This window comes from Streptomyces flavotricini (genome assembly GCF_020639365.1).
Lineage (GTDB): Bacteria > Actinomycetota > Actinomycetes > Streptomycetales > Streptomycetaceae > Streptomyces > Streptomyces flavotricini.
Map to the genome: position 1 here is coordinate 7,685,551 of NZ_JAINUL010000001.1, position 115,049 is coordinate 7,800,599.

Sequence of the window (115,049 nt, forward strand, 5' to 3'; positions counted from 1 at the left end):
GGCAGAGGCATGATCGAGTTTCAGGTGGACCGGCACAGCGGTGTCGCCACGTACCTGCAGCTCGTCAACCAGGTGAAACAGGCGCTGAGACTGGGCGTACTGGAACCGGGGGACCGGCTGCCGACCGCCAGGGCCGTGGTGGAGGCCACCGCGATCAACCCCAACACCGTGCTGAAGGCCTACCGCGAGCTGGAGCGCGAGGGGCTCGTCGAACCCCGCCCGGGACAGGGCACGTTCGTCACCCGTTCGCTCTCCCGCCCCGAGGCCGCGGCCGATTCGCCGCTGCGCGCCGACCTCGTCGACTGGGTGACCCGCGCGCACGCCGCCGGGCTCGGGCGCGAGGACGTCCTGGCGCTCGTCGAGGCGGCACTGGCCGAGGCGGCGGCGCGGCCGCGGGGAGCGGCGCGGCCCACGCGGGCCGGCACGGAACGACCGTCACGAGAGGACACCACGTGAACGACCCGACCGCCGAACCGGCGCTCCGGGCAACCGCGATAGGGCAGCGGTTCCGGGGGAACCGCGCCCTGCACGACTGCGACTTCGAACTGCCGGCGGGCCGGATCGCGGCGCTCGTCGGCCCCAACGGGGCCGGAAAGAGCACACTGTTCCACCTGATGACCGGCCTGCTGCGGCCCACCACAGGGGAGATGCGGGTCTTCGGCGCCGTACCCGGTACCCGGGCCGCCCGCACCCGGACGGCCTTCATCAGCCAGGACAAGCCGCTCTACCCGCAGTTCACGGTGGCCGAGATGCTGGCCGTGGGCCGCAGGCTCAGCCCGCGCCACTGGGACCAGGCGAAGGCCGAACGCATCGTCGGCGAGGGCGGGATCTCACCGAAGACCCGGATCGGCACCCTCTCCGGGGGCAAGCGCACCCGCGTCGCACTGGCCCTGGCCCTCGGCAAGCAGGCCGACCTGCTCCTGCTGGACGAGCCGCTCGCCGACCTCGACCCGCTCGTGCGCCACGAGGTGACGGGCCTGCTCATGGCCGAGGTCGCCGACCGCGGCATCACCGTCGTGATCTCCTCGCACGTCCTGCCGGAGCTGGAGAACGTCTGCGACCACGTCCTGCTCCTGCAGGGCGGCCGGATCCGGCTCGCCGGCGACACCCAGGACCTGCGGGAGGCGTACACGCGCCTCACCGGCCGCGCCGACCCCGACACCCCGGACGGCCTGCCGCCCGGCGCCGACCGCGCGGCCGTCGTCCACGCCACCACCACCGGCCGCCACCTGTCCGCGCTCCTGCGCAACGCGCCCGGTACGTCCCTCCCGTCGGGGGTCGACGAGCACTGGATCACCAGGGCGCCCTCCCTCGAAGAGATCCTGCTCGCCCACCTGCGCTCCGCGCCCCGGAACGCCGCACACGCAACGGAGGCCGCGGCATGACGGGCACCCTGTGGCTCGCCTGGCGCCAGCAGCGCCTGCTCATCCTCACCGCAGCCCTGCTCGTCACCGCCCTCACGGTCTGGGTCGCCCTGGGGCGGGCGGACCTGATCGAGGCCATCAGCGGCTACGACCTCTCGCAGTGCAAGGGCTGGAACGGCGAATGCCCGCCCGAGACCTACGGCGCCATGACCGAGAGCAACGGGGGGATCCGCCTCCTGGGCGCCATCGGCCTGGCCCTCCCGGCGGCCATCGGCATGTTCTGGGGTGCCCCGCTCATCGGCCGCGAGCTGGAGAGCGGCACGATCAAGGTCGTCCTCACCCAGGACAGCGGCGTCCGCAGCTGGTTCGCCGCCCGCTTCGGCCTGGCGGCGCTCTGCGCCGTCACCGTCTCCACCGCCGTGGCCGCACTCATCGCCTGGTGGTGGGCGCCGATCTCCAACATGTACGACGGCGTGTACTGGCACGACCCGTACATCCTCAACGCCTCCGGCCCCTCGGCCGTGGCCGGCGCCCTGTTCGCCCTGGCCGCGGGCACCGCGATCGGCCTGCTGGTCCGCCGTACGCTCCCCGCGATGGGCGCGACCCTCGCGGTGGTCCTCGCCGTGGCCGCCGTGCTGACCTACTTCCGCCGGGACTTCGTCACCCCCGTGGACCGGATCACCCCCGGAATGCAGCCGAAGCGGCTCATCGGCAGCGCCTGGTCCGCGGGATACCGCTACCTCACCCCCGACGGGGCCCAGCACCCGCTGGAGAACTGCCTGTTCTCGGGCGAGCAGCTGCGCGCGTGCATGGACGGGCACGGCTTCGTCGGCCGGGTGCACAAGGTGTACCCCAGCTCCGACTTCTGGACCTTCCAGGGGATCGACACCACGGTCTACCTGCTCCTCGCCCTGGCCCTCGTCGCGCTGACGACCGTCCGGCTGCGGGGCCGCCGCCTCGGCTGAGCGCGACGGCCCGGCCCTTTCGACCGCTTCCCCCGGAGGAACCTCCCTTGGCAACCAAGAAGAACCTCGTCGCCAACCGCACCACCCTCACCCACAAGGTCCGCTACGCGGCACGCAACCCCGGGCGCATCGGCCCGTACGTCCGCCGGGCAGCCCGCGACAGCTGGCTGCGGCTCAAGCACCCCGACCACGTGGACTACTACCGCGCGGTCATGGCTTCCGACACCGCCCGCAACCCGGAGGCCGCCGTCGGCAGCCAGACCCACGAGCGTTGGCTGGCCCTCGGCAAGATGCAGTTCGACTACCTCGTGGAGCACGGCCTCACCCCGCACCACACGATGCTGGACATCGGCTGCGGAAACCTGCGCGCCGGATGGCGGTTCATCGAACACCTCGACCCCGGCCACTACTACGGGATCGACATCTCGCCCGACATCCTCATATCCGCCAAGCAGACCCTGGCCCGCCAGGACCTCCAGGGCAAGCTGCCGCACCTCACGCTCACCCAGGACCTCACCCTGGACTTCCTGCCCGACGCGTACTTCGACGTCGTGCACGCCCACAGCGTGTTCTCCCACTCGCCGATCGAGATCATCGAGGAGTGCTTCGCCCACGTCGGCCGCATCCTGGCCCCGGGCGGGTTCTTCGACTTCACCTTCGACCGCACCGAAGGCACCGAGCACCAGGTCCTGCGCGAGGACTTCTACTACCGCACGCAGACCCTCGTCGACCTCGCGGCCCGGCACGGGCTGAAGGCCCGGTTCATGGAGGACTGGGAGCGCTTCGGCCACGGCCAGTCCAAGATCCGCGTCACGGCCTGAGCCGTCACGGCCCGAACCGCCGCAGCGCCCGAACCGCATCACCCCCGGGCCAAGGCCCACGCCGCCCGGTGGAAAACCGCCGGGCGGCACGGGCCGTTGGCGTCAGCGCGAGCCGCGCTCCGGCAGGTCCTGCTCGGCCGGGGCGGCGGTCAGCGCCGGGAGCAGCGCGAAGCTGCGCTGGGCGGGAGCCGCCGCGGGGCCCGCCGCCGGGGTCTTCTTCCCGCAGAACGCGCCTTCGAGCGTGCCGCCCAGGGCGGTGTTCGCCGCGCCCTTGTTCGAGGTGTTCGCCACCGCGGCCAGGCTGCGCTTGCCGTCACGGGTGGCGAAGGCGTACGTGTAGAAGCCCTGCACCGTGCCGGTGTGCCCGTACACCGAGGTACCGCACGACAGGTCGTAGCGGCGCAGGCCCAGACCGTAGAAGCGGGAGTTCGTGGCGTCCGTCGGGGTCATGGTGAGCATGGCGTCCAGCGTGGCCGGCTTGAGCAGCTTGCCGCCGAGCAGGCCGGACATGAAGGTGTTCAGGTCGGCCGCGTTCGAGATCATCGCGCCGGCCGACTGCGCCCAGGACACCGTCTGCTCGGTGGAGTCGACCAGCGGGGCCCCCGCCTCGTCCGGGTGCAGGTAGCCGTGCAGGTGCGCGCCCTTGATCTCCGTCGAGGGGTGGACGTACGAGGTGTTCTTCAGCTTCAGCGGCTTGATGATGCGGCGCTCGTACTCCTTGGCCACGCCGTGACCGGTGGCCTTCTCGATGAGCATGCCGACGACCACGAAGTTGGTGTTGGAGTACTGGTACGAGACGCCCGGCTCGGTCGTGCGCGGCTCGCGCAGCGAGAGGGCGACCAGCTCCTGGTAAGTGAAGACCTTGTTCCGCACGGCCTCGAAGCCGGGCACGGTCTTGTCGAACATCGCGTTCGTGTAGTCCGACAACCCGCTGCGGTGGGTCAGCAGGTGACGGACCGTGATCCGGTCGTCGGGCAGCAGGCCGGGCAGGTACTGGTTGACGGGCGCGTCCAGGCTGATCTTGCCCTCGTCCACCAGCTGCAGCAGGACGACGCTGGAGAACGACTTGGTGACGCTGCCGATCCGAAAGCGGCTGTTCACGTCCATGGCCGCACCCGTGGTCCGGTCCTGGACGCCCACCGCACTGGTCAGCGGGGCACCGGAACCGGTGATGCGGACCATGGCGCCGGGCGCTCCGACCGCGGTGGTGTTCTTCAACGCCTGCGTCACGGCGTCCATGTCGGGCTTCGGCGCGGCCGCGGCGGCGGTCTGCGCCGACGGGGCGGCGAACGGGTTCGCGGCCGCCTGGGCGGCGGTCGCCGGCACCACTGTGGCCGCGACGGCGAGCAGGGCGGCACTGAGAGTCAGGCGTCGGTCGAAAGGCAGGCGCACGGTGTTCCTCAACTACGGGATGACGGGAAGAGTTTCGCTTCAGCAGCCGCGAACTCGCCGCCGCGGGGCGGTCAAGTCCGCGGGCTGTGATCGTACGTGCCCGCCGGGCGGCCCTCGTGCACCCGCCGCCTCAGAACGTGCAGGCAGAGGCGTTTTTCAGCCAGTCGGTGCCCGCGCGCAGTCCGCAGATCTCCGTCAGGCGCGCACCCGTATCCGGGTTCCACAGCCGCACCGTGCCGTCGTTGCTGCTGCTCGCCACCGTCCGTCCGTCAGGGGAGAACGCCACGCCCCACACCGCGCTCGTATGGCCCGCCAGGGCCGCCCACAGTCGTCTTCCGGCCACCTCCCACAGGCGCACCGTACGGTCGTTGCCGCTGCTGGCCAGCCACCGCCCGTCGGGGGAGAAGGCGATGGCCCGGACGGAGCCGGTGTGACCGGACAGCACCGCTTCGGCCCCGGCTCCCCACCGCCGGGCGTCCCACAGGCGTACGGTGCCGTCGTTGCCGCTGCTCGCCAGCGTCCGCCCGTCCGGACCGAAGGCGACCGCCCGTACCGCGCCCGTGTGACCGGTCAGCGTGGCCAGCGGCCGCCGCCCGGGCACGTCCCACAGACGTACGGTCAGATCGTCGCCGGCGCTCGCGAGGGTGCGGCCGTCCGGGCTGAACGCCACGTCGTTCGCGAAGTCCGTGTGTCCGGTGAGCGTGCCGAGCGCCGTACGGGAGGCCACGTCCCAGAGCCGGACCGTCCGGTCGGAGCCGGCCGAGGCCAGCAGCCGCCCGTCGGGGGAGAAGGCCACCGCGTAGACGATCCCGCCGTGCCCGGTGAGCGTGCCGAGCGCCGTACGGGAGGCCACGTCCCAGAGCCGGACCGTCCCGTCGGAGCCGGCCGAGGCCAGCAGCCGCCCGTCGGGGGAGAAGGCCACCGAGAACACCGCCCCGGTGTGGCCCGTGAGCGTCCCGGCCACCCGCCTCCCGGCCACCTCCCACAGCCGCACCGTGTGATCGGCGTCCGCGGTCGCCAGCAGTTTCCCGTCCGGGCTGTACGCGGCGTGCCAGAACTCCGTGAACGGGCGCGCGGTCAGCACCGGACCGCGCAAGTCCCAGAGCACCACCGACTGGTCGAAGGCCGCCGTGGCCAGCACCGCACCGCCCGGGTCCACCGCGACCCCGAGCACGTAGTCGGTGTGCCCGGCCAGCGTCGCGACCGGCCGGCCGCCGCGCACGTCCCACAGCCGGGTGGTGCCGTCGCCGCCCGCGCTGACGACCGTGGCGCCGTCCGGGGTGTAGGCGACCGCGTTGATGTCGTCGTTGTGCCCGGTCAGCGCCATCGTCGTACGACGTTCGGCCACGTCCCACAGCCGCAGGGTCCGGTCGACGCCCCCGGAGGCCACGCTCCGCCCGTCCGGCGCGAACGCGACCCCCAGCACCTCGCCGGTGTGCCCGGCGAGCACGGCGAGCTGACGGGCTGCCGCCGGATCCCACAGCCGTACGGTCTGGTCGGAACCCGCCGACACCAGCGTCCTGCCGTCCGGCGCGTACGCCAGCGCGTTGACCCGCCCGGTGTGGCCGGTCAGCTCGGTCACGGCAGACCCGTCGCCCTCGGGATCGCACAGCAGGACCGCTCCGTCGGCGCCCGCGACGGCGAGCGTGCGCCCGTCGGGCGAGAAGGCCACGGCCCGCGCGTCCGTCGTCCGTGCGGGGAGCACCGCGATGCCGTGCCCGTCCGTGTCCCAGACCCGTACCGGACCCTCCGTGGACGTCGCCGCGAGCATCCGGCCGTCCGGCCCGAACGCGATCGAACGCACCCGGCCCGGCACCGTCAAGGTCGCCGTCGTCCGCCGGTCCGCCACCCGCCGCAGCAGTACCCGGCCGTCGGAACCGGCGCTCGCCAGCAGCCCCTTCCCGCTCCCCGGGGCGAACGCCACCGCGTTGACGGGGCCGCCGTGCCCGCCGAGCCGGGCGAGGAACGGCTGCGACTGCGTGCTCAGCAGCGCGCCCCGCGACTCGGGATTCGCCTCCGTGCGGTACGCCTCCTCGGCGAGCCGCATCGAGGCCTCGGGCTGACCGGCGGCGAGGGCGGTGGACCGGACGGCGAGGGCCTGCGCACGGGCGGTGCGCTCCTGGCCGAGCGCGCCCGCCCGCTGCTGGTACGCCACCGCCCCGGCGGCCAGGGCCAGGACCAGCAGCACGCCGAGCAGGGCCAGCATCCGCTGCCGGAGCCGGACCTGGCGCCGGGCCTGCGTCCGCCGGGCGTCCTCAGAGGCCCGGCTCGCGTCCAGGAAGGCCGCCTCCCGGGGGCCGGGCCGGCTGCGTCCGCCGGGTTCGCCGGCCCAGGCGAGGGCGGCCGCCAGCCGGCTCCCGCGGTACAGGACCGACGGGTCGCGGCCCTCGCGCTCCCACTCCTCGGCGGCGTGGGCCAGTTGCCGGTGGACCAGCAGGCCGTCCCGGTCGGCGTGGATCCAGCCGCGCAGCCGCGGCCAGGCGTGCAGCAGTGCTTCGTGGGTGATCTCGACGGTGTCGCTGTCCATCGTGATCAGCCGGGCCCGCACGAACGCGTCGAGGGCCTGCGCCGCGCCGTCCGCGTCGGCGAGCTGCTCCATCAGCCCGGTTCGGGCCATGCGCCGCCGCGTCGCCCCCGCGCCGTCGGCGACATGGACCAGCGCCACCAGGATGCGGCGGATCGTCCGTTGCTCCCGCGGGTACAGGCGGGCGAACACGCTCTCGGCGGTGTGCGCGACGGCGCCCTGGATGCCGCCGGTGTCCTCGTACCCCGCGACGGTCAGGGTGGCTCCGGTGCGCCGCTGCCAGGTGGCCATCAGCGCATGGGACACCAGCGGCAGCGCACCCGACGGAGCGTCACCGGGCACCGTCGCCGGGGCGGTGGCGGCCGCCGCGGGCTCCTCCCGCAAGCCCGCGTCGCGCAGCAGCAGTTGGACCAGGCCCGGTTCGAGGGTGAGCCCTGCGAGCTCCGCCGGGCGGGTGATCGACTCGCGCAGCTCGGCGACGGACATCGGGGGGAGGACGAACAGCCCGTCGGTGCAGGCCGCGGCCAGTTCGGGCAGGTCCAGGCAGCTGCCGGTGAAGTCGGCCCGTACGCCGAGCACCACGACCGCCGGATCGGGCGCCCCCGGCTGCGGCCCTGCCGTGGCCAGGGTGCACAGGACGTGCACGAACGCGCGCCGCTCGTCCTCGTCGGAGCAGAGGGTGAAGAGTTCCTCGAACTGGTCGACGAGCAGCACCGGCCGTACGCAGGACGGCCGGTGCTCCCCGGACGGCCGGTCTTCCCCCGACGCGTCCGGGGTGTCGTCCGCCAGGCCCTGGACTGCCTCGAGCAGCCGCCGCGGCCGGTCGCGGAGTTCCCGTACGGTGATGCCGAGCCCGCCGCCCAGCACCTTCGCGGTGCGGTCCAGCAGCTCCTGGAGCGGATGCGCGGTCGGGGTGAACCGTACGACCGGCCACCCGTCGGCGCCCGCCATCGGGAACCCGCCGGTGCGCCGCAGGGCTGGTACGAGACCGGCGCTGAGCAGGGAGGACTTGCCGGCCCCCGACCGGCCGACGAGTACCAGCGGGCCCCCGCCGATCCGGTCGAAGACCCGCTCGACCAGGGCGGAGGTCACCCGGTCGCGCCCGAAGAACCAGTCGGCGTCGCGCGTGGTGAACGCGGCGAGGCCGCGGTAGGGGCACTCACCGGTGGATTGCGGCCGCACGGCCGGCGAGGCGGTGCGGGGCCTCGGCACCTCGGCCTCCGGTACCAGTTGGAGGAGCGCGCCCCCGGCCTCCAGCACCCGGTCGCAGCGCAGCGCGACATCGTGGGTGACGCGCTTGGCGCCGGTTTCGATCTTGCTCAGGTAGCCCTTGCTGTAGTGCGTGCGACGGGCCAGATCGGCCAGCGACAGACCGCGCTGGACCCGCAACCGCCGCAACTGGGCGGGAAAGGCCGCAGCGGCGGCTCCGGCGGCTCCGAGTGGATCGGGCTCGTGGTCGGTGTGGTGGTCGGTGTGGTGATCGGTGTCGCGTCCGCGGTCCGGGTCCCCCACGGCATCCCCCATGGCGCAGCACGCCCAGGTCGTGAGATGGAACGTCCCAGGCTACCGCGGGGGTCGGACGGCGGAACGCGCGTCGGGTCGGCGTGGCGGGAAACGCGGAGCGCAGCGCCCTTCCGGGGCCGCCGGGGGAGCGGCGGACCCGGAAGGCCGCGAACGGGTGCCCGGTTACGGGCGGTTGAGGGTGATGGAGTTGATCGGCCCGAGGTCCGCGTAGACGCCCGTGCCCTGGGCGATGGGGGATCCGCAGTTCTTGCCGTCGTAGCCGGTGCACAGGCTCGCGGTGGCCCCGCCGTACTGGTTGTTGAGGACCCAGTGGCGGCCGTACTGGTTGCTCAGGTTGTGTGCTCCGTAGCTGGTGAAGACGTGGGTCGGCTTCACGGCCGGGTTCTGGTCCTGCGGGTAGACGCAGACCGCCCCGTACGGACAGCCGGCCCAGTCGTCGGCGGGCCTGGCGTCGGCCGAACCGCTCAGTGCCACGACGGCCGCGGCGGCGGTGGCGAGCGCGGCGGTGCCGCGGATCATCTTGCGCATCATGTCCCCCTGTCGGGTTGCCTCGGTGTTGACGCCGGGAGGCGGGGGCGTCGTGTCGTCCCGACGTCCCGGCGTGCTGACGCCCTCAGCCTTGCCCCGAGGTCCGCGGGGGTCGACGGGTTTCCCGTCGCCCATCGGCGGGGCCGATCGGGAAACCCCCGCCGACCTGCACGGTCACCGGACCGCGGGCAACCGTCACCGGTGGTCACCGGCCGGCTCTCGCCCGGTGTCGTGATGTCCTCCTCCCCGATGGCGAGCAGAATTGAGGAGGCAGCCCGTGTCCGCCGTGCGGGCGCCGGTCAGCCACGCGCGCGAGCGAGACGCACGCAGAAGGGGGCCTGCCGATGCCATCGGACCGGCTGGGGGACACGGATTCCGGCCCGATCCGGTCCGAACCGGGGTCCTTGCTGGAACACGTGGTGGTGGCCGTCTTCGGCATCGACGAGGAGGACCGGGTTTGCTACTGGGGCCCCGGCGCGCAGAACCTCTTCGGCCACGAGGCCGGGTCGGTGCTGACCCGGCCCGCCGCGGTCCTCTTCCCCGAGCCGGCCCCCGGCGAGGGCCCCGGCAGCGCCGCCCACCTGGCAGAGCGCGCACGGGCCCTCGGCTACTGGCGCGTACGCCTGCCCGCGCTCCACCGGGACGGCTCGGTGTTCGATTGCGGCTTCCGGGTCTTCCCGATGACCGGGGCCACCGGCGCCTCGGTGGTCATCGGGCTGGCGAGCCGGGGCGACGAACTGGACCGGGTGAAGACCAACCTGTCCTTCCTCGACGCCCTCTTCGAGACCTGCCCCATTGGCCTGGTCATGCTGGACGAGGAGCTGCGCTACGTCCACCTCAACCAGGCCCTGGCCGACATGGACGGGGTCCCGCTCGAGGAGCACCTGGGCCGCCCGATGGCGGACGTCATGATCACCGCGGACGGCGGGGAGTACCAGCGCATGCTGCGGTCCGTGTTCCAGGAGGGCCGGACCGTGATCGGCACCCTCGTGGGGCTGCGCACACCGGGCCACCCGGACCGCGACCAGGTGCGCTCGGTCAGCTTCTTCCCGCTGACGGGTGCGGGCGACACCCGGCGCGGGGTGGGCGGGCTGCTGCTCGACGTCACCGACCGCGAGCAGGCGATCCTCGAGGCGACGGCCGCCCGGCAGCGCCTGGCCCTGCTCGACCGGGCGGCGGCCGGCATCGGCACCACACTGGACCTGAACACCACCGCGCAGGAGCTGGTCGACGCGGTCGTCCCCGAGTTCTGCGACGCCTGCGTCGTCGAACTCGTGGAGTGGATGGACGAGACCGAGGCGTTCGACCCGGCGCTGCCGGTGGCCACCCGCCGGATCGCCTCCGGCACCACCCTCCCCGAACCGGCCGTGGAACTGGTGAGCGGCCTGGAGGAGGTCACGTACCCGCCCGGCTCCCACATCCACCAGATGCTGAGCACGGGCCGTCCGGTCTGCTTCACGGTCGACGAGGACTTCGCGACCCGGACCGTCGTCCACCAGCAGCGTGCGCTACTGCTGCTGGACAGCGGGCTGACCTGCATCCTCATGGCACCGCTCATCGCCCGGGGCACGGTGCAGGGCATCGCCATGTTCGGCCGCTCCGGCGCCCGCCCGGCCTTCGCCGAGCAGGACCTCGGGCTCGCCGGCGAACTGGCCTCCCGGGCAGCGCTGTGCCTGGACAACGCCCGGCTGTACGGCAAGGTCAGGGACATCGCGCTCACCCTCCAGCGGGCCCTGTTGCCCAGTGCACCGGCGGCGGGTCCGTACGTGGACATCAGCCACCGCTACCTGCCGGGCAGCCGCGGCACCGAGGTCGGCGGCGACTGGTACGACGCGATCACCCTGCCCGACGAGCGGGTGGCCCTCGTCGTCGGCGACGTGATGGGGCACGGGGTCCCGGCCGCCGCGGCGATGGGGCGGCTGCGGATCACCGCGAAGACGCTCGCCCGGCACACGGCCGAGCCCGCCGCCCTGCTCGGGGAACTCGACGCCTGTGCGCAGGAGGCCGGCATCGAGTGGGCGACCTTCCTCTACCTGTTGTACGACCCCCGTACCGGCCGTGCCACCATCGCCAACGCCGGTCATCCGCCGCCGCTGGTACGGCACCGGGACGGGACCGTGCACGCCGTCGAAGACGTGCTCGGGGTGCCGCTCGGGGTGGGCGGCGTACCGTACCGCTCGATCGAGGTCGAGATCCCCGAGGGCGCCGTCGTGGCCCTCTACACCGACGGCCTCGTCGAGGCCCGGGGCCAGGACATCGACACCGGCATCGAGGCGCTGCGCGATCAACTGCGCGCGCCCCTCGGCTCGCTGGAGGAGGGGGCCGACCGGATCCTCGCCAACCTGCTGCCCGACACGGCGACGGACGACACGGTCCTGGTCCTCGCCCGGGTCGGTGCGGTCCCCGGCCGGCCGCCGGGTGCGGGAACCGGATCACCGCCTCCCGCGTCGTCCTAGCGTGCGGCGCGGGAGGCGCGGTGCGGCGCGGGAGGCGGGGCCGATCGGGGGCAGGGACGCGTGGGCGGGCAAAGGGCGGGGCGGGGGCCCTGGCGTCGGCCAAGGCCGGAGCAGTGGGCGTGGCGCGGGCGGGGGCGGGTCCCGGCCGGGCTCGCGGTCCTCGTGACCTGCCTGCTGGTCTGCCACGGAGCGGTGCCCGACGGGCTGCCCGGCCGTCCCGGCAGCCTGCTCGAAACGTTCCTGCCCTGGCTGGGCCTCGCCGTCCCGGTCCTCGCGGCCCTGGCGCTGCTGCGCCGCTCGGCCGTGGCCGCACTCGCGGCGCTGCTGCCCGCCGCCGCCTGGCTCGGGCTCTTCGGCGGCCATCTGCTCCCCGGCGAGGACCGGGCACCCGGTCTCCTCGCCGTCCAGCACAACGTCAGCGACGAGAACCCCGATCCGGAGGGCACCGCGCGCGCCCTGGCCGCCACTCGCGCCGATCTCCTCGCGCTGGAGGAGCTGACGCCCGCCGCCCTGCCGCGGTACGCGGCGGCGCTTGCGCCGCAGTACCCGTACCACGCGGTGGAGGGCACGGTCGGGCTCTGGTCGAGGCACCCGCTCGCGGACGTGCGGCCGGTGGACATCAGACCCGCCGGCGTCGGGGAGGACTGGAACCGCGCCCTGCGGGCCACCGCCCGCACGCCGCGGGGCGAAGTCGCCGTGTACGTGGCGCACCTGCCCTCCCTGCGGCTGAGCCCGACGCACGGGTTCGGATCCGCACGCCGTGACGAGAGCGCCGTACTGCTCGGCGCCGCGATCGCCGCCGAGCCGGTGGACCGGCTGATCCTGCTCGGGGACCTCAACAGCACCGTGGACGACCGCGGTCTGGACCCCGTCACCTCGCGCACGGACCCGCCGAGCCGCGACTTCGCGTTCAGCTGGCCCGCTTCGCTGCCGCTGGCCCGGATCGACCAGGTCCTGACCCGCTCGGCGACCGTCACGCGGATCCGGTCGCTGCCCGCGACGGGCAGCGACCACCTGCCCGTCGCCGCTCACCTCACATGGCCCGCTCCAGCACCAGGTCGGTGAAGCGCGCCAGCCCGTGTTCGCCGTGGCCCATGAACATGAAGAGGTTCGGTTCCACCAGCTCCAGTTCCATCACGACCGGCGCCCCGTCGTCGGCCGTCGCGATGTCCACCCGCGCGTACAGCAGCGCCCGAGACCCAGGTACGGACGCCAGTGCGGAGGCGGCCAGGGCCAGTTCGGCGGCGGCCGGCCGGTACGGCACCAGATCCGGGTGCGGGACGCGGTCGTTGTCGACGGTCCCGACGTCGGTCAGCACCGGCCCCTTGCGAATCGCGTGGCTGAAGGAGCCGCCGAGGAAGACGAGTGCCCGTTCGCCCTCGTCGATCCGCGACAGGTACGGCTGCACCATCGCGGTCGCCCCGGCCGCGTGGAGCGCCGCGATGTGCCCGGCCGCCGCCTCGTGGTGCCGCTCCGCGTAGCGCGCGGTGTCGCGGGCGCCGGCGGATACGGCCGGCTTGACGACGAACTGTCCGTTCCCGGGCAGGACGACGGCCTCGCCGGGGGCGATGAACCGGGTCGGCACGACGGGGACGCCGCGGCCGGCGAGCTCCGCGAGATAGCGCTTGTCGGTGTTCCAGCGCACCAGAGCGGCCGGATTGTCGAGCCGCGTCGCACCCTGCACCGCGTCGGCCCAGGCCAGGTACTCCGGCCACCGCGCGGCGTAGTCCCAGGTGGACCTGATGACCACGGCGGCGCAGCGCGCCCAGTCGAAGTCCGGGGCGTCCCAGGCCGCCGCCACGGCGTCGACCCCGCGGGCGCGCAGCGCCTCGAGCATCAGCGGCAGGTCGGCGTCCCAGGCCAGGCCCGGCTCCGAAGTGGCCAGGGCCACCCGTACGGTGGCGGCCATCAACGGCTCCCCGGCTCTTCGACGCGCAGCAGCACGCCCCGTTCGTCCCGTGCGTAGACCCGGTCGCGGTTCTTGGCCAGCTTCCGCTCCACCTCGGACTCCAGGTCGACGCCGTTCATCTCGGCGAGCGCCGCGAGGTACAGGAACACGTCCGCGAGCTCCTCGCCGAAGTCGGGCAGTTTCCTGCGCCAGGCGGTGAAGGCCTCCCCGACCTCGGCCGTCAGCAGCCCGAACTCCAGCGGCACGTCGGTGGTGTTGAAGCCCTTCGCGAGCTTGTTGTCCCAGGCGAGCTGCTGGGCCGAGCGGATGTCCACCGGTTCCTCCGGGCGTGCGTACGATCGCTTGCTGCCCCGGCAGCCTAACGACCGGCGGATCCCCCGGCCGGGGCAGGGGCCAGGCCGTCCGCGACCAGGCCGGCGAGGACCGCCTCGCCCAGGGCGTGCACCGCGGACTGCGGCCGGACCATCACGGTGAACTCCTTGATCCGGCCGTCCTCGGCGAAGTGCACCAGGTCGATCCCGTGGATCGCCTTGCCGCCCACCGTGGCCCGGAACAGCAGGACTTCCGACGGCGCCACGGAGCCGTCCGCGCTCGTCTCGGCGCTGCCGGTGTACCGGCCGACGTAGCGGAAGTCCTCGAAGGTGCGCAGCAGCACCCCGAAGAGCCCCAGCACCATCGGCCGCCCCTCGAACGGCGTGAACTTCACGGGGCTGTACAGGCGCACGTCCTCGGTGAACAGGGCCTCCAGGGCGGCGAGGTCACGGCTGTCGACGGCGGCGCGGAAGCGGTCTGCTGCGGTCACGGCATCTCCCTGAGCGTCTTCTACTCATCAATGTGATTAGTCAGTTTCTTGAGTATCATGCGGGGAGGGTCCGTGCACAGAGGCGAGTAGGGAGGCGATCCGATGGCTTTGCGCCACGCCGTGCTGGCGGCGCTGCTGGACGAGGAGCTGAGCGGGTACCAACTGGCGAAGGCCTTCGACCTCGGCGTCGCGAACTTCTGGCACGCCCTCCCGCAGCAGCTCTACGCCGAGCTGACCCGGCTGGAGAAGGACGGGCTGATCGCGGGCCGGGAAGTGGTCCAGGACACCCGGCCCAACAAGCGCCTGTTCACCGTCACCGACGCCGGGCTCGCCGAGCTGGACCAGTTCACCGCCGCCGCCACCAGGCCCTCCTCCATCCGCGACGACCTCATCGTGATGGTCCAGGCCGCCGACCACGTGGACACCGCGACGCTCGTCGCGCAGCTCACCGAGCGCGCCGCCTTCGCCCGGGCCAAGGTCGACCTGTTCGCAGGCCTGCTGCGCACCATGCGCGGCGACCGCTCCGAAGAGGAGTTCCTGCGCTGCGGCGAGCGCATCGGCCCCTACCTGACCTGCCTGCGCGGTCTCGCCTTCGAGCGGGGCAACCGCGACTGGTGCGAGCGTACGATCGCGGTCCTGCGGGAGCGGGAGGCGGCCCGTGCCGCGCGCTGAGCACGCGTACCTGAGGTACGTGGCCCTGGGAGACAGCCAGACCGAGGGCCTCGGGGACGGCGACGACACCACCGGCCTGCGGGGGCTGGCCGACCGCTTCGCCGAGCACCTCGCGCTCCACAGCCCCGGCCTGCGGTACGCCAACCTGGCCGTCCGCGGCCGCCTCGCCGGGCAGGTCCGCGCCGAGCAGCTCGCACCGGCCCTCGCGCTGCGCCCGGACCTCGCGACCGTGGTCGCCGGGGTCAACGACATCCTCCGGCCGCGGTTCGACGCCGACGAGGTCGCCGGCCACCTGGAGGCGATGTTCGGCGCGCTCACCGCCCAGGGCGCCCGGGTCCTCACCATGACCTTCCCGGACCTCGCGCGGATCACCCCGCTCGCCCGGCCGCTCTCCCCGCGGGTGGGCGCCCTCAACGAACGGATCCGCGCGGCCGCCGCCCGACAGGGCGTGCTCGTCGTCGAGACGGGACACCATCCGGTGGTCACCGACCCCCGACTGTGGAGCGCGGACCGCCTGCACGCCGGCCCGCTCGGCCACGAGCGGATCGCCGCCTCGCTCGCGGACGCCCTCGGCCTGCCGGACAGCGACGACTCCTGGACGCACCCGCTCCCCCCGGACGGGGCGCCCCGGCCCGCGATCGCCGCCGAACTGCGCTGGGCCGCCGCGTTCCTGGGACCCTGGCTCGGCAGGCGCCTGCGCGGCCGCTCCTCCGGGGACGCCCGCACGGCCAAGCGCCCGGGGCTCCTGCCGGTGTTGCCGTGAGGGGTCAGGGGGTGGCCGCCGCCGCGATGCGGTGGCGCTGCAGCTTGCGCGCGTAGAGGAGGTGCGCGATCGCCTCGGCGGCCAGGAGGAACACCACCAGCCAGGGCGCGAGGTGGCCGGCGGCCCAGACCACGAGCAGCGGGACGCCGATGCCGGGAACGGCCCAGACGGCGACGGCGGCCGGCGAACGGCCGTAGCGCAGCGCGATGCCCGCGTGGGCCGCGTGGTACAGGGCCAGTCCGCCGGCCAGCACCCACACCGCACCGGTCGGCAGATGGGCGTGGTCGGCCTCCTCGACGGCGGTGGCCAGCCCGGCCGCCATGCACAGGACGCCCGCGGTGACGAAGAAGTGCAGGAAGCCGCCCACGTCGCGGGCGAGCAGATAGGCCCGTCGGTCGTCCGCCCTCGCGAGCATCAGCTCGGCCGAGGTCGAGCCGAAGTCGAAGTACGACCACCAGAGGGCGGCGAGGAGTACGAAACCCAGGACGCCGACCGCCCCGGCCCGCGGGGTCCAGACGTGGTCGGCCGAGGTCACCAGCGCGATCACGGACTCGCCGAGCACGATGATGACGAACAGGCCGACCCGCTCGACGATGTGCCCGGTGTCCAGCCGGGCGGGGAGCCCGCGGCCGCGGGCGCTGAGCAGCAGCGCCATCTCGGCGGCGATGAGCACCGCCCACACGACGTACTGCCAGGGTGCGGGCACCGCGGCGGAGGCGGCCCACAGCAGGCCCGAGGCCAGGCAGTAGCTGAGCGGGCGCCAGCGCGGGACGCGCAGGGGCTCGGGGTACCTGGTGGCCGGCCACCACAGCCCGAGCAGCACCAGCCGGGTGCCCGCGTATCCGAGGGCGTAGACGGAACCGCGGTCCGTGTCGGCCCCGGGTACGGCGCAGGCCATGACGGCGATGCAGAGCATGGCGGACAGCATGAGCAGCCGGCGGCGGGGCCTGTCGTCGGCGAAGAGGTTCGCCGAGACCATGAGGTTGATCCACAGCCACCAGGGCGGGAAGTAGAGCCCCAGGAACACGGCGAAGTCGCGGAGGCTCGGATCGCCGTGCAGCCCGTGCGAGAGCTGGGCGGCGAGCGCGACGAAGACGAGGTCGAAGAAGAGCTCGAGCCAGTCGGCGTGCCGCCCCTCCTGCGGATGGCCTGCGCCGTCCGCCTCCGCGCCCGCTCCTGGCTGTGGTGTGCCCATGGGTCCGCCCGGGTCCGTGCCGCCGCCCTCGCGGCCTGCTTCCCCGTATGACATCACGGCCTGGTCGAGCGCGGGTGACGCGGCACGGGCCCGCAGGTCCCGCCGGCGTCCGGCGGCGGAGGCCAGCAGCGCGCCGGTGGTGGCGAGGCACACGGCGAAGGCGTGGTCGGGTTGGTCGGCCGGCGCAAGGCGTCCCACTCGATCACCCCGACGCCGTACGCCTCCGGCACCCACGGCACCCGCGCGGTGATCGACATCCTCCCGTGGGTCTACGGCGAGACGCTGGACAAGCTCGACATCCGCGACGCGAAGGGCGGAGTGGTGCCCTCGCTGAAGCGGGTCGAGGTGCAGTTCCGCCGTGCAGAGCCGCCAGCACGAGACCGTCACGACGCTGCTGGAGAGGGCCGTCGAGGTCACGGGCGGAGGCCTGGGCGCGCGGATCCGCGCGGCCACCCGCTACCTGCCGCTGGTCGCCGAGTTGGACACCTCGTACGGCACCTCCCCGCGGCTGTACTACGGGTACGAGGGCAAATGCGTCCTGCGCCGCCACGGGCTGCTCGGCGTACCGGCGGAGCTGGACCTCTGCCCGGCCGCCCGAGGCCCGCTACCAGCTGACCGTCCCCACGCCCGAAGGGGTCGAGCTGGCCGGCATCACGACGTCCGACCCGCGGTGGGCCGTCGAACCGGTCCTCTGGTCGCCGCCCTGCCGGCGACCTCCGCCCTCTCGGTGGGAACCCCGGCGGTGTCCCTGTCGGGTCGCGGAGCCGCGCTCGGTCGCCGACTCCGCCCGTCGCGCGACGAGTTCGCTCATGGCCGAGTTCTGCGTCTCGCGGTCGGCGTGGACGGTCAGGGCGATGTCGGGGTGCGGGCGGTTCATCGACATCCGCCGGAAGTTCACCGTCGGCACCTCGCCGTCGCGCTGCTCGAGACGGCTCGATTCCCGGCACCGATGGATTCAAGCCATGTGCGGATGTGCCGAAAGGGCCGCCTCGACCGCGGCCTCGGCATGGATCCGTGCCGTGGGGAAGACTGCTACGGGGCTGTCCCCGGCACCGATGAGCAGCTCGATCTCGGTGCAGCCGAGGATGATCCCCTGGGCGCCGGCGGCCACGAGCTCCTCGATGACGTGCTGGTAGGCGGTGCGGGACTCCTCGCGGACGATGCCGAGGCACAGCTCCTCGTAGATCACCCGGTGCACGAGCGCCCGCCCCTCGGCGTCGGGGACGCGGACCTCCAGCCCGCTCGCCTCGAGTCGGCCGCGGTAGAACGCCTGCTCCATCGTGAACGCGGTGCCCAACAGGCCGACGCGCGTCAGCCCCGCCGCCTTCACGGCATCGGCGGTGGCGTCGGCGAGGTGCAGCAGCGGCACCGAGATGCCCGCCTGCACCCGGTCGGCGACCTTGTGCATGGTGTTGGTGCAGATGAGGACGAGATCGGCCCCGGCCGCTTCCAGCCGCTGGGCCGCCGCCGCCAGCACCTCGCCGGCCTCGGCCCACCGCCCTTCGGCCTGCAGCCGCTCGATCTCCGCGAAGTCCACGGAATACAGCACGCACCGGGCCGAATGCAGCCCTCCGAGCCGGTCGCGCGTGAGCTCGTTCAACAGCCGGTAGTACTCGGCGGTCGACTCCCAGCTCATTCCTCCGAGCAGTCCGATCGTTTTCATAAGGGTGGAAGGTAGCAGAGCTGATTTCCATAAGAATTGCTTTGATGCGTGAAAAGGAAGGACGGCGGCCGGGGCGTTGACCCCGGGCCGCCGTCGGGCGATCGGGTGCGTCAGTTCTGCTGTTCCAGGAACTGCACGCGGTCGCGGGTCCACTGACCGGAGGGCGCCGACCAGCCGCCCACCGAGTCGTTCAGCTTGCCGTCGGCCTTGGTGGTCCAGGTGTACGCCTTGACGCTGCCGTCGTCGTATCCGTAGAAGGCGCCGAAGTCGTCGCGGCCGTCACCGTTGTAGTCGCCGGTGACGCGCTTCATGTTGGGCGCGTAGTAGTTGCCCGCCGCGATGGCCCAGGCGCCCTTGGGGGTCTGGAACGTGCCGTCGGACGTCGGTGCGAAGGTGTGCGTTCCGTCGCTGCCGTCGCCGAAGTCGTATCGGTCCGCCATGTCGCTGCGGCCGTCCTTGGTGTAGTCGCGGCGGATGGAGCTGCCACTGGACCACAGGGACTGGCTGCGCGCGTTGAAGACCGTCAGGTCGCCGCTGTCGGCGAGGAGTGCGTATCCCTCGGGCGCGTTCGTCTTCGACTCCCAGAGCACGCTCGCGCCGTCGGCCTTGTAGACCACGAGGTTGCCGTCGCCGCGCATCACGGCCGTGGCCCCCGCGTTGCCGGCGGTCTTGGAGGACCACAGGGGCTGGCCGGCGCGGGAGGCGATGACGAGGTTGCCGTCGCTCTGCATCGTCAGCTTCGCCGCGTTCGAGGGCGGGGACTGGCCCGAGGCCAGGGCGGTGCCGGCCGGGATGCGGGAGCCGCCGGTGATGCCGTCGATGGTGAACGGAGCGGCGAAGGACACGTTGTCCGACGCCGGTGTCTTTCCGGCCCAGCCGACCACCGTGTTGTCGCTCTTGCGCGCCCACAGGTCGGCGAGGGCGTCACCCGTGAGGTCGCACACCGAGCCCACGGTCGGGTATCCGGCAGCGGTGACTCCGCTGCCGATCTTCACACGGCCGGCGGTGTCGCCCCAGGTGGTGGGGTCCACGTAGCCGTCGGGGCCCTTCTTGCCGTACGACCGGAAGACGTCCCCGTTCGCGTCGTCACGCAGCCAGAGGTCGGGCACGTTGTCGCCGTTGAGGTCGCCGGGGGCGATGATCTGTCCGGCGTTGTACCGGTGGTCGTCGCCGTTCCAGTCGTCGCCGTAGTCGCAGCCCGGGGTGGGGTCCTCGACGGGGCAGGCGACGGTGAGTTCGACGGTGCGGGCCTTGCCGGTGGTGGCGGGCCAGCCGTTCCTGCCGTCGGGGAACCGGGTGGAGCTGATGACCGGGGGCTTGCTGGGCCGGTTGCGGTCGACGGAGAACGTGCAGCTCTGGGACCACGGGGAAGTGGCGTTGTCCTGGTCGGCGGTGCGCACGCGCCAGGTGTAGTCGCCACCCGTGACACTGGCGTCGGGGATGCTCCAGGTGGTGACCTTGCCGTTGTTGGCGGGCAGGGTCTGGGTGGCCACCGGGGTGCTCTGGCCGGCCTTGAAGACCCGGTACTCGGCGTTCAGTTGCCATCACCGCTGTGACCTGCAGTTTTATGCCCCGCTTGCCCTAAGTGGTCGATATCTCCCACAAGATCCAACACTGGCCCGGGGTCTGCCTCGCCGGCCGGCGGCCGTCCATGCTTCCGCCGTCGGTGCCCGGGGGTCCGGGCGCCGGCGGCGGAAGGTCGTGGTCGTGGTTCGGGGGTTGGTCGCCCCCGCTGTCAGGACTCCGCGGATCCCTCCCGCATGACGTCTTGGAAGGCCGTCATACACGGCATGCAGTGGTGGTCCGTTTCTGCGTTGCCTCCCGGCTGGAGGGGGCGGCCGCACAGGGTGGCCCGGCGGTCACGGGCGACGACGTGCCATACGAGGCCAGGCCCTGTGGCCGCCTCACCGACCTGCATTTCATACATGAGAGTGCTCCATGTGGTGGACAGCTCTGTGTATCCACCAAAGCAGTGCATGGCGCCGAAAGCCTGACGGGTGAGCCGTCCGGGTGACATCGGCTCGCCGGATTCGGTCGCCTGTTCGACGTGCCGTGGCCTGGATGCCGGGATGCAAAGATACCCCGGACCAAATTGACGGCCGGGGTATTCGTCTGCGTATATTTGATGTTTCACGCCTTGAGGATGGGGGGGGGCGTGAAGAAGCTTTACGGGGACATCGTATCGGGTCGGGAGTGGAATTGTCAACCGTGGAATTCCGTAATGAGCAGCAATTCATCGACGCGCTCTATGCGCGCCTGGACGGCCTGCGCGACCAGGCCGAACTGGCCGTTCAGCAGGCATTGTCGGAAACGGGCGCCGGGTTTCAGGCGCGGCTGGAGCGGGACGTGGTCGTCGCCGAGCAGTCCGGTCTGCTTTCCGCGCTGAACGCCGGCGAGAACGGTCTGTGTTTCGGCCGTCTCGAGTTCTCCGACGGTCAGGACCACCACATCGGCCGGATCGGAATCAGGCAGGACGACACGGACCGCACGCCCCTCGTCCTCGACTGGCGGGCCGAGGTGGCACGCCCGTTCTACCTCGCCACGGGGCATTTCCCGATGGGCCTGCGCCGGCGCCGCCACATCACCACCCGCGGCCGTGAGGTCACGGCCCTGCACGACGAGATCCTCGACCTCGCCGACACCGAGCGCACCGGTCACGAGGGGGCCGACGCCGACGCCGTGCTGCTCGCCGCGCTCGACGCCGCCCGCACCGGCCGCATGCACGACATCGTCCAGACCATCCAGGCCGAGCAGGACCGCATCATCCGCTCGCCCCACCGAGGCGTACTGGTGGTGGAGGGCGGTCCGGGAACAGGGAAGACGGCGGTCGCCCTGCACCGGGCCGCCTTCCTCCTCTACGCCCACCGCGAGCTGCTCGCCAAGCGCGGCGTGCTGATCGTCGGACCCAACCCGGCGTTCCTCGGCTACATCGGCGAGGTCCTCCCCTCCCTCGGCGAGACCGGAGTCCTGCTCTCCACCCTCGGCGAGCTGTTCCCCGGCATCCGTGCGACCGGCACCGACCGGCCGGGCGCGGCCGCCGTGAAGGGCCGCGCCGGGATGGCCGACGTGCTCGCCCTCGTCGTACGCGACCGGCAGGCGCTGCCGGAGACCGTCCCCGCCGGCAGCGGCGAGGACAGCGCCGTGCTCCCGGAGCCGGCCCTGGAGATCGACCACGACGACTACGGCACCCTGCGGCTCGACCGGACCATGGCCCACGAGGCCCGCGACCGGGCCCGCGCCACCGGACTGCCGCACAACCTGGCCCGCCCGTACTTCGCCTTCCGCGTCATCGACTCCCTCACGCAGCAGCTCGCCGACCGGCTCGGGGCCGACCCGTACGGCGGCCCCAACCTGCTCGGCGCCGACGACATCGCGCAGCTCGGCAAGGAAATCGCGACCAGTGCCGAGGTGCACGCCGCGATCGACAGCCTCTGGCCGCCCCTCACGCCCCGGCAGCTCATCGCCGACTTTTTCGCCGAACCCACTCATCTCCCGGCCGACGAGGCCGAGTTGATCCGGCGTACGACGGAGGACTGGACACCCGCCGACATCCCGCTCCTCGACGAGGCCGCCGAGCTCCTCGGCTTCGACGACAGTGCGGAGCGCGCCGCCGAGGAGCGCGAACGACAGGAGCGCATCGCGTACGCGCAGGGCGTCCTGGACCTGTCGCAGGGCTCCGAGTCCTACGAATTCGAGGACATGGAGAACGAGTTCCTCGCCGCGCACGACATCATCGACGCCGAGCGGATGGCGCAGCGGCAGGAGGAGGCCGACCACCGCAGTGCGGCCGAGCGGGCGGCCGCCGACCGCACCTGGGCCTTCGGGCACGTCATCGTGGACGAGGCGCAGGAACTGTCCGAGATGGCCTGGCGGTTGCTGATGCGGCGCTGCCCGACCCGGTCCATGACGCTGGTGGGCGACCCGGCCCAGACCGGCGACGAGGCCGGCTGCGGATCGTGGAAGCGGATCCTGGACCCGTACGTCGGTGACCGCTTCGAGCTGGTCCGCCTCGGCGTCAACTACCGTACGCCCGCCGAGATCATGGACCTCGCGGCCGCCGTGCTCCGGGCCCGCCACCCCGGATTCGAGCCGCCGAGCTCGGTGAGGTCCACAGGGCGGCGGCCCTGGGTGCGGGAGACGGACGACCTCCCCGGCGCGGTCGCGGACGCGGTGCGCGAAGGCGCTCCGGCCGAGGTGCGGGGCGGCCGGCTGGCGGTGATCGCGCCGCGCCCGCTGCACGGGGCGCTGGCGGCCGCGCTGCCCGGCGTACGGGCGGGGGAGGAGCCGGACCTCACCCGGCCGGTCGTCCTGCTGGACCCGCGCCAGGCCAAGGGGCTGGAGTTCGACTCGGTGATCGTCGTGGAACCCGCGGACCACGAGCCGAGCGACCTGTACGTCGCCCTGACCCGGGCCACGCAGACCCTCGGGGTGCTGCACACGGGCCGGCTGCCGGAGGGGCTGGCCGAGCGGCGGTAGGCGGAGCGGTGGAGGGGGCGGGGTGCGTCAGGCCGCGGCCGGTGCGAGGAGTTCCAGCGGCTCCGACGGCTCCAGGGGCTCCGGGCGCCGGCGGCGGTCCGTGAGATCCAGCCCCGCCAGCCGCTCCAGGCCCGCCCGGCTCTCCTCGTCGACCGGCACCATCGTCACGAGGCGCGGGCCCGCCGCCGGCCCGAGCCACAGGTTGGTGTGCTCCAGGTGCAGCAGGCCGACGTGTGCGTTGCGGACGTACTTGGTCTTGGCGCCCAGGCCGAGCACCTCGTGCCGTGCCCACAGCTCGCGGAACTCCGGCGACCGGGCCTCCAGCCGCGCCAGCAGGGCCTTCCAGGCCGGCTCGGCGAGGTGTTCCGCCATCGCCGCCCGGAACTTGGCCACGATCGTGCGGTTCACCTCGGCGACGTCGGCCATCGAGGCCCGCCAGTCCGCGTTGGTGAACGCCAGCCACAGGCAGTTGCGGTCCTCGGGCGGCAGCGCGTCCAGGTCGCACAGCAGCCGTCCGTAGGCGGAGTTGTAGGCGAGGATGTCGTACCGGCTGTTCTGGATGCAGGCCGGGATCGGCCCGAGCTGGTCGAGCATCGCCCGCAGTGCCGGGGTCACGCTCGGACACGGCGCGTGCGGGGCCGGATCGAGGCTGCCGGCCAGCGCGAACAGGTGCGTGCGCTCGCTGGCGTCCAGCAGCAGTGCGCGCGCCAGGGCGTCCAGGACCTGTGGGGACACCTGGATCTCGCGGGCTTGTTCCAGCCAGGTGTACCAGGTGACGCCGACGGCGGAGAGCTGGGCGACCTCCTCGCGGCGCAGCCCCGGGGTGCGCCGGCGGCGGCCGCGCGGCAGCCCCACCTGCTCGGGGGTGATCCGCTCCCGGCGGCTGCGCAGGAATTCGGCGAGCTCGTGCCGGCGTACGTCGCTGTCGGGGGCAACAGTGGTCATGCAACCAGGGTGCCGCACCGCTCATCCCGTTGCCAGGTATTCCTTGTACCAGGATAAGAAGACTCTGGTACCAGGCTGAGCGAGAGGTGATCGTTTCCGTTGTGAGCGAAGCAACCGTACGCACCACCCGTCCCTCCCCCTCCGCCCCGGCGGGCCGCCCGGCCTCCGGCCCGGCCCCGGCCGCACCTCCCGGGCCCGCCCCGGCGGCGATGGGCCCGCTCGGGCTGTTCACCGTGCTGCTCGGCGCGGCCCTGCCCCTGATCGACTTCTTCATCGTCAACGTGGCGCTGCCCGCCATCGACAGCGACCTCGCGGCCGGACCCGCCACGCTGGAGCTGATCGTCGGCGGCTACGGCGTCGCGTACGCCGTGCTCCTCGTCCTCGGCGGCCGCCTCGGCGACACGGCCGGACGGCGCCGGCTCTTCCTGATCGGCATGGCCGCCTTCGGCGTCACCTCGCTGCTCTGCGGGCTGGCGCCCACCGCCTGGACCCTGGTCGGGGCGCGGGTGGCGCAGGGCGCCGCGGCCGCGCTGATGCTGCCGCAGGTCCTCGCCACCATCCAGGCGACCACCCAGGGACCGCGCCGGGCCCGGGCGATGAGCCTGTACGGGGCCACCGCCGGGCTGTCGATGGTCGCCGGGCAGATCCTGGGCGGCGTCCTGGTCGCCGCCGACATCGCCGGCTTCGGCTGGCGCTCGGTGTTCCTGGTCAACGTGCCGGTGGTGGTCCTCGGGCTGGTGCTCGCCACCCGTGCCGTGCCGGAGACCCGCTCGGACCGGCCGGCCTCGGTCGACGTACCGGGGACGCTGCTGCTCGCCCTGTCCCTCGTGTCCCTGCTGCTGCCGCTGACCGAGGGTCGGGCCGCCGGCTGGCCGCTGTGGACCTGGGTCTCGCTCGCCGTCTTCCCGTTCGCCGCCACGGCCTTCTACCGGACCGAGCGCCGCGCCGACCGGCTCGGCCGCACCCCGCTGGTGCCGCCGAGCCTGCTGCGACTGCAGTCGCTGCGGCGGGGCCTGACCCTGCTGGTGCCGTTCTCGATCGGCTTCAGCGGTTTCATGTTCGTCATCGCGGTGGTCCTGCAGCAGGGGCTGCGGATGGGTCCGGTGGAGGCGGGGCTCGCGCTCGTGCCGATGGCCGTGGCCTTCTTCGCGGCCTCGCTCGCCGGACCGCGACTGGTCGGCCGGTTCGGCAGCCGCGTCGTCACGGCGGGCGGCGTCCTCCAGGCCGTCGGCGTCACCCTGCTCATCCTCGAAGTGCTGCGCGGCTGGCCGGACCTCGGGCTGATCTCCCTCGCCCCGGGCGTCGCCGTCGCCGGCCTCGGTCAGGGACTCCAACTGCCCGTCCTGATGCGGCTGATGCTGTCCGACGTGCCGGCCGACCGGGCGGGCGTGGGCGGCGGGGTCATGATCACCACGCAGCAGTCGGCGCTGGCCCTCGGCGTCGCCACCCTCGGCAGCCTGTTCCTCGCCCTCGTCCCGTCGGCGGGCATGCGGGACGCACTCGCCGTCACCCTGCTGGTGCAGCTGGGCATGATCGCCCTGACGGCGCTCCTGAGCCTGCGCCTGCCGCGGGTGGTGCGGTGACCATCGCCCCGTGACCATCGCCCCGTGACCTTCGCCCGTGACCTTCGCCCCGTGACCTTCGCCCCGGCCCGGCCTCCCCGGGGTCCCGCCCCCTCCGGGAGGGCGGGTTCGGCGGGTGGTGCGGAGCCCGGCACCCCGAGCAGGGCGGGGTGTCACGAAGCGCGTCGACTCCCGTACAGTCCGTGATGCCGGCGCTCCGTCAGGGGCCGGGTACAGCGGCCGAACAGGAGAAGATCCGTGGCGACCGAAGCCGGCTTCGATCCCCGTCCGCCCGCCGCCCGTACGGGGCGGCCGGTCCCCGAGCTGGATCCCGCCCTCGTGGAGCGGTGGCGCTCCGACGGCGGCGAACTGGTGGATCTGCTGGCCCTGGTGCGCGAACGGCTCGGCGGGGTCGCGGCGTTCCGCCTCGGCCCGAGCCCCACGGTCCTGGTCACGGACCCCGGGGCGGTCCGGCACGTGCTGGCCCTGCACCCCGACCGGTACGTCAAACGATCCCACCGTGCACGCCTGTTGATCGGCGACGGTGTACTCGCCGCCACCGGCGAGGCCTGGAAGAGCCAAAGGCGGCTGCTGCAGTCCCAGTTCACCGGCACCGGCATGCGCCGCTACGAGCGGCGCATCGCGGAGGCCGCCCGGGTCACCGCCGAACGCTGGTCCGCTTGCGCCCGCACGGGTCAGCCGCTCGACATCGGCCTGGAGATGCGCCGATTCGCCCTGGACACCATCTGGCGCTCCCTCACCGGACATCCCCTCGACGACGGAACCGAGCGCGAACTGGGCTCAGTGGCCGCCGTGGTCGCCGCGATGCCGACCCTGCCGGCCGGCACCGCCGACGCCCGGGACGCCGTCGCCGCCGACCTCGCCAGGATCGACGGCGTCGCGCACCGTGCCATCGCGGCCGCCCGCACCGGCGGGGCCGGGCCCGACGGTCCGGGCCTCCTGCACCTCCTGATCGGCGTGTCCGGCGAACGCCCCGAGTACACCGACGGGCTGATCCGCGACGAGCTGATCACGCTGCTCGTCGCCGGCCACGAGACCACCGCCACCACCCTGACCTGGCTGTACCTGCTGCTCGACCGGCACCCCGCGGCCCGCGACGAGGCCCTCGCGGCGGGCGCCCCGGGCTCGGCGGAACGCCGCCGAGCCGTCCAGGCCCTGGTGTACGAGACGCTCCGGCTCTACCCGTCGGCGTGGATCCTGCCCCGGTACGCCGCCGAGGCCGACTTCATGACCGGTTACGCCGTGGAAGCGGGCTCCGACGTGGTGGTCTGCCCGTACCTCACGCACCGCGACCCCGAACTGTGGCCGGACCCCGATCGGTTCGACCCCCGGCGCTTCACCACCCCGGACGGCCGCCCCACCCACCCCGGCGCCTACCTCCCCTTCGGCATCGGCCCCCGCGCCTGCCTGGGCCTCCAGTTCGCCCTCCGCGAGGCGACCGTCCTCCTCGAACACCTGCTGCCGGTCCACGTCCCGGCCTTCCACTCCGTCCCGGCGAAGGCCGCGTACAGCATCACCGTCCGCCCCGACGGCCCCACCCCTGCGACGCTGCGGTGAGTGATCGGCTCCGCGAAGTCGATCGAGGTGTTCGACGGCGGGCCCGGTCGTTCGGGCTTCCTTGTCAGTGAGACTGGTCGCCCTTCGGCCCGATGCCCTTGATCCCGGCCGGAGTTCCGTCCGGGGCGAACGAGTGGTGGAAGGTGAAGGCGTGCGGAGCGGAGCCGTGGTCGTGGAGGTGCTCCAGCCTGGAAACCCCGTCCGGCCACGTGGGTATCACCCCGTCGGGGACCCACCAGAACACGTAATTGGGGTGCCCTGTCCTCTCGAACCAGTCGTAGCGCCTGTTCAGCGCCTCCCGGTGCATACCGGTGTAGACGGCGTCGAGGGCGGGGCGCAGATCGGTCCAGAGGGAGAGGGTCGTGGCCAGGGCGGTGGTCTCCACCGTACGGCCCTTGCCGTACCAGGCCGGTACGGCGAACTCTCCCCATGCGCCCCAGTCCGCCTCGAAGAGCATGCCGCGATCACCGCCTGCCGTTTCGGCACGCCCGAGGTACCCGGGGTACTGGCTGATCCTCCGGTAGACGGCCTCGCCGATGTCGTAGAACTCGCGCGTGAGCGGTGCGGGATCGGCGAGAGGTGACTTCAAGACGCCGAACGTGTAAAGCGCAAGATGGGGCACGCGTCTCTCCCTGATTGCCTGAAGGAATTCCTGCGCGACCGTGGCGATCGCCGAGGACCAGGTGAAGTTAGCCGCCTCCGCGGCCCATGTCGAAGTTGCGCTTTCCCTGTCCGACTGCCCTCCTGGACCCCGTCCGCACTCCGGTCCGGCCAGGCTCGACGGGCGCACCGCTGATCACCGCGAAGAGTGTGCCGGGGCCGCCCGGGTCTGGTGTGAAGCAGTGAATCGGTGCTTCAATCCTTCCGTGCCCTACCGTCGCCCGCCCTCCGTACAGGCCCGCCTCGACGCCCGGCGGGACCGGGTGCTCGAAGCCGCCGTCCACCTGCTCTCCCGGGAGGGGTACGGCGGCTGCTCGGTCGCGGCCATCGCCGCCGAGGCCGGGATCTCCACCGGCAGCGTGTACCAGTCGTTCTCCGGGAAGTCCGAGCTGGCCGCCGCGCTCTTCCGCACGCTGGTGGCCCGGGAGCTGGAGGCCGTGGCCGCCGCGACGGAGCGCCCGGGCGGGGCCGCGCAGCGGGTGGCCGCCGCAGTCGAGACCTTCGCGTACCGGGCGCTGCAGGCGCCGCGCCGGGCCTTCGCCCTGCTGGCGGAGCCGGCCGACCCCGCCGTCGACGCCGAACGGCTCCTCTTCCGGCGGGCGTTCCGCGACGTCTACGCCGGACAGATCGCGGCGGGCGTGGCCTGCGGAGAACTCCCCGCGCAATCACCCGAGTTGACTGCCGCCGCGCTCGTCGGCGCGATCGCCGAAGCGCTCGTCGGGCCGCTGGCCGACGGGGACGCGGCCCCGGGGGACGTCATCCCCGGCCTGATCGCCTTCACCCTGCGTGCCCTTGGAGGACACGATGCCGCAGACGCATGAGGTCACCAACCAGGTGCCCCCGCACCACGGTTACGACGGGGCCGCCGACCCGGCCCTGCTGGAGGCGGTCGCCCGGGAGGGCGCCGCGTGGGCGATACCCGAGCTGCACCGGCTCGGCGCCCTCGCCGGCTCCGAACAGGCCGCGGAATGGGGCCGCGTGGTCAACGAGAACCCGCCGGTGCTGCGCACCCACGACCGCTACGGCCACCGGATCGACGAGGTGGAGTTCCACCCGTACTGGCACGAGCTGATGGGCACCGCCGTCTCCCACGGGCTGCACGCCGCGCCCTGGGCCGACGACCGGGCCGGGGCGCACGTCGCGCGGGCCGCGAAGTTCCTCGTCTGGGGCCAGGTCGAGGCGGGCCACTCCTGCCCGGTGTCCATGACGTACGCCGCCGTACCCGCCCTCCGCGCGACCCCGGAGCTCGCCGCGTGGCTGGAGCCGCTGCTCGCCTCCCGCACGTACGACTACGGGCTGCGCCGACCGGACACCAAGCAGGGCCTGATCGCGGGCATGTCGATGACCGAGAAGCAGGGCGGTTCCGACGTACGGGCCAACACCACCAGTGCCGTCCCGGCCCCGGACGGCACCTACCGGCTGACCGGGCACAAGTGGTTCACCTCCGCGCCCATGTCGGACGTGTTCCTGACGCTGGCTCAGGCGCCGGGCGGGCTCTCCTGCTTCCTGCTGCCGCGGGTGCTGCCCGACGGCACCAGGAACCGGCTGCTGCTCCAGCGCCTCAAGGACAAGCTCGGCAACCGCTCCAACGCCTCCGCCGAGATCGAGTACGACGAGGCCTTCGGCTGGCTGGTGGGGGAGGAGGGGCGCGGCGTCGCGACCATCATCGAGATGGTCAACATGACCCGGCTCGACTGCGTGCTCGGCGGGGCGTCCGGCATGCGGCTCGGCACCATCCGCGCCGTCCACCACGCCACGCACCGGCGGGCGTTCGGCAAGGCGCTCATCGACCAGCCCCTGATGCGCAACGTCCTCGCCGACCTCGCGCTCGAATCCGAGGCGGCGACCGCCGTCGCCCTGCGCCTCGCCGGCGCCACGGACCGGGTGTCCCGGGGCAGCCAGGACGAGGCCCTGTTGCGCCGGCTGGGGCTGGCGGTCACCAAGTACTGGGTCTGCAAGCGCGCCCCCGGGCATGCCGCCGAAGCCCTCGAATGCCTGGGCGGCAACGGCTACATCGAGGACTCCGGCATGCCGCGCCTCTACCGGGAGGCCCCGCTGTCGTCGATCTGGGAGGGTTCCGGCAACGTCGCGGCCCTGGACTCGCTGCGGGCGATGGCCCGGCAGCCGGAGACCGTCGAGGCGTTCTTCGAGGAGGTCGGGCGGGCTTCGGGCGCCGACCGGCACCTGGACGCGGCGGTGGCCGGGCTGCACAAGCAGCTGGCCGACCCGGCCGAGGCCGAGTACCGGGCCCGGCAGCTCACCGAGACGATGGCCCTGGCCTTCCAGGCATCGCTGCTGCTGCGCCACGCCCCGGGCGCGGTGGCGGAGGCCTTCTGCGCTTCCCGCCTGGGCGGCGAACACGGCGGCGCGTACGGGACGCTCCCGACGGGCGTGGATACGGAGACCATTCTGGCCCGGGTGCGGACGGCGGACGCCCCGAGCCCCTGACGCAGGCGCTCCGGCGGGCGCTGCCGCGCGGTCCGCGGGCCTGCCGGGCGAGCAGGCCCCGCCGACGGCCGGTCCGCGGGCCTGCCGGAGCGGATCCGCCAGCCCGCCGCGGTCCTGCCACGGCCGGTCCGCTCCGAGCGGGTCCGGGAGCCCGCCGCGGTCCTGCCGGGGGCCGGTCGACCGGCCCCGCCATGGCCGGTGCGTGGCTCCGCGACGGCCGGTCCGCGGGCCGGCCGTTGGGCCCACCGGAGCGGGTCCGCAGCCTCGCCGCTCCGGTCCGCAGCCCCGCCGCGGTCGGTTCCGCGGCCTTCCGGCTCCCGGCTCGGGGGCATGAGCCGGGGCGCTCGGTCGGGGATCGCTCGCGGGCCGCCCCGCAGTCGCTTCGCCGCCTCGGGGCTGCCGGTCCGCAGGGGGCCGGAGCCGGGGGCTCCGGCCCCGTGCGCGACCCGGCTGCAGCGGCTCCGCACGTCGTGCGCGGCCCTGCTGCGGTGGGTCCGCCGCCCGGTCGCCGCCCGGTCCGGCGGTCGTTCGCGGCCGCGCCGCTCGCCGGTCAGGCCTGGCGGCGCCGGGTGCGCAGGGCCACGTACCCGGTGAGCCCGCCCAGCGCGACGCACAGCGGCGAATAGAGCCGCAGGTCCCAGTGGCGGAACTCGGCCGGCTTGGACCACAGCCCGAGCCCGGAGCCCGCCAGTCCGCCGAACCCGCGTGCCGCCATCGCTCCCGACACCGCCCACAGCCCGGCCCGTACCGGCCGGGACCGCCCGAACCGGCTCTCCGGCCGGGCCCCGGTCGCCACCAGCCCGGCCGCGACGCCCAGCGCGCCAGCCACCGCGAGCGTCAGCGGCCCGGACGGCAGCTGCTCCTCCTCCACCCCGACCACCACGGCCGCGAACTCGGCCCGCGAGTCCAGCGGCCACGGGGAGAACACCCACACCGCGTGCAGTGCGCCCGCGGCGAGCAACCCTCCGGCCGCCGCCATCGCCGCACCCCGCACCCCGGCTCCCGTGTGCTCCGCACCGGTCCGCCTTGTCATGGCGCTCATGCCGGCACCCCTCTCCCCAGTTCCGTACAGCTCTGTATGGATGTTCCGTACAGTACTGTACGGAACATGGCCAAGGGGAGAGTGACCAAGGAGGAGTGGACGGCGGCGGCGCTGCGCGCGCTGGCCCGGGGTGGTCTCGCGGCGGTGGCGGTGGACGTGCTCGCCCGCGAACTCGCGGTCTCCCGCGGCAGTTTCTACTGGCACTTCGAGAACCGGGAGGCCCTGCTCGTGGCCGCCCTGGAGACGTGGGAGCGGCGCGCCACCGCGGAGGTCGTCACCGCCGTCCGGGAGGAGGGCGATCCGTGGGCGCGGGCGCGGATGCTGTTCGCCGTCGCGCTGGGCTCCGAGGAGATCGCCGGGCTGGAGCCGGCGCTCGTCGCGCACACCGCCCACCCCGCGGTCGCCGAGGTCGTCGCCCGGGTCACCCGGAGCCGGCTCGACTTCCTCGCGGAGATCTTCGGCGGGCTGGGCTTCGGCCCGCAGGAGGCCCGCCATCGCGCCCTGGCCGGGTACGCCGCCTACCTGGGCTGGCTGGAACTGCGCAGGACCGCCCCCGATACGGCCCCCGAGGTGCTGCCGGAGGACCCGGACGCGCAGCCGGCGCTGGACCACCTCGTCGGCATGATCCTGACGCCCCCGTCCCCGCCGGGCCCGTAGGGGACCCGGGCCCGTCCCGGGGGTGCGGGGGCGGGGCGGGGAATCCCGGCGCGCCGGCGGGCCCGTCGGCCCGTGCCGGTCACGCCGGAGGCGGCCGGCGCGCACCGGTGCCGACACCACCGCGACGGGCGGACGCCTCCGTGACGGGGCCAACCCGATGGGCGGGCGCCACCACGACGGGCGTGCCATCCCTCAGGGAGTGTCCTGCGGCGGCGCCGTGATGCGGCGTACGGCCTCGACCACCGCCGCACGGTGCCGGGCCAGCCGTTCGGGCGTCCAGCCGGTGCCCGCGCCGCCCGCGGCCGGCCCGCCCACAGCGCCGAACCAGGCCTGGGACAGGCCCAACACGAGCGTGAGGATGTCGGCGGGGTCCAGCGCGGCGTCGATGCGCCCCGTCCGCTGGGCCTCCACCACCACCGCGATCTTTCCGCGGTAGGACGCCCCCTCCGCGTCCGTGGCGCCCGGCCGCTCCAGCTGCTTCCACACCACGAGCCGCATCAGGGCCGGATGCGCGACGAGGTGGTCGAAGACGGCGCCCGCGTACCCCGGCAGGTCGTCGGCGTCGAACGGGACGGACTCCGAACCGGTCTCCAGCGCCCGCTGGAGCACGGCGTCGAAGAGCTGCTCCTTGTTGCCGTAGTAGACGTAGATGAGCCGTTTGTTCGCCTGCGCGGCCTCGGCGATGCGGTCGACCCGCGCGCCGGCGATGCCGTACGCGGCGAATTCGGAGAAGGCCGCGTCGAGCAGGCGTGCCTTGGTCGCGCTGGAATCCCGTGCCATGGGCGCAGCCTAGCAAGTAACTATCTGGTTATTGACATGTGGCGCGAGGCGGATGCATAGTCGAACTATCCAGTTAGTTACTTGCAGAGGAGAGCAGCACCATGGAGATTCGCGCACTGGGCGGACAGGGTCTTGAGGTCGGCGCCGAAGGCCTCGGCCTCATGGGCATGAGCGCCCACTACGGAGCCACCGACGAGACCGAGTCCCTGGCCACCATCGACCGCGCCCTGGAGCTGGGCGTCACGCTCCTCGACACCGCCGAGGGGTACGGCCCCTTCCTGAACGAACGGCTCCTCGGCAAGGCGCTCGCCGGCCGCCGCGACGCCGCCGTCTTCGCCACGAAGACGGGCGTGGAGTTCACCGACGAGGGCGCCTTCCGCGGCCACAACGGGACCCCCGAGTACATCCGCCGCTCGGCCGACCGCTCCCTGCGCCACCTCGGCACGGACCACATCGACCTGTACTACCTGCACCGCGTCGACCCGAACGTCCCGATCGAGGAGAGCGTCGGGGCCATGGCCGAACTGGTCGCCGCGGGCAAGGTCCGCCACATCGGCCTGTGCGAGGCCGCGCCCGCCACCATCGCCCGCGCCCACGCCGTGCACCCGCTGGCCGCCGTACAGACCGAGTACAGCCTCTTCGAGCGCGGCATCGAGTACGACGGGGTCCTCGACACCCTGCGCGAACTCGGCATCGGGCTCGTCGCGTACTCGCCGCTCGGCCGGGGCTTCCTGTCGGGCGCGATCACCAGCCCGGACGATTTCGCGGCGGACGACTTCCGCCGTACGGACCCCCGCTTCCTGGGCGAGAACTTCGACCGCAACCTGGCCGTGGTCGACCAGGTCCGCCGCCTCGCCGCGGAGAAGGGCGTCACCCCCTCGCAGCTGGCCCTGGCCTGGACCCTGCGCCAGGGCGCCGTGCCGATCCCGGGCACGAAGCGCCGCCGGTACCTGGAGGAGAACGTCGCCGCCACCGCGGTGACGATCACCGACGCGGACCTGGCCGCCATCGAGGCGGTGGCTCCGCACGGGGTCGTCTCGGGCGACCGCTACGCCCCGGAGCTGATGAAGTCCCTGAACGGCTGACGCGTGCGGCCGCGGCGGGCGGCCGGGTGCCGCCGGTGGGTGCACCGGCGGCACCCGGCAGGGGCCTTCACCCGAGGGGTCCGGCGGGGTGAGGCGCCGAGACGGTTCCCGATCGCCCCGGCGGCGCGGCGTCCAGGCACAGTTCCTCCCGGAACGCGCCCGACGATCCGGACCCCGCACGGGAGGCCTTGGGCCGGACCCGTCGGCACGGCCACGGCCGGGACGCCCGCGAAGCCGGTCGCGGTGCACAGGCGCCACCCGCCGCTACGTGCTCGCGGCCCGGCCCGGCCCGTCACGCGATTCGCGTACGGCCCGCGGGTCGTGCGGATCGGTCCCGGCGAGCACCTCGTACGCCGGCCGCAGGCCGCCCACCGCCCGCGCCGCAGGCCCTCCCGTGACGGGCATCCGTGACGCCGTGCCGGGGCCGTCCGGGCCGAGGACGCGGAGGTCCGCCGAGTCCGAGCGCCACCCAACCCGTTGCGACGGCCACCGCGTCGCCCCCGCTGCCGCTGCCGCTGCCGCTGCCGCCGCCGGGGGCCGGTCGCGGTCCCACGGGTTGACGCTGCCGCCGAACAGCTCGCTGCCGGTGCGCATCCCGGCCCGGACCGGGGTGGCCACGGTGGCGCGTCCGATCGGCACGGCTCCCGCCGCGCGCAGCCGGGCCGTCGCCGGACGCACTCCGGGTGACGGTCGTCGCGGATGCGGGGAACCGCCCGGCGCGCCGTGGCCGTGGTGCACGCTTCGCGCTCTAATGTCGCCGCATGGCTGACATGTTCGATCACAATCCGCAGGTGTGGACCGCTGGACGGCTCCGCGAGGTGCTGGCAGCGCTGCCCGACGAGACCCCGATCCACATCGGCGTCGCGGACGGCCCCGGGGACTTCGAGGGCTACGGGGAGTACGTCCTCGTGGACGCCGAGCCCGTCGAGGTGGACGTCGACGGCGACGGCGAGGGCGACCACGACGGCGAACCCGGTCATCGCGTCCAGTTCACGCTGTTCGCCGACGCCGCGGCCGGGGCCTACCACCTCGACCTGGACTGACCTCCCCGGTCGGCCGGAACATCCGGAACATCCGGGTCGGCCGGACCGCGCGGGTCGTCCGGATCGGCCCTGAGGAACTCGCAGACCAGGCGGTTCGTCTCCGCGGGCGCCGCCGTGGGCAGCGCGTAGTGGGTGAGCCGCGGGAGCCTCTCGATCCGGGCGTGCGGTACGGCCTCGCGGACGCGGGCCGCGACCTTCTCCGGATCGTGGGCGCCGCTGCGGCCCGCGAGCAGGACCAGCAGCGGGGCCTTCAGCGCCCGGGCGTCCGGTCGGCGGCCGACGATCAGCTTCCGGTCCGCGAAGTCGGAGGCCGCCAACGCGAACAGCCGCTTCCAGTCCGCATCGGTGTCCGTTCCCGCCGCCTCCCGGTCGACGTACGCGAGTACGCGGGACATCCGCGGGCACGCCAGCACGGGCAGCGAGCGCAGCAGGAATCCGGGGCGGAAGCCCGCGAAGCACCGGGTCGGGTCGAGGAGCACCAGCCGGTCGACCCGCCCGGCCGCCCGCAGGGCGTACGTCAGGGCGATCCAGGCGCCGTACGAATGCCCCAGCAGGTGGGCGCACCGGAGGCCGAGCCCGTCGAGGAGCGCGTCCAGCCAGCCCATCAGGTCGGCGGTGGTGCGCAGCGGGCGGCCGGCACGGACACTGCGGCCGGCGTCGCCGAGGACGTCGACGGCGAGCACCCGGTGGTGGGCGCCGAGCGCAGCGGCGTTGGCGTACCAGACGGCGCCCGTGGAGCCGCCGCCGTGCAGGAGCAGTACCGCAGGGGCTCCGGCCGGCCCGTACGCGTGGACGCGGGTCGTTCCGTACGGGGTCGGGACATCGATCTCGGCGGTGCCGGCCGGCCAGCGCGCGAGCAGCGCCTCGTAGGCGGCGAAGAACTCTGGCGATGCGGGTGTGGATGCGGATGCGGATGCGGTCACGACGGCCCCCGGATATCGTCTCGTTGACCGATTATCTCGTTCGGCGAGAGAATAGTCGAGTGAGCGATGACGACACCCCCGCCATGCGGCTGGTCCACCTCCTGCGCGCGGTCACGGTGGAACTCCACCTGCGCGGCGCCGAGTTCGCGGCGCGCAGCGGTCTGCATCCGACCGATCTGAGGGCCCTGATCAGGCTGCTCGACGCCGACCGGGCGGGGGAGGTGGTCACCCCGGGGCGGCTCGGCGAGGCCCTGCGGCTCAACTCGGCGGGCACCACCGCGCTCCTCGACCGGCTGGAACGGCTGGGCCTGGTCCGCCGCAGCCGCGACGAGCGGGACCGGCGCCGGATCCTGCTCGTGGTGGAGCCGAAGGCCGTCGAGCTGGGCTGGTCCTTCTTCGGTCCGCTGATCGGTGGCCTGGTCGACGCCGCCCAGGAGTTCACGCCCGGTGAACTGGACGTCGTACGGCGCTACTTGACCGCGGCCCTGGACGCCGCCGACCCCGTCGGCAAAGGCGGGTAGGGTCGCCCGGCCGGAACGCGATGGCCCGGCGCGGGCGTGCGGTGCGAGACTCGCGCCGTGGAAACGATCATCAAGGACATGGCGGAGCGCCTGACCCGGGTACCCGGTGTGGTGGGCGTGATGCTCGGCGGCAGCCGGGCGCGCGGAGAACACCGGCCCGGATCGGACTGGGACCTCGGCGTCTACTACCGAGGCGCCCTCGACCTCGACGCGCTGCGCACGCTGGCCGGGCCCGGAGTGGACGTGGCCGCGCCCGGCGGCTGGGGCCCCTGGGTCAACGGCGGCGCGTGGCTGCGGGTCGAGGGGACCGCCGTGGACTGGATCCTGCGGGATCTGGACCGGGTCGGGCAGGTGTGGGAGCAGTGCCGTGAAGGCCGGTACGAGATCGGCGTACAGGCCGGGCACCCGCTCGGGTTCTGGTCGCCCTGCTACGCGGGCGAGGTGGCGCTCGGGCAGGTGCTCGCCGATCCGACGGGCGAGCTGGCGGACCTCCGGCGGCGGACCGCCGACTACCCCGAACCGCTGCGGGATGCGCTGACGGCGGCTGCCTGGGAGGCGGAGTTCCTGGTCGAGGGAGCGGCGAAGGGCGCGGCCCGGGGGGACGCCCTGTACGTATCGCTGTGCCTGTCCCGGGCGGTGGGCGTGCTGGTGCAGGCGCTGTTCGCCGCGGACCGCCGCTGGTGCCTCAACGAGAAGGGCGCGCTGGCCGTCGCCGAGGCACTGCCCGGCGCACCCGCCGACTTCGGGCGTCGCGTCCGCGGCCTGCTGGGTGCGCCCGGCACGACCGCCGAGGAGCTGACGACCACCGTCGCGCAGGCCCGCACCCTGATCGCGCAAGCCCGCGAAGGCCTCTGACCACCGCTGCGGGGTGCGCTCGCCTCCGGCGCGGACCGAGGCGGCACGGGGCGAACCGCTCGCCGCGCCGGCCCGCCCGGCGGACGGGCCGCCGCTCGTCTGCCTGCCCGGCGGGCCGATGCGGGACTCCGCCTACCTCGGCGAGCTCGGAGGACTCTCCGCGCACCGGCAGCTGATCATGCTCGATCTCCGGGGCACGGGCCGCTCGGAGCTGCCCGCCGACACCGGCTCCTACCGCTGCGACCGCCAGGTCGAGGACGCCGAGGCACTGCGCGCGCACCTGGGTCTCGACCGGATCGACCTGCTCGGACACTCGGCCGGCGCGAACCTGGCCGTCCTGTACGCCGGCCGCCACCCGGAGCGCGTCGGCAAGCTCGTCCTGCTCACCCCGAGCGTCATGGCCGCCGGCATCACGATCACCGGCGAGGCCCGGCTCGAGACCGCCCGCGTGCGCCGGAGCGAGCCCTGGTACCCGGACGCGTACGCCGCCCTGGAAGCCGTCGCGGCCGGCCGGGGCACCGCCGGCAGCCGGCAGGCGATCGCCCCCTTTCCTCCACGGCCGCTGGGACGACGCGGCCCGCGCCTACGACGCCGCCGACGAGGCCCAGAAGAACGCCGAGGCGGCGGCCGCCTACGCCGGCGAAGGCGCCTTCGACCCCGACACCACCCGCAAGGCACTCGCGGGGCTCGGCGCCCCGTGCTCGTCCTCGCGGGCGGGTTCGACGTATCACTGCCGCAGTCCGCCGCGGCCGAGTACGCCGCCCCGTTCCCGCACGGCCGGCTCCTCGCCCAGCCCGGAGCCGGCCACGCCCCGTGGCTCGACGACCCCGAGCGGTCCATCGCGGCGACCACGGAATTCCTGGCCACGGCTCAGGGCGGGAACCCGGCGTAACCTGGTCTGACCGTCGTGTCCGCCTGTGACCAGGGAGGCGGCGTATGACCGACCCGTACGGGTTCCTCCGGACCCCCCGGAACCCCGTGCCTTCGCGCCCCGCGGACCAGCGGCTCGGCGACTGGCGCGAGGTGCACGCCGGGCAGACGCTGCTGCCCCTGGTGTCCGAGCAGGCGAACCGCTGCATGGACTGCGGAGTCCCCTTCTGCCACGGCGGCTGTCCGCTCGGCAACCTCATCCCCGAGTGGAACGCCTACGCCGCGCACGGCGACTGGCGGGCCGCGTCCGAGCGGCTGCACGCCACCAACAACTTCCCCGAGTTCACCGGCCGGCTCTGCCCGGCCCCCTGCGAGGACTCCTGCGTACTGGCGATCAACGCCGACCCCGTGACCATCAAGAACGTCGAACAGACCATCGCCGACCAGGCCTGGGCCCTCGGCTACGCCCCGCCGGCGCCGCCCGGCCGGCTCAGCGGGCAGACCGTCGCCGTCATCGGCTCCGGCCCGGCCGGGCTCGCCACGGCCCAGCAGCTGACCCGGGCCGGGCACACGGTCGTCGTCTACGAGAGGGCCGACCGCATCGGCGGCCTGCTCCGCTACGGCATCCCCGCCTTCAAGATGGAGAAGACCCACCTGGACCGGCGGATCGCCCAGATGCGGGCCGAGGGCACCGTGTTCCGTACGGACGCCGACATCGGCGGCCGCGTGGACGCGGCCGAACTGCGCCGCCGCCATGACGCGGTCGTCGTCGCCGTCGGGGCCGAGGAGCGCCGGGAACTGGCCGCGCCGGGCCGTGAACTGCATGGCATCCACCAGGCCATGGACTACCTGACCTGCGCCAACCGGGTCGGCGAGGGCGACTGCGCGGAGCCCGCGCTCACCGCCGAGGGTCGGCACGTGGTGATCGTCGGCGGCGGGGACACGGGCTCGGACTGTCTGGGCACCGCCCTGCGCCAGGGCGCGCTCTCCGTGGTGCAGCTCGACATCCGCCCCGAGCCCGGCCCCGACCGGCCCGAGGGAGAACCGTGGCCGCTGGTGCACCCGCAGGTGTACCGGATCTCCCACGCCCACGAGGAGGCACGCGGGCGGCACGGCACCGATCCGCGCCTCTTCTCCAGCGCGACCGTGCACTTCGAGGGCGATGCGGACGGCCGGGTACGGGCCCTGCACCTGACGGCGGTGGAGGCCGTGGGGCGCAGGCCCATGCCCGGCACCGAGCGGGTCATCGAGGCCGGGCTGGTCCTGCTGGCGCTCGGCTTCTCCGGACCCGATCGGGCCTGCCGGCTCGGCGAACAGCTCGGGCTCACCCGGGACGACCGGGGCAACTTCGCCCGGGACGCGGACTACGCGGCCCTCGGCGCGCCCGGCCGATCCGGCGCGTCCGACATGACCGGAGCGTCCGCGCCACCGGCGGGCCGTCCCGCGAAGGCCGAGGCGCCGCCCTGGGCCGAGGCCCCGACGGCGCCACCGGCCTGGGGTAGGCCCGGGGAGCAGCGGCCCTCCCGCCGCCGCCCCGACGGGGTCTTCGTGGCGGGCGACGCCGGGCGCGGCCAGTCCCTGGTGGTGTGGGCCATAGCGGAAGGCCGGGCGACGGCAGCGGCCGTGGACCGCTACCTCACCGGTTCCACGGCGCTGCCCGCTCCCGTGGGCGCCCACGACCGCCCGCTGTCGGCCTGACCGGCCCCCGCCGGAACCCGGCCGACCCGCCGGCCCGCAGCCCCGCTCCGCGCGATGCGGCTCCGGGCCGCCCGGCGGGGCTGCACAATCGTGGGGTGACTGCTGAAGATCCTTTCCTGTGGCTGGAAGACGTCGAGGGCGAGAGCGCCCTGGCCTGGGTGGCGGAGCGGAACGCGGAGACCGCCGCCGCGCTCACCACCGACCCGCGCTTCGAGGCGCTGCGCGACGAACTGCGCCAGGTCCTCGACGACGCCGACCGCATCCCGTACACCGCCCGCCGCGGTGCGCACCTCTACAACTTCTGGCGGGACGCGGACCGCCCGAAGGGCGTGTGGCGGCGTACGACACTGGAGCAGTACCGCAAGGACGACCCCGCCTGGGAGGTGCTCCTCGACATCGACGCCCTCGCCGCGCGGGAGGGCGAGGAGTGGGTGTGGGCGGGCGCCCGGGTGCGGTACCCGGATCACCGCCGCGCCTTGGTCCAGCTCTCCCGGGACGGCTCCGACGCCGTCGTGGTCCGCGAGTTCGACCTCGACGGGCGCGCCTTCGTAGGGGGCGGGGACGGCGGCTTCCGGGTCGAGGAGGCGAAGACCCGGATCGGCTGGATCGACGAGGACACCGTCTTCCTCGGCACCGACCTCGGACCGGGCTCGCTCACCGCCTCCGGCTACCCCCGCACGGTCCGGCGCTGGCGCCGGGGCACCCCCGTGACGGACGCCGCGGTCGTCTTCGAGGCCGAGCCCGGGGACGTGTCCGCCGCCGGCTGGCACGACCCGACCCCCGGCCACGAGCGCGACTTCGTCTCCCGCCACATCGACTTCTTCCACGCCGAGCTGTACCTGCTCGCCGACGGCGACCGGCTCGTGAAGATCGAGGCCCCGGACGACGCCGGGAAGTACGCGCACCGCCAGTGGCTCATCGTCACCCCGAAGACCCCCTGGCTCGGCCACCCGGCCGGCTCGCTCCTCGCCTTCGACTTCGATGCCTTCCTCGCCGGGGACCGCACCGCGCAGGTGCTCTTCGCGCCCGACGAGCGCACCGCCCTGGCCGGGCACAGCTGGACCCGCCACCACCTGATCCTGGAGACCCTCGCCGACGTCGCCACCCGCATCGAGGTCCTCACCCCGGGTCCGGACGGCTGGAGCCGCCGGCCGCTCGCGGACGTGCCGGCGCTGTCGTCGGCGACCGTCACCGACACCGACCCGGACGTCAGCGACGAGTACTTCCTCAACGTCGACGGCTTCCTGCAGCCCTCCACGCTCGCCTACGGGCACATCGGCGCCGACTCCGAGCCGCTCAAGCAGGCTCCCGTCCGCTTCGACGCCCGCGGCCTGTCGGTCCGGCAGTTCTTCGCGACCTCCGCGGACGGTACGCGCGTCCCGTACTTCGTCGTCGGCCCCGCCGGCCAGGACCGGCCGGGCCCCGCGCTCCTCTACGGCTACGGCGGCTTCCGGGACCAGCAGACCCCCGGCTACAGCCCGCTCACCGGCCGGGCCTGGCTCGCCCGCGGCGGTACGTACGCGGTCGCCAACATCCGCGGCGGCTCCGAATACGGCCCCGCCTGGCACCGGGCCGCCCTCGGCGCGCACCGGGTCCGGGCCTTCGAGGACTTCGCCGCCGTCGCCGCCGACCTCACCGCCCGGGGCATCACCACCCCCGAGCGGCTCGGCATCACCGGAGCCAGCAACGGCGGCCTGCTCATGGGCGCCATGCTGGTGCGCCACCCGGAGCTGTTCGGCGCGGTCGTCGCGAAGGTGCCGCTCCTGGACATGCTCCGCTACCACCGCCTGCTCGCGGGGGCCTCCTGGGTCGCCGAGTACGGGGATCCCGACAGCGAGGCGGACCGGCCCCACCTCGAAGCCCTCTCCCCGTACCGGAACCTCGCCGCGGACCGGCCGTACCCGCCGATGCTGCTGATGACCTCCACCCGCGACGACCGCGTCCACCCCGGCCACGCCCGCAAGACGGCCGCCCGGCTGCGGGAACTGGGACACCGGGTGCTCTTCCACGAGAACACCGGCGGCGGCCACGGCGGAGCCAGCGACAACGAACAGGCGGCCGTCAACCAGGCGCTCTCGTACACGTTCCTGTGGCAGCACCTGGGCGGCGAGCAGGCCTGAGCGGCCCGGCCAGCGCCCGGGTACGAAAATGCGTTGCCCGGGCGCTGGCGGTTCCCTCACGATGATCCGTTGTGAGTAGCACCCGTTTGTCCAGCTTGCTTCCCGATCTGTCCCCATGGCGGTCCAGCCGCGATTTCCGCCTGCTCTTCTTCCAGGGCGCCGTCACGTTCTTCACGTCCTTCATGGCGATGATCGCCCTGCCGCTCCAGATCAAGCACCTGACGGACTCGCCGCTCGCGGTCGGTGCGATGGGCGCGGTGGAACTCGTCCCGCTCGTCGTCTTCGGCCTCTACGGCGGGGCCCTGGCCGACGCGATCGACCGGCGTCGGATGATCATGCTGAGCGAGGCCGGGCTCGGGGTGCTGGCCCTGATCCTGCTCGTCAACTCCCTGCTGCCGAACCCGCTGCTGGGGCCCCTGTACGTGGTCGCGGCCGGCGTCTCGGCACTGGCCGGGCTGCAGCGCCCGGCCCTGGACTCGATGATGGCGCGCATCGTGCCCCACGAGCAGATGACCGCGGCCGCCGCCCTGAACGCGCTGCGCTACCAGATCGGCGCGATCGCCGGACCGGCGCTCGCCGGCCTCGTCGTCGCCTATGCCGGCTACCCGGCCGCCTACGGCATCACCCTCGCCGGCTTCGTCCTGTCCGTGATCCTGTGCACGCGGCTGGCCCCTGCGCCACCCTCGTCGGACGCGGAACGGCCCTCGCTGCGCGGGATCGCCGAGGGCGCGCGCTACGCGTGGAGCCGGCCGGTGCTGCTGGGCACCTACGCGGTGGACCTGGCGGCCATGTTCTTCGCCTTCCCGAACACGATCTTCCCCTTCCTCGCGGACGAGCTCGACGCGGTGTGGGCGCTGGGCCTCATGTACTCGGCGGGCGCCGTGGGCTCCCTGGTCCTCGGGATGACCAGTGGCTGGACCTCCCGGGTGCGGCGGCACGGCCTGTTCGTCGTGTGCGGGGCGGCGGTCTGGGGCGCGGCGATCGCGGCGACCGGCTGGTTCACCGACATCCGGGTGGTGCTGGTGTGCCTGGCGGTCGCGGGCGCCGGCGACATGCTGAGCGGCCTGGGCCGGGCGACGATCTGGAACCAGACCATCCCCGAGGAGCTGCGCGGGCGGCTGGCGGGCATCGAGGTGCTCTCGTACAGCGTGGGTCCGCAGCTGGGCCAGGTCCGGGCGGGCACGGTCGCGGGCTGGACGGGTACGCGGTCGGCGTTCTGGAGCGGCGGTCTGATGTGCGTGGCGGCGGTGGCTGCCCTCACCGTGGCGCTGCCCAAGCTGGTGACGTACGACGCGGACACGGACGAGGACGCGCTGCGGCGCCGCGCCGAGAAGGACCAGGCCGCGAAGGAGACGGAGCCGCTCCCCACGCCCACCTCGTGACGAAACGGTCATCTTCCTGTCATTGTCCGCGCATGCCCGCGACGGAGGGTGGAGGAGATCGGGTACGCACGGGCACGTGAGGAGAACGGGATGAAGAGGGGTGCGCAGCGACCGGCCGTCACGGTGTTGGTGGCATTGGCCGCCGGGGCCCTGTCCGCGTGGATCGCGGTCGCGGGCGACGGCGACGGGCTGAACGTGACCTCGGCGAGCCGCTTCGCCTCCGGTTACGTGCCGTACGCGGCCGTCGTGCTGCTGGTCTCGGCCACGGCGCCGACGGCGGTGCACGCCGTCCTGCGCGCCGTGCTCTCCCAGCTGCTCATGATCTGGGGCTACTACACCTACGGCCCGATGATCACCTTCGAGCGGACGCCCACCCAGGCCGTGCACTACGCGCAGGAGTGGGCCGCGGTCGCCGTCACGGCCGTCCCGGTGGCTGCGCTGGGCACCTACGGCCTGGTCCGCGGAGCCCGGCTGCTCGCCGCTCCGCGCCCCGGGCGGGCCTCCCGCTAGGGAGATCCGGACACGTCCTGGTCCGGCGATCCGGGTCCGGCCGCCGGGTCCTGGGCACGGCGGGGCAGACGGTCGCCGGGTCCCGGCCGGGGCAGCGGGCGGACGACGTACTGGTTCTCCACGAGGTGCTCGTACACCTCGAAGTCGACGGACTGCCACCGCCCCATGTCGCCGTGGACGGCCCGGAACTGGGCCGGAGTCGGAGTCGCCACCCTGCTCACCTCCACGTCCTCACCTCCGTGCGGGCACTCATACGACGCTAGAACAGTTCGGGACCGCGTGCACTACGTGGTGACCGGCTCCCCGGTGAGGCCGGCCAGCGCCAGCGCGCGGTGCATGGCGGGCAGGTCCCAGTCTTCGTCCCGTCCCTCGTCGCCGGCGACAGCGACCAGGGAATCCAGCGCCCGGGGCGCCAGCCGGTACCCCTCGGCGGCCTCCAGGAGCTCCTTCGCGGCCGGGCCGTGCCCGGCCAGCAGGCCGAGGACTTCCCGCCTGTCCGCGAAACGGTTCACACCGCAGTCCAGACCGTCGTCCCCGAGGTCCTCAGGGTAGGGGGCGCGGGCCCAGGCGCCGTTCTCGTACCAGTAGACGCAGCCCAGTTCCCAGCCCTCGAGCAGGTCGCGCAGCTTCTCGTACGGGAGCCAGTCCGGGCCGCCCGCCAGCATGTCGATGGCGGGCTCGTGCCACTTGACGCCGCTCGACTCGTCCTCGCCGTAGAGCACGAAGCGGCCCCGGCCCATCCGGCGCAGGGCCCACCACGTGCAGCCGCAGTCGTCGAGGCGGAGCGCGGAGCCGTCGATCCAGTGGCCGGTGCGGTGCACACCGTGGCTCTCCGCCGCGGTCGTCGCCTCCAGTACGGCGACCAACGCCCAGCGGGCCCAGAGAAGTTCCGCCGCGGGAAGGTCTCCGGGCCGGCCGGGCCGGTGAATCGTCATGCCGTCTCTGCTCCTCGTGCCGGTGGTGTACGCCTACCGGCACGAGGGTATCCGTCGGAGTCCGGCCGCTGCCGTCACACCGTCAGTGCTTCGTCGCCCGGGGGACGTCGGTGCACAGGGCCCAGATGACGAACACGCCGAGGCCGATGGCGATGATCGACCAGAGTGGCTGGTACGGCAGCCACATGAAGTGCAGGATCACGTACAGGCTGGTCAGAACGATACCGGCATACCGGCCGGCCTCCCAGCCCTTGAGGATCGCCGCACCGGCGGCGACGACGAGGATGCCGGCGATGAGATGGATCCAGCCCCATGCGGTGAGGTCGAACTTGAAGGTGTAGGCGCCGATGCGCTGGTACACCTCGTCGTTGGCGATCGCGACGATGCCCTCGATGATGCTGAAGATGCCGGTGACGACCATCACGACGCCGGCGAACATCGTGCCGCCCGCGGCCCAGCCGCTGTTGGTGCTGCTCGGCGTGGAACTCGGCGTGCTGCTCATCGCGCCGCCTCTCTCTCGGATGCGGGACCCCGTTCCGAATGCCACATCGGTCCCGTACCCCATCGTGCGCACCACTTCCGCGCCCCGCACGTCGGGGCGTGACCGACCTGCTCGCGGAGCGTGAGCGGCCGGGCCGGCCGCTCACGGCATACCGGCCAAAGACACGGGCCCGGGGCTTGTCCGGGGGAGGGGCTGGGCAGGGGTCGGGGCATGTTGAGGCCCCAGCGTGAGCTGCCCCGTCAGATCTCCGACGCGCATGTCGACGCCCTCGTCGGGCTCGACCCGATCACCGGCACGTACCTCGGCACCTCCGTCGGCGCCGGCAGACTGCCGGACTTCTCGCCCGACGGGGCCGCCGCCGAGGCCGAGCTCGCGCGCGAGACCCTCGTACGGCTCGCGGGCAGCACTGCGGACGCCGACGTCGAGCGGCGGTGCGCGCGGCTGTTGCGGGAGCGGCTCGACGCGGAACTGGCCCAGTACGAGGCGGGCGAGCACCTGCGCGCGGTGAACAACATCTCCTCGCCGCTGCACCGGGTCCGCAAGGTCTTCGCGGTGATGCCGACCCGTACGCCGCAGGACTGGGCGGCGATCGCGCAGCGGCTGCGGGCCGTCCCCGACTGCCTGAGCGGCTACCGGGCCTCGCTGGCCGAGGGCGTGGGGCGCGGGCTGGCGGCGGCGCCGCGCCAGGTACGGGCCAACGTGGCGCAGCTGGAGGAGTGGCTGGGCGCCGGGGGCTCCGCCGGCTCCGCAGGCGGTGGCTTCGGCCCGCTGGCCGCCGGTGCTCCGCCGCACCTGCGCGCCGAGGTCGGTGCCGCGGCGCGCGCGGCGACCGCCGCCTTCGCGGAGCTGGGGGAGTGGTTCCGGCGCGAGTACGAGGCCCAGGCCACCGGCGCCGGGGCCGAGGACGCCGTCGGGCGCGAGCGCTACGGCCGCTTCGCCCGCTGTTACACCGGCGCGGATCTCGACCTCGACGAGGCGTACGCGTACGGCTGGGAGGAGTTCCACCGACTGCTGCCCGAGATGCGGGCCGAGGCGCAGCGCGTCCTGCCCGGCGGGCAGGACCCCTGGGTCGTACTGGCCTGGCTGGGCGACCACGGCAGGAGCGTCCACGGCGTGGAGGAGACCAGGATCTGGCTCCAGTCCCTGATGGACGAGGCCGTGGAGGCGCTGGACGGGCGGCACTTCGACATCGCGGGGCCGGTCAGGAAGGTCGAGTCCTGCATCGCGCCGGCCGGCGGCGCCGCGGCCCCGTACTACTCGCAGCCGTCCCTGGACTTCGCGCGTCCGGGCCGGACCTGGCTGCCCACGCTGGGCCGGACCCGCTTCCCCACCCACAACCTCGTCTCCACGTGGTACCACGAGGGCTTCCCCGGGCACCATCTCCAGCTGGGGCACTGGACGTTCGTCGCGTCCGGCCTCTCCCGCTACCAGACGGGCGTGGCCAAGGTCAGTGCCACCACCGAGGGTTGGGCCCTGTACGCCGAACGCCTCATGGACGAGCTGGGTTTCCTCGCCGATCCCGCGCACCGGCTGGGCCACCTCGACGCCCAGATGATGCGGGCCGTGCGCGTGGTGATCGACATCGGCATGCACCTGCGGCTGCCCGTCCCCGCGCACTCGCCGTTCCGGCCGGGGGAGCGGTGGACTCCCGCGCTGGCGCGGGAGTTCCTCGGCCGCTACTCCAGCCGGCCCGCCGCGTACCTCGACAGCGAGGTCGTCCGCTATCTGGGCCGGCCCGCCCAGGCGATCTCGTACAAGCTCGGTGAACGGGCCTGGCTGGAGGGCCGGGAGCGGGCCCGGGCCAAGCAGGGCCCGGACTTCGACCTCAAGCGCTGGCACATGGCCGCGCTCTCGCTCGGCTCGCTCGGCCTGACGGACCTGAGCGAAGAACTCGGCTCCCTGTAGGCGGGATTCAGGGGCGGGCGGCGGTGTGCTCCAGGACGGCGCGGACCTCCGCGGTGATCGCGGTCTCGTTGCGCTCGAACTCGGGGCCCGTCAGCAGGCCAGGGTCCGTCGGGAGGCCGGTGAGGACCGGGGTGTGAAGGTGGCCGCCGGGCAGCTCGGGGGCGAGTTCGCCGCGCAGGCGGTTGGAGCGGTAGGCCACCTCGTTGGAGAGGTAGCCACCCCCGCCGCCCTCCACCGCGCGCGAACCCGGCGTCGGGCCGTCCTCGCGGTCCACCGGCCCGGTGGCGCCCGCCGGGATCTCGGTGACGGCCGTGTTGAGCAGCACCGGGTACGGGTTCCGCACGGAGTCGGTCGCCGCCTCGGTCGGGAGCGTGGTCCGGATGAACTGCGCGCCCGGGCCGAGACCGGGGGCGGTCACCGGGTGCTCGCGGGTGCCGCCGGAGAGGGAGCCGGTGTTGTCGGGGTACGGGTCCGCCGACCGGGACCGGCCCGCCCAGGCCTCCAGGGTGAAGATGCCCGGGTAGCCCTGGCTGATCGTCGTGATGACGTCCGCCGCGCCGGGACCGCCCGTCAGGCGCGGGGCGAAGGCCCGCTCGACGACGCCCGCGTCGAAGTCGGCGTACCGCACGGGCAGGACGACGGCCCGTATCTCGGCGCGGCTTCCGTCGGCGAGGGTGATGCGGCGCCCGTTGAGCTGGAGCGCCGCGGAACCGGAGGGATTGGCGCGGCGCAGCTCGGTGTCGAGCCCGAAGGGGTCGAAGCCGCTGACGAAGACGTGCCGAACCCCCGCCGGCGTCTGGAAGGCGTTGTCGGCGAGGCCGCGCGAGGAGTCCTCGAAGCGGGTGCGCAGCGTGGCGCGGTCCACGGCGAATCCCGGCTCCCAGCGGGCGAGCGCGGTGGTCATGGCCAGCCGGGTCCAGTACAGCGGGCGGTCGTCCCCGGCCGGGAGGTCGCCGCCGGGGCGCTGCCCCTGGGCGCGCCGTACGGCGGCCTGCCAGAGCGCCTCGCCCCAGCTGTCGAGCAGCCGCCCGGCCTCGGCGGGAGTGCGGACCGAGCACAGTGCGGCGGGGAAGCGCCGTACGAAGTCCCCGAACCCGGCGCGTTCGACGAGCGCGGCGGTCCGCGGGTCGGCGAGCCGCGCTTGTTCGGTGTCGAGGGGTGCGGAGGGTGCCGTACGGCAGGAGGAGGTGCCGTCCGCGTGGGCCGGTGCGGCGACGGCCGGGGGGAGGGCGGTGGCAAGGAGGACAGCGAGCGCGGCGGTACGCCGTAAGAGCATCATGCAATGTGACATTACATAGCTGGTCTCGCGCCTCACCAGGCTCTTCCACCGGTCTGGCCGGTTCCCGTCACTCCGGCTCGGTGGAGTCTCGGCGCCGCCGGCGCAGCGTCGCGTCGAGGGCGGCCGACAGCTCCGGAACCGTCGGCCGCTCCGCCGGATCGGGCCGCAGGCAGCCGTCGACGGCCGCCGCCAGGGCCGCGGGCAGGCGCCGGTGCGCGCGGACGGGCGGGGCCGGCTCGTCGAGTTGGGGGTACCAGTCCGCGGGCCCGGCGTCCGTCGTCCCGTCGAGGGTCCCGTCCACGGTGTCGCCGCTGTCGAACGGGACCTCCCCGGTGGCGAGTTCGTACAGGGTGACGCCGATGCCCCAGACGTCGGCCGCCGCCGACAGGACTCCGCCGCGGGCCTGTTCGGGGGACATGTAGCCGAACGTGCCCACACCTGCCGGGGCGATCCCGGGTGCGCGGGCGGTGCTGAGGTCGAGCACCTTCGCGTGACCGCACTCCACCACGACGTTCGCCGGCTTCAGGTCCAGGTGCAGCAGGCCCTCGCCGTGCAGGTAGTGCAGTGCGGAGCACAGCTGCACGCCCAGGACGGCCACGTCCTGGGCGGCCGCCCGCCGCGGCAGCCGGTCGATGAGGTGGGACAGCGTCTCGCCCGTCAGCGTCTCGAGCACGACGAGCGGCTCGGGGGACTCGAAGGTCTCGTAGGCGCGGACCAGGTGCGGGTGTGTGAAGTGCCGGAGCCAGCGCCCCTCGCGGACCAGCCGTTCGGCCGTCCGCGCCTCGCCGCGGCGGTCGGGGCGCAGCATCTTCACCACGCACCGGCAGTCCCGCTCCTCGCTCCAGGCGTCGTACAGATCGAGCCAGCCGGTGCGGTCCAGATGGGCCAGGACCTCGTACCCGGGCGCGGGCCGCGCGCCGGGCGCGAGGGGCGGGCCGACGGGACGGGCGGTGGTCGCGAGGCTCATGACAGGACCTTCAGCGGGGAGGCGGAACCGGAGCCGGGCGCGCCGCCGTTCATCCGGTGCAGACGGGCGTAGACCCCGCCCCGTGCGAGCAGTTCCTCGTGCGTACCGCGCTCGGCGACCCGGCCCCGGTCCAGCACCACCGTGCAGGTGGCGTCTCGGACGGTCAGCAGGTTGTGGGAGATCACGACCGTGGTCCGCCCGGCCATCAGCCGGCGCAGCGGCTCCATGATCCGGCGGGCCGACTCGGCGTCCAGGCCGGTGGTCGGTTCGTCCAGGAGCAGTACGGGCGCGTCCCTGACCATGGCGCGGGCGATCGCCAGACGCTGGGCCTGCCCGCCGGACAGGGTCCGGCCCCGCTGGCCGACGACGGTGTCGTAGCCCTCGGGCAGGAGCCGGATGAACCCGTCGGCGTCGGCCGCGCGGGCGGCGGCGACGATGTCCGCCTCCGTCGCGCCGGGCCGCCCGTACGCGATGTTCTCCCGTACCGTGCCGTGGAAGACGAGCGTCTCCTGCAGCACCACCGCGACGTTCTCGCGCAGTTCGGACAGCCGCAGCTCCCGCAGGTCGGTCCCGTCGAGGAGGACCGACCCCTCGTCCGGGTCGTAGAAGCGCAACTGCAGCTTCCCGACCGTGGACTTGCCGGCGCCGCTGGCCCCGACGAGCGCCACCGTCGTACCGGGCCGCACGCGGAAGGACACCTCGTGCAGGGCCCATCGCGCCGTGCCCGGATACCGGAACGAGACGCCGCGGAACTCGACATCGCCCCGGGCGCGTCCGATCCTCCGGGCACGGGCGGCCTCGACCTCGGCGACCTGCGGCTGCTGGTCGAGCAGCTCGATGATCCGCTCGGCCGACGCGGACGCCGCGTAGAAGGTGTTCGTGAGCTGCGACAGGTCGCGGATCGGGCTGTAGAGGCGGCCCAGCAGGGCGACGAAGACGAGCAGCCCGCCCAGGGTGAGCTGGCCCTGCGCCAGCTTCCACGTACCCATCCCCATCACGGCCAGCGCTCCGGTCAGTTCGATGACCTCCACGATCGGGCCGTACACGGAGCGGATCCGGGCCGAGACCATCGCCGCGCGGAAGCGGCCCACGCTCTCGCGCTCGAACCGGCCCTCCTCCGTCCCCTGCCGGTTGTACGCCTGCACCAGCGCGATGTTGCCGAGGGACTCCTCGGCTATCGCGCTGATCGAGCCGCTGCGCCGCCTGCGTTCGCGCGAGGCGGCCTTGATCAGCCGGGAGAAGCGCCGCGCCGCGCCCCAGAAGAGCGGCACGATGACGAGCGCGAGGAGGGTCAGGTCCCAGCTCAGGTAGAAGAGCAGACCGAGGAAGACGCCCAACTGGATCACGTAGTAGAGGGCGTTGGTCACGCCCGAGAGGAGGAACGTCTCGATCGCGTCGACGTCTCCGGTGATGCGTGACAGTACGTCACCCAGCCGTCGCCGCTCGAAGAACCCGAGGGAGAGCCCCTGGACGTGCCGGTAGACATCCGACCGCAGGGACAGCAGAAAGCGCTCGCCGACCCACGTGGACAGCACGTCGTCGGCGAACGCGAGAACACCCGAGGCGAGGACCAGCCCCAGGTAGGCCAGGGCGATCCAGAGGAACGGGCGCAGATCGCGCGGGACGAGGACCTCGTCCACCACGATCTTGAAGAGCCAGATTTCGGCCGCGTCGAGCAGCGGGCCGATCATGCTGAAGAGCAGGATCGGGACGAGCCAGCGCCGGCCGCCCCGCGTATAGGGCCAGAACCGGCGGAACGCCTCGCGCGGTGTGACGGGCGGCGCGGCCGCGACGACCGCGTCGGGGTCTTCCGCCACCGACAGCAGTCGTCGCAGGGCATGCCGCGCGACCCGTCCCATGGTGCTTACCAGTTGTTGCCATGGTGGCCGTTGTGGCCGTTGTTGTTGGTGTAGTGACGGCGACGGTGACGGCGCCTCCCGGTGGTGTCGTCACGTCCCGAGGTCATGTCCCTCTTGCCGCGACGCCGGTGCTTTGCGGGAATCAGGTGAGTGAAGATGGCCATGAGTTTTCCTCCATGAGCTGTCTCACTGGAGAGGCTTCCACAGGGGCATACGCTCCAGAGGGCTCAGGAGATTGCCCTTTCCCGAAAAATTCACCTTCCGAAAGTCTCCGGAGGTCTTCCCCGAACGCCTGCCGATCGGCGGTCGCCCTGCGCGGACGGGGCCCACGACCGGGTGAATCGGCCGGGTTCGGGCCGGGCTGGTATGGGATGGCCCCCGCAACACCCTCATGCGATGGGAGACCCACATGAAGATCCGTACCCTGGCCGTCGCGGCCTGTCTGGTAGCCGGTGCGACGCTCGGCGGGATCGGCAGCGCCTCCGCCGACTCCAAGGCCGAGGGCTACGCCGTCGGCTCGCCGGGCATCCTCTCGGGCAACGTCGTCCAGGTGCCGATCCACGTCCCGATCAACATCTGCGGCAACAGCATCAACATCCTCGCGGCGCTGAACCCGACCGCCGGCAACACCTGCATCAACACCTGATCCACCGTGCCCGCGGTGCCACCGGCCCGTCCGGTGGCACCGCGCGGTGCGTCGGCCCAGGGCCTGTCCGGCGGATCAGGGGCGGCCCCGCCCCTGATCCGCCGGACAGCCCTTAGGGGACCCCGCGGATGCGGCGGACCAGCACCGATCCCGCCAGCGCCAGAGCACCCGCGAGGGCGTACAGTGCGGTGTACCCGCCGAAGTGCGTGACCACCGGCGCGGCGATCACCGGAGCCAGCACCTGGGGGAGCGCGTTGGCGATGTTGATGACGCCGAGGTCCCGGCCCCGGTCCTGCGCGGTCGGCAGCACGTCCGTCAGCAAGGCGAAGTCCACCGAGGTGTAGACGCCGAAGCCGACCCCGAGGACCAGCGAGGCGACGATCGCCCCGGTCCAGGTCTGCCAGACGGCCAGCAGCAGCGTGGCCACCGTGATGACCAGCCCCGACCCGATGACGTAGACCTTCCGGCGGCCGGTGCGGTCCGATCGGACGCCGCCGACCACCACCGTGGCCAGCAGGGTGAGCGCGTTGAGCGCCGTCAGGATCAGGACGCCGGTGTCGGCGTCGCCCCCGTAGTGCACCGCGTCGGTCAGGTAGTACAGCAGGTACATCGTGCTGACGGAGTACGACAGGTTCATCAGGAACCGCGTCAACCAGGCCCAGCCGAAGTCGGGATGGCGGCGTGGGTCGATCCAGAAGCCGGTGAGGAAGGTCCGCCACCGGAACACGGGCCGGGCTTCGGGCCACAGTCGGGTGTCGCGCCGCATCACCACGTACGGGACGGCCGCGAGCACCGAGAAGGCCGCGCACGCGAGGTAACCGGCGGTGATGCCGCCCGCGACCGTGGCCAGCGCCGTGCCGACCAGGATGCCGCCGACCTGCGAGACCCCGAGCCAGCCGCCGACCAGCCCGCGGCGGCGGGGCGGGACCTGGTCGGGCACGGCGGCGGTGAGCGCGGCGAAGGCCGCGTTGAGGGCCAGTTGGACCAGGCACCAGCCCGCGATGACCACGGGGACGCTCGAAGCCCGCGCGAGGACGAGCAGCCCGGCCGCCCCGCCCAGGGTCCCCGCCACCACCCAGGGGATCCGCCGGCCCACGGAGGCCGTCGTACGGTCCGACAGGGCCCCGAAGACCGGGTTCGCGACCATCGAGACGGCCGCCCCCACCCCCGTCACCAGGGCGAGCGTGGCCGCTTTGTGGTCCGGGGTGAGCTGCTCCGCCTGGCGGGCCAGGAGCAGTTGGAGCGGGCCGAACCAGCCGACCCAGACCCCGAGGTTGGCGAGGGACAGCGCACCCACCCACCGCCCGCCGACCGGACCCGCGGGATCGGCGGGGTCGACGGCTTTCGCGGCCGTCCCCCCGACGGTCATCTGCCGCCCTTGATCACGTCGCGGTACCAGGCGTACGACTCCTTCGGTGTCCGCTCCAGCGTCTCGTAGTCCACGTGGACCAGGCCGAACCGCTGCCGGTACCCCTCCGCCCACTCGAAGTTGTCGAGGATCGACCAGATGAAGTAGCCGCGGACGTCGACTCCCTGTGCCATCGCCCGGTGCAGGGCGGCCAGATGGCCCGCGTGGTACTCGATGCGGCGGTCGTCGGCGATGCGCCCCGTCACGGGGTCGGGCGCGTCCGCGTAAGAACAGCCGTTCTCGGTGATGTACAGCGGCGGCAGCCGGTCGCCGTAGCGCTCCCGCAGGCGGACGAGCAGTTCGCGCAGCCCGTCCGGGACCACCGGCCAGCCGAAGTCGGTGTGTTCGCACCCCTCGATCGGCCGGAACGCGAAGGGGAGGTCCGCCGGTATCTCGATGCCCCCGAACTCGCCTGCGGGGGAGGCCGGTTGGGGCGCGCCGACGAGCATCGGGTTGTAGTAGTTGATCCCGTACCAGTCCAGCGGGGCCGAGATCGTCTTCAGGTCCTCGGCCACCGGGCCGGGCAGCAGGGAGGCCAGGCCCTCGTCCGGATACGCGCCGGTCAGGACGGGGTCGGCGAAGAGCCGGTTCGTGAGCAGGTCGTACAGCTCGGCCGCGCCGCGGTCCTCCGCGCTGTCGCTCGCCGGCCACACCGGGCTGTGCGAGGCGGCGATGCCGATCTGCCGGGCGCCCGCGGCCCGCAGGGCCTGGACGCCCAGGCCGTGGGCCAGGAGCTGGTGGTGCGCGGCCGGCAGGGCGTCGAAGACGAGGCCCTTGCCGGGGGCGTGCTCCCCGATGCCGTACCCCAGGAGGGTGACCTCGGCGGGCTCGTTGATGGTGATCCACATCGGGACGCGGTCCGCGAGCCGCTCCGCGACCACGGACGCGTACTGCGCGAACCGCTCGGCGGTGTCGCGGGTCAGCCAGCCGCCCTTCTCCTCCAGGGCGAGCGGGGTGTCCCAGTGGAACAGGGTCGGGACCGGGGCGATGCCGGCCGTGCACAGCGCGTCCACCAGGCGGTCGTAGAAGTCCAGGCCCTTGCGGTTGACCTGCCCGTGGCCGTCCGGCAGGACCCGGGACCAGGACACCGAGAACCGGTAGGCGCCCACGCCGAGTCCGGCCATCAGGGCCACGTCCTCGCGGTAGCGGCGGTAGTGGTCGGTGGCCACGTCCGCGTGCGAGCCGTCCTTGATGCGTCCGGGCTCCCTGGTGAACGCGTCCCACGAGGAGGGACCCCGGCCGTCCGCGGTGGGCGAGCCCTCGATCTGGAACGCGGAGGCGGAGACGCCCCAGAGGAAATCGGCGGGGAACGCGGGTACGGACGCAGTCATACGGGCTCACTTCGGTCGAGGCGGGCGAGGGCGCTGACGGCACACTGTTGGCCCGCGGCACCCGCCCTGTCAATGGAAAGTGAACAATCCTCAACTTCTGTCTCGGGGGCAGTGCCCGTGCCGGGACCCGGCGCACCGAGCCGGGACCCGGCGCAAGAGGCACCCTGGAGGCATGGCCAGGGCCAACGAGAAGGTCGAGGCACTGCTGCGGGAGTACGCCGACCTGATCTCGATCAGCGGCGGCGACGCCTTCAAGGCGCGCGCGTACGAGAAGGCCGCCCGCGCCATCGGCGGCCACCCGGCAGACGTCTCCGAGCTGGACGTCAAGGGCCTGCGGGAGATCCCGAACGTGGGCAGGTCGATCGCCGAGAAGATCGTCGAGTACCTGAGCACCGGGCACGTCCCGGACATCGAGGAGCGCCGGGCCGCCGTCCCGGCCGGGGTGCGGGCCCTGACCGCGATCCCCGGGCTCGGCCCCCGCAAGGCCCACGTCCTCCACGAGGAGCTGGGCGTCTCTTCCGTCGAAGAGCTGGAGGAGGCCGTTCGAGAGGAGCGGTTGCGCGACCTGAAGGGCTTCGGCGAGCAGACCGAGCGGAACATCCTCCACGGCATCTCCGTGCTCCGGAACGCCGACGGCCGGATCCTGCTCGGCGCCGCGATGGACATCGCCGAGCAGATCGTCGCCGAGATGGAGCGGATCCCGGGCTGCGTGCGGTGCACGTACGCGGGTTCGCTGCGCCGCATGCGCGAGACCATCGGCGATGTCGACATCCTGGTCGCGGCCGGGGAATCCGCGCCCTTCATGACGGCCCTCACGGAGCTCCCGCTGGTGGCCGACGTCATCGCGCACGGCGCGAAGAAGACCTCCGTCCGCACCGCGGCCGGCCTCCAGGTCGACCTGCGCGTCCTGCCGCCCGCCTCCTGGGGGGCGGGACTGCAGTACTTCACCGGGTCCAAGGCGCACAACATCCGCACCCGCGCCCTCGCGGTGCGCCAGGGCCTCAAGCTCTCCGAGTACGGGCTCTTCGACGCGGAGAGCGGCGAGAGCCTCGCCTCGGAGACGGAGGAGGAGGTGTACGCCCGGCTCGGCCTGCCCTGGATCCCGCCGACACTGCGCGAGGACCGCGGAGAGGTCGCGGCCGGGCTGCGGGGCGAACTGCCCGCCCTCGTGGCGCAGGACGACATCCGGGGCGACCTGCACACCCACACCGACCTCACCGACGGACTCGCCTCCCTGGAGGACATGGTGGCCGCCGCCGCGGCGCGCGGCTACGCGTACTACGCGGTCACCGACCACGCGCCGGACCTCGCCATGCAGCGCATGACCGAGGAGAAGATCCTGGCCCAGCGCGAGCGGGTGCGGGCGCTCGACCGCACGGTGCGCGGGATGCGGCTGCTGCACGGCACCGAACTCAACATCGGCCCGGACGGCGGCCTGGACTGGCCCGACGAGTTCCTCGCCGGTTTCGACCTGTGCGTGGCCTCCGTGCACTCCCACTTCGGCCAGAGCCGGGCGGCCATGACCCGCCGCTTCATCCGGGCCTGCGAGAACCCGTACGTCTCGGTCATCGGCCACCCCACCACCCGGCGGATCGGCCGGCGCCCGGGCGTGGACGCCGATTTCGAGGCCGTCTTCGCCGCCTGCGCGCGAACGGGCACCGCCCTGGAGATCAACGCGCACCCGGAGCGGCTCGACCTGGGCGACGAGGACATCCTGCGCGCCAAGCGCCACGGGGTGAAGTTCGCCGTGAACTCGGACGCGCACGCCACCACGCACCTGCCGTACCTGCGCTACGGGGTGGGCACGGCGCAGCGCGGCTGGCTGACGAAGGACGACGTCGTCAACGCCTGGCCGTGGACCCGCCTGCAGCGGTTCCTGAAGGGCGGGCGCTGAAGAACGGCTCCGGCCCGCCCCCGAGGACCGGGGCGGGCCGGGCGTGAGCGGGGCGGGTCAGTTGTTCTGCGTGGCGTCCGTGTCCGCCTGGGCGGCCGCGCTCTCGGCGTCGTCCAGCTTCTGCTGCATGTCCTTGACCGTGGCGCCGTCGGCCGTGCCGTTCGGCTTGGCGCTCGCGCCCGGCGTGCAGCCGGTGAGCAGCAGGGCGGTCGCCGCGGCCAGGGTGGCGAGGGCCGCGGCGCCGCGGCGGGACACGGCCACCCGGGTCACTTGGACTCCTGCGCGGAGCACCAGGTGCTGACGGCCTTCAGGTCGTCCTGCCGCTTCTGGAGGGTGGGCAGCAGGCTCTTGCGGAAGGTCAGGCGGTCGTTGAGGTAGGTGTGCACCTCGGTGTGGCCGGCGGTCTGGGCGTTCGTGACGCGCTGCTCCAGCCGTGCGACGGAGCCGAGGACGGTGGCGTCGCCCTTGAGCCGGGTGATGGCCGTGCTGACCCGGGTCTCCGTCTTGGGCAGGCGCTTGCAGATCGCCTTGGCGCCGTCGCCCTTCGGTGCGGACTTGGCGGTCTTCGGCGCGGCGGGGGCGGGACTGGCGGACTCGGCCTGCGCGGGAGCGGCGCAGATCAGGGCGCCGGCGAGCGCGAGGGTGCCGATCGCGGCGGCGGTCCTACGGTTCGGGAGCATGGCTGTATCCCCTTCGGTGTGAACGGGCCGGCTCACGGGCGGCCGACCGGTCAGGACGGTAGGGGGTGTCTTTGTGGAATCTTTGTGAGTCCGCCCGGGCCGCCGGCCGGAGCCCTCAGTCGCCCCGCGAGATCCAGTCGCGCCGCTTCGGCAGCCGCAGGGTCGGGGCGTCCGTCGCCGACAGGGGCAGGCGCACTTCGAAGCGGGTGCCCGTGCCGCCGGGCGGCGTCCCGATCACGACGGAGCCCCGGTGCAGCGCGGCCTGCTGGGCGACCAGCGTCAGCCCGAGCCCGGAGCCGGGGCTGCCGGGGCGGTGGTGGAAGCGCCGGAAGACGGCCTCCCGCTCGCCGGGCGGGATGCCCGGCCCCGCGTCGTCCACGGTGAGCACCGCGTACCCGCCCTCCGCGTGCAGCCCTACCGCGATCCTGGGCGGCTCGTCGGGCCGCCGGCCGTGCACCACCGCATTGCCCAGCAGGTTGGCGAGCAGGATGGTCAGCCCGGCATCCCAGCCGAACACCCTTAGCTCCGACGGGAGTTCCACGACCAGCCGTGCCTCGGGATGGCGGCGGGCGGTCTCCCCGGCCACGGTGTCCACCAGCTCGGACAGGTCGAGCGGGGCGAAGGCGGACACCTCCACCAGATCGCCCCGGGCGAGCATCCTCAGGGCCGTGAGCACGTCCAGCAGCCGGGCGTGGTCGCGCTGCAGGTCCCTTACGATCTCGGCCCGTTCGGCGGGGGAGAGGTCGGGATGGGCGGCCAGGACGTCCAGGTCGGTCCGCATGCTCATCAGCGGGGTGCGCAGCTCGTGCGAGGCTGCGGAGGAGAACGAGCGCGCGGTGTCCAGCGCCTGCGCCGTGCGGGCCGCCTGCTCCTCGTACCGGGAAAGCAACTGGCCTATGGCGCAGGACAGTTCGTCCACCTCGGCGATGTTCGCGGGCGCGCTGGCGAAGGCGGCCGCGCCCGCGCCCGGGTCGAGTGCGGCGGCCCGGCGGCTCAGCCTTCGTACGGAGGCGGTGGCGCGGCCGGCCAGCCCGTACGCGAGCAGCCCGGAGACCGGCGCGGCCAGCAGGGCCACGAGCAGGACCCGGCGGCGTACGGCGACGACCTGCGGGTCGGCGGCCGAGGCCGGGGTGAACAGCCAGAGCGTGCCCGGGGCGGGACCCGCCACCGGGACGGTCAGCACCCGCCAGGCGCGGCCCTTGGCCCGGACGGTGACCGGCCCGTCCGCGGTCCGCTCCGGCAGCCGTACCGGGTCGGCGGGCTGCGGGCCGCCCTCCAGGACGACGGATCCGTCCGCCGTACGGACGCGGATGCCGGCGTCGAGGACGTCGCCGAGCACCTTGCGGTGCTGGTTCTGCTCCACCTTCGGCTTCCCGTTGCGGTCCGCCGTGAGCAGGGTCTTGACGTCCGGGAGGACGGCGGAGGCCCGGTCCTGGAGCCGGGTGTCCTGCTGCTGGTGCAGATCGCGGCTGACCAGCCCCAGCACCAGCAGTCCCGCGGCGAGCACCAACAGGGGCACCACCACCGTCACCGAGAGGGCGATGCGGGTGGCGAGTTTCACGATCCGCCCTCCCGGGCCCCGGGGACGCGCAGCACGAAGCCGACGCCGCGCACGGTGTGGATCAGGCGCGGGCGGCCGCCCTCCTCCAGCTTGCGGCGCAGATAGCTGACGAAGGTGTCGACGGCGTCGCTGCGGACCTCGAAGTCGTAGCCCCACACCCGGTCCAGCAGCTGGTCCCGGGTGAGGACGATCCCCGCGTTGCGCGCCAGCTGCAGGAGGAGCTCGAACTCACGCCGGGTGAGGTGGAGTTCGGCCTGCTCGTGATGCACCTGGCGGCGGGCCTCGTCGATCACGAGCGGGCCGGCGCGCAGGACGTCGGAGGCGGGCTCGGGCGTCGGGCGGCGCCGCAGCAGGGCGTGCAGGCGCAGGACCAGCTCCTCCAGGGCGAAGGGCTTGACCAGGTAGTCGTCGGCTCCGGCCTGAAGTCCGGCGATCCGGTCCGCCACCTCGTCCAGGGCCGACAGCATCAGGACGGGAGTCTCGTCACCGCGTGCGCGCAGGCTGCGGCAGACCTCGGTGCCGGTCAGGCCGGGCATCGAGACGTCCAGCACGAGGACGTCCGGGGTCCGGTCGGCGAGCTGTGCGAGCGCGGCGGGCCCGTCCTCGGCGAGCAGTACGGTGAAGCCGCTCAGCCGCAGCCCGCGCTCCAGGGAGCGGCGGATGGCGGCGTCGTCGTCCGCCACCAGTACCCGTCCGGTGGACGTACCGCCGGACGTACTGCCCGACGCACTGCCGATGCCGGTCACAATGCCCTCCTCGCGCACGGCCCCGTCGCGGAGGCCGGGGCGACCATCTCACGGCCGCCGTACCGCCCGGAAGGCGGGGTACGGGGGGTGGGTCCGGCCGGTCTCCGGGCCGGTCTCCCTCCGGAGGGCCGCCGAGAGGTGCCCGCTCGTGTCGCGCAGGGCGCGGGGGACGCGCGGGCCGCGCCCGATGGTGCGGGTGGTGCGCTCCAGGACGTTCAGGGCGCGGACGGAGCCGATGTCCGGGACGGAGTCGACCAGGGCGGACAGCCGGGCGTCCGTTTCGCGCCAGGCGCCGGCCCGGGCGAGTACACGGGCCAGCTCGGTGGAGAACAGCGACCGGTAGGCGGGTGCGTCGCCCGCCGCCGTCGCCTCGTGGAGCAGCTCCGCGGCCCCGTCCAGGTCCCCCAGGTCGGCGAGGGCGAGTCCGTGGTGGCCGTCGAGCTCCGAACGGTCGAACCACCAGGTCCAGGACGGATCGCGCTCGCCGGGCCCGTCGGCGAGGAGGTCCCGGGCCGTGGCGAGGGAGCGCAGCGCGCGCCGGTCCTGCCGGAGCCGGGCGCGGGCGCGTGCCTCCCGTACGTGGAAGATGGCGGCCACCCGCACCGGGAGGTCCCGCCCGGCCAGCACGGACGAGGAGATGCGCAGCGATTCGGCGGGGCGCCCGAGGTGCTCCTCCTGCAGGCACAGCACGGACAGGACGAGCGGCTCGACGGAGGCGGCCCCCGCGGGGAGGGTGCGGGCCAGGGCCAGTGCGCGGCTGCTGAACCGCCGCGAGATCCCGTGCCGCTCGGCGTCGAAGAGGATCCAGGCGGCGACCTGTAAGAGCTCCATCAGCGCGGACCGCTCGGCCGTCCCGTGCCCGACGGCTGCGCGGGCTTCGGCGGACGCGACGGCTCGCAGGGCCGCGGGTGCGGCCCGCCGGGCCCCCGCCGTACGGTCCGTCTCGAGGAGTTCCGCGGTCAGCGCGGTGATGTGTTCCATGGTCCAAGCCTGCGCCCTTTCCGGACGCGGCGAACGGCGGTGTTTTCGCACCCGGCATGATGGTGGCCCAGAAGCCGCCGATGCGGCGCCACCCGCCACTCGAGGAGGAGCGGCATGTCCGCCCGGCCCACGCCGTATCCCGAACGCCCCGCGCAGGCCCCGGTCACCGGGGGCGGTCTCGCGGAGCTCCTGCGCAGGGTCCGCTACGAGGTCCTGCCGGCGAAGGCCACCGAGGACAAGGTCCTGGCGCACGTCCCGGCCGACGTGCCGGTGACCGTCACCGCCTCGCCGGCCAAGGGCATCGGCCCGACCCTGGACCTCGCCACCCGCCTGGCCGGGCACGGCTACCGGGTCGTCCCGCACCTCCCGGCCCGGCAGATCACCGACGCCGGCCACCTCACGGACGTGGTGGACCGGCTGGTCGCCGCCGGCATCGAGGACGTCTTCGTACCGGCCGGGGACGCCGACCCGCCGGCCGGGGCGTACGACGCGGCCCTGCCCGTACTGCGCCGGCTCGGCGAGCTGGGCAGCCCGTTCGCGCACGTCGGCATCACCGGGTACCCGGAGAGCCATCCCCTCATCCCCGACGAGGTCGCCGTCCGGGCGATGTCCGAGAAGCAGCCGCACGCGACGTACATCGTCAGCAACCTGTGCTTCGACCCGGCGACCCTGCGGCAGTGGCTCGTGCGGGTGCGCGGCCGGCAGATCACGCTGCCCGTGCACGTCGGTGTCGCCGGTCCGGTCGAGCGCGCGAAGCTGCTGTCGATGGCGACGAAGATCGGCGTGGGGGAGTCGGCCAAGTTCCTGACCCGGCACCCCTCGTGGTTCCTGCGCTTCGCGGCGCCCGGTGGCTACTCCCCGGAGCGGCTGCTGCGGCGCGCCGCTCCCGGCTTCGGCGCGCCCGAGTCCGCGGTGGCCGGCCTGCACCTGTTCACCTTCAACCAGATCGCCGAGACGGAGCGCTGGCGCCGCGCGATGCTGGACCGTACCGGCGGCTGAGCGGGCCGGCCGCACATCTGGAATTCGCCTGACTCGACCCGGACTTGAACGCTGCCCGGCTAGCGTTCGCCTCGGTGCCCGGATCTACATGTACAGGTCAGGAGATGATGTGCGCAGCCTGCTGTCACCGACGAGGACGATGAACGAAGCGGCCGCGGCCCGGGGCTCCCGCCCCGGGCGGCGACGGGCCGGACTCCGCCGGGCCGCGACGACCGCGGGGCTCGGGGCCGCGGCACTCGTGATGGCCCTTCCGGCCGTCGCCGTCGCGGACGTGATACCGGCCCTGCCGCAGAACGCGGACGGCCTCGAACAGACCTTCTCGCCCGCCTTCGACTACGACGGGGACGGCTGCTACGCCACTGCCGCGATCAGCGCCGGCGGGGTGCTCAACCCCGGTCTCAAGCCGGGCGGAGCGGTCAACGGCCACTGCCGGGACCTCGTACAGCTGCAGAACTCCAACACGTACTCCCGCGCGAAGTGCAACAACGGCTGGTGCGCCGTCATGTACGCGGGCTACTTCGAGAAGGACCAGGCCACGCTCGGCCCCGCGGCCATCGGGCACCGGCACGACTTCGAGCACGTGGTGGTCTGGATCAAGGACAACGAGGTCCAGTACGTGTCGACTTCGCAGCACAGCGGGTGGAAGTGGTACCCGCGGTCGCAGGTCCGGTTCGACGGGACCCACGCCAAGGTCGTCTACCACAAGGACGGCGTCTCGACGCACTTCTACCGTCTGGCCAACGGCAACGACGAGCCTGCCGAGAACCACACCGGCAACTGGTTCTACCCGCGCCTCGTCGGCTGGAACGGCTACCCGGCGGGTCTGCGCGACAAGCTCATGAACGCCGACTTCGGCTCGGCCACGATCAAGATCTCCGACGGCCGCTTCAACGACGCCCTGAACGCCTCGAAACCCCCGATCCCCTTCAACCCCTACGCCTGACGGAACGTGACGGAGCCCGGGAGCATATCCAGCTCCCGGGCTCCAGCTTGCCACCCAATTGCGCACACCGGCGGCGTTTAAGAGTCGCGGATCATTCTGAGATCGACGTGTTCTGCCTTTGAACTACCGCGCCACGAGAGAGGCGCAGAGGGGACTTGAACCCCCATCCGTCGATGATCGTCCGCGCTCGGTCGATCCGGCGTTCGGCGGCGAATGCTGAGACTGGAGCGAGAATCTGAGTTTCACGGGGCCGCCTCTTCCGGCTTGGGCCACCCCGGCACGTGTGCCGGGGGAGGGATTCGAACCCCCAACTGACACCCCTTGGTCAGCTTCAACATCAGTTTCAGCTTTGCGCTTCGCGCGCACCCCCTCGCTCGCACAAGGGGCGATCTTGAGGCTACCGGAACAGGTAGCCGAACACCGCGTCCCCGACCCGCTGGTCGGTTACCTCGGCGCCGTTGGCCTCCTCACGGGCGAACTTGACCGCCTGCTGGAGCCTTTCGACCCGGTCGAGGAGCTCGTTGACCCGGCGGGCCGGCAGTGCGCCGGAGAACTTCACCGTCGTCCAGTAGCCGACCGGGACGTCCTCGTAGTACACCTCGACCTGGGCCGGGTGCTTCTCCGTGGCCTCGGCCTTCACGTGGTTGCGGGGCACCTTCTTGGTGCGGATCGTGCGGACCGGGTCGGTCTTCCACGCGTCCGTGGACGGGTCGAGGTTCCAGGCCTCCGACGCGTCCAGCACCGGCAGCTTGCGTACGAACGTGTGCAGGTCGGTGAGCTGCTTCTCGAGGAACAGCAAGTACGGGACCGGCACTTGCGGCAGCAGGACCGTTCCGTCGACGACGACGTCCGCGGCCGCCGTGCGGTTCGCCCAGTCCTTCGTCGCCGTCACGTCGAACAGCCGCGTCAGCGTCCCCGCCGTCGCGCGCAGCACGTCCTCCGCCTTGACCTGCACCCGCGTGGACTCGGGCGGCAGCTGCTCGCCCTCCTCGTCCTTGGGCTGGTACGTCCGGGAGATGCCGGCGAGCAACGCGGGCTTCTGGACGTCCTGATGGGCTTGGGTGAGTTCCTGGAGAGACTTGGACTTGACGCCCTTCTCCACTGCGATGATCTGATTCAACTTCGGCACACGAGGAACGTAACAGCACAACAGGCCACCGCACACCTGGGTTTCGGCGCTGCGCGCCGGCCCCGCGCACACGCCCCGCCCGCGCACACGCCCCGCCCGCGCACACGCCCTGCCCGCGCCCCGCCCACGCGTACGGCCCGCCCCGCCGCCGGAAGGGGCGGTGGGACGGGCCGTGAGCGGAACCGGGGTGCGACGGGATCAGACCGCCGGGGACGGGTACGTCGGGTACTCGACACCGGAGACGTGCTGGACGACCCGGATGACCTGGCACGAGTAGCCGAACTCGTTGTCGTACCAGAGGTAGAGGATCGCGTTGTCGCCGTCGACCTTGGTGGCGCCGGCGTCGACGATCGAGGAGTGGCGCGAGCCCACGAAGTCCATCGACACGGCGTCGGGCGCGGTGGTGAAGTCGATCTGGCGCTTCAGCGGGGAGTTCAGCGAGACGTCGCGGAGGTAGTCGAGGACTTCCTCGCGGGTCGTCTCACGGCTGAGGCGCAGGCTCAGGATCGCGATCGAGACGTCCGGGACGGGGACGCGGATCGAGCTGCCGGTGATCGGCGCCTTGAGGTCCGGCAGCGCCTTGGCGACGGCCGAGGCGGCACCGGTCTCGGTGATGACCATGTTCAGCGGCGCGGAGCGGCCGCGGCGGTCGGCCTTGTGGTAGTTGTCCAGCAGGTTCTGGTCGTTGGTGAACGAGTGGACGGTCTCCACGTGGCCGCGCAGCACGCCGTACTCGTCGTCCATGGCCTTCAGCGGCGGGACGATCGCGTTGGTGGTGCAGGAGGCGCAGGACAGGATCTGCTCGTCCGGCTTGATCGTGTCGTGGTTGACGCCGTGCACGATGTTCGGGACGTCGCCCTTGCCCGGAGCGGTCAGGACGACCTTGTCGATACCGGGGCGCAGGTGCTTGGAGAGACCCTCGCGGTCGCGCCACTTGCCGGTGTTGTCGATGAGGATGGCGTCCTTGATGCCGTACGCCGTGTAGTCGACCTCGCTCGGGTCGTTGGCGTAGATCACCTTGATCGCGTTGCCGTTGGCGATGATCGTGCTGCTGGCCTCGTCGACCGTGATCGTGCCCTGGAACTGCCCGTGGATGGAGTCCCGGCGCAGCAGCGAGGCGCGCTTGACCAGGTCGGCCTCGCCGCCCCCGCGGACGACGACGGCGCGCAGGCGCAGCCCGTTGCCGGAGCCGGCCTTCTCGATCAGCAGGCGGGCGACGAGGCGGCCGATGCGGCCGAAGCCGTACAGGACGACGTCGCGGCCCTCGCCGCGCTCGATCTTGTTGGCACCGGTGGCGCCGGCGACGGCCTCGGCGGTGAAGCGCTCCACGGACAGGCCGCGGTCGTCGGCCTTGTAGGTGGCGGCGAGCATGCCGATGTCGATCTGGGAGGGGCCCAGGTCCAGCGTGGTGAGCGCCTGCAGGAACGGCAGGGTCTCCGTGACGGAGAGCTCCTCGCCGGCTATCTGACGGGCGAATCGGTGGGTCTTCAGGATGCTGACCACCGACTTGTTCACCAAGGAGCGGCTGTGCAGCAGGATCGTCACGTCCTGCTCGCGGTGCAGCTTCCCGATGATCGGGATCATCGACTCCGCGATCTCCTCGCGGTTCTTCCAGTTGGTGAACGAGTCGTCATTGACAGTCACAGGTTTATCTTTCGAGCTAGGCGGCGCTCACATGCTAACCCCATGCCACTTTGGCCACTCAAAGGGGTACCTCTGAGGCAGTCTTTTGTGGTGATCTGTTGGATTTGCTCTTGGGCGATCCTCCGAATGCCTCGCGCGCTCGCGAAGGAGGGCGGAAGAGGAGGGCGGGGGAGGAGCGAGAGGGCGGCATCCCGTCGCGGAGGCCGACGGGCCGTCCGGGGGGCGCAGGGGTGAAGACGTACCAATCATGACAGGTCAGAGGCTGTTTTCGTAGGACCGAGGGCACAGTGGATTGCCCTTGTTCGGGCCCCTGTGCGGCTTTGAGAATCAGCGTCATGAATCACTCGGCGAACATCAATCACGACGCAGTCCTCCGAGCCCGGGTCGCCCTCCTCGGATCGGGGAAGCCGTCCGTCCGCGAGCGGGTCGCCGCCTACCGCGTCCTGGTCCGGGTCAGCCCCCTGGCCTACCTGCCCCTGCTGTCCGCCGCACTGTGGAAGTACAGCCGTTACGAGTTCGCCCACCGACCGGAGATCGCGCTGGCCCTGCGCGCCGAGTCCGTCGCCGCCGCGCGGCGCATGTGCGCGCTGGAACCAGGCTGGAGCGATCTCCTCGTCACCGCACTGACCAACCACCGGGAGCTGCTGATCCTCATGGACCGGCGGGAAGAGCTGCGCGCAGTGGAGGAGGAGCTCACGCGCGTGGCGTCCGGCGAGCGGTAGCCGGCCGCCGCGGTGCCCGGCCGGCCGCACGGCCGGCCGGGCACGCGCGTACGGCGTCAGCCCGCGATCGGGTACATGGTTCCCCGGCGCCCCTCCGCCGAGGTCAGCCACTCCAGCTTCTCCGCCGTGTCGGTGGCCGGCAGCGGGGTGTGCAGCACGATCGAGAGGTCGGGCCGGGCCGGTACGCGCAGCTGGGTCGACTCGACGAACAGCGTCCCCACGACCGGGTGCTCGATCTCCTTCCGGAGCTGGCCGCCGGGCTGGACGTCCCGCTGGTCCCACAGCGCGGCGAACTCGGGGCTGAGCTCCCGCGCCTCCTCGATGACCGCGCGGAACCCCTCGTCCTCGGGCCATTCCGAGCTCGCGGCCCGGTACTGGGCGACCACGTTGCAGGCGATGTCCGCCCAGTGCGGCGAACGGGCCTTGTAGATCGGGTCGGTGAAGAACGCGATGAGGCAGTTCTGCACGATCTCCGGGCGCATGCCGAGCACGAGCGCGGCCGCGTCGTTGTAGAGCACGGTGTTCCAGTACACGTCCATGATGTGCGCGGGGAACGGCATCCAGGCGTCGATCAGCCGCTTCAACCCCTGGCACATGTCCCGGTCGGCGGGGGCGACTTCGAGCGCGGGCGGGTTGAGCCCCGCCAGTACGTACAGGTGCCGGCGCTCGGCGCTGGACATCTTGAGGACCCGCCCCACCGAGTCGAGGACCTGTGGGGACACCGTGATGTCGCGGCCTTGTTCCAGCCACTGGTACCAGGACACCCCGACCCCCGCGAGCACGGCGACCTCCTCCCGGCGCAGCCCCGGGGTGCGACGGCGGGCCCCGCCGTCGGGCAGGCCCGCCTCGACCGGTGTGACCCTCGCCCGTCTGCTCATCAGGAACTCGCGCAGCTCGGAACGGCGGTGCTTGTCGATCGGTGTAGCCACTCACTCCCCCTGTCGGCTGCCTGGTGGTGCCACCAACAGGATAAGTTCCCACTCTCCACGGGCATTCCCGGCCCGCGATGGTGTGTCCATGGCGATCGATTCTCAGACAGCGACGACACCGACACCCACAACGACCGACCGCACCAACCGCCTTCGGGCCGAAGCCCCCGGGAACGAGGGGCTCACCGGCCGGGCCAAGCTGGTCCTCTTCGTGCTCTGCGCCGCCCAGTTCATGGTGGCGCTCGACTTCTCCGTACTGAACGTGGCCCTGCCGGTGCTCGGCAAGGACCTGGGCCTGAGCCGGTCGGCCCTCCAGTGGGCGGTCACCGCCTTCGCGCTCCCCTCCGGCGGCTTCCTCCTCCTCTTCGGCCGGATCGCCGATCTGTACGGGAGGAAGAAGCTGTTCCTGCTCGGCCTCGCCCTCTTCGGCGCCGCCTCGCTGCTGGCCACCCTGGCCTGGGACCCGGCGTCCTTCCTTGCCGGGCGGGCCCTCCAGGGCCTCGGCGCGGCCGTCATCGTGCCGACCGGCATGTCCTTGCTGACCACGACGTTCCCCGAGGGCCCGCTGCGCGACAAGGCCGTCGGCATCTCCGGCACCCTGCTCTCCCTCGGTTTCACCATCGGCATGGTGCTGGGCGGCGTCATGACCGACACCCTCGGCTGGCGTTCCACGATGGGGCTGCTCTCCGTCACCGCCGTGATCGTGTTCGCCCTCGCCCCCGGCCTGCTGCCGGAGTCGCGCACACCCGACCGGCCGCGGCTGGACGTACCCGGCGCCGTCACCGTGACCGGCGGTCTGCTCGCGCTGATCTACTCCCTGTCCTCGGCCGCCCAGCGCGGTTTCGGCGGCGTGGACGTGTGGGGCACCTTGCTCGCCGGCCTGGTGCTGCTCGTCGCCTTCGCCGTGGTGGAGTCGAAGACCCCGGCCCCGCTGGTCTCGCTGCCGATGCTCAAGCGGCGCACGATCGCCTGGGGAAACCTCGCCGGTCTCGTGACCTTCTCGATGATGTCGACGGTCATCTTCGTCCTGACCCTGTACCTGCAGGAGACGCTGGGGCTGTCCTCGTTCCGGACCGGTCTGGTCTTCGGCGTCCAGGGCGTCGCCTCGGCCTTCGCCGGCTCGTTCGCACCGAAGGTCATCGGCCGGTTCGGCGCCCGCCGCACCCTGACCGGCTCCCTGCTCGGCCAGGGGCTGTTCACCGCGGCGCTGCTCGCCGTGGGCGCCCACTCGGGCGCGCTGGTGGCGACCGTCGCCGTGTCGGTGGCCAGCATGTTCCACCTCGGCGCGATCATCTCGTACGGGCTCACCGTGACGAGCGGCGTGCCCGACGCGGAGCAGGGGCTGGCGACCGGCCTGGTCACCACCACGCAGCAGGTCGGCCTGACGATCGGGATCCCGCTGCTCGGCGTCCTCGCCACCACGCAGACCTCGCTGTTCGGCGGGGTCCGCACGGTCCTGGTGGCCGACGCGGCGATCGTGGTCGCGGCCGCGGTCCTGGTGGGCGTCGGCCTCGGAGCCGGCCGTACGAGGAAGGCCTGACCGGGACCGGCCCGTGCGGCGGTCCCGCGGCCCGGGCCGCCCGTACCGGATGATCACGGAGCACGCGCGATGCGGGGGAGCGAGGGCGAGGGAGCGGAGAGTGCCGGTGCGACAGCGGGTTCCACTCCTGGGCGCCGCCCTCGTGGCGACGGCACTGGCGGCCCTGCCCGGGTGCGGCGGCCCCTCGCCCCTGCGCGGCGCCCCGGCCGTGCCCGCCCCCGGGCAGAGCCGTGCCCCGCAGGACTTCTCCCGCCAGGTCGACGTGGGCGGCGGCCGCAGGATCTGGCTCAGCTGCAGGGGGAGCGGGAGCCCCACGGTCGTCCTGGAGCCGGGGCTGCACGACTCCTCCGACACCTGGAGCCTCACCGACACCCGCCCGCCCGTCCCCAAGTCGCCGGCGGTGTTCCCGGGCGTCGCGGCCTTCGCCCGGGTGTGCACGTACGACCGGCCAGGGACCATCCGCTACGCGAACCCGCCGGCGCTCACCACCCGCAGTACGCCGCAGACCGGCACGCGCTCCCTCGCCGCCATGGCCACCGACCTCGACAGGGTGCTGACGGCGGGACGAGTCCCCGGTCCGTACCTGCTCGTCGGCCACTCCTTCGGCGGAATGATCACCCGGCTGTACGCGCAGCGGCATCCGCAGAAGACGGCCGGCCTCGTCTTCGTCGACGCGTTCGGGACGAACATGCGGCCGTACTTCGGTGCCCGCTGGCCCGCGTACGTGAAACTGCTCAACGCTCCCGGTACGCCCTTCGACGCCGACCCGGGATTCGAGCAGGCCGACATCGACGGCGCGGTCGGCGCGGTGCGGGCGGCCGGGCCGCTGCCGAGGGTGCCGATGGCCGTACTCAGCAAGACGGAGCCCTTCGCGGCCCCGGCCGGGAGCCCGAAGGAGCTCCTCGCACCGCTGGAGCGCGCCTGGCCCGCGGTCCAGCAGGCCCTGGTGGAGCTGGGGGAGCAGACCCCGCACCTGCTGGCCACCGGAAGCGACCACTACGTACAGCTGCACGACCCGGACCTGACGATCAGCGCCATCCGCCTGGTCGCGGGGCGGATCCGCGCCGGCCGGTGACCGCCCGCCCGCCGGATCCTCCTGGCGCTCAGGCCCGCTGCCACCGGGGCGGGTTCGCCGGAGTGGCGGGGACCGGCACGGGCACGGGCTCCGGCCCGCGCAGGTGCAGGTCGCGGACGGTGGCCGCGGTTTCCCGCTCGAAGTGCTCCCAGGAGATCAGCCGCCGCCAGGCCGGATCCGGCCACCCTGGCACGGTGGCCCCCCGCGCCGCCCACTCCCGGGCGAGCTGCTCGAACAGCGGGGCGGACGCGGCCGCGTGGGCCGGCTGCCGTGCGCCGGGGACGTACAGGGAGCGGCCGCCGTCATCCGCGGCCGCCCGGTGTCGCGCCGTGGTGGTGAGCGTGGAGCGCGTCGTCGTCATGCCCGGGCAAACGATCCGCTGGGCGGCGGGGACACGCACGGCCGCGCGCGGGGGCGCAGTGCCCGACCGGTCCGGCTGCTCCTCCTGCTGGGCGTGGCGCTGCTCCGTCCAGGGGCCGGCGATGTGGGGGTACCCGCGCTCCTCCCAGAAGCCGCGCCGGTCGGCCGCCCGGGCCATGACGTGCGTGACCCGCGGGGCCGGGGGAGCGAGCTCCAGAACGGTCCGGGCGGCGGCGCCGGAGAACTCGTGGTCCGTGGAATTTGCAAGGGCGCCGAATGCCCGCGAATGGAGACCGGGGGCGGCGGCTGCGCGGTTTCGGCCCCCGGGGCCGGAAGTCCGTGGTCCCGCCATCGATCGATTTGGCGGTGCGTTCCTCTTGTCTCATCATGTGAACAGACATCAGGTTGACGCCGCGCTCGTCAACTGTGCGCAACGTACGCATTGTTGACTGGTCAACGGATGAGAGTGGTGTGAGTTCCACCACCCCCCGACGCGCACGCCGCCTGTCTTCCGCCTATTCCAACTTTCATCTTTCATCTTTCGAGGTAAAGGCAGCATGCCCGTCCAGCAGTTTTCAGACCTCGTGCGTTTCGCCCGCGACCGTTCCCCTTTCTACGCCGAGCTCTACGCGGACCTGCCGCCACACGTGAGCCGGGTCACGGACGTGCCCGTCGTGGACCAGGACGCGTTCTGGGCCGCCAACACCTTGCGCGACAACCGCGTCCTGACCGCCCCCCTCGGGGAAGCGGTCGTGTTCAAGACGGGCGGCACCACGGGCACGCCGCGGTTCTCCTGCTACACCCGTGAGGAATGGCGGGAGTTCGTCACCACCTTCGGCTCCGGCATGGTCGACGCGGGCCTGCGGCCCGGGCACCGCGTCGCCGACCTCTTCTACGCCGGTGAGCTCTACGCCAGTTTCCTGTTCATCCTGGACTCGCTCGCTCACGCCCCCGTCGCCAACGTCCGCCTGCCCATAGGCGGCGGCGCGCCGCTCGACTCGACGCTCGCCACGATCGAGGACTTCGCCGCAGACGTCCTCGCCGGCACGCCGACCACGCTGTGCCGCCTCGCCGATCACCTGATCTCGGCCGGCCGCCGACTGTCCGGCGTGGAGTTCCTGTTCTTCGGCGGCGAAGCCCTCTTCGAGGACCAGCGCCGCCTCCTCGCGGCCGCCTTCCCCCGCGCCACGCCCCGCTCGCTCGGCTACGCCAGCGTCGACGGCGGTCTCCTCGGGAGGCCGGTGGCGGGCGCGGGCGAAGACACCCGTACGCACCGCCCGTTCACCCCGCACACCCTCGTCGAGATCCTCGACGAGACGACCGGCGAACCGATCCGCGAGCCGGGCCGCCCCGGACGGGTCGTCGTCACGCAGCTCTACCGCCGCCTCATGCCCGTCATCCGCTATCCGGCCGGCGACCGCGCGGAGTGGACCGACACCGAAGGCGGGGCCTTCCGCATCCTCGGCCGCGCCGAGGAAGGCGTACGCGTCGGCCCCGTATCGCTGTACTGGCAGGACGTCACGAACGCCGTCGCCGAAGCCGACACCGCCTGCCGTGTCATCGGCACCCAGCTCGTCGTACGCCGCCGGGAGGGCCGCGACGGTCTCGTGCTGCGCCTGGCCACCGCCCCCGGCCAGGACCCGGCCGGCCTGGAGGTCCTCGCCGAGGAGGTCGTCACCGGGCTGAACACCGCCCGGCCGCTCTACCCCGACAGCGTCGCCGCCGGATTCGTGCACCCGCTCCGCGTCGAGTGGGCCCGCCACCGCGACCTGGTGGTCAACTCCCGTACCGGCAAGCTCATCCGCGTCCTCGACGAGAGGCCGACGGCATGACGACCCCGACCGTGCCCGCCCGCCGGTTGCCCCTCGTCCTGCGCAACCGCGCCTTCGGCACCGTATGGCTCGGCCAGGTCCTCACCCAGGCCGGCGTGCGGATGTTCCAGGTGGGCATCTCCTGGTGGCTCATCAGCGAAGCCGCATCCGGTGACGGCGGTTTCGCGGCCGGACTGTTCATGGCCGTCAGCACGCTGCCCGCCGTCGTCCTCGCCCCGCTCGTCGCCCGTGCCATCGCGCGCTTCGCCCACCGCTCGCTGCTGCGCACCGCCGCCGGGGGAGCGGGAGCGGCCGCCGCGGCGCTGGCCGTCTGGGCCGGCGCGAGCGACCTCCCGGTCGCCGCGGCCTACGGCGCCGCCCTCGCCCTGGCGACCTGCCAGGCCTTCTTCGACCCCTGCCTGACCACCTCCGTGCCCGAGCTCGTCGACGACGCGGACATCGAGGCCGCGACGGGATTCGAACTGTCCACCCAGTCGCTGGCGAGTCTCGGCGGAGCCCTGCTCGGCGCCGTCGTCGTGGACGCCGCCGGGGTGGCCGGTCTCGCCACGGGCTGCGCCGCCGCCTACGCCACGGCCGCCCTGCTCATCGCGACCGTACGGTTCCGCACCGCCGCTCCTCCCGATGGCCACGCCCCTTCCGGCGCGGCCGATGCCGCCGACGAGGAGGGCGCGCCGCGCCGGACCCTGCGCCGGCTGCTGGGCTCCATGCCGTACGTGCGAGGCATCCTGCTCTGCTTCACCGCGGCCAACCTCTTCACCACGGCCGTCTTCGTCGTCATGCCGCTCTACACCGCCTCCGTGCTGCACGGCGACGGCGGCACCGTCGCCCTCCTGGAGGCCTCGCTCGGCGCGGGCACGCTCCTCGGCTCCTTCACCGGCGCCCGGGTGCCCGGCCGGCCCGCCGTGGTCGGCACCGCCTGCCTGGGCGCGATGGCCGCCGCCCTCGCCGTCCCCGGCCTCGTCGCCGCGCGGCCGGTCATCGCCGGGTCCCTGCTGCTGACCGGCTGGTGCGTCGGGGTGATCGGCGTCCGCTTCGTGGCCCTGTTCCAGAGGCTGGTCCCGGCCGCCGACAAGCCCGCGTTCTTCGCCGTCATGCAGGCCGTCCTCGGCGCGACCTTCCCGGTCGCCTCGCTGCTCTTCGGCTTCCTCGGAGACCACCTCTGCGCCCAGACGCTGTGCCTGATCCAGGCGGCCGGACTCGTGCCCGCCGCCCTCGCCCTCGCCCTGGCCCTGCTGCCCGGCCACGCCCGTCCGGCCGGAGCACCGCACGAGGCCCCCGCCCCCGAGCCCGCCCCCGCAGGAGGCCCGCGATGACCGCCACGATCGAGCAGGCCACCCCGGCCGACATCGCCGATCTCCGCCAGCTCTACTACGCCGTCTACGGCCCGCACTACCCGACCGCCCTCGGCACCGACCCCGCCGAGATGTCCCGGCTGATCCAGGACCCGCACACGCTCTGGCTCGTCGCCCGCTGCCCCCGCACCGGCGCCCTCGCCGGATCGGCCGCGGTCCACGGCGAACCCGGCAGCCGGGTCGGCCGCCTCGAAGGCCTCGCCGTCCACCCGGACCAGCGCGGATCCGGGCTCGCCGGGCAGCTGACCGAGGCCGTGTGCGCGGGCACCCTCGACGCCGGAAAGCTCGACTCGGTGTACGCCACCGTCCGTACGGTCAGCGCCGGACCCCAGCGCGTCGTGGCCCGCAACGGCTTCCGCCCGCTCGGCATCCTGCCCAACGCCGTGGATCTCAGCAGCCGCGAAAGCCTCGCACTCTACGCGCGTCACTCGCCCGGGGTGCTGGACCGCCGGGTCCCCGTCACCGAGGTCCCCGCCTCCCTGCTGCCGCTGCTGCGCACCGCCGAGGCCAGCCTCGGCATCAGCTACGCGGACGCCCGGCCGACCCGGCCGGCTCCGGTGCCCGCGGGGCCCGCCCCCCGCCGGCTGGAGATGATCGAGGCGCCGGCCTTCGTCCGCCGCCGCTTCCAGGAGCACTTCCCCGACACCGGCCGCTGGTTCTACCCGCTGCACACCCCCAACATCCTGCTCACCCCCGACGACGGCGGGTTCGAGGTGTACGCCTACCTCAACCGCACCGGCGGCTACTGCGCCCTGGTCACCGCCCACCCCGACCCGGCGGCCGCCGCCGGCTGGCTGGAGCCGGTCACCCGGACCCTGACCCGCGCCGGAGCGGGCTACGTGGAGGCGCTCGTACCGCTGGACCACCACGCCGCGCTCTCCGCCTTCGCCGCCCAGGGCTTCATCGCCGGCGCCCTGTACCCGGCCATGCGCCGGGACGGGGACGGCTTCCACGACTACGTGGTGATGTCCCGGACCGCCGAGCACATCGATTTCCGCGGGCTGGTCGTCGACCCGCCGCTGCGGCCCTTCCTCGATTCCTATGTGTCGGCCTGGACGTCGACCCATCTGCCCGTACGTGAGGTTGTTTCATGACCCCTTCCACGGCCCCTTCCGTGACCCCGACCGCGACCCCTTCGAAACCCCATCTCGCCCCCGTCGACGTCCCCGACGCCGCCGCCCTCGGAAGGGTGCAGCAGCTCTGCGACCTGACCGGGCCCTACACCTCCGGCCCCGCCGAGGAAGAGCTGTTCGCCGCCGCCATGGCGGAGATCAACGCCTGGCACCGCGACCGCTCCCCCTTCTTCCGCAGCCTCCACGACGACGGCGCGCGCCCGGACACCCCGTACCGGGCGCCCCTGGTGCACGCGAACTTCTTCAAGCGCCACGAGGTCCTGTCCATACCCGAGGAAGAGGTCCACCTCCACCTGACCTCCTCCGGCACCACCGGACAGAAGTCGCAGATGTTCTTCGACGAGTGGACCATCCGCTCCGCCCAGCGCATGGTCGCCCGCATCTTCGACCACAACGGCTGGATCACCCCCGACCAGCCGGTCAACTACCTGCTCTACAGCTACGAGCCCGCCCGCGACCTCAACCTGGGCACCTCGTTCACCGACAACTACCTGTGCGACTTCGCCCCGGCCCGCCAGGTCGAGTACGCCCTGCGCAACACCGGCAACGGGCACGAGTTCGACCCCTTCGGCTGCGTCGCCGCGCTGCGCCGCTTCGCCGAGGACGACGTACCCGTCCGCATCCTCGGCTTCCCGGCCTTCCTCTGGTTCACGCTGGAGCGGATGCGGGCCATGGGCCTCCCGCCGCTGCGGCTGCCCGAAGGCTCGCTGATCATCCTCGGCGGCGGCTGGAAGGGTCACACCGACCGGCAGATCGGCAAGCACGAGCTGTACGCCCGCGTCACCGAGCAGCTGGGCGTCCCCTCGGAGCGGATCCGGGACACCTTCGGCTCGGTCGAACACTGCATCCCGTACATCGAGTGCGCGCACCACAACCTCCACGCACCCGTCTGGTCCCGCGTCTTCATCCGCTCGACCCGCACCCTCGAACCGCTGCCGTACGGCGAGCGCGGCTACCTGCACCTGGTGTCCCCGTACATCACCTCCGTACCGGCGCAGAGCGTCGTCATGGGCGACCTCGCCTCGCTCCACCCGGGCGAGGAGTGCGGCTGCGAGCTGACCACCCCGTGGTTCACGATCCACGGCCGCGCCGGGGTCAGCCGCAACCGCAGCTGTGCCGTGGCCGCCGCCGAACTGATGAAGGGAATGTCGTGACCGACACCATCAACCTCAACCACCACTACTGGCAGGGCACCTTCATCGGGGACGAGGAGGCCGCCCGTCGGCTGACCACCCTGCCCGCGGCCGTCGAGTCCGCGCTCGCCGCACCGCTCGACACCGAGACCGTCCTGGCCGCCTGCGACGCGCTGTCGCGCGCCCTGCGCACCCCCGGCCACCGTCTGCGCGAGCGGCTGGCCCCGCACCTGCCCGAGGGCGACGACGCGGAGCGGGAGGAACTCCTCGCAGAACTCGCCGAGTTCCTCGGCCGCGCCTCCCTCACCCGCAAGCTCCGCCGCGAGCTGGGCGGCACCGCCCCGCAGCGGCTGAACCGCCCCGACGCCAAGGAGACGGTCTACGAAGCCTGGGCGCCCGTCGGCCTGGTCGCCCACATAGCCCCGGGCAACGCCGCCACCGTCGCCCCGCTCAGCCTCATCGAGGGACTCCTCGCAGGGAACGTCAACGTCCTCAAGACCAGCAGCGCCGACACCTTCCTCGCCCAGCACCTCCTCGCCGAACTCGCCGCGCAGGACCCGACCGGCGCCCTCGCCGAGCGCATCATCGTGCTCCGCTTCCCCTCCTCCCGCCAGGAGTGGCTGCGCCTGATGTGCGCTCCCGCCGACGCGGTCGCGGTCTGGGGCGGCGAGGCCGCCGTCGAGGGCGTCGCCGCCCACGTCCCGGCCGGCTGCCGCCTGGTGGAGTGGGGACACAAGATCTCCTTCGCGTACGTCACCGAGGACGCCTGGGAGGACGAGGCGACCTCCACCGCCCTGGCCGGGGACGTCTGCCTCTTCGAGCAGCAGGCCTGCTCCAGCCCCCAGGTCGTCTACCTCGACACGGACGCCGGGAACACCGAGGTCCTGCACGCGTTCGCCGAGCGCCTCGCCGCGGCCCTGGCCGCGCAGCCGGGGCCCGCCGCGCGGGACCGAGACCTCGACCCGGCCGAGTACGCCGAACTCACCACCACCGAGCACCTCGCCCGCCTGGAGGAGCACCTCGGCCTCACTCGCGTCCTGGCCGCCCCCGACGGCACCTGGCGCGTCATGGCCGACACCCGCCCGGCGCTCACCGCCTCGCCGCTGCACCGCAGCGTCTGGGTCAAGCCGCTGCCCCGCAAGGACCTCATCGCCACGCTGCGCCCCATGCGCCGCTACCTCCAGACGGCCGCCATCGCGGGCAGCCGCACCGACATCGCCGAGCTCTCCGCGCTGGTGCTGGCCGCCGGCGCCACCCGTGTCACCCCCGTCGGGGCCATGACCGCGGGCTACGCCGGCGAACCGCACGACGGGGTCTACGCCCTCCAGCGCTACAGCCGCCGCGTCGCGGTCCGGGCCGACGCGCGCTTCGCCTCCACCGCCTGCCTCGACGACCTCGCCCGCCCGGCGGCCTTTCCGCCGCCGACCGGGCCGCTGCTGGACAAGGCCGCCGCACAGGACCTCAACCGGGGGGTCGACCGGAGCGACGCCGAGCTGTACTTCCGCAGCGGCGGAAGCACCGGTACGCCCGCCCTGTCGCTGTTCACGTACGAGGACTACGACACGCAGATGCACGCCGCCGCCCGCGGCCTGCTCGCCGCCGGCTACGACCCGGCCCGCGACCGTACGGCCAACCTCTTCTACTGCGGCGGCATGTACGGCGGGTTCATCAGCTTCTTCTCCATCCTGGAGCGGCTCGGCGGAGTCCAGATGCCGATGGCGGCCGGCTCCGACCACCGGGCCACCGCGGAGATGATCGCCGCGTACGAGGTGGACACGCTCTTCGGCATGCCCTCGTACCTCTGGCAGCTCCTGCACGAGGAAGCCGACCTGCTGCGCTCGTACGGGGGTCTGCGCAAGATCTACTACGGCGGCGAGCACTTCACCGAGGAGCAGCGCAGGACGCTGACCGAGACCTTCGGCATCGAGGTCATCCACTCGATCACCTACGGCAGCACGGACCTCGGCCCGCTCGGCTACCAGTGCGCGCAGAGCGGCGGCAGCGTCCACCACCTCCACGCCGACCTGCACACGCTGGAGATCGTCGACGTCGACGAGGACCGGCCCGTGGCACCGGGGGAGACCGGCCGGCTCGTCTTCACCACCCGTGCCCGGCGCGGACAGCACCTCGACCGGTACGTGATCGGCGACCTCGGGCGCGCGCTGCCCGGCCGCTGCCCTTGCGGCAGCCATGCCCCGCGGTTCGAACTGCTGGGCCGGATGGGCGAGGTGGTGCGGGTGGCGACGTACTTCCTCAACTACCGCCGCTTCGTGGCCATCGCGGGGGAGCGGCTGGGGTACGGCGGTGAGCTCCAGGCCGTCCTGACCGCCGGGGCGGCCCGGGAAGGCCTCACCGTACGGCTGGAGAGCGCCCACGCCCCGGACCCGGAACGGGCCCGGGAGGCCTTCCTGGCCGCGTACCCGGAGGTGCGGTCGGCGGTGGCGGAAAAGCTGCTCGACTTCGCGGTCGAGGCGGTGGACGGAGCCGACCTGGAGCGTGCGGCGACCAGCGGGAAGCTGCTGGCCGTGGTGGACCGCAGGCGGTAGTCCCCGCCGGTCCGCCCCCGCCCGCCCCCCCCTCGCGGGCGGGGCGGCGGGCGGGAGCGCGACACCGGAGCACGCCGCGATCTCGCGTGTGCCGGGCGGATCTTAGACGAGCGATGGGAGGTTTTCCGTCAAATCTCCCGTTCTCCTCCCGTTCCCGCGCACGCTCAGTAGCGTCGGTCTCACGAGAGGTCAGGCGTACCGCGGAAGCAGGCGGGCGCCGGCCGCGAACGCAGAGATGAGGGAGCGGGCGCCAATGGCAAATGTGGAAGTCTCGTTGAAAGAGACGATGACCTCGATCGAGGGCACCCTGGGGGTCGCGCTCGTCGACTACACCAGCGGTATGGCACTGGGAGCCCTCGGCGGCGGCAAGGATCTCGACCTGGCGGTCGCCGCGGCGGGAAACACGGACGTGATCCGGGCCAAGGTCCGCACCATGGAAATGCTGGGCCTGAAAGACGAGATCGAGGACCTGCTGATCACCCTCGGGAGTCAGTACCACCTGATCCGGCTGCTCAGGGGCCGCGGGAACGACGGGCTGTTCCTGTACGTCGTACTGAACAAGGCGAACTCGAATCTGGCGATGGCCCGGCACCAGCTGAAGCGCATCGAATCCGCACTCGAGATCTAGGGAGTGTCCGCTCCCTCGGGCCCACGCATGCCCATGAATTGAAGAACTCTTCAATCCGGCACATCCGAAATTGGTCAAGCAGGGGCGTGCGTGGGCCCATCGGGCGGAATGATGGAGCCGCAAGCAAGGTCTAACTGAAGGCGGGAGCGTGCGTGGGCATGCAGGTACCCCTGTACCAGGCGAAAGCCGAGTTCTTCCGCATGCTCGGACACCCCGTCAGGATCCGTGTTCTGGAGCTCCTGCAGAACGGTCCGAGACCCGTCCGCGAGCTGCTCGCCGAGATCGACATCGAGCCGTCCAACCTGTCCCAGCAACTGGCGGTCCTGCGCCGCTCCGGCATCGTCGTCTCCACGCGCGACGGCGGGACCGTCACCTACGCCCTCGCCGGGGGCGACGTGGCCGAGCTCCTGCGTGCGGCCCGCCGCATCCTGACCGAACTCCTGGCGGGCCAGAGCGAACTCCTGGCCGAACTGCGCCAGGTGGACCCCCGGCGCTAAGGGCTGTCCCGTATCCCCGGCGGGCGCGCGGCGCCAGCTACGGCACCTCGCTGCGTTGTCGGGATCGCCCGAATGCGCCCAGTATGAGGACGACCCTCCGCCTTGCGATGCACCGCATCTGACGCCGCGCGCTGACCCACCGCGGATTACGGGACAGCCCTTAGGCCGTGCCTTTCGATCAGGCCGCCGCGAGCCCGGCATGATCGGCGAGACGCCCCCTGGGAGGTGTCTTCCGGGTCCGGCGGCGGCAGGGGGCGGGCCGCGGGACGCGGACGGGCCACGGGGTCGGGATACCGGCTCGGCGGCCGGTCGGTGGCTAGCCTGGGGCGCATGGAATCCTCCTCCGCGTCCCACCCCGCCAGCTACACCGTCGTCCTGCGTCCGGCGCTCGCCGAGCCCGGTGATTCCGCCCGGCGGGGGGTGCTGCGCACCGCCCTGGTCGAGGCCACCGGTGAATTCGGGGCCTCCGGCTATCCGCGGTACGCGGGCGAGGGGGTACAGGCCGACATCGACCCCCGGACGCGCACCGTCGAGGCGGTGACGCTCGACGGCGCGGAGCTTCCGTACGGCTGGGTGGCACAGCTCGCCGACGGGTAGGGCGGCCCGCGGCCGGAGCGGCCGGAACAGCCCGCGACCAGGGCGTTGTCAGTGCTCGCACCTATGTTCAGCAGAGTCCCGCCGAACGGCGCGGAACTCGCCTTGCTGCATGGGAGATGGGTGCGTTGTCAGTTTGGGAGAGGTCGAGCACGGCCCGGGTGGTACCACCCGCACGGCCGCGCAAACTCGCCAAGGTCCCGTTCGTCGAGCTCGCCGACGGGCGCCTGCAGGGCGTGGTGTCCAGCGGCTCCGACATAGAGCGGGTGTACGTCTCGTCGGTCGCGGCCGGCACCTACGCCTTCGCCTGCAGCACGAACAACAACCGGCCCTGCGGCGGCGCGCGGGGCTCGTTCTGCAACCACATCCGGGCCCTGATCAACGAGGCGGTGCTCCAGTACGGCGCCCCGCGCGTCGCCCGCTACCTGCGGGTCGAGGCCGCCGACGGCGAGCCGACCGCGCCCGGCATCACCGCCGACATGGTCGCCGCCCGTCCTCCGCAGGGGGACACCACGGCCGCCGCGCCCGTGTTCAGCCGGTTCCTGCGCCATCTGGCCTACCTGGAACTCGCGCCGACCACCGTGCCGTTGCCCGAGATGCAGTGGTTCCCGCCGACCAGGGCGGAGGCGACGAGCGCGGGGGAGCGCGCCGAGGCGCCGGCCGAAGCCGTCGCGGGGCTCGACGAAGCCCTGGCCGCCGTGGACGCCTTCGACGAGGCCCTCGTCCGCGGCCTGCTGCGGCCGCGGCCCGACCGGGCCGCCGGTCTGACCGCGTTCGCCGAAGCCCTCTCGGGGAGCCCGCTGGCCGCCAGGGTCGCCGAAGCCGCCGAGAAGGCGGTGGCCGGAGCCGCGGGCGAGGCGCACTTCGTAGCCCTCGCCGCCGCCCGCACCGCCCTGCTCGGCTCCGTCCACGACGCACTGACGACCCGCGTCGCGGAGGTGACGGGCAGACCCCCGAGCACGGACGAAGGCCTGCCCCCCGGCGGGGCGCAGGCTCCCAACCTGCTGGTCGCCGCCCGATCCTGGCTCTGCGACCTCGCCCGCTCCGGCTGGCAGGGCATCGACCACGACCTGGTCTCGGCGTCGGCGCCGGTCGTCTCCGCGATGCTTCCCGACCCGGCGCTGCGCCGCCTGGCGACGCTCCTCGACGGGTTCGCGGCCGAGCTGGCCGCCTCCTGTCCGGGGGCCACCCTGGACCGTGTCCCCGTACGCCGCTGGGCCGACCTCTGGTCGCGCGCGCTGCTGCTGACGCTGCCCGGCGCCGCCGACGCGGTCGCCACCGGGACGGCCACCGGGCGACTCCTGCCGCTCGGCGTCGACCTGCACGAGCACGCGACCGCCGTACAGGCCCAGGTCCACGCGGTGTTCGAGCCGGCGGACGGATCCGCGCCGCGGCTGGTGCGGGCCGGCGTCTCGGCGCCGAAGCCCGACACGGTCGTCGGGGCCGGCCTGTGGCAACTGCTCCGCCCGCACATGTCGCTCCTGGCGGCGGTCGGCGAAGGCCGCTCGATGGACCTGGCCGACATGCCGGTCACGGCCGAGGGCGACCTGATCTGGAGCGACGCCCACGCCCGCCCGGGCGGGGCGGTCGACGCCTTCGCCGCCGCGCGGGTGTCACTGCCCGCCGCGAGCGCCTCCGCGACCGCGCCGCTGGACCGCCACCCGGCGCGGATCGCCGCACCCGTCTTCCTGGAGGGCTATGCCACCCGTACGGACGACGAGGGCGCGCTGACGATGACCGTCGCGGGCACCGACTTCGCCGTCGACGCGGACCGGATCCCCACCGCCGGACCGCTCACCCCGGAAGCCGTCGCCGCGTCCGGCGCGTGCATCGGACTGCTCCGCTGGGACGCCGGGACCTTCACCCTCCAGCCGCTCGCCGTCGAAACCACCGTACGGAAGAAGGCGGTCGCGGTGCACGCCGGTGCCTGGGCCGGCGGCACGGCGGACAAGGCCGGGGTGAAAGCCGAGAAGGCCGCCACCGACGCCGCGGCGGTGCTGCGCGAACGAGCCGGAAGGCTGCTGCGGAAATGACCGGACAGGAACCGGGAGCCGAGGCGCTCCCCACCCCCGAGGACAACCGCAGGCAGCTCCTGTACTGGCGCCTCCTCGCCCGCCTCTTCGACCCGGAGGAGCAGGCGACGCTCGAATCGGGGAGCCTGGCCGTCGTCGAGGACATCGGCCTGCCGTCCGCCCTGCTGGACCCGCAGGCGTCCGTCGACTCGATCGTGCAGCGCCACCCGGAACTGGCCGCCGAGTTCGACGGCCTGATGGCGCCGTCCGAGGCCTCGCCCGAGCCCGAGCCCGAGCCCTCGCCCGAGTCCGACGCGGCTTCGGCTTCGGCGGGCGCCGTTGACGGCGGACGCGACCGGGCCGCCGAGGTACGGCGCGCCGCCCTCGTCTCGAAGGTGCTGCTCAACGTCTTCTCCACCGGCTCCGGCACGGTCACCGCCGGGCAGCTGTCACGGTGGCAGTCCGACGCGGGCTGGCTGGAGCGCTCGCTCGGATGCAAGCCCGGCGAGCTGCGCGGGGCCAGGGCCGGGGGAATCGGACCGGAACTCGGCGCCATCGAGGCCGGCCTGGTCAAGCGGATGCGCCTGCGCGAGGTGCTCGCCGACCCCCGGCTCGCCGCTCGGCTGACCCCGAGCATGTCGCTGATCGAGCAGCTGCTGCGCGACAAGAACAACCTGTCCGGCGTGGCCCTGGCCAACGCCAAGGCTCTGATCCGCCGCTTCGTCGACGAGGTCGCCGAGGTGCTGCGCACCCAGGTGGAGAAGGCCACGGTCGGCGCCCTGGACCGCTCGATCCCGCCCAAGCGCGTGTTCCGCAACCTCGACCTCGACCGGACGATCTGGAAGAACCTCACCAACTGGAGCCCGGAGGAGGAGCGGCTGTACGTGGACCGCCTCTACTACCGGCACACCGCGCGCAAGACGACCCCCCAGCGGCTGATCGTGGTCGTCGACCAGTCGGGTTCGATGGTCGACTCGATGGTCAACTGCACCATCCTGGCCTCGATCTTCGCCGGACTGCCGAAGGTGGACGTCCACCTCATCGCGTACGACACCCAGGCGCTCGACCTCACCCCGTGGGTGCACGACCCCTTCGAGACGCTCCTGCGCACCAACCTCGGCGGCGGCACGGACGGCACCGTCGCGATGGCGCTGGCCCAGCCGAAGATCGCCGAGCCGCGCAACACCGTCGTGGTGTGGATCTCGGACTTCTACGAATGGCAGACCGAGCCGCTCTTCGAGAGCATGGCCGCCGTCCACCGCTCGGGCGCCAAGTTCATTCCGGTCGGTTCGGTCACCAGCTCCGGCCGCGCGAGCGTCAATCCGTGGTTCCGGGAGCGGTTCAAGGACCTCGGCACGCCGGTGCTCTCCGGCCACATCAGCAAGCTCGTGCACGAACTCAAGACGTTCCTCACCTAGACGTCCAAGTCCTCAAGGCCCCAAGTCCTCAAGGCCCCAAGTCCTCAGGGCCCCAAGACCTCAAGACCTCAAGACTTTCGACATCCCGAGAAAGGCCCTGACATGTCCGACCTGTTGCGCGCCCCCGCCGAGATCAAGTACGCGGAGGAACTGGCCTGGCTGGAGTCCGTCGACGACGGTCCCAAGCCCTTCTCCTGGCGCCTCTCCCCGAAGATGGTCCGCCTGTTCATCCTCGGCTCCGAGCGCTCCGACGGCCTCGACCGGGAGATCTCCCAGAAGTGGTACGGCGACCGCAGCTTCGTCGAGCGCTCGATCGTCACCCTGGCCTCCGACCGGGGCCTCCTGCTGATCGGCGACCCGGGCACCGGCAAGAGCTGGCTGGCGGAGCTGCTCTCCGCCGCGATCTGCCGCAACTCCACCCTCGTGGTGCAGGGCACGGCCGGCACCACCGAGGACCACATCAAGTACTCCTGGAACGTGTCCATGGTGATCGCCAAGGGCCAGTCGCGGGAGTCGATGATCCCCTCGCCGATCATGAACGCGATGGAGACCGGCGCGATCGGCCGCTTCGAGGAGCTCACCCGCTCGACCAGCGACGTCCAGGACGCGCTGATCTCGATCCTGTCGGAGAAGTACATCTCCGTCCCCGAGCTGGACAGCGAGAACATCGTCTTCGCCAAGCCCGGATTCTCCGTCATCGCCACGGCCAACAGCCGCGACCGCGGAGTCAACGACCTGTCCTCCGCCCTCAAGCGCCGCTTCAACTTCGTCCGCATCCCCGTGGTGACGAACAAGAAGAGCGAGGAGGAGATCGTCCGCTTCCGCACCGAGGAGCTGCTGCGCCGGCACCGGATCGAGCTGGACGTGCCGCCGACCCTGCTCGACGTACTGCTCCAGAGCTTCACCGATCTGCGGGCCTCGGCGGCCGCGGCCGGCAGCGACGACGAGAAGCTCGAATCGGCGCTGTCGACCGCCGAGCAGATCGGCGTGCTCGAGGACGCGATCCTGCACGGCAACTTCTTCGGCGAGCGCACCCTGACCGCCCACACGCTGGCCTCCTCGCTCGTCGGATCGCTGGCGCGGCGCGAGCCGGAGGACCTGGCCATCCTCAACAAGTACCTGCACGGGGTCGTCGAGCCGCGCAGCAAGGAAGAGGGCGGCTCCTGGCCGGAGTTCCTGGAGGGCGGCCGCGAGGCGATCGCCACCCTGTCATGAGCGCGGGACAGGAGAGCCGCGTACACGGGAGCCCGGCACAGGACGGGACGACCTTCGAGGCGCTGCGCACGCAGCTCCAGGAAGCCGCCACGGCCTTCGCCGACGGACCCGACGCGCTGGAGGGGATCCTCCTCGGCATCGTCGACGACGTCGACCGCGCCGTACGCGAACCGCTGGAGGTCTTCCCCGTCTGCCACCACTCGCCGGCCTCGGCCGTCGCGATGGCCCGGCGCCTGCGGGAGAAGCAGCCGAAGGTGGTCTACCTGGAGCTCTGCGAGGACATGGCTCCGCTCCTGACCGAGCTGCGCAACTGCCGGCTCCCGGTGGCGGTGCAGGCGTTCGCGAGCGAGGTCGACGGCTTCCCGGCCGAATGGGCGCCGCTGTCGGTCGTCGCACCGATCACGGAGGCCTCGGCCGAGTACCAGGCCATCGCGTACGCGCTGGACACGCCGGGCGTCGAACTGGTCCTCGTCGACCGCTCCTCGGACCACGTGTTCCAGTGGCAGGCGGACGACGGGGCGCAGTCGCCCGGGGAGCCGGCCGACCCGGACGCGCCGCCGGCCGAGGAGGAGGCCGCGCTGCACGGCGACGCGGTCGGAGTGGAGATCGGCGACCTGCGTCCGCGCTTCGCCGAGCTGGAGGAGCACCTGCTCCACCACGGCCGGGTGCGCCACTGGTCGGAATGGTGGCACCAGTACGTCGAACTGCCCCTCGGCGACAGCGACCACGACACGTACCGCCAGGTCATGCTGCTGATCGGCAGCCTGTTCCGGCGGCTGGCGCCCGGGGATCCGGCGCGCGTGCGCGTGGACGAGGACCGCGAGCGCCACATGTGGACGCGGATGCGCCGACACCTCGCCGCATCCGGCACCGATCCCGCCGAGTGCCTGTACGTCTGCGGAGCGTTCCACGCGGCCAGCCGGGTCGCCGAGTTCGGTGTCCACGGCGCCGACACCTTCGAGATCAGCCCGCCCAGTGCGAGTACGTGGCAGTACGGGCTCATCCCGTCCAGCCATGCGGCGATCGAGGCGCAGTTCGGCCTGGCCGCCGGTTCCGTGTCGATCGCGGCCACGCAGTGGGCGAAGAACCTCAAGCGGACGCGGATACGGCCGTTCCGGCTGGACGGGCAGGCGGGCACGAAGAAGGCGGCGAAGCCGCGGAAGGCGGTGGCGGCCGCCGCGGCGCCGGACTCACCCTCCGACCGGGCCGCCGACATGCTGTCCGGATTCCTTCGGCGTCCGCCCGTCCTCGACCCCCTGGACGAGGCCGAACTGCTCGGCTGGTCGGTGGAGATCGTGCGCGCCGCGCGCCGGAGCGGCTACCTCGCCTCCACCGCCGACGCCATCGCCGTCTTCGAGACGTCGATCCTGCTGGCCGGCATGCGGGATCGGGCCAAGCCCACTCCGTACGACTTCCAGGACGCGGCGATCACCTGCATCGAGAAGGACTCGGTGCCGGGCCGGCGCGACGTGCGCCGCCTCGTCGAGATCATGATGGGCGGCGACCGGATCGGCCGGGTCGGCTACGACGCGCTGCCGCCGCTGGCGCGCGACGTACACGACCGGCTCGCGCCGATCGGTCTCAAACTCCAGCAGCGCGGTGTGCAGCGGGCCTTGCTGGACATGGCCTCCCGCCCCGAACTGGAGAAGTGCTCCGACGTCCTGTGGATGCTGCGCCACCTGATGCCGCCGGGCACGGCGCGGCCGATCATGGGCGAGCGGCGGCTCGGGGAGCGGCCGATCCAGGAGTCGTGGGACCTCGCGCTGGGCACGCACCAGCGGGCGCTGATCGAGCTCGGTTACGAGGGCGTCAGCATCGAACAGGTCCTGGAGCAGCGCCTGCGCCGCACCGCGTACGGACCGCAGGCGACGACGGCGACGGTCCTGCAGGCCGTGGAGGACGCGACGCTCCACCTGCGCAGCCGCCGCCTCGCCGACGAACTGGGCACGCGGGCCCTGGAGGTCCTGGCGACGGAACGCAGCGTCGACGGAGCGCCGGAGGTCCTGCAGCGTGTGCGCAGGCTGCTGGCCCACTACCGGACGAGCGAACCGGCGCTGCCCGCGTGGATCGAGTCGTTCGTCAAGACCGGCTACGCGCACTACTGCACGCTGCTGCCGACGGCGTTCACCGACGAGGACGCGACCGTCCGGCAGGTCGGCGCGATGCTGGGCTTCCTGTTCAGCATGGAGAGCCTGGCCCTGTCGCTCGGATGCGACCGGACCCAGCTGGAGCTGGCCTTCGCGCAGTCGCATCCGCAGGAGCCGGCGAAGCTGGCGCTGCTGTGGGCGGCCGAGGTGCACCTGGGGCGGCTCTCCCGTACGGAGCTGCGGGCGCGGTGCGACGAACTGCTGGGCAACCCCCTCGTCGTACCCGCCTATCCGCGCTACCTCAGCGGATTCCTGCACGCGCTGGAGCCGGTGCCGCAGCTGGCCGACTTCGTCGTGGAGGCGGTGTCGAACGCGTTCGCGCGGCTGCCGGATCCGGTGCTGCTGCCGTGGCTGCCGACCCTGATCACGACGTTGCGGTCCGGCGGGGCCGAGTCGGTTCCGCTGCTGATCCGCGAGGCCGGGCGGATCTTCCCCGGCCGGCTGACGGCGCTGGACGCGTGGGTGCCGCCGTGGCTGGAGCAGACGTCGCCGGCGGCTCTGCCGCGGGCCCGCGGCAGAGCCGCCGCGCTGCTCACGGCCCACCCGCAGACCTGCGACGCCGTCGCCGCCCTGCTGGGCTGCGACGCCGCGTGGAGCGGGCCGGCTCCGGCTCCGTCGGGCGCGGCCCTGATCGCGCGCCACCCGGACACCGCCCGGGCCCTGGAGGCGCTGTTGGCCGCCCGCTGAACCCGCCCGGTGTGATCCGGTCAGGCGTCAGCGCCCGGAGGGGGCGCGCCGGCGGTGCCGGTGCGGTGACCCCGCGGTGATCCGCCGGTCCGGTGGGCGCGCGGCGCGCGTGCGGGCGGCGGGTGGTGCTGGTGGAATGGCCTCTTCGGCTGACAGGGGCCGGGGAGGTGTCTTGTCGGAGCATGACGGGAGGTCCGCCGGGCCGCCGGGGGAGTACGAGGCGCTGCGCGAGCGGCTGCGTGCGATGGAGGCCGCGGCCGAGCAGATCGGGACGAGGCTCGACGAGAACGCCACCTGCCAGGAGCTGGCCGGCTTCCTGTTCCGCACCCTGTGCGACGCCGTCGCGGTGGACCTGCGGGCCGGGGACGGCGAACTGCGCCGGGTCGCGGTGGCCGGGGCCGTCGGGCTGCTGAGCGCGCAGCCCGACGAGTCGCCGTCCGTACGCGCCATCGACGGCGGGCATCCCCTGTCCGAGTGGGTGGTGGCCTCCGGAGGCACCCGGGTGCACCTCGTGTCGGTTCCGCTGCTGGCCCGCAACCGGGTGCACGGCGCGGTGCTGGCCGTGCGGGCCCACGGCGGCTTCAGCGACCACGAGGCGGCTACCGTCCATTTCACGGCCCGGCTGGCCGCGGTGCATCTGGGTCACGCCCGGGAGCTGGCCGCCACCGAGGACACGGCGCTGCACCTGCAGCGGGCGCTGGTGGCGGAGCCGGGCAGGCCGCACCCCAATCTTGAGATGGCGAGCCGCTACCTGCCGGTCGGCTCCCGGGCCTTGGTCGGCGGGGACTGGTTCGAGACGGTCCGGCTGCACTTCGGCCGCACGCTGCTGGTGGTCGGGGACGTGATGGGCCACGGACTCGACGCCGCCGTCGACATGAACGCCTACCGTTCCACGCTGCGCGACGTGGCATCGACGGATCTGGCCCCGCACCGCGTGCTGCGTCAGCTGGACGCGCTCGTGGCCGAGGACCCGGCCCGGCGGCCCGCCACCTGCCTGCTCGTACGGGTCGACCCGGCGCGCGGGGTCGCCGACTTCGCCAGCGCCGGCCACCTGCCGCCGGCGGTCTTCGGGGCGGACAGCACGGCGGTCCTGGTCGACGTCCCGGTGGGTCCGCCGCTGGGCACCGGGGTGGGCGGCTACGAGGGCATGACCCGGCGGATCACCGGCGAGGAGACCCTGCTGATGTTCACCGACGGGCTGGTGGAGCGGCGCGGCGAGGACATCGACGTCTCGCTGGCCCGGCTGGCCGGGCTGCGGCTGCCGGTGGGGGAGACCGTGGAGGAGATGGTGGACGCGGTGGTGGTGGCCTTGGACGCCCGGCACGCGGAGGACGACGTCGCCGTACTGGCCGCCCGCATCCGGCCGCGCAGGCCGTAGGGTCCCGGTATGACGCTGGAGTGGGAGCAGACGATCGTCGAGGCTCAGGACCCGGTCGCGCTGGGCCGATGGTGGGCGCAGGCGCTCGGGTGGGTGGTCGTTGACGACTCACCGGACGAGTACGAGATCCGCCCCGAACCGGACCGGTTGCCCGGGCTGCTCTTCGTGCGGGCGGCGCAGCCGAAGCGGTCGAAGAGCCCCCTGCACCTGGACTTCCGCCCGGACGACCAGGCGGCGGAGGTCGCCCGCCTCCTCGCCCACGGCGCCCGTCCGGCCGACATCGGCCAGGGCCAGGACGTCACCTGGATCGTCCTGGCCGACCCCGAGGACAACGAGTTCTGCGTGCTGTCCTCCCGCCGCCGATAGCCCTGCGACCCCGCCCCTCGGGCCGACGGGCAGGGCGTTCCTCCGGGGAGGCTCAGGTGATCGCCGAGGCCGGGAGTTCCGGGGTGCGGGACGGGGCATCGCCGGCCGTCGGCAGGGTGAGCACCATGCTGAGCCCGCCGCCCGGGGTGTCCTCGGCGGTCAGCGTGCCGCCGATGGCCTCCGTGAAGCCGCGGGCGACCGCGAGGCCGACCCCGGCGCCGCGGGGTGCGTCGCCGTGGCGCCGGAAGGGTTCGAAGATCCGGTCCTTGGCCTCGTCCGGCACACCCGGCCCGCGGACCACGACGCGCAGTTCCACGCGGAAGAGCAAGGAGCTCGCGGAGACGTGGACGGGCTGGCCGTGCGGGCTGTACGTGACGGCGTTCTCGACGATGTTGGCCACGACCGGCTCGAGGGGCCGCGGCCGGCCCGACCACGTTCTCAGCGTCCACGGATCGCGTCTCCGAATTCTCCTGGTGGGGGCGGTGCTCCGCCACCTCCACCGTGCCCGCGCGGCCTGCCGGCGTATCGCACGACGACGGCCTTTTGATGCGTTTCATACGGTTCCCGCCCGTGCGCGTCAGCGGGACGTCAGGGTTTCCGTTTCCGGTGTCAGAAGAGCGTCAGAGAAGCGGTCCGGTGCCCGCCCGCCGGCGTTCCATGGGCCGCATGCCCGGACCGAAGCACGTGGAGGACCGCGACTGGCGGGGAGACGCGCAGGCCGCAGCCGGTATCTCCGTACTGTTCCCAGGACTGCTCGTCGCCGTCGACGCGGCGGCCGGCTGCACCCACTGGCAGCGCGTGCTGCTGTGGACGGCCCTCGGCCTGACGCTGTTCGCCGTCCTGTGGCCCACCCGTGTCCGTGCCGCCCCGGGCCTGCTCACGACGCGGGGACTGCTCCACCGCCGCCGCGTCCACACCGACCGGCTCGTCTCGGTCGCCTGGCACGACGGCGTCGCGCAGCGCCTGGTCCTGAGGGACCTCGACGGCAATCGGCTGGAGGTCGATCCGAGGGTCTTCGCGGCGAACCCGGCGCTGTGGCACCTGTTCGAGCAGGGCGTCCGCGCGAGCCTGTCCCTGGGCACCGTGACGGAAGGCTCGGACCCGCTGCGGCGGCTCTCGCGCCTCATCGACCGGCAGACCGTCACCACGGTCTTCAAGGTGTCAGGCCTGGACCACCGCTGACGGGCCGTGGGGTGTCCGTCTCCCCCCGGGTGTCCGCGAGAGCGGCCCGCCCCTGCCGTACGCGGCCTGCCGTACGCGGCCTGCCGTACGCGGCCTGCCGTACGCGGCCGGGGGCAAGCCGACTGCCATCGGCGGCGGCAGGCCTTCACGGCCCGCTAGAGGCGGTCCGGCGGCACGGCCGCGTACCACTCCCGCAGTGCGCCGATCACCGGGTCGCCGGGGCGCAAGCACACGTCGTCTACGGCCGCCAGCGCCCGTACGCCGAAGCCCGTGCTCGTCGCGAACGCAGCCCGCATCGAGCGCAGCCGGGAGTCCGTCACCGGAGCCGTGACCTGAGCGGTCCCCGCGGCCCGCAGGAGCCGCATCGTCGTCCCGGGCAGTACCTCGGCCTCGGGCCACACCACCGTCCCGGCCTCGTCCACGAAGCCGATGTTCCACGTGCAGCCCTCGGAGACCAGCCCGTCCGCACCGGTGAACAGCACGTCGTCGAAGCCGGCGAGCCGGGCCGCCCGCCGCAGCCGCAACTGCCCGAACAGCGCCACGTGCTTCACCGACGGCATGTCCCGCCGGAAGGGGAGCCGCTGCACGCGCAGCGGCGGCAGCGGCCGGTCGGCGGCGCCCGCGGCGGCCGGCCGGGTCGTCACCAGCACGCCAGGCCGCCCCGTACGGTCGGGGGCCGTCAGCTCCAGGTCGGGGTCGAAGACCGTGACCCGCACCATGAGCGCCCCGGCCCGCCCGCCGGCTTCCCTCCGTACGCACTCCCGCACCCATTCGGCATCCAGCTCCGCGCCGAACACCGCACGGCAGTCCGCGACCAGCCGGGCGAGGTGGAGGGCCAGCCCCCGCACCCCGCCGTCCTCCACCCGCATGGTGGTGAAATGGCCGTAATTGGTCAGCGCGAGGGCCTGGAGGGCCTCGGGAGAGGCGGAGGAGCCGTTCAGGGTTGCCATACGGGCAGTCTGCACGTCGTGGCCCTGCCTCCGGGAGCCCCGGCCCTGCGGCCGTTCACCGGCATCGGTCTCAGCGGCCCGGCGGGCCGCTACGGGGCCGGCACCGCGGGGCGGTGCATACGGCCGACGGGCGGGATCGCCGGGCCGGGCGGCAGGAGCTCGATCGTCACGAGCGCCACGACGGTGGCGAGGATCGCCACCGGGATCATCTCCGTGCTGCCCAGTACGAGCACGACGAGCACCACGCTGCTGACCGGCAGCCGCAGCGCGCTCACGGTGGCGGCGGCCATGCCGGCCGCCAGCCCGGCGCCGACGCCGAACCCCGCCAGCGGCGAGCAGAGCACGCCCGCTGCGGCGCCGAGGAACAGCGACGGGAAGATGGGACCGCCCCGCAGACTGCCCAGGCACAGGGAGAAGGCCGCGCCCTTGCAGAGGAGCACGGCGATCAGCGCGCCCACGCCCCAGGCGTGCGGGTCACCGGCCAGCTGGGCCAGCGTGTTCTGGCCCGAGGAGGCCACGTCCACGGGGGAGCGGCCGGTGCCCAGGGAGTAGGCGGCGGCGCAGGCGCCGGCGGCGAGCGCGCAGAGGGCGGTGACGGTCAGCGGCCGCCTGGCGACCCGGACGGCGGTGAGCCGGCCGCCGTACTGGACCAGGTGAACGCCGACCGCGAGGGCGGCGGCGAGGAGGATCGACCAGAGCACGTCGCCGGCGTCCAGGCGGGGGAACTGGACGCCCGAGGGCTCCTTCAGCGACAGGTCGCCGGTCTTCAGTCCGGTCCAGTGGCCGAATCCGGTGAACACGAGCGAGCCGATGCCGCTCGCCAGCAGCGCGGGCAGCATGACGGCGAACAACTGGGGGCCTCCCACGCCCACGACCTCCATGAGCAGCACCGCGCCGATCAGCGGATTGCCGAAAATGGTGGCGATCGCCGCGGCGGATCCGGCCGCGCCCAGCAGCGCGGTGCTCATCGGTGTCTCCGGCGTGCCGGTGAGGTGCCGCAGACCGATCGCGAGCCCGCCGCCCAGCGCGATGAGCGGGGCCTCGGGGCCGAGTGTGGCACCGAGCGGGAGGCTGAACACGGCTGCGAGGACCACTCCGGGCAGGGCCGCGGCTCCGGGACCGCCCGCGTGCAGGCCGGAGGCGGGGACGTGCCCTCCGGCCCCGGGGAGCCGGGTGACGATCTGCCCGACGCAGACACCCGACAGGAGCAGGAGCGGCAGGGGCCACCACCAGGGCGGAGTGTCGTGGCCGAGGGCATGCGGCAGGTCAACCCAGACCAGGCCCTCCAGTGTCTGCAGCCCGGCGAGGAACCAGAACGCGGCCAGCGAGACCGGGATGCCGATGAGTCCGCAGAACACCAGCGTCTTGCGGTACCCGGGAGTCCGGATCAGCTCGCCGAGCTTCTGGGCTTCCGCGGGCCGCGACGGCGGCTGCGGACCAGGACCCGGACCCCGATTCGGACTCGGCTGCGTCGGCTGCGTCATGGGGCCGTTCCTTCCCTCCCCCGTCCCTCACCGGTGCGTCCGGCACAGGGTGCTCCGTCAGCCGAGGAGCCGACGCTTCTGCTCGGCGAATTCCTCCTCGGTCAGCACTCCCTGCTCCTTGAGGGTGCTGAGCTGCTTGAGCTGGTCGATCCTCGTGCTCATGTCATCGGCGGCAGGGGCCGGCGGCGGAGGAGGGGGAGGGGGCGGCGGCGCGGCCTCGGCCTGCGGCGCCTCTTGCTGCGCCCAACGGCCCGCCTGCCGCCGGGACACCCGGTTGGACACGGCGGTTGCGGTGCCGGCGACGACGGCCGTACGGGCGACTCCGCGAAGAAGTCCGGGCATGGTGCTCATCTCCAGGGGTGCGGTGAAGCGGGGCTGCGGCCGTCGTCACTCGTCGTCGGGCCGTACGTCCATGGCCTCCAGCGAGGCGAGCAGCGCCTGCACGGGAATCCGGCCGGCGGCCACGAGCTGTGCGCCTCCGCGCCGCAGCTCACGGGCGAACGGCGCCGCCCACGTGTTCTCGTACACGATGATCCCGGCCGAGTTCCCGGGTTCCAGCGCGGCGCCTGCGTCGTCGATGTCGCTCTGGTCCAGCAGGCCGGACGAGGCTCCTTCGAAGACCGAAAGGTCGACCTCGCCACCGAAGTCGTTCAGCTCCACCGCCGTCACCGAGCCGTCCAGGTCCTTGCGGACGAAGACGAGGTCGAAGATGCGGATGATGCCGCGATCGACGAGGTCGACGAGCATGGGGAGTCCCTTGCCGGTCATCCGGTTGCCCGGGAACTCGATCACGACGTAGTCCACCGGACCCATGTCGTCGATGTCGCCGAGCCCGCCTGATTCCTCGACCTCGCTGCTCATGGCTGCTCCTGTCGCGCTGGGGGAGGGAAGACGTCGTGCCGGCCGCGGTCCGCGGGCGCCGGGCTCCGGCACGCGGTGGGCAGGAGGGACGTCGCCTAAGCCCATTCCAGCACCGCGCACGCACCTGCGCACATCCGGAAGGTCCACCTGCGGGGCGAGCCGGACCGCCGGCGGTCAGGTGGTCAGCCGGTCAGCTGGTAGATGCTCTTGCCGGTCAGCCACAGGCCGAGCACCAGGCAGATGACGACGATCGCCTGCTGCTGGTGACCCTCCAGCCAGCCGCGCAGCCGCATCAACCGGTCGTGCGCGACCTCGGGTGCGAACACGATGTACAGCTCGGCGGCCAGCAGGCTGGCGGTCGCGAGGAAACAGAAGCCGAACAGGGCCACATAGGTGGACGTGTGCGAAGTGTTCGCCTCGAGCACGGTCGTCGCGCCCGCCGCGACCAGGCCCCACGGCTGGACGAGCACGGCCAGTCCCGCGGCCGCCCAGAGCGAGCCCGGGTCCTTGCGGGAGTCCGTGCTGTCGGAGGGTCCGCCCGGTACGTCGGGGCCGAGCGGGGTGGCGGAGCCGGTCGGCGGTGCGCCCGCATTCATGAGGCGGCGGCGATGGAGCCCGTAGAACACCAGCCCCAGTCCGATGACCAGCTTGGCCGCCAGCCCCGCGATGCCGGGCGGGGAGCGCGGCGGCGGTGGCTGGCCGTCCGTCACGGTGAGCACGATCGCGATCACCGCCACGAGGCAGGCGAGCCAGGCCAGGATGAAGACGAGGCCCTTCCACACGCCCCTGGCGGAGGACACCACGAGCGCGAAGGCCATGATGGGCAGCGGGTCGACGGTGATGGCCAGGGCGATGAGCAAGAGGTCGAGGACCATGGCGCCCCAATCGTGTGCGAGGTACGACACTACGCACGGGTCCGGGCCCCGACACCTTTTCGCCTCCGTTCGGCGGACGGGTGAGGGGCGGGCGAAGGGCGGCCGGTACGAGGCGTTCGAGATGCCGCCCCCGGCCGCGTCCTTCAACCTGGACGCACACGAAGGAGACCGCGATGACGACGACTTGCCCACCGGCCCCGGCGCCGGCGTCGAGCCGTCCGTCGTCCCCTGCGCCCGCTCCCGCCCCGGTGTGCTGATGGCCTCCGGCAAGAGCGGGCGCGCCGTCCTGCGGTCCGCGTGGTGGCGATCGCGCTCGCAGCGGACGGCGGCCAAGGCCCGGCGGCTCCAGCGCCGGGCCGAGACCCGGTTTCCGGTGATCACCCACGTCGCCGAGCGCATGGTGGCGGTGAACATCTTCGACTCCGCGACCCGCCTCGCCGCGCAGTGCTTCCTGACCGCCGTTCCCCTGGTCTTCGTCGTCGCGTCGGTCGCCCCGGAGCGCGTACGACAGCAGATGGCCGCATCGATCCGTGCGGTGTTCGGGCTCAACGGCGAGGCGAGCGACCAGCTGTCCGCCATTTTCCGCAGCTCCGACGCGGAGCTCCAGAACGCCGTGGGCGTGGTCGGCTCCCTGATGGTGCTGCTGTCCGCGACCGCCGTGAGCCGCGCCATGCAGCGCCTGTGCAAGCGCGCGTGGGAGATTCCGCGCGCCGGGGCGCGGATCGCGGTCTGGCGCTGGCTCGCCTGGATCGCCGTCTGGATAGGTCTGCTGGTCGTGCAGGAACCGGTGCGCAGCGGGTTCGGCGTCGGGCTCTGGCTGGGTGTCCCCCTCACGTTCGTCTTCCAGACGCTGGTGTGGTGGTGGACCCAGCACCTCCTGCTGGGCCGCCTCGTCGGCTGGATGCCCCTGCTGCCGGGTGCCCTGATCACCGCCGGCGCGATGACAGCCCTGTCGGTCACCGCCGGTTTCTACATGCCGCGCGCCCTCAACCGGGCGCTGAGCGAGTACGGTTCGGCCGGCTCGATCTTCGTCCTGCTGTCGTGGCTGATCGTGCTGTGCGTGGCCATCGCGGGTGGTGTCACCGTGGGCGCCGTCCTGGCCCAGGAGCCGTACTCCGCCCGGTGGCTGGGCAGTCCGCCGCCGAGCCGGGAGCGGATGGAGCGGGACTGAGCTCCGGCGCTCCGGCGCCGCGCGGCGTCAAGCCGTACGGCAGCGCGGGGCCGGGGGTGCCATGCTGGGCAGCAGGGGCCCGAGCGGCCTGGAGGTCCACAGCGATGGCAAAGCGTGCAGCGAAGACGGAGAACGGCGTGCAGCGGCTGTCCGTCGCGGAGCGGGTCGCCCGCGGCCGCGCCGCCCGGCGCCGGGCGCCCCGGTCCGGGCAGGGGGAATTCGAGCCGTCCGCGCAGCGGCGGAATCCGGTGGACATCCTCGAAGGGCAGTCGGCCGGCCGGGTGCCGGAGCTGGTGCCGATCCGCTACGGGCGGATGTCGGAGTCACCGTTCCGCTTCTACCGGGGCGCCGCCGCCGTCATGGCCGCCGACCTGGCCCACACGCAGGACTCGGGCCTGCGGGTCCAAGCGTGCGGCGATGCGCACATGTTGAACTACGGCCTCCTGGGCACCCCGGAGCGGAACCTGCTGTTCGACCTCAACGATTTCGACGAGACACTGCCCGGACCGTGGGAGTGGGACGTCAAGCGGCTGGCCGTGAGCCTGGCCATCGCCGGCCGGGAGAACGGTTTCAGCGAGCGCGAGCGCGCCGTGATCGTCCAGTCCGCGGGCAGGTCCTACCGCGAGAGGATGCGCGAGTACGCCGTCATGCGCCACCTCGACGTCTGGTACGCGAGGGTCGACGCGGAGCAGCTCCAGACGCTGGGGGCGACCGAACTGCGCTCGCGCGGCCGCAAGCGCCTGGCCGAGGAACTGGCCAAGGCGCGCGGGCGGGACAGCATGCAGGCCGCCGCGAAACTCACGGAGGTGGTGGCCGGGGAGCGACGGTTCCGGTCGATGCCGCCCTTGGTCATGCCGCTCACGGAGCTGATGCCGGACAATCAGCGCGGCACGCTGGAGGATCAGATCCGCGACATGGTCGAACAGTACGGCCGGACCCTTCCCTCGGACCGGCGCCACCTGCTGCGGCAGTTCACCGTCGTCGACATGGCCCGCAAGGTGGTGGGCGTCGGCAGTGTGGGCACCCGGTGCTGGATCATCCTGCTCCTGGGCAGGGACGGCGAAGACCCGTTGATCCTCCAGGCCAAGGAGGCCGCAGAGTCCGTCCTCACCCCGTACGTCGGCGCCGGCGAGTACTCCATGCAGGGCGAGCGGGTGGTGGCGGGGCAGCGCCTGATGCAGGCGGCCAGCGACATCTTCCTGGGCTGGCACCGGGCGAAGGGCATCGACGGCCGTGAGCGGGACTTCTACGTCCGGCAGTTGCGGGACTGGAAGGGGAGCATCGAACCGGAACTCATGGCGCCGCGGGGCATGCAGGCGTTCGGCGACGTGTGCGCCGCCACCCTGGCCCGGGCACACGCCCGGTCCGGCGACCGGATCGGCATCGCCGCCTATCTGGGTGGCGGCGACGTGTTCGACCGGGCACTGGTGCGGTTCGCGGAGACCTACGCCGACCTGAACGAGCGCGACCACCAGGCCCTGCTGGACGCGGTGGCCGCGGGCCGGCTGGCGGCGCAGACGGCGTGACCGCAGACGGCGTGACCGCAGACGGCGCGACCGCCGACGGGCGCCCCGCGCGCCCCGCCTCTGTGCCAGTCGGCTGAACCGACCGGCGAGGCGACACGCGGCTTTCCGTGACCGTGGGAGGCTCCGGTCATGACAGCCGACGCACCCACGGCCGGGACCGCGAAGAACGCGAGACTCGTCCTGCTGACACTGGCGGCCGGGCAGTTCTTGATGGCCCTCGACAGCTCGGTCATGAACGTCTCGATCGCGACGGTGGCCGAGGACATCGGCACCACGGTGACCGGCATGCAGGGCGCGATCACGGCCTACACGCTCGTCATGGCGATGCTCATGATCACCGGCGGGAAGGTCGGCGCGCTCATCGGGCGCAGACGGGCATTCATGATCGGTTGCGTCGTCTACGGGTGTGGATCCTTCACCACGTCGATCGCCCCGAACCTGACGGTCCTGCTGCTCGGCTGGTCGTTCCTGGAAGGCGTGGGCGCGGCGCTGATCCTGCCGGCGATCGTGGCGCTGGTCGCCTCGAACTTCGCCGTGGAGCGCCGGCCGGCCGCCTACGGCCTGGTGGCGGCCGCGGCGGCGATCGCCATCGGGCTCGGGCCGCTCATCGGTGGTGCGGCCACCACGTTCTTCTCCTGGCGCTGGGTCTTCGCCGGGGAGGTCGTGGTGGTGCTCGTCATCCTGGTGCTCGCCCGCCGGATCGCGGACGCGCCCACCGACCACAAGCCGCGCATCGACCTCTTGGGCGCGGTCCTGTCCGCTCTGGGCATCGGGCTGTTCGTCTTCGGCGTGCTGCGTACGAGCGAATGGGGCTGGTTCCGGCCCAAGACCGGCGCACCGGCCTGGTTCGGCCTCTCACCCGTCGTCTGGCTGATGCTGGCCGGCGTTTTTCTCGTCTGGCTCTTCTTCCGCTGGGAGGCACGTCTCGTCGCACGCGGTGCCGAACCGCTCGTGGATCCGGCGCTCGTACACAACCGGCAGCTCACCGGCGGCCTGACGATGTTCTTCTTCCAGTACCTCGTACAGATGGGCGTGTTCTTCGTCGTCCCGCTCTACCTCTCCGTCGCGCTTGGCCTGTCCGCCGTCAAGACGGGCGTGCTGATCCTGCCGCTCTCCGTCTCCCTGCTGGCCGCCGCGATCGGGATCCCGCGGTTCCGCCCGAACGCCTCACCACGGCGCGTGGTGAAGCTCGGGATCCTGTCGATGTTCCTCGGCGCCGTCGTCCTGCTGGCCGTCCTGGACGTGGATTCCGGGGCGGCCGTCGTCACCGTCCCGCTGCTGTTGATCGGACTGGGGATGGGGGCCCTCGCCTCCCAGCTCGGGGCGGTCACCGTCTCGGCCGTCCCGGACGAACAGAGCGCCGAGGTCGGCGGAGTCCAGAACACCGTCACGAACCTCGGCGCGTCGATCGGCACCGCCGTCGCGGGGTCGGTCCTCATCACCATTCTGACCTCGTCGTTCCTCGCGACCATCGAGCAGAACCCGGCGATCCCGGACGAGGTCAAGAGCCAGGCGAACGTCCGACTCGCGGGAGGGGCTCCCTTCCTGTCGGATGCCCAGCTCAACTCCGCCCTCGACGAGGCAGGCGCGGAATCGGCGGTGACCGAGGCCGCACTCGACGCGAACGCCACCGCGCGGATCGACGGCCTGAAGGCGGCCCTCTGCATCCTCGCCCTGGCCGCGCTCACGGCGCTCTTCTTCACCCAGCGCATCCCCGAGACCCAGCCCGGGGCGGCGCGAAACTGAGCCGGTCCCTACACGGGACGCGGCGGACTTCCACCGGGCGGCGTCGCCGCGTCCTCGGCGGCCGGCGCGTCCTCCTCGGCGAGGAAGTCCATGACGGCCAGGGCGAAGAGGAGCGCGAGGGCGAGGCCCAGGATGACCCAGCCGGTCGGGTACGGCCACAGGATGAGGGCGAGGACGGCCGCCGCCACCAGGATCCAGGTGATCCACGTGCGGTGGCGGCCCACGAAGGCGCCGACCGGTCCCGTACGCAGCCCCGCCCGGTCGGCGGAGGCCCGGGTGGCCGCGATGCCCGACTGCCACATCTGGCGCACCACGGTGGCGCGGCGACCCGGGCCCGAGAGCCAGGCGGCGAGCGCGAGCAGCACGCCGAGGACCGCGACCATCCGGACCGTGGTGCGCAGGAGCTTGATCATCGCGTCGTAGACGGCGCCGGCGGCCGGCTGGGACACGGTGTCGGGGAGCGCGTTGAGGTAGACCGTACGGAAGACCGTCAGTGCGATGCCGAGGATGAGTGCCGCGACGGCGAAGCCGAGGGCCGCCGTGACCAGGGTCCGCCTCCGGTGGACGGAGAGCAGGACGCCGACGGCCGCGAGCACGACGGCGATGACCGGCAGCCAGAAACCCATGATCTCCAGCAGTCGGAAACCGGTCTTGACCCGGCCGATGTCGTCCGATTTGAGCACGGTGAAGTCGGTGTGGACCTCGGGGATCTTGGCGGCCACGCTCATCCCGGAGTCCACCAGCTTGTTCTTCACCTGGTCGATCACGGGAGCGAGGTCGATGGTCACCGAATCGTTCTTGATCTGAACGGCCCCCTCGTCGCTGCCGGTCAGGGCGCGGACGAGCGAGGTGTGGACCGTGCGGTTCGCGTTGGTCCAGATGGTCTCGAAGGCGTTCGACTGGACGACGTCCAGCGCCTTCTCGTGCACGAAGCTGCGGACCGCGCCCTCCAGCCCGTTGCCCAGCTTCCCCAGCGCCTTCTGCAGCAGCGGCCGCTGGTCCGGCGCCACGTCCTCAAGGAGGTTGGGCAGATCGATGTGCTCCATCACCGCGCCGGTGACCCGGTTCGCGGCGGCCGCCTGTACGTCGGGGTTGGAGGCCAGCGGGGCCACGGTGGTCACGTAGCGGTCGGTGTCGCCCACGATGCTGGACGTCCACGCCGCGACGATGCCCAGTGGCGCCAGGACGCAGCCGATGATGATCAGCAGCGCCGACAGGAACGCGCGCAGCCGGTGCCAGCGCGGCAGGCGTTGCGAAGCCTCCGCCTCCAGTGTGGCGACCCGAGCCCGCAGTGCGGCGAGTTCGCCCTGGTTGTCGTCGTCCGGCATACGGCCCTCCTACAGGTCGTAGCCAGGCAACCCCGGCCCGCGGGACCGGGCAAGCGCAGGCGGGCCGAACGGGTGAGCGAAACCGCTCGACGTGCGGAGGGCGGTGCTCGGACCAATACTGCTGATCGCGGGCATTCGGCTCGCCGCAAGGAGGAAATCATGGACGACTACCCCGCGCTCTCCGTGTTCTGGTCCATGCTCTGGTTCTTTCTGTGGATCATGTGGTTGTTCCTGCTGTTCAAGATCATCACGGACATCTTCCGTGACCATGAGATGAGCGGCTGGGGCAAGGCGGGCTGGCTGATCTTCGTGATCATCCTGCCCTTCCTGGGAGTGCTCGTCTACGTCATCGCCCGCGGCAAGGGCATGACCCAGCGGGACGTCAAGCAGGCCAAGGAAAGTGAGGCCGCCTTCCAGGACTACATCCGCCAGACGGCCGGATCGTCCTCGGCCGGCGGATCGCACGCCGACGAGCTCACCAAGCTCGTCGCGCTGAAGGACAAGGGCGCGCTGTCGGAGGCCGAGTTCCAGCAGGCGAAAGCGAAGCTGCTCACCTGAGCCGGCCCGTGCGCGGGGCGGCGCGTGTGGCCGGGGGCGGCCTCGGCGTCCGGTCTGCAGGGGGCAGACCGGGACTCCTGCCCGGCCGGCGGCCGGACCGTGACCCGGTCCGGCCGCCGCTGACGTCTTCCCGGCTTCTACGGGATCGGCCGACGCGCGGGGGCCGCTCGTCGGTGAGGGTCAGGATCAGGGGTCCGTCGAGGGCGGCCGGTCCCCGGAAGCGGTCCGAGAGGGCGGCGGACGAGCACTCCGCGGTCCCGAAGATCTCGGGGTCGGGCCAGAAGGCGATCGTGGTGCCCGTGTCCGGGGTCTGCTCGTGCCTGCACGGCGGGGCGAGCGGGACGCCCCTCGATGTGGCCGGCGTCGTACGGCGACTCGCTCATGAACGACGCGGCCGGACTCCCCGGCGGGGATCAGAGCGTGGTGACGAGTCCGCCGTCGATGGTGTGGTCGGAGCCCGTGGTGTTGCCGGCCCGGTCGGACGCCAGCAGCAGGACGAGGTCGGCGACTTCTTCGGGGCGGGTGAACCGCCCGGTGACCGACTGCGCGGCGGCGCCCGCGACGACGTCGTCCGCGCTGCTCCCGGTACCGCCCGCCACGGTGGCGGCCACCCCCTGGTCCCCGAGCCACAGGGCCGTCTCGACCGGGCCGGGGCTGATGGTGTTCACGCGCACTCCGTGCGGGCCGACCTCCTTGGAGAGCGCCTTGCAGAAATTGGTGAGCGCCGCCTTCGCCGCGCTGTAGTCGATCACGCCGGGGTCGGGCAGGAAGGCGTTGACGGAGCCGACGGTGACGATCGACGCCGCGCCCCGCTCGATGAGGTGCGGGAGGGCGGCCCGGGTGGTGCGGACGGCCGTCAGGAAGTTGATGTTCAGGGCCCAGGTCCAGTCCTCGTCGGTCAGCGACAGGAACCCGCCCAGCCGCGGCCGGACCGCCCCGACGTTGTTGACGAGGACGTCCAGCCCGCCGAACGCCGCGACCGCCTCCCGTACCGCGTGCTCCGGTCCGTCCGCGGTGGCCAGGTCGACGGCCACGGACCGGACCCGCCCGCCGGCGGCCAGCTCCGCCAAGGGGCCGTCCACCGTACGGGCCGCGGCGACCACCAGGGCGCCTTCGCCGGCCAGCGCCCGGGTGACCGCCAGGCCGATGCCCTTGCTCGCTCCGGTGACCAGCGCCACCTTGTCCGTGAGATGCAGATCCACGAGGACCGAGTCTGTACGCACATCGGCCCGAGGAGGTCCCGACAGGGCCGACACGGCCGCTCCGTCAGGCAGGTGGCCCCGCATCAGCCCAGGCGGGTCGGGGAGGAGGCCGCCGGGGTGAGCAGGCGGGGGGCGCCCGAGCCGTCCGCCGGGACCGTCCAGAGGTCGGTGGTGTCCGGCGCGCCCTCGGCCGGCAGCGCGTACGCGACCGTGCGGTCGTCGAGCCAGAGCGCCTGGTCGTCCACGCTGCGCTTCTCCGCGAGCGGCTGATCCCGCAGCGTCCGCAGGTCCATCACGTGCTCGCGCCACAGCGACGCCCCGCGCATGACGCGCTTCTTGTAGACGATCCGGGTCTCGTCCGGGGACAGCGACGGGCATTCGACGTTCTGGGCCAGGGTGGTGACGCTGCGCCGCGAGATCGAGCCCTTCACCAGGTAGGTCTGGCCGGCGGTGCCGAGCGTCGCGTAGAAGGTGTCGTCGTCCTTGGAGAAGGTGACGCCCCAGAAGTTGACGTCCCCCGAGGAGTAGGGCCGGCCGTCCAGGACGATGGAGAACTTCTCCAGGTCCGGCTCGACCGCCCACGTACGGGTGTCCACGATCGTCGTACGGGTGGAGAAGAACGCGGCGCCGTAGGACTCGCCGGCGACGAACACCGTCCACGCGGTGAAATGGCCGCTCGGCGCGACCCGGGCGCGCGACGGGGTGCCGGCGAGCGGGAAGCTGTGCAGCGTGCGCAGATCGGAGTCGACGATCACGGCCTTGTTGTCCTGGGCCAGCGCGCCCGGCGAGGAGTTCAGGCACACGCCGGTGCCGGCGGACGCGTGGAAGCGCTGGCAGGTGAGGCCCGAAGCGGTCCGCTCGGCCTGGGGTGTCTGCCCGGGGACCGAGACGAGGGCTCCGCGGTGCGGGCCCTTCGCGCCGTTGAGGAAGGCCAGCCGGTTCGGCTGGCCCAGCAGGACCCGGCCCCGGGCGACCGTCGGGTCCCCCTCGTGCGTCTGCTCGGCGCGGGCGGCGGAGCGCAGTACCAGCGCGGCGGCGAGGCCCCCGAGAAGCAGCACGGCCACCGCGAGTACGAGCAGCCGGCGTGAGCGGGTCATCGGGTTCCTCGGGGGAGTCGGCCGGTCCCGGTGCCGGCGTCGGTGGCGGAGTCCGGGGCGGGTGCCGGCGGCCCCGGACGGAGTACGAAGCCGGCGACGGCCGCGCAGCAGCACAGGCCGGCCGCGGCGGCCAGCGCCGGATCCGCGCCCCACACCGTCCAGGCGGCCCCGAAGGCGAGCGAGCAGCCGAAGCGGGCCAGCGCCTGGCTGGTGCCCACGACGGCGAGACCGGTGGCCCGCAGCTTCGCCGGGACGGTCGCGCCGACGGCGGCGGGCAGCACCCCGTCGGTCGCCGCGTAGAACAGGCCGTGCAGTACGAGGACCAGGTACGGGAGGGCCGACCAGTGCGGGGCCCACAGCAGCAGCCCGTACCCGGCCAGCAGGAGGGCGTGCCCGGCGAGGAAGACGGTACGGCGGCCGATCCGGTCGGCCAGCGCGCCGGCCGGCACGGCCAGCAGCAGGAACACGGCGGCCGTGCCGAGCGGGAGCAGCGGGAACCAATGCTCCGGTAGGCCGGTGCGGTCCTGGAGCAGCAGGTACAGGAAGGCGTCGCTGACGGTGGTGAGGCCGAGCAGGGCCGCGCAGAGCGCGAGGGCGCGCAGCCGGGGCAGGCGCAGCAGGGCCGCCGCCTCGCGGAGGTTCACCCCGGCGGGCTCCGCTCCGGCCGGCTTCGCCGCCCCGGCGGCAGCCGGGCCCGGGCCCGCCCCCGACGGGACGAACAGCATCAGCACCACCACACCGAGCACGGCGACACAGGCGCTGACCCCGAAGACGGCGTCGTACCCGCCCACCGCCATGTTCAGGATGAAGAAGGCGGCGAGGGGGCCGAGCAGTGCGCCGGTGGTGTCCATGGCGCGGTGCACGCCGAACGCGCGGCCCTGTAACTCGGCAGGTGTGGAGAGGGAGATGAGCGCGTCGCGCGGTGCGGTGCGCAGGCCCTTGCCGGTCCGCTCCAGCGCGAGGACCACGCCCACCGGCCCCAGGCTGTGCGCGAGCAGCAGGAGCGGTTTGCACAGGGCGGACAGCCCGTAGCCGATGCCCGCGATCAGCTTGTGGTTGCGGACGCGGTCGGCGAGGTGGCCGCCGGTCAGCTGCACCAGTGCGCTGACCCCGTTGTAGACCCCGTCGAGGGCACCGAAGCCGAGCGGGCTCAGTCCCAGCCCGGCGACCAGGTACAGCGGCAGGACCGCGGTGACCATCTCCGAGGAGACGTCCGTGATCAGGCTGACCGCACCCAGTGCGAGGACGGTCGAGGCGACCGTGCGGGTCCGGACGGGCCCGCCGTCCGGTGCGGTCTTCGCGCCGGCGGGCGCGGAGCGGTCCGCGAGGTACATGCTCTGGAGCTCCCGGTGCCGACGGTCAGGTCACTCGTACGTATGAGTGAAACCCTAGTGCTTGTACGGGCCAACTGGGCGGCGTACGGCCTGATTCGGCCCGACGCCGCTGCTCAGCCCCGTCGGCTGCTCTCGTCGCGCAGCCACGTCGAGAAGTCCCCGGACCGGATGGCCTTGCGGGCCCCCCGCCGGGCGGCGAGGGCGGCCACCACGAACACCACCACGCCCGGAAGCAGGCTCGGCTGGGCCCGCAGCAGGGCGCGCAGATCATCCGTGCCGGTGCGCGCGGACGGCGCGTGCGCCCCCACCGGGCTCCCGGGCGCCTGCGAAGCCTGGAAGCGCTCCAGTTCGGCGGAGGAGGTCGCCGCCCTGACGCGCCGCCTGATCAAGTCCCCCCAGGTGCGCGGTGGATGCACCACGACCCGGGCCGCCTCGACCACGCGCCGCTCCTGCGGCGCGAAGGCGAGGGAGGCCGCCAGGTCGTCGGCCATCAGCGGCGGCAGGGCGGCGATCCGTGCGTGCCCCGGCTCGGTCACCGCGATGACCCCCCGCCCGAACAGCCCCTCGCGGACGGCCGGCAGCCGCTGCCAGACCCGGTAGTACGCGCGGACCGGCCAGGCGCACCCCGACAGGGGGATGTCCCGGCCCGGGGCCGCGGCGAGCAGATCCGGACGGGCCGCGAGGGCGCCGGTCAGCGCCCGCACGTCGGCCGCCCCGACCTCCACGTCGGCGTCCACGTACAGGCGCGGGAAGCCCTGCGCGTGCTCGTCCCCGACCCGGAGCGCCGTGTGTTTGGAAGGAGTCGGTATCTCCACCACCCGTACGCGCGGCCCCCGCGCGCCCGCCACCGCGGCGGTGTCGTCCGTACAGCCGTTGCACACCACGACGATGTCGGGACCGGCCGCCGGGGCGTCGGACAGGAGCGCGTCGAGGAGCCGGCCGATGACCCGGCCCTCGTTGTGGGCCGGGATCACGATGCTGGTCACCCCGGAAGTATGCACGCTCGAACACCCGCGCCGACCGTTTCCTCCAACTCTCCCCGGGGGTACGCCGGGTGGTCTAGATTGAACGCAGCCGACCGGATTCGGCGTGCTTCGGCGACGCGGAAATCCAGTCGGAGCAGGGTAGTTGGGGTAGATACGGGTACGGCGGCTTGGGGGAACAGGCCGCCTGCCCGTGGCCGGACCGGTGCGAGGGGTGCCGGGCGGCCGGGGGGCGGAAGTACGTCGCAACACGTAGGGCATCGGTCGTGGGGGGCCATCACCGTTGGGCAGGTCACGCACGGGGCGCGCATGCGCCCCGGCGCCGGCCGTCGGCGGCACCCCCTTCCTTCGCACGCGTCCCGGCCTTGGGTTGTCGATACGCCCGCGGGCGTGCGCGGAAGGAAAGGTGAACGCTGTGAAGGAATCCGAGAAGGAACCCGAGAAGGACGCTCCGAAGGGTGCGGGACGCGAGGCCGCGCTCACAGGCGCGTGGCCTGCCAAGCCGTTAGGCATCGCCGTCGTCGGAGCGGGCTACTGGGGGCCCAATCTCGTCCGCAACTTCCAGTCCAGTCCGGGGTTCCGGCTCCGCTGGCTCTGCGATCTGAACGTCGACCGCGCGCGGCAGGTGCTCGGCCACTACTCCACGGTCCAGGCGACCTCCGACTACGCGGCCGTCCTGGCGGACCCGGCCGTCGACGCCGTCGCCGTGGCCACCCCGGCCGGCACCCACCTCGACGTCGCGCTGGCCGCGCTGCGCGCCGGCAAGCACGTCCTCGTCGAGAAGCCCCTCGCCGCCACGTACGAGGACGGCCTGAAGCTGGTGACCGAGGCCGAGGAACGCGGCCTCACCCTCATGTGCGACCACACCTACTGCTACACCCCCGCGGTGTCCCGCATCCGCGACATGGTCCGCTCCGGTGATCTCGGCGACATCCAGTTCTTCGACTCCGTCAGGATCAACCTGGGGCTCGTCCAGAAGGACATCGACGTCCTGTGGGACCTGGCCCCCCACGACCTGTCCGTCCTCGACTTCATCCTCCCGGACAACGTCCACCCCGTCGCCGTCGCCGCCCACGGGGCCGACCCGATCGGCGCCGGCCAGTCCTGCGTGGCCTACCTGACGCTCACGCTCAACACCGGTGCCATCGCCCACGTGCACGTCAACTGGCTGTCCCCGGTGAAGGTCCGTACGACGATGGTCGGCGGCTCCAAGCGCACCCTGGTCTGGGACGACCTCAACCCCACGCAGCGCGTCGCGGTCTACGACCGCGGAGTGGACATGACGGCCCCGCAGGAGATCGGTGCGGACGAGCGCCGCGACGTGCTCGTCTCCTACCGGAGCGGCGACATGGTGGCGCCCGCGATCGGTGAGAAGGAGGCCCTGCGCAGCATGGTCGAGGAGTTCGCCGCCGCGATCAGGACGCGCCGGCCGGCGCTGACAGACGGCTGGGCGGGCCTCCAGGTGATCGACATCCTCGAAGCCGCCTCCCGGAGCCTGGAATTCCGCGGCGCCGTCGTCGGACTGCGCACCGGTCGCTGACACCCGGCGCGGGCCCTTCCCGGAACCGCTACCCGCAGCACCTCGCCCGGCGCACACACCGCGCCGGGCGCACCAGCACGAAACACCATGACCGACTCAGTAGGGGCAGGGCGTTGAGCAGCGTACGAGGCAAGAGGATTCTGGTCACCGGCGGGGCGGGCACGATCGGCTCGCACGTCGTCGACCTGCTGGTGGACAACGGGGCGCGCGAGGTCGTCGTCCTCGACAACTTCGTGCGGGGGCGCGCCGCCAACCTGGCGCGCGCACTCAAGAGCGGCGCGGTGGACGTCGTCGACGGCGACATCCGCGACCGGGAGACCGTACGCAAGGCGACCGAGGGGACCGAGCTGGTCTTCCACCTCGCCGCCATCCGGATCACCCAGTGTGCGGAGGAGCCGCGGCTGGCCAACGAGGTGCTGGTCGACGGTACGTTCAACGTGCTGGAGGCGGCGGTGGCCGCAGGGGTGGGCAAGGTGATCGCCTCGTCCTCCGCCTCGGTCTACGGGCTCGCGGAGACCTTTCCGACCACCGAGCGCCACCACCCGTACAACAACGACACCTTCTACGGGGCCGCGAAGGCCTTCAACGAAGGGATGCTGCGCAGCTTCCACGCCATGTACGGGCTGGACTACGTCGCGCTGCGCTACTTCAACGTCTACGGACCCCGGATGGACATCCACGGTCTGTACACCGAGGTGCTGATCCGCTGGATGGAGCGGATCACCGCGGGCGAGCCGCCGCTGATCCTCGGCGACGGCACCCAGACCATGGACTTCGCCGACGTGCGCGACATCGCGCGGGCCAACCTCCTCGCCGCCGAATCCGACCTGACCGACGAGGTGTTCAACGTCGCGAGCGGTACCGAGACCAGCCTGCGCGACCTGGCCGTCGGACTGCTGGAGGCCATGGGCGCGCAGGGGATGGTGCCGGAGCACGGACCGGCCCGCGCCGTGAACGGGGTCACCCGGCGTCTCGCGGACACCTCGCAGGCCTCGGGGCGGCTCGGCTTCACCGCCGGGATCGACATGCGCCGCGGGCTGCGGGACCTGGTGGAGTGGTGGCGGGCCGAACGCGCCGACGCCGCCGCCGACGCGGCCGAGCAGGCTGCGGCCGGGGAGCCCGGCCGATGAGCGCCGGGACCGCGCCCGCCCCGGGCGCCGCCCCCGCCCGCATCCCCGTCATGATCCCCTGGCTCGGCGAGGAGGAGGCGCAGGCCGCCGCCGAGGCGGTGCTCTCCGGCTGGGTCGCCCAGGGCCCCCGGGTCGCCGCCTTCGAGCGGGCCTTCGCCGAGCGGGTGGGCGCCGAGCACGGCATCGCCGTGAGCTCGTGCACCACCGCCCTGCACCTGGCGCTGATCGCGCTGGAGCTCGGCCCCGGCGACGAGGTGATCGTGCCCTCGCTGTCCTTCATCGCCACCGCCAACGCGGTGCGCTACGTCGGCGCGCACCCGGTCTTCGCCGACGTCGAGGAGGCCACCGGGAACCTGACCCCCGAGACCGTGGACGCCGTGCGCACCCCGCGTACGAAGGCGGTCCTGGCCGTCCACCAGGGCGGGGTGCCCGCCGACGTGCACGCCCTGCGCGCGGCCTGCGCCGACTGGGGCGTCCCGCTGGTGGAGGACGCGGCCTGCGGGATCGGCGCGACCGTCGGCGGCAAGTCGGTCGGCCACGGCGCCCTGCTCGCCGCCTGGTCCTTCCACCCCCGCAAGGTGATCACCACCGGCGAGGGCGGCATGGTCACCACGGACGACGCCGAGTGGGCCGAGCGCCTGCGCCGGCTGCGCGAGCACGGCATGAACGTGTCCGCCGCGCAGCGGCACGCGAGCAGCAAGCCGGTCGCCGAGGCCTATCTGGAGGTCGGCTACAACTACCGGATGACCGACATCCAGGCCGCGGTCGGCCTGGTGCAGCTCGGCAAGCTGGACGAGATCGTGTCCCGCCGCCGCGAACTGGCGGCCAGGTACGCGCAGTTGCTCGCCGGCATCCCGGGCCTGCGCCCGGTCCGCGACCCCGGTCACGGCGAGGGCAACTTCCAGTCGTACTGGGTCCTGCTGACCGAGGAGTTCCCGGTCGGCCGGGACGAGCTGCTCGCCGTGCTGGCCGGGGCCGGGATCTCGGCCCGGCGCGGGATCATGGCCTCGCACCTGGAACCGGCCTACGCCGGGCACGGGGCGGCGGCGCTGCCGGTGACCGAGCGCCTCAGCCGCGACTCGCTGATCCTGCCGCTGTTCCACACCATGACGCGGGACCAGCAGGACCGGGTGGTCGCGGTGGTGCGCGGACGGGCGGGCGGATGACCGGCCCGGCCGCTCCCGCCGAACGGGTCACCCGGGACCTCCTGATCGTCGGCGCGGGCGGATTCGCCCGCGAGACCGCCCAGGCCGTACGGGACGCGGCCGCCGCCGACCGGGAGCACGGACGTGCTCCGCGCTGGCGGCTCTCCGGGCACCTCGACGACGACCCGGGCCTGCACGGCCGAGAGGTCGACGGGGTGCCGGTGCTGGGCGGCGGCGAGCTGGTGCACCTGCGCCCGGAGGCCCGGGTCGTGGTCTGCGTCGGCAGCCCGCGCGACTACGCGGTACGGGCCCGCATCGTGCGGCGCCTGGCCCTGCCCGAGAGCCGGTACGCGACCGTGGTCCACCCCACGGCCGCGGTGTCGGCCTCCTCGGTGCTCGGCCCGGGCTCGGTACTGCTCGCGCACTGCGTGCTGACCGCGGCCGTACGGGTGGGGGCCCACGTGGCGGTGATGCCGCACACGGTCCTCACGCACGACGACACGGTCGGGGACTTCGCGACCCTCGCCTCGGGCGTCCGCCTCGGCGGCGGGGTCCGGCTGGGGCGCGGGGCGTACGTGGGCGCGGGCGCCCTCGTACGGGAGAACACCACGGTCGGCGCCTGGTCGCTGACCGGCATGGGAAGCACGGTCCTGGCCGACGTGCCGCCCGGCGAGGTGTGGGCCGGAAGCCCCGCCCGCCGGCTGCGCGCCGCGGGGGGCCCGGCGCTCGACGAGCTGCGGGCCGACGGCGAGGAGACCGGCCGGGGGCCGGGGACACGGACGGGGTCCGGGACCGGCATGGGTCCCGAGACGGCCATGAGCACGGAAACACGGATGGGGAGCACAGTCGGATGAACCAGATACCGCTCGTGGACCTGAAGGCGGCGCACGCCGAGGTCGCGCAGGAATTACGCGCGGGCTTCGACCGGGTGCTGGCCGACACCGCCTTCATCGGCGGTGAGGAGGTCCGCGCCTTCGAGCGCGAGTACGCCGCCTTCGCCGGTGTCGGCCACTGCGTCGGCGTGGCCAACGGCACGGACGCCCTCGAACTCGCCCTGCGCGCCAGCGGGGTGGGTGTCGGTGACGAGGTGGTGCTGCCCGCCAACACGTTCATCGCCACCGCCGGGGCGGTCGCCCGGATCGGCGCCCGGCCGGTCCTGGTCGACTGCCTCCCCGACACCCTGCTGATGGACCCGCAGGCCGCGCTGGACGCGGTCGGCACGGCCACGCGCGCCGTGGTCCCGGTCCACCTGTACGGGCAGTGCGCCCCCGCGGCGGAGCTGGCCGCGCAACTCCCCTCGTACGCCACGGTCGTCGAGGACGCCGCGCAGAGCCAGGGGGCGAGCCGCGAGGGCCGAACCCCCGGCAGCGGCGCGATCGCCGCCACCAGCTTCTACCCGGGCAAGAACCTGGGCGCCTACGGGGACGCGGGCGCGGTGGTGACCGACGACGAGGAGCGGGCCGACCTCGTACGCGCCCTGGCCAACCACGGCGGCATCGCCAAGTACCGGCACGACGTGGCCGGGTTCAACAGCCGGCTGGACGGCCTCCAGGCCGTGGTGCTGCGGGCCAAGCTGGCCCGCCTCGCCGACGGCAACGCGGCCCGCCGCGCCGCCGCCGCCCGCTACGACGGGCTGCTGGCCGATCTGGCGGCCGCCGGACGGGTGACCCTGCCGGTCACGGCGGAGGGCAACGTCCACGTATGGCACCTGTACGTCGTCCGGGTCAGCGGCGCCGACCGCGACGCCGTCGTCGGCAAGCTCAACGCGGAGGGCATCGGCGCGGGCGTGCACTACCCGGCCCCGGTCCACCTCACCCCCGCCTTCGCCCATCTCGGCCACGGCCGCGGGGACTTCCCGCAGGCCGAGCAGGCCGCGGACCGGATGCTCTCGCTCCCGCTCTTCCCGCAGATCACCGCCGCCCAACAGCAGCGGGTCGTGGACGCGCTCACCGACGCGCTGCGCTGACGCCCAGCACCGCGCTGACGCACAAAAAAGAGGTACAGATGAACAGACGGACAAGGTTGCTCCGGTACGGCCTCTTCACCGTGGTCGCCGCCCTGATGGCCACGGTCTTACCTCCGTCCTCCGTGGCGGGTGCGGCGGACCCCTGCGGTCCCGGCACGAACGCGATCGTGTGCGAGAACTCCAAACCGGGCACGCCGATGTCCGATTGGTTCTCGCCCAGCGCCTACGGAGACATCAAGGGCTTCAGCGCCCAGATGAGCGTCCAGGCGGGCGAGACGGTGCAGTTCAAGGTGCAGTCGTCGACCCCGTACCGGGTGTCGGTCTACCGGCTGGGCCATTACGGGGGTGACGGGGCCCGCCTGATGTCGACCGCGGCGCAGGCGGCCCAGACCTACCCGGCGAACTTCGCGCCCGGCGGGAATCCGCGCAGCTGCACCACCAAGGCCGCCACCGGCCTGGTGGACTGCGGCAACTGGCCCGTCACCGCGACGTGGACCGTGCCGGCCGACGCCGTGTCCGGTCTGTACATCGCCAACCTCGACCAGGCGGACGGCAACGGGGTGATGCCGTACCCGTTCGTCGTCCGCAACGACGCCAGCCACTCCGACGTCGTCGTGCAGACCAGCGACCAGACCTGGCAGGCGTACAACAACTACGGCGGCCAGGACCTGTACGACGGCGGGGGCCCCGCGCCCGACGGCCGCGCGTACGAGGTCAGCTACAACCGGCCGATGGACATCGGCGGGGAGAACGGGATCTACGGGTCCGAGTACCAGATGATCTCGTGGCTGGAGCGCAACGGGTACGACGTGAGCTACATGTCCGGCATCGACATGTCGACACGTGGTGCGACCCAGCTCAAGAACCACAAGGTCTTCATGTCCTCGGGCCACGACGAGTACTGGACCCAGGACCAGTTCACCAACGCGCTGAACGCGCGCCGTGCCGGGCTCCACCAGACGTACTTCAGCGGCAACGAGGTCTTCTGGAAGACCCGGCTCGCGCCCAGCATCGACGGCGCGGCCACGGCCAACCGGACGCTGGTCTGCTACAAGGAGACCAAGCTCTCCTTCCCCCAGCCCAACGGCATCCCGGACCCGAGCGGGATCTGGACGGGCACCTTCATGGACCCGGCCAGCTCCACGAACGGACGGCCGTACCAGCCGCAGAACCAGCTGACCGGCTCGCTGTTCAGCGTGAACGGCTACCGCAGCGACGCGATCACCGTGCCCGGCGCGTTCGCCAAGATGCGCCTGTGGCGGAACACCACCGTCGCGAACCTGACCCCCTCCCAGACCGCCACCTTCCCGACCGGCACGCTCGGATACGAGTGGGACAGCGACGTGGAGGACGCGGCCCGGCCGCCCGGGCAGATCGCGATGTCCTCCACCACGGTCGACGTCAACGACGGCAAGCTCCGGCTCGACTACGGCAACACCTACGGGAACGGCACCGCGACGCACAGCCTGGTCGCCTTCCGCGACCCGACCTCCCAGGCCCTGGTCTTCGGCGCGGGTACCGTGCAGTGGTCCTGGGGCCTGACCAACATGCCGACGGGCAACCCCGACGACACGGTGGTCACCGAGGACAAGCGGATGCAGCAGGCCACGGTGAACGTGTTCGCCGACATGGGCGTCCAGCCCAAGTCCCTGCAGACCAACCTGGTCGCGGCGACCGCCTCCACCGACACCACGGGACCGGCCATCACGGTGACCAGCCCGGCGGCCGGCGCCACGGTGCCCGCACTGCGCCCGGTGACCATCACCGGCACCGCGACCGACAGCGGCGGCGGCGTGGTGGCCCGCGTGGAGGTCTCCACCGACGGCGGCACCACCTGGAAGGCGGCCACCGGCGTCGGGTCCTGGACCTACAAGTGGACCCCGACCGCCCCCGGATCCGTCCAGATCAAGGTCCGTGCGGTGGACGACAGCGTCAACATCGGCGCCACCACCACCGTGCCGCTGACCGTGGGACCCCAACAGTGCCCCTGCACCGTCTGGCCAGCCGCAGCCGTACCGGGCACCGTCAACGCCGGTGACGGCAGCGCCGTCGAACTCGGCGTGAAGATCCGCTCCTCGGCGCCCGGCTCGATCACGGGCGTCCGCTTCTACAAGTCCCCGGCCAACACCGGAACCCACACCGGCAGCCTGTGGAGCAGCTCGGGCCAGCGCCTGGCCACCGGCACCTTCACCAACGAGACCGCGTCCGGCTGGCAGCAGCTGAACTTCGCCTCGCCGGTCCCGATCAAGGCCAACACCACCTACATCGCCTCGTACTTCGCTCCCAACGGCGGGTACTCCTTCGACAACACCTTCGCCTCCGCCGACGCCGGCCTCGCCCCGCTGACCGCGCTGCGCAGCGGCACCGACGGGGGCAACGGCGTGTACCGGTACAGCGGCACCGGCGGGTTCCCGTCCACGGCCGCCTCCGGCAGCAACTACTGGGTCGACGCGGTCCTGGACACCTCCACCGCCAGCACCGTCCCGCCCGCCGTCACCTCGATCACCCCGCAGTCCGCGGCGACCGGCGCCGCGATCACCGCCGCGGTCAAGGCCACCTTCAGCGAGGGCATCGACGCCGACACCCTCGCCTTCACCCTGAAGGACCCGGGCGGCGCCACCGTCCCGGGCAGCAAGGTCCTCACCGCCTCCAACAGCGCCACCTTCACCCCGTCCACCGAGCTGGTGCTGAACACCACGTACACGGCCTCGGTGCAGGCGGCCGACCTGTGGGGCAACACCATGGCCGCGCCGGTCACCTGGACCTTCACCACCAGCGCGAGCCCGCCCACGGTGAACTGCCCCTGCACCCTGTGGACATCCACCACCGAGCCGAGCACCGCCAACGTCGGCGACGACACCAACTCCGTCGAGCTGGGCACCCGCTTCCAGTCCGCCGTCAGCGGCTACGTCACCGGCATCACCTTCTACAAGGGCCCCGGGAACACCGGCACGCACACCGGCAGCCTGTGGTCGGCCACCGGCGCCCTCCTCGCCACCGGCACCTTCGGCAGCGAGACCCTGTCCGGCTGGCAGCAGCTCCACTTCGCCACCCCGGTACCCATCACCGCGGGCACCAGCTACGTGGCCTCCTACCACGCGCCGAACGGCAAGTACTCCGTGGACGGCGGCTACTTCACCGCCGCGCACCGCTCCTACCCGCTGGTCGCCCCGGCCGACGGCAGCGGCGGGGCCAACGGGCTCTACAAGTACGGAGCTTCCACGGCCTTCCCCACCAACACTTTCGGCTCCGTGAACTACTGGGTCGGCCCGGTCTTCACCACCACGGCTCCGAGCGGCCTCGCGGCGGAGGGCTCGACGGAGGTGAGCGGCCAGTGAGCACCGTCAGCGTGGTGATCCCCTGCTACAAGTACGGCCACTTCCTGGCCGACTGCGTCAAGAGCGTCCTGGACGAACAGCCGGGCGTCGACGTACGGGTGCTGATCATCGACGACGCCTCGCCCGACGACTCCGCGGACGTCGCGCGGGCACTGGCGGCCGCCGACCCGCGCATCGAGGTCCGCGTCCACGAGGAGAACCAGGGCCACATCGCCACCTACAACGAGGGCCTGCTGGAGTGGGCCGACGGGGACTACGTGGCCCTGCTGTCGGCCGACGACCGGCTGGTCCCCGGAGCCCTGGTGCGCGCGGCGGCCCTGCTCGACGCCCACCCCGAGGCCGGATTCGCCTACGGCCGGCCGCTCCGGTTCCGGCACGGAGGGCCGCTGCCCGCGGCCCGCACCCGGAGCACCGGCTCGGTGGTCTACCCCGGACGGTGGTGGCTGGAGCGGCGGTTCCGGGAGGGCACCGGGTGCATCACCTCGCCCGAGGTGGTCGTCCGCACCAGCCTCCAGCGCAAGGTCGGCGGCTACGACCCGCAGCTCCCGCACGCAGGTGACATCGAGATGTGGATGCGGCTCGCGGCCCATGCGGACGTGGGCTACGTGCGCGGGGCCGACCAGGCCTTCTACCGCGTCCACGGCGACAACATGTCCACCACCGACTTCGGCGGGCAGCTCGACGACCTGCGCCAGCGCCTCGTCGCCTTCGACTCGGTCCTGGACAAGTGCGCCGGCCTGCTCCCCGAGGCCGGCCGGCTGTCGGACCTGGCGCGGACCCGGCTCGCCCGGTACGCGCTGAGGCGCGCCTACCGCGCGTACGACCGCGGGCGCACCGGGGTCGTACCGGTCGAGGAGCTCGAGGCGTTCGCCGCCGAATGCCTGCCGCAGTACACCGGACTCCCCGAGTACCGGGCGCTGCGCAGGC

The 115,049-nt window shown here is 73.0% G+C and carries 98 protein-coding genes and 3 pseudogenes (1 of these 101 running past the window's edge); 57 read left to right on the plus strand and 44 right to left on the minus strand.

Going from position 1 to position 115,049, the window contains the following annotated elements; all coding sequences use genetic code 11:
• Positions 1-9: 9 nt before the first annotated feature.
• The 4 genes from K7B10_RS35155 to K7B10_RS35170 are packed head-to-tail and all read left to right on the plus strand — an operon-like array spanning position 10 to position 3,150.
• Positions 10-456 carry a GntR family transcriptional regulator gene (locus K7B10_RS35155; protein WP_229342928.1) on the plus strand — a complete coding sequence of 149 codons (447 nt, stop codon included), beginning with the start codon at positions 10-12 and terminating at the stop codon, positions 454-456.
• Entirely contained in the window at positions 453-1,385 is a 933-nt protein-coding gene (locus K7B10_RS35160) for an ABC transporter ATP-binding protein (RefSeq protein ID WP_229342929.1), read from the plus strand. The genes K7B10_RS35155 and K7B10_RS35160 overlap by 4 nt, the downstream gene beginning before the upstream one ends.
• A complete protein-coding gene (locus tag K7B10_RS35165) occupies positions 1,382-2,329 on the plus strand; it encodes an ABC-2 membrane transporter-related protein (protein WP_229342931.1) in 948 nt (315 codons plus the stop codon). The genes K7B10_RS35160 and K7B10_RS35165 overlap by 4 nt, the downstream gene beginning before the upstream one ends.
• A 47-nt stretch (positions 2,330-2,376) precedes the next feature.
• Entirely contained in the window at positions 2,377-3,150 is a 774-nt protein-coding gene (locus K7B10_RS35170) for a class I SAM-dependent methyltransferase (protein WP_229342934.1), read from the plus strand.
• 102 nt (positions 3,151-3,252) lie between these two features.
• Here K7B10_RS35170 and K7B10_RS35175 read toward each other — a convergent pair whose 3' ends face one another.
• The 3 genes from K7B10_RS35175 to K7B10_RS35185 all read right to left on the minus strand — a co-directional run bounded on the left by K7B10_RS35175 (position 3,253) and on the right by K7B10_RS35185 (position 9,109).
• Complete coding sequence (locus K7B10_RS35175; protein ID WP_229342936.1) at positions 3,253-4,542, minus strand: serine hydrolase domain-containing protein; 1,290 nt, start codon at positions 4,540-4,542, stop codon at positions 3,253-3,255.
• Positions 4,543-4,672: 130 nt separating this feature from the next.
• Positions 4,673-8,578, minus strand: coding sequence for an nSTAND1 domain-containing NTPase (locus K7B10_RS35180; protein WP_308284662.1), 3,906 nt, complete (start codon positions 8,576-8,578; stop codon positions 4,673-4,675).
• Positions 8,579-8,752: 174 nt separating this feature from the next.
• Positions 8,753-9,109: a hypothetical protein gene (locus tag K7B10_RS35185; RefSeq protein ID WP_372481505.1), complete on the minus strand. Its 357-nt coding sequence runs from the start codon at positions 9,107-9,109 to the stop codon at positions 8,753-8,755.
• A 353-nt stretch (positions 9,110-9,462) separates the two neighbouring features.
• Here K7B10_RS35185 and K7B10_RS35190 point away from each other — a divergent pair, with 353 nt between their 5' ends.
• Together K7B10_RS35190 and K7B10_RS35195 are read left to right on the plus strand one after the other, a co-directional pair.
• Entirely contained in the window at positions 9,463-11,574 is a 2,112-nt protein-coding gene (locus K7B10_RS35190; protein WP_229342938.1) for a SpoIIE family protein phosphatase, read from the plus strand.
• A gap of 60 nt (positions 11,575-11,634) precedes the next feature.
• Complete coding sequence (locus tag K7B10_RS35195) at positions 11,635-12,639, plus strand: endonuclease/exonuclease/phosphatase family protein (protein ID WP_372481506.1); 1,005 nt, start codon at positions 11,635-11,637, stop codon at positions 12,637-12,639.
• On the opposite strand, the gene K7B10_RS35200 is transcribed toward K7B10_RS35195, so the two are convergent.
• From K7B10_RS35200 to K7B10_RS35210, 3 genes are read right to left on the minus strand one after another with little or no spacing between them, the layout of a single operon-like run.
• Positions 12,608-13,483, minus strand: a complete 876-nt coding sequence (locus K7B10_RS35200; RefSeq protein ID WP_229342942.1) for an ATP-grasp domain-containing protein — start codon at positions 13,481-13,483, stop codon at positions 12,608-12,610. The genes K7B10_RS35195 and K7B10_RS35200 overlap by 32 nt on opposite strands.
• Entirely contained in the window at positions 13,483-13,797 is a 315-nt protein-coding gene (locus K7B10_RS35205) for a MazG nucleotide pyrophosphohydrolase domain-containing protein (RefSeq protein WP_229342944.1), read from the minus strand. The genes K7B10_RS35200 and K7B10_RS35205 overlap by 1 nt, the downstream gene beginning before the upstream one ends.
• 44 nt (positions 13,798-13,841) lie before the next feature.
• The gene (locus K7B10_RS35210) at positions 13,842-14,285 is read right to left on the minus strand and encodes a nuclear transport factor 2 family protein (protein ID WP_229342946.1); all 444 of its coding nucleotides are present in this window, start codon (positions 14,283-14,285) and stop codon (positions 13,842-13,844) included.
• Between the two features lie 102 nt (positions 14,286-14,387).
• Here K7B10_RS35210 and K7B10_RS35215 point away from each other — a divergent pair, with 102 nt between their 5' ends.
• A complete protein-coding gene (locus K7B10_RS35215; RefSeq protein WP_229342948.1) occupies positions 14,388-14,957 on the plus strand; it encodes a PadR family transcriptional regulator in 570 nt (189 codons plus the stop codon).
• The gene (locus K7B10_RS35220) at positions 14,944-15,720 is read left to right on the plus strand and encodes an SGNH/GDSL hydrolase family protein (protein ID WP_229342950.1); all 777 of its coding nucleotides are present in this window, start codon (positions 14,944-14,946) and stop codon (positions 15,718-15,720) included. The genes K7B10_RS35215 and K7B10_RS35220 overlap by 14 nt, the downstream gene beginning before the upstream one ends.
• A gap of 4 nt (positions 15,721-15,724) precedes the next feature.
• Here the strand turns inward: K7B10_RS35220 and K7B10_RS35225 are convergent, their stop codons facing one another.
• The 4 genes from K7B10_RS35225 to K7B10_RS35240 form a co-directional block, all read right to left on the minus strand.
• The gene (locus K7B10_RS35225) at positions 15,725-17,113 is read right to left on the minus strand and encodes a low temperature requirement protein A (protein ID WP_229342952.1); all 1,389 of its coding nucleotides are present in this window, start codon (positions 17,111-17,113) and stop codon (positions 15,725-15,727) included.
• 406 nt (positions 17,114-17,519) lie between these two features.
• Positions 17,520-17,813 carry a hypothetical protein gene (locus K7B10_RS35230; protein WP_229342955.1) on the minus strand — a complete coding sequence of 98 codons (294 nt, stop codon included), beginning with the start codon at positions 17,811-17,813 and terminating at the stop codon, positions 17,520-17,522.
• A gap of 57 nt (positions 17,814-17,870) precedes the next feature.
• The gene (locus K7B10_RS35235; protein ID WP_229342956.1) at positions 17,871-18,578 is read right to left on the minus strand and encodes an aspartate/glutamate racemase family protein; all 708 of its coding nucleotides are present in this window, start codon (positions 18,576-18,578) and stop codon (positions 17,871-17,873) included.
• A gap of 110 nt (positions 18,579-18,688) precedes the next feature.
• Entirely contained in the window at positions 18,689-20,071 is a 1,383-nt protein-coding gene (locus K7B10_RS35240) for a bulb-type lectin domain-containing protein (RefSeq protein WP_229342958.1), read from the minus strand.
• 706 nt (positions 20,072-20,777) lie between these two features.
• Between K7B10_RS35240 and K7B10_RS35245 the strand changes: the two genes are divergently transcribed.
• Positions 20,778-23,054 (plus strand): HelD family protein, encoded by a 2,277-nt coding sequence (locus K7B10_RS35245; protein WP_229342960.1) that lies wholly within the window; start codon positions 20,778-20,780, stop codon positions 23,052-23,054.
• A 27-nt stretch (positions 23,055-23,081) separates the two neighbouring features.
• Here K7B10_RS35245 and K7B10_RS35250 read toward each other — a convergent pair whose 3' ends face one another.
• Positions 23,082-23,999, minus strand: coding sequence for an MmyB family transcriptional regulator (locus tag K7B10_RS35250; protein WP_229342962.1), 918 nt, complete (start codon positions 23,997-23,999; stop codon positions 23,082-23,084).
• 209 nt (positions 24,000-24,208) lie between these two features.
• On the opposite strand from K7B10_RS35250, the gene K7B10_RS35255 reads away from it, so the two are divergent.
• Positions 24,209-25,582 (plus strand): MFS transporter, encoded by a 1,374-nt coding sequence (locus tag K7B10_RS35255; RefSeq protein ID WP_229345666.1) that lies wholly within the window; start codon positions 24,209-24,211, stop codon positions 25,580-25,582.
• Positions 25,583-25,819: 237 nt separating this feature from the next.
• Complete coding sequence (locus K7B10_RS35260; RefSeq protein WP_229342964.1) at positions 25,820-27,139, plus strand: cytochrome P450; 1,320 nt, start codon at positions 25,820-25,822, stop codon at positions 27,137-27,139.
• 64 nt (positions 27,140-27,203) lie between these two features.
• Here the strand turns inward: K7B10_RS35260 and K7B10_RS35265 are convergent, their stop codons facing one another.
• Positions 27,204-27,761 carry a DUF3291 domain-containing protein gene (locus K7B10_RS35265; RefSeq protein ID WP_229342966.1) on the minus strand — a complete coding sequence of 186 codons (558 nt, stop codon included), beginning with the start codon at positions 27,759-27,761 and terminating at the stop codon, positions 27,204-27,206.
• Between the two features lie 244 nt (positions 27,762-28,005).
• On the opposite strand from K7B10_RS35265, the gene K7B10_RS35270 reads away from it, so the two are divergent.
• Together K7B10_RS35270 and K7B10_RS35275 are read left to right on the plus strand one after the other, a co-directional pair.
• Positions 28,006-28,620: a TetR/AcrR family transcriptional regulator gene (locus K7B10_RS35270; RefSeq protein ID WP_229342967.1), complete on the plus strand. Its 615-nt coding sequence runs from the start codon at positions 28,006-28,008 to the stop codon at positions 28,618-28,620.
• Positions 28,604-30,247 carry an isovaleryl-CoA dehydrogenase gene (locus K7B10_RS35275; protein ID WP_229342969.1) on the plus strand — a complete coding sequence of 548 codons (1,644 nt, stop codon included), beginning with the start codon at positions 28,604-28,606 and terminating at the stop codon, positions 30,245-30,247. Before K7B10_RS35270 ends, K7B10_RS35275 begins: the two co-directional genes overlap by 17 nt.
• 550 nt (positions 30,248-30,797) lie before the next feature.
• Here K7B10_RS35275 and K7B10_RS35280 read toward each other — a convergent pair.
• Positions 30,798-31,289, minus strand: a complete 492-nt coding sequence (locus K7B10_RS35280; protein ID WP_229342971.1) for a DUF3995 domain-containing protein — start codon at positions 31,287-31,289, stop codon at positions 30,798-30,800.
• Positions 31,290-31,355: 66 nt separating this feature from the next.
• On the opposite strand from K7B10_RS35280, the gene K7B10_RS35285 reads away from it, so the two are divergent.
• Positions 31,356-31,946 carry a TetR/AcrR family transcriptional regulator gene (locus tag K7B10_RS35285; RefSeq protein WP_229342973.1) on the plus strand — a complete coding sequence of 197 codons (591 nt, stop codon included), beginning with the start codon at positions 31,356-31,358 and terminating at the stop codon, positions 31,944-31,946.
• Positions 31,947-32,138: 192 nt separating this feature from the next.
• Here the strand turns inward: K7B10_RS35285 and K7B10_RS35290 are convergent, their stop codons facing one another.
• The gene (locus K7B10_RS35290; RefSeq protein ID WP_229342975.1) at positions 32,139-32,726 is read right to left on the minus strand and encodes a TetR/AcrR family transcriptional regulator; all 588 of its coding nucleotides are present in this window, start codon (positions 32,724-32,726) and stop codon (positions 32,139-32,141) included.
• A 101-nt stretch (positions 32,727-32,827) separates the two neighbouring features.
• On the opposite strand from K7B10_RS35290, the gene K7B10_RS35295 reads away from it, so the two are divergent.
• The gene (locus K7B10_RS35295; RefSeq protein ID WP_229342977.1) at positions 32,828-33,811 is read left to right on the plus strand and encodes an aldo/keto reductase; all 984 of its coding nucleotides are present in this window, start codon (positions 32,828-32,830) and stop codon (positions 33,809-33,811) included.
• A gap of 306 nt (positions 33,812-34,117) precedes the next feature.
• Here K7B10_RS35295 and K7B10_RS35300 read toward each other — a convergent pair.
• Positions 34,118-34,474 (minus strand): annotated as a pseudogene (locus K7B10_RS35300) (amidase family protein); the annotation flags it as partial.
• 98 nt (positions 34,475-34,572) lie between these two features.
• Between K7B10_RS35300 and K7B10_RS35305 the strand changes: the two are divergent.
• Complete coding sequence (locus K7B10_RS35305) at positions 34,573-34,854, plus strand: DUF6225 family protein (RefSeq protein ID WP_229342979.1); 282 nt, start codon at positions 34,573-34,575, stop codon at positions 34,852-34,854.
• Here K7B10_RS35305 and K7B10_RS35310 read toward each other — a convergent pair.
• On the minus strand, positions 34,833-35,777 hold the full coding sequence (locus tag K7B10_RS35310; RefSeq protein ID WP_229342981.1) for an alpha/beta fold hydrolase: 945 nt from the start codon (positions 35,775-35,777) through the stop codon (positions 34,833-34,835). The genes K7B10_RS35305 and K7B10_RS35310 overlap by 22 nt on opposite strands.
• Positions 35,778-35,836: 59 nt before the next feature.
• On the opposite strand from K7B10_RS35310, the gene K7B10_RS35315 reads away from it, so the two are divergent.
• The 7 genes from K7B10_RS35315 (at position 35,837) to K7B10_RS35345 (ending at position 43,733) form a co-directional block, all read left to right on the plus strand.
• Positions 35,837-36,298: a MarR family winged helix-turn-helix transcriptional regulator gene (locus K7B10_RS35315; protein WP_229342983.1), complete on the plus strand. Its 462-nt coding sequence runs from the start codon at positions 35,837-35,839 to the stop codon at positions 36,296-36,298.
• Between the two features lie 78 nt (positions 36,299-36,376).
• Entirely contained in the window at positions 36,377-37,153 is a 777-nt protein-coding gene (locus tag K7B10_RS35320) for a DUF4037 domain-containing protein (RefSeq protein ID WP_229345668.1), read from the plus strand.
• Positions 37,154-37,166: 13 nt separating this feature from the next.
• Entirely contained in the window at positions 37,167-38,045 is an 879-nt protein-coding gene (locus K7B10_RS35325) for an alpha/beta fold hydrolase (RefSeq protein ID WP_229342985.1), read from the plus strand.
• A gap of 44 nt (positions 38,046-38,089) precedes the next feature.
• Positions 38,090-39,721: a glutamate synthase subunit beta gene (locus tag K7B10_RS35330; RefSeq protein ID WP_229342987.1), complete on the plus strand. Its 1,632-nt coding sequence runs from the start codon at positions 38,090-38,092 to the stop codon at positions 39,719-39,721.
• A 95-nt stretch (positions 39,722-39,816) separates the two neighbouring features.
• Positions 39,817-41,841, plus strand: coding sequence for a prolyl oligopeptidase family serine peptidase (locus tag K7B10_RS35335; protein WP_229342989.1), 2,025 nt, complete (start codon positions 39,817-39,819; stop codon positions 41,839-41,841).
• 86 nt (positions 41,842-41,927) lie between these two features.
• A complete protein-coding gene (locus K7B10_RS35340) occupies positions 41,928-43,223 on the plus strand; it encodes an MFS transporter (protein WP_229342991.1) in 1,296 nt (431 codons plus the stop codon).
• Positions 43,224-43,313: 90 nt separating this feature from the next.
• Positions 43,314-43,733: a hypothetical protein gene (locus K7B10_RS35345; RefSeq protein ID WP_229342993.1), complete on the plus strand. Its 420-nt coding sequence runs from the start codon at positions 43,314-43,316 to the stop codon at positions 43,731-43,733.
• Here the strand turns inward: K7B10_RS35345 and K7B10_RS35350 are convergent.
• The 3 genes from K7B10_RS35350 to K7B10_RS35360 all read right to left on the minus strand — a co-directional run bounded on the left by K7B10_RS35350 (position 43,730) and on the right by K7B10_RS35360 (position 45,170).
• Positions 43,730-43,945: a hypothetical protein gene (locus K7B10_RS35350; protein ID WP_229342995.1), complete on the minus strand. Its 216-nt coding sequence runs from the start codon at positions 43,943-43,945 to the stop codon at positions 43,730-43,732. The two genes, K7B10_RS35345 and K7B10_RS35350, sit on opposite strands and share 4 nt — an antisense overlap.
• 72 nt (positions 43,946-44,017) lie before the next feature.
• Complete coding sequence (locus K7B10_RS35355; protein ID WP_229342996.1) at positions 44,018-44,668, minus strand: hypothetical protein; 651 nt, start codon at positions 44,666-44,668, stop codon at positions 44,018-44,020.
• An 82-nt stretch (positions 44,669-44,750) separates the two neighbouring features.
• A complete protein-coding gene (locus K7B10_RS35360; protein WP_229342998.1) occupies positions 44,751-45,170 on the minus strand; it encodes a DUF7144 family membrane protein in 420 nt (139 codons plus the stop codon).
• A 210-nt stretch (positions 45,171-45,380) separates the two neighbouring features.
• On the opposite strand from K7B10_RS35360, the gene K7B10_RS35365 reads away from it, so the two are divergent.
• Entirely contained in the window at positions 45,381-47,075 is a 1,695-nt protein-coding gene (locus tag K7B10_RS35365) for a DUF885 domain-containing protein (RefSeq protein WP_229343000.1), read from the plus strand.
• Between the two features lie 7 nt (positions 47,076-47,082).
• On the opposite strand, the gene K7B10_RS35370 is transcribed toward K7B10_RS35365, so the two are convergent.
• The 3 genes from K7B10_RS35370 to K7B10_RS35380 all read right to left on the minus strand — a co-directional run bounded on the left by K7B10_RS35370 (position 47,083) and on the right by K7B10_RS35380 (position 51,180).
• Entirely contained in the window at positions 47,083-48,354 is a 1,272-nt protein-coding gene (locus K7B10_RS35370; protein WP_229343003.1) for a PA0049 family protein, read from the minus strand.
• Between the two features lie 67 nt (positions 48,355-48,421).
• Positions 48,422-49,321, minus strand: a complete 900-nt coding sequence (locus tag K7B10_RS35375) for a serine/threonine-protein kinase (protein ID WP_229343005.1) — start codon at positions 49,319-49,321, stop codon at positions 48,422-48,424.
• Positions 49,318-51,180, minus strand: coding sequence for an ABC transporter ATP-binding protein (locus tag K7B10_RS35380; RefSeq protein WP_229343006.1), 1,863 nt, complete (start codon positions 51,178-51,180; stop codon positions 49,318-49,320). The genes K7B10_RS35375 and K7B10_RS35380 overlap by 4 nt, the downstream gene beginning before the upstream one ends.
• Before the next feature lie 409 nt (positions 51,181-51,589).
• On the opposite strand from K7B10_RS35380, the gene K7B10_RS35385 reads away from it, so the two are divergent.
• The gene (locus tag K7B10_RS35385) at positions 51,590-51,826 is read left to right on the plus strand and encodes a chaplin (protein ID WP_229343008.1); all 237 of its coding nucleotides are present in this window, start codon (positions 51,590-51,592) and stop codon (positions 51,824-51,826) included.
• A 112-nt stretch (positions 51,827-51,938) separates the two neighbouring features.
• Here K7B10_RS35385 and K7B10_RS35390 read toward each other — a convergent pair whose 3' ends face one another.
• Positions 51,939-53,195 carry an MFS transporter gene (locus K7B10_RS35390; RefSeq protein WP_229343010.1) on the minus strand — a complete coding sequence of 419 codons (1,257 nt, stop codon included), beginning with the start codon at positions 53,193-53,195 and terminating at the stop codon, positions 51,939-51,941.
• Entirely contained in the window at positions 53,192-54,565 is a 1,374-nt protein-coding gene (locus tag K7B10_RS35395) for a GH1 family beta-glucosidase (RefSeq protein ID WP_229343012.1), read from the minus strand. Before K7B10_RS35395 ends, K7B10_RS35390 begins: the two co-directional genes overlap by 4 nt.
• A gap of 172 nt (positions 54,566-54,737) precedes the next feature.
• Here K7B10_RS35395 and polX point away from each other — a divergent pair, with 172 nt between their 5' ends.
• The gene (gene polX, locus K7B10_RS35400; RefSeq protein WP_229343014.1) at positions 54,738-56,459 is read left to right on the plus strand and encodes a DNA polymerase/3'-5' exonuclease PolX; all 1,722 of its coding nucleotides are present in this window, start codon (positions 54,738-54,740) and stop codon (positions 56,457-56,459) included.
• A gap of 57 nt (positions 56,460-56,516) precedes the next feature.
• On the opposite strand, the gene K7B10_RS35405 is transcribed toward polX, so the two are convergent.
• The 5 genes from K7B10_RS35405 to K7B10_RS35425 form a co-directional block, all read right to left on the minus strand.
• The gene (locus K7B10_RS35405; protein ID WP_229343016.1) at positions 56,517-56,729 is read right to left on the minus strand and encodes a hypothetical protein; all 213 of its coding nucleotides are present in this window, start codon (positions 56,727-56,729) and stop codon (positions 56,517-56,519) included.
• A complete protein-coding gene (locus K7B10_RS35410) occupies positions 56,726-57,139 on the minus strand; it encodes a hypothetical protein (protein WP_229343018.1) in 414 nt (137 codons plus the stop codon). The genes K7B10_RS35405 and K7B10_RS35410 overlap by 4 nt, the downstream gene beginning before the upstream one ends.
• Positions 57,140-57,254: 115 nt before the next feature.
• Positions 57,255-58,700: a sensor histidine kinase gene (locus K7B10_RS35415; RefSeq protein WP_229343020.1), complete on the minus strand. Its 1,446-nt coding sequence runs from the start codon at positions 58,698-58,700 to the stop codon at positions 57,255-57,257.
• Positions 58,697-59,446, minus strand: coding sequence for a response regulator transcription factor (locus tag K7B10_RS35420; RefSeq protein WP_308284664.1), 750 nt, complete (start codon positions 59,444-59,446; stop codon positions 58,697-58,699). Before K7B10_RS35420 ends, K7B10_RS35415 begins: the two co-directional genes overlap by 4 nt.
• Before the next feature lie 48 nt (positions 59,447-59,494).
• Positions 59,495-60,526, minus strand: a complete 1,032-nt coding sequence (locus tag K7B10_RS35425; protein WP_504967669.1) for an NsdA family TPR-like regulatory protein — start codon at positions 60,524-60,526, stop codon at positions 59,495-59,497.
• A 15-nt stretch (positions 60,527-60,541) separates the two neighbouring features.
• Between K7B10_RS35425 and K7B10_RS35430 the strand changes: the two genes are divergently transcribed.
• Both K7B10_RS35430 and K7B10_RS35435 read left to right on the plus strand, forming a co-directional pair.
• Entirely contained in the window at positions 60,542-61,426 is an 885-nt protein-coding gene (locus K7B10_RS35430) for a methylenetetrahydrofolate reductase (protein WP_229343023.1), read from the plus strand.
• A gap of 139 nt (positions 61,427-61,565) precedes the next feature.
• A complete protein-coding gene (locus K7B10_RS35435) occupies positions 61,566-62,369 on the plus strand; it encodes an NPP1 family protein (protein WP_372481576.1) in 804 nt (267 codons plus the stop codon).
• A 397-nt stretch (positions 62,370-62,766) separates the two neighbouring features.
• Here the strand turns inward: K7B10_RS35435 and K7B10_RS35440 are convergent, their stop codons facing one another.
• Positions 62,767-63,498: a DUF7873 family protein gene (locus K7B10_RS35440; RefSeq protein ID WP_229343025.1), complete on the minus strand. Its 732-nt coding sequence runs from the start codon at positions 63,496-63,498 to the stop codon at positions 62,767-62,769.
• Positions 63,499-63,696: 198 nt separating this feature from the next.
• A complete protein-coding gene (locus K7B10_RS35445) occupies positions 63,697-65,142 on the minus strand; it encodes a glyceraldehyde-3-phosphate dehydrogenase (protein WP_229343027.1) in 1,446 nt (481 codons plus the stop codon).
• 335 nt (positions 65,143-65,477) lie between these two features.
• Between K7B10_RS35445 and K7B10_RS35450 the strand changes: the two genes are divergently transcribed.
• A complete protein-coding gene (locus K7B10_RS35450; RefSeq protein ID WP_229343029.1) occupies positions 65,478-65,864 on the plus strand; it encodes a hypothetical protein in 387 nt (128 codons plus the stop codon).
• A 56-nt stretch (positions 65,865-65,920) separates the two neighbouring features.
• Here the strand turns inward: K7B10_RS35450 and K7B10_RS35455 are convergent, their stop codons facing one another.
• The gene (locus K7B10_RS35455; protein ID WP_229345674.1) at positions 65,921-66,742 is read right to left on the minus strand and encodes a helix-turn-helix transcriptional regulator; all 822 of its coding nucleotides are present in this window, start codon (positions 66,740-66,742) and stop codon (positions 65,921-65,923) included.
• Positions 66,743-66,881: 139 nt separating this feature from the next.
• On the opposite strand from K7B10_RS35455, the gene K7B10_RS35460 reads away from it, so the two are divergent.
• A complete protein-coding gene (locus K7B10_RS35460) occupies positions 66,882-68,333 on the plus strand; it encodes an MFS transporter (RefSeq protein ID WP_229343031.1) in 1,452 nt (483 codons plus the stop codon).
• A gap of 100 nt (positions 68,334-68,433) precedes the next feature.
• On the plus strand, positions 68,434-69,408 hold the full coding sequence (locus K7B10_RS35465) for an alpha/beta fold hydrolase (RefSeq protein WP_229343032.1): 975 nt from the start codon (positions 68,434-68,436) through the stop codon (positions 69,406-69,408).
• 430 nt (positions 69,409-69,838) lie between these two features.
• Here K7B10_RS35465 and K7B10_RS41705 read toward each other — a convergent pair.
• A pseudogene (locus tag K7B10_RS41705) lies at positions 69,839-69,934 on the minus strand (sulfite oxidase-like oxidoreductase); the annotation flags it as partial.
• A gap of 391 nt (positions 69,935-70,325) precedes the next feature.
• On the opposite strand from K7B10_RS41705, the gene K7B10_RS35475 reads away from it, so the two are divergent.
• From K7B10_RS35475 to K7B10_RS35545, 14 genes are all read left to right on the plus strand, one after another.
• Positions 70,326-71,600 carry a phenylacetate--CoA ligase family protein gene (locus tag K7B10_RS35475; protein ID WP_229343034.1) on the plus strand — a complete coding sequence of 425 codons (1,275 nt, stop codon included), beginning with the start codon at positions 70,326-70,328 and terminating at the stop codon, positions 71,598-71,600.
• Positions 71,597-72,913, plus strand: coding sequence for an MFS transporter (locus K7B10_RS35480; protein WP_229343036.1), 1,317 nt, complete (start codon positions 71,597-71,599; stop codon positions 72,911-72,913). Before K7B10_RS35475 ends, K7B10_RS35480 begins: the two co-directional genes overlap by 4 nt.
• Complete coding sequence (locus tag K7B10_RS35485; RefSeq protein WP_229343038.1) at positions 72,910-74,046, plus strand: GNAT family N-acetyltransferase; 1,137 nt, start codon at positions 72,910-72,912, stop codon at positions 74,044-74,046. The genes K7B10_RS35480 and K7B10_RS35485 overlap by 4 nt, the downstream gene beginning before the upstream one ends.
• Complete coding sequence (locus tag K7B10_RS35490; protein WP_229343040.1) at positions 74,043-75,239, plus strand: LuxE/PaaK family acyltransferase; 1,197 nt, start codon at positions 74,043-74,045, stop codon at positions 75,237-75,239. The genes K7B10_RS35485 and K7B10_RS35490 overlap by 4 nt, the downstream gene beginning before the upstream one ends.
• On the plus strand, positions 75,236-77,764 hold the full coding sequence (locus K7B10_RS35495; RefSeq protein ID WP_229343042.1) for an aldehyde dehydrogenase family protein: 2,529 nt from the start codon (positions 75,236-75,238) through the stop codon (positions 77,762-77,764). Before K7B10_RS35490 ends, K7B10_RS35495 begins: the two co-directional genes overlap by 4 nt.
• A gap of 253 nt (positions 77,765-78,017) precedes the next feature.
• Positions 78,018-78,392 carry a hypothetical protein gene (locus K7B10_RS35500; RefSeq protein ID WP_229343044.1) on the plus strand — a complete coding sequence of 125 codons (375 nt, stop codon included), beginning with the start codon at positions 78,018-78,020 and terminating at the stop codon, positions 78,390-78,392.
• A gap of 158 nt (positions 78,393-78,550) precedes the next feature.
• Entirely contained in the window at positions 78,551-78,889 is a 339-nt protein-coding gene (locus K7B10_RS35505) for an ArsR/SmtB family transcription factor (protein WP_229343045.1), read from the plus strand.
• Positions 78,890-79,219: 330 nt separating this feature from the next.
• A complete protein-coding gene (locus K7B10_RS35510) occupies positions 79,220-79,486 on the plus strand; it encodes a hypothetical protein (protein WP_229343047.1) in 267 nt (88 codons plus the stop codon).
• A gap of 593 nt (positions 79,487-80,079) precedes the next feature.
• Positions 80,080-81,516 (plus strand): hypothetical protein, encoded by a 1,437-nt coding sequence (locus K7B10_RS35520; RefSeq protein WP_372481577.1) that lies wholly within the window; start codon positions 80,080-80,082, stop codon positions 81,514-81,516.
• Complete coding sequence (locus K7B10_RS35525) at positions 81,513-82,913, plus strand: vWA domain-containing protein (RefSeq protein WP_229343049.1); 1,401 nt, start codon at positions 81,513-81,515, stop codon at positions 82,911-82,913. The genes K7B10_RS35520 and K7B10_RS35525 overlap by 4 nt, the downstream gene beginning before the upstream one ends.
• A 102-nt stretch (positions 82,914-83,015) precedes the next feature.
• The gene (locus tag K7B10_RS35530; protein WP_229343051.1) at positions 83,016-84,128 is read left to right on the plus strand and encodes an ATP-binding protein; all 1,113 of its coding nucleotides are present in this window, start codon (positions 83,016-83,018) and stop codon (positions 84,126-84,128) included.
• Positions 84,125-86,962 (plus strand): DUF5682 family protein, encoded by a 2,838-nt coding sequence (locus tag K7B10_RS35535; protein ID WP_229343053.1) that lies wholly within the window; start codon positions 84,125-84,127, stop codon positions 86,960-86,962. Before K7B10_RS35530 ends, K7B10_RS35535 begins: the two co-directional genes overlap by 4 nt.
• Before the next feature lie 172 nt (positions 86,963-87,134).
• On the plus strand, positions 87,135-88,340 hold the full coding sequence (locus K7B10_RS35540) for a PP2C family protein-serine/threonine phosphatase (RefSeq protein ID WP_229343055.1): 1,206 nt from the start codon (positions 87,135-87,137) through the stop codon (positions 88,338-88,340).
• Positions 88,341-88,349: 9 nt separating this feature from the next.
• Positions 88,350-88,706: a VOC family protein gene (locus K7B10_RS35545; RefSeq protein WP_229343057.1), complete on the plus strand. Its 357-nt coding sequence runs from the start codon at positions 88,350-88,352 to the stop codon at positions 88,704-88,706.
• A 52-nt stretch (positions 88,707-88,758) separates the two neighbouring features.
• Here the strand turns inward: K7B10_RS35545 and K7B10_RS35550 are convergent.
• Positions 88,759-89,127, minus strand: a pseudogene (locus tag K7B10_RS35550) (sensor histidine kinase); the annotation flags it as partial.
• A 245-nt stretch (positions 89,128-89,372) separates the two neighbouring features.
• Here K7B10_RS35550 and K7B10_RS35555 point away from each other — a divergent pair.
• Positions 89,373-89,888: a hypothetical protein gene (locus K7B10_RS35555; protein ID WP_229343061.1), complete on the plus strand. Its 516-nt coding sequence runs from the start codon at positions 89,373-89,375 to the stop codon at positions 89,886-89,888.
• Positions 89,889-90,043: 155 nt separating this feature from the next.
• On the opposite strand, the gene K7B10_RS35560 is transcribed toward K7B10_RS35555, so the two are convergent.
• The 5 genes from K7B10_RS35560 to K7B10_RS35580 form a co-directional block, all read right to left on the minus strand.
• On the minus strand, positions 90,044-90,838 hold the full coding sequence (locus tag K7B10_RS35560; RefSeq protein ID WP_229343063.1) for an aminotransferase class IV: 795 nt from the start codon (positions 90,836-90,838) through the stop codon (positions 90,044-90,046).
• Between the two features lie 89 nt (positions 90,839-90,927).
• Positions 90,928-92,322, minus strand: coding sequence for a chloride channel protein (locus K7B10_RS35565; RefSeq protein WP_229343064.1), 1,395 nt, complete (start codon positions 92,320-92,322; stop codon positions 90,928-90,930).
• Between the two features lie 57 nt (positions 92,323-92,379).
• Complete coding sequence (locus K7B10_RS35570; protein WP_229343066.1) at positions 92,380-92,664, minus strand: SHOCT domain-containing protein; 285 nt, start codon at positions 92,662-92,664, stop codon at positions 92,380-92,382.
• Between the two features lie 45 nt (positions 92,665-92,709).
• A complete protein-coding gene (locus tag K7B10_RS35575; RefSeq protein ID WP_229343068.1) occupies positions 92,710-93,183 on the minus strand; it encodes a DUF6325 family protein in 474 nt (157 codons plus the stop codon).
• A 182-nt stretch (positions 93,184-93,365) separates the two neighbouring features.
• A complete protein-coding gene (locus tag K7B10_RS35580; protein WP_229345676.1) occupies positions 93,366-94,058 on the minus strand; it encodes a GAP family protein in 693 nt (230 codons plus the stop codon).
• A 121-nt stretch (positions 94,059-94,179) separates the two neighbouring features.
• On the opposite strand from K7B10_RS35580, the gene K7B10_RS35585 reads away from it, so the two are divergent.
• The 3 genes from K7B10_RS35585 to K7B10_RS35595 all read left to right on the plus strand — a co-directional run bounded on the left by K7B10_RS35585 (position 94,180) and on the right by K7B10_RS35595 (position 98,501).
• Entirely contained in the window at positions 94,180-95,229 is a 1,050-nt protein-coding gene (locus K7B10_RS35585; protein WP_229343070.1) for a YhjD/YihY/BrkB family envelope integrity protein, read from the plus strand.
• Between the two features lie 104 nt (positions 95,230-95,333).
• Positions 95,334-96,755, plus strand: coding sequence for a DUF2252 domain-containing protein (locus K7B10_RS35590; protein ID WP_229343072.1), 1,422 nt, complete (start codon positions 95,334-95,336; stop codon positions 96,753-96,755).
• Positions 96,756-96,884: 129 nt separating this feature from the next.
• Complete coding sequence (locus K7B10_RS35595) at positions 96,885-98,501, plus strand: MFS transporter (protein ID WP_229343073.1); 1,617 nt, start codon at positions 96,885-96,887, stop codon at positions 98,499-98,501.
• Positions 98,502-98,509: 8 nt separating this feature from the next.
• Here K7B10_RS35595 and K7B10_RS35600 read toward each other — a convergent pair whose 3' ends face one another.
• Positions 98,510-99,829, minus strand: a complete 1,320-nt coding sequence (locus K7B10_RS35600) for a hypothetical protein (RefSeq protein ID WP_229343075.1) — start codon at positions 99,827-99,829, stop codon at positions 98,510-98,512.
• 159 nt (positions 99,830-99,988) lie between these two features.
• Between K7B10_RS35600 and K7B10_RS35605 the strand changes: the two genes are divergently transcribed.
• On the plus strand, positions 99,989-100,387 hold the full coding sequence (locus tag K7B10_RS35605; RefSeq protein WP_030871301.1) for an SHOCT domain-containing protein: 399 nt from the start codon (positions 99,989-99,991) through the stop codon (positions 100,385-100,387).
• A 413-nt stretch (positions 100,388-100,800) separates the two neighbouring features.
• Here the strand turns inward: K7B10_RS35605 and K7B10_RS35610 are convergent, their stop codons facing one another.
• The 4 genes from K7B10_RS35610 to K7B10_RS35625 all read right to left on the minus strand — a co-directional run bounded on the left by K7B10_RS35610 (position 100,801) and on the right by K7B10_RS35625 (position 105,006).
• Positions 100,801-101,589 (minus strand): SDR family NAD(P)-dependent oxidoreductase, encoded by a 789-nt coding sequence (locus K7B10_RS35610; protein ID WP_229343078.1) that lies wholly within the window; start codon positions 101,587-101,589, stop codon positions 100,801-100,803.
• A gap of 83 nt (positions 101,590-101,672) precedes the next feature.
• Positions 101,673-102,686, minus strand: coding sequence for a TolB-like translocation protein (locus K7B10_RS35615; protein ID WP_229343080.1), 1,014 nt, complete (start codon positions 102,684-102,686; stop codon positions 101,673-101,675).
• A complete protein-coding gene (locus K7B10_RS35620) occupies positions 102,683-104,020 on the minus strand; it encodes an MFS transporter (RefSeq protein ID WP_229343082.1) in 1,338 nt (445 codons plus the stop codon). The genes K7B10_RS35615 and K7B10_RS35620 overlap by 4 nt, the downstream gene beginning before the upstream one ends.
• 113 nt (positions 104,021-104,133) lie before the next feature.
• Positions 104,134-105,006, minus strand: coding sequence for a glycosyltransferase family 2 protein (locus K7B10_RS35625; RefSeq protein ID WP_229343084.1), 873 nt, complete (start codon positions 105,004-105,006; stop codon positions 104,134-104,136).
• Between the two features lie 412 nt (positions 105,007-105,418).
• Here K7B10_RS35625 and K7B10_RS35630 point away from each other — a divergent pair, with 412 nt between their 5' ends.
• The 7 genes from K7B10_RS35630 to K7B10_RS35660 form a co-directional block, all read left to right on the plus strand.
• Complete coding sequence (locus tag K7B10_RS35630; RefSeq protein ID WP_229343086.1) at positions 105,419-106,543, plus strand: Gfo/Idh/MocA family protein; 1,125 nt, start codon at positions 105,419-105,421, stop codon at positions 106,541-106,543.
• A gap of 113 nt (positions 106,544-106,656) precedes the next feature.
• Positions 106,657-107,673: an SDR family NAD(P)-dependent oxidoreductase gene (locus tag K7B10_RS35635; protein WP_229343087.1), complete on the plus strand. Its 1,017-nt coding sequence runs from the start codon at positions 106,657-106,659 to the stop codon at positions 107,671-107,673.
• Positions 107,670-108,839, plus strand: a complete 1,170-nt coding sequence (locus tag K7B10_RS35640) for a DegT/DnrJ/EryC1/StrS family aminotransferase (RefSeq protein ID WP_229343089.1) — start codon at positions 107,670-107,672, stop codon at positions 108,837-108,839. Before K7B10_RS35635 ends, K7B10_RS35640 begins: the two co-directional genes overlap by 4 nt.
• A complete protein-coding gene (locus K7B10_RS35645) occupies positions 108,836-109,672 on the plus strand; it encodes a NeuD/PglB/VioB family sugar acetyltransferase (protein ID WP_229343091.1) in 837 nt (278 codons plus the stop codon). Before K7B10_RS35640 ends, K7B10_RS35645 begins: the two co-directional genes overlap by 4 nt.
• Positions 109,669-110,784, plus strand: coding sequence for a DegT/DnrJ/EryC1/StrS family aminotransferase (locus K7B10_RS35650; RefSeq protein ID WP_229343093.1), 1,116 nt, complete (start codon positions 109,669-109,671; stop codon positions 110,782-110,784). The genes K7B10_RS35645 and K7B10_RS35650 overlap by 4 nt, the downstream gene beginning before the upstream one ends.
• A 38-nt stretch (positions 110,785-110,822) precedes the next feature.
• Complete coding sequence (locus K7B10_RS35655) at positions 110,823-114,122, plus strand: DUF4082 domain-containing protein (RefSeq protein WP_229343095.1); 3,300 nt, start codon at positions 110,823-110,825, stop codon at positions 114,120-114,122.
• On the plus strand, positions 114,119-115,049 hold the 5' portion of the coding sequence (locus K7B10_RS35660; protein WP_229343097.1) for a glycosyltransferase. 116 nt of this gene lie beyond the right edge of the window; the window shows 931 of its 1,047 coding nt (coding positions 1-931); its start codon is at positions 114,119-114,121; the stop codon falls past the right edge of the window. The genes K7B10_RS35655 and K7B10_RS35660 overlap by 4 nt, the downstream gene beginning before the upstream one ends.

Coding starts and splice junctions, on each gene's coding strand:
- K7B10_RS35645 (WP_229343091.1), top strand. CDS start 108,836: ATGACCGGCCCGGCCGCTCCCGCCGAACGGGTCACCCGGGACCTCCTG.
- K7B10_RS35460 (WP_229343031.1), top strand. CDS start 66,882: ATGGCGATCGATTCTCAGACAGCGACGACACCGACACCCACAACGACC.
- K7B10_RS35480 (WP_229343036.1), top strand. CDS start 71,597: ATGACGACCCCGACCGTGCCCGCCCGCCGGTTGCCCCTCGTCCTGCGC.
- K7B10_RS35575 (WP_229343068.1), bottom strand. CDS start 93,183: ATGAGCAGCGAGGTCGAGGAATCAGGCGGGCTCGGCGACATCGACGAC.
- K7B10_RS35380 (WP_229343006.1), bottom strand. CDS start 51,180: ATGGGACGGGTCGCGCGGCATGCCCTGCGACGACTGCTGTCGGTGGCG.
- K7B10_RS35545 (WP_229343057.1), top strand. CDS start 88,350: ATGACGCTGGAGTGGGAGCAGACGATCGTCGAGGCTCAGGACCCGGTC.
- K7B10_RS35595 (WP_229343073.1), top strand. CDS start 96,885: ATGACAGCCGACGCACCCACGGCCGGGACCGCGAAGAACGCGAGACTC.
- K7B10_RS35395 (WP_229343012.1), bottom strand. CDS start 54,565: ATGACTGCGTCCGTACCCGCGTTCCCCGCCGATTTCCTCTGGGGCGTC.
- K7B10_RS35535 (WP_229343053.1), top strand. CDS start 84,125: ATGAGCGCGGGACAGGAGAGCCGCGTACACGGGAGCCCGGCACAGGAC.
- K7B10_RS35235 (WP_229342956.1), bottom strand. CDS start 18,578: ATGAAAACGATCGGACTGCTCGGAGGAATGAGCTGGGAGTCGACCGCC.
- K7B10_RS35200 (WP_229342942.1), bottom strand. CDS start 13,483: ATGGCCGCCACCGTACGGGTGGCCCTGGCCACTTCGGAGCCGGGCCTG.
- K7B10_RS35510 (WP_229343047.1), top strand. CDS start 79,220: ATGGAATCCTCCTCCGCGTCCCACCCCGCCAGCTACACCGTCGTCCTG.
- K7B10_RS35390 (WP_229343010.1), bottom strand. CDS start 53,195: ATGACCGTCGGGGGGACGGCCGCGAAAGCCGTCGACCCCGCCGATCCC.
- K7B10_RS35475 (WP_229343034.1), top strand. CDS start 70,326: ATGCCCGTCCAGCAGTTTTCAGACCTCGTGCGTTTCGCCCGCGACCGT.
- K7B10_RS35435 (WP_372481576.1), top strand. CDS start 61,566: ATGAACGAAGCGGCCGCGGCCCGGGGCTCCCGCCCCGGGCGGCGACGG.
- K7B10_RS35525 (WP_229343049.1), top strand. CDS start 81,513: ATGACCGGACAGGAACCGGGAGCCGAGGCGCTCCCCACCCCCGAGGAC.
- K7B10_RS35155 (WP_229342928.1), top strand. CDS start 10: ATGATCGAGTTTCAGGTGGACCGGCACAGCGGTGTCGCCACGTACCTG.
- K7B10_RS35410 (WP_229343018.1), bottom strand. CDS start 57,139: ATGCTCCCGAACCGTAGGACCGCCGCCGCGATCGGCACCCTCGCGCTC.
- K7B10_RS35360 (WP_229342998.1), bottom strand. CDS start 45,170: ATGAGCAGCACGCCGAGTTCCACGCCGAGCAGCACCAACAGCGGCTGG.
- K7B10_RS35375 (WP_229343005.1), bottom strand. CDS start 49,321: ATGAGCCTCGCGACCACCGCCCGTCCCGTCGGCCCGCCCCTCGCGCCC.
- polX (WP_229343014.1), top strand. CDS start 54,738: ATGGCCAGGGCCAACGAGAAGGTCGAGGCACTGCTGCGGGAGTACGCC.
- K7B10_RS35615 (WP_229343080.1), bottom strand. CDS start 102,686: ATGACCCGCTCACGCCGGCTGCTCGTACTCGCGGTGGCCGTGCTGCTT.
- K7B10_RS35330 (WP_229342987.1), top strand. CDS start 38,090: ATGACCGACCCGTACGGGTTCCTCCGGACCCCCCGGAACCCCGTGCCT.
- K7B10_RS35560 (WP_229343063.1), bottom strand. CDS start 90,838: ATGGCAACCCTGAACGGCTCCTCCGCCTCTCCCGAGGCCCTCCAGGCC.
- K7B10_RS35455 (WP_229345674.1), bottom strand. CDS start 66,742: ATGAGCAGACGGGCGAGGGTCACACCGGTCGAGGCGGGCCTGCCCGAC.
- K7B10_RS35165 (WP_229342931.1), top strand. CDS start 1,382: ATGACGGGCACCCTGTGGCTCGCCTGGCGCCAGCAGCGCCTGCTCATC.
- K7B10_RS35650 (WP_229343093.1), top strand. CDS start 109,669: ATGAACCAGATACCGCTCGTGGACCTGAAGGCGGCGCACGCCGAGGTC.
- K7B10_RS35305 (WP_229342979.1), top strand. CDS start 34,573: ATGGCTGACATGTTCGATCACAATCCGCAGGTGTGGACCGCTGGACGG.
- K7B10_RS35355 (WP_229342996.1), bottom strand. CDS start 44,668: ATGACGATTCACCGGCCCGGCCGGCCCGGAGACCTTCCCGCGGCGGAA.
- K7B10_RS35585 (WP_229343070.1), top strand. CDS start 94,180: ATGCCGCCCCCGGCCGCGTCCTTCAACCTGGACGCACACGAAGGAGAC.
- K7B10_RS35580 (WP_229345676.1), bottom strand. CDS start 94,058: ATGGTCCTCGACCTCTTGCTCATCGCCCTGGCCATCACCGTCGACCCG.
- K7B10_RS35190 (WP_229342938.1), top strand. CDS start 9,463: ATGCCATCGGACCGGCTGGGGGACACGGATTCCGGCCCGATCCGGTCC.
- K7B10_RS35430 (WP_229343023.1), top strand. CDS start 60,542: ATGTCCGCCCGGCCCACGCCGTATCCCGAACGCCCCGCGCAGGCCCCG.
- K7B10_RS35255 (WP_229345666.1), top strand. CDS start 24,209: ATGGGCCCGCTCGGGCTGTTCACCGTGCTGCTCGGCGCGGCCCTGCCC.
- K7B10_RS35620 (WP_229343082.1), bottom strand. CDS start 104,020: ATGTACCTCGCGGACCGCTCCGCGCCCGCCGGCGCGAAGACCGCACCG.
- K7B10_RS35450 (WP_229343029.1), top strand. CDS start 65,478: ATGAATCACTCGGCGAACATCAATCACGACGCAGTCCTCCGAGCCCGG.
- K7B10_RS35520 (WP_372481577.1), top strand. CDS start 80,080: ATGCAGTGGTTCCCGCCGACCAGGGCGGAGGCGACGAGCGCGGGGGAG.
- K7B10_RS35555 (WP_229343061.1), top strand. CDS start 89,373: ATGCCCGGACCGAAGCACGTGGAGGACCGCGACTGGCGGGGAGACGCG.
- K7B10_RS35185 (WP_372481505.1), bottom strand. CDS start 9,109: ATGATCCGCGGCACCGCCGCGCTCGCCACCGCCGCCGCGGCCGTCGTG.
- K7B10_RS35345 (WP_229342993.1), top strand. CDS start 43,314: ATGAAGAGGGGTGCGCAGCGACCGGCCGTCACGGTGTTGGTGGCATTG.
- K7B10_RS35505 (WP_229343045.1), top strand. CDS start 78,551: ATGCAGGTACCCCTGTACCAGGCGAAAGCCGAGTTCTTCCGCATGCTC.
- K7B10_RS35500 (WP_229343044.1), top strand. CDS start 78,018: ATGGCAAATGTGGAAGTCTCGTTGAAAGAGACGATGACCTCGATCGAG.
- K7B10_RS35215 (WP_229342948.1), top strand. CDS start 14,388: ATGGCTTTGCGCCACGCCGTGCTGGCGGCGCTGCTGGACGAGGAGCTG.
- K7B10_RS35280 (WP_229342971.1), bottom strand. CDS start 31,289: ATGAGCGCCATGACAAGGCGGACCGGTGCGGAGCACACGGGAGCCGGG.
- K7B10_RS35655 (WP_229343095.1), top strand. CDS start 110,823: ATGAACAGACGGACAAGGTTGCTCCGGTACGGCCTCTTCACCGTGGTC.
- K7B10_RS35490 (WP_229343040.1), top strand. CDS start 74,043: ATGACCCCTTCCACGGCCCCTTCCGTGACCCCGACCGCGACCCCTTCG.
- K7B10_RS35320 (WP_229345668.1), top strand. CDS start 36,377: ATGGCGGAGCGCCTGACCCGGGTACCCGGTGTGGTGGGCGTGATGCTC.
- K7B10_RS35600 (WP_229343075.1), bottom strand. CDS start 99,829: ATGCCGGACGACGACAACCAGGGCGAACTCGCCGCACTGCGGGCTCGG.
- K7B10_RS35365 (WP_229343000.1), top strand. CDS start 45,381: ATGTTGAGGCCCCAGCGTGAGCTGCCCCGTCAGATCTCCGACGCGCAT.
- K7B10_RS35605 (WP_030871301.1), top strand. CDS start 99,989: ATGGACGACTACCCCGCGCTCTCCGTGTTCTGGTCCATGCTCTGGTTC.
- K7B10_RS35485 (WP_229343038.1), top strand. CDS start 72,910: ATGACCGCCACGATCGAGCAGGCCACCCCGGCCGACATCGCCGATCTC.
- K7B10_RS35590 (WP_229343072.1), top strand. CDS start 95,334: ATGGCAAAGCGTGCAGCGAAGACGGAGAACGGCGTGCAGCGGCTGTCC.
- K7B10_RS35570 (WP_229343066.1), bottom strand. CDS start 92,664: ATGCCCGGACTTCTTCGCGGAGTCGCCCGTACGGCCGTCGTCGCCGGC.
- K7B10_RS35295 (WP_229342977.1), top strand. CDS start 32,828: ATGGAGATTCGCGCACTGGGCGGACAGGGTCTTGAGGTCGGCGCCGAA.
- K7B10_RS35530 (WP_229343051.1), top strand. CDS start 83,016: ATGTCCGACCTGTTGCGCGCCCCCGCCGAGATCAAGTACGCGGAGGAA.
- K7B10_RS35370 (WP_229343003.1), bottom strand. CDS start 48,354: ATGATGCTCTTACGGCGTACCGCCGCGCTCGCTGTCCTCCTTGCCACC.
- K7B10_RS35285 (WP_229342973.1), top strand. CDS start 31,356: ATGGCCAAGGGGAGAGTGACCAAGGAGGAGTGGACGGCGGCGGCGCTG.
- K7B10_RS35250 (WP_229342962.1), bottom strand. CDS start 23,999: ATGACCACTGTTGCCCCCGACAGCGACGTACGCCGGCACGAGCTCGCC.
- K7B10_RS35385 (WP_229343008.1), top strand. CDS start 51,590: ATGAAGATCCGTACCCTGGCCGTCGCGGCCTGTCTGGTAGCCGGTGCG.
- K7B10_RS35565 (WP_229343064.1), bottom strand. CDS start 92,322: ATGACGCAGCCGACGCAGCCGAGTCCGAATCGGGGTCCGGGTCCTGGT.
- K7B10_RS35640 (WP_229343089.1), top strand. CDS start 107,670: ATGAGCGCCGGGACCGCGCCCGCCCCGGGCGCCGCCCCCGCCCGCATC.
- K7B10_RS35275 (WP_229342969.1), top strand. CDS start 28,604: ATGCCGCAGACGCATGAGGTCACCAACCAGGTGCCCCCGCACCACGGT.
- K7B10_RS35290 (WP_229342975.1), bottom strand. CDS start 32,726: ATGGCACGGGATTCCAGCGCGACCAAGGCACGCCTGCTCGACGCGGCC.